Annotated in this window: 87 protein-coding genes, 1 pseudogene and 1 riboswitch (1 of these 89 running past the window's edge); of the genes and pseudogenes, 60 read left to right on the top strand and 28 right to left on the bottom strand. The window is 47.0% G+C overall.

All coding sequences use genetic code 11. From position 1 onward, the window contains the following. The 3 genes in view from DWX33_RS14025 to DWX33_RS14015 are tightly spaced (at most 17 nt apart) and all read left to right on the top strand, a layout consistent with a single transcriptional unit that may run on beyond the window. Nucleotides 1-692 carry the 3' portion of a cation-translocating P-type ATPase gene (locus DWX33_RS14025; RefSeq protein ID WP_122380573.1) on the top strand. 1,522 nt of this gene lie to the left of the window's left edge, so the window shows 692 of its 2,214 coding nt (coding positions 1,523-2,214); the start codon falls outside the window, past its left edge; the stop codon is at nt 690-692. A 15-nt stretch (nt 693-707) separates the two neighbouring features. Next, a complete protein-coding gene (locus DWX33_RS14020) occupies nt 708-914 on the top strand; it encodes a heavy-metal-associated domain-containing protein (protein WP_122268614.1) in 207 nt (68 codons plus the stop codon). A gap of 17 nt (nt 915-931) precedes the next feature. Further along, nucleotides 932-1,582, top strand: coding sequence for a hemolysin III family protein (locus tag DWX33_RS14015; protein ID WP_009275107.1), 651 nt, complete (start codon nt 932-934; stop codon nt 1,580-1,582). A gap of 80 nt (nt 1,583-1,662) precedes the next feature. Here the strand turns inward: DWX33_RS14015 and DWX33_RS14010 are convergent, their stop codons facing one another. The 7 genes from DWX33_RS14010 to gadC all read right to left on the bottom strand — a co-directional run bounded on the left by DWX33_RS14010 (nt 1,663) and on the right by gadC (nt 11,192). Beyond that, nucleotides 1,663-2,982: a TldD/PmbA family protein gene (locus tag DWX33_RS14010; RefSeq protein WP_005862700.1), complete on the bottom strand. Its 1,320-nt coding sequence runs from the start codon at nt 2,980-2,982 to the stop codon at nt 1,663-1,665. Nucleotide 2,983: 1 nt separating this feature from the next. Next, nucleotides 2,984-4,516, bottom strand: coding sequence for a TldD/PmbA family protein (locus DWX33_RS14005; RefSeq protein WP_008772291.1), 1,533 nt, complete (start codon nt 4,514-4,516; stop codon nt 2,984-2,986). After that, nucleotides 4,506-5,747, bottom strand: coding sequence for an anaerobic sulfatase-maturation protein (locus DWX33_RS14000; protein ID WP_005862697.1), 1,242 nt, complete (start codon nt 5,745-5,747; stop codon nt 4,506-4,508). Before DWX33_RS14000 ends, DWX33_RS14005 begins: the two co-directional genes overlap by 11 nt. 24 nt (nt 5,748-5,771) lie before the next feature. Continuing rightward, a complete protein-coding gene (locus tag DWX33_RS13995) occupies nt 5,772-7,538 on the bottom strand; it encodes a glycosyltransferase family 39 protein (protein WP_008772290.1) in 1,767 nt (588 codons plus the stop codon). Nucleotides 7,539-7,636: 98 nt separating this feature from the next. Then, the gene (locus DWX33_RS13990) at nt 7,637-9,193 is read right to left on the bottom strand and encodes a DUF4435 domain-containing protein (RefSeq protein ID WP_005862693.1); all 1,557 of its coding nucleotides are present in this window, start codon (nt 9,191-9,193) and stop codon (nt 7,637-7,639) included. A 138-nt stretch (nt 9,194-9,331) separates the two neighbouring features. Further along, complete coding sequence (locus DWX33_RS13985; protein WP_005857296.1) at nt 9,332-9,544, bottom strand: hypothetical protein; 213 nt, start codon at nt 9,542-9,544, stop codon at nt 9,332-9,334. 160 nt (nt 9,545-9,704) lie between these two features. Then, complete coding sequence (gene gadC / locus DWX33_RS13980) at nt 9,705-11,192, bottom strand: putative glutamine/gamma-aminobutyrate antiporter GadC (protein WP_005857294.1); 1,488 nt, start codon at nt 11,190-11,192, stop codon at nt 9,705-9,707. Between the two features lie 197 nt (nt 11,193-11,389). Between gadC and DWX33_RS13975 the strand changes: the two genes are divergently transcribed. From DWX33_RS13975 to nhaA, 6 genes are all read left to right on the top strand, one after another. Beyond that, the gene (locus DWX33_RS13975) at nt 11,390-12,136 is read left to right on the top strand and encodes a potassium channel family protein (RefSeq protein ID WP_005862690.1); all 747 of its coding nucleotides are present in this window, start codon (nt 11,390-11,392) and stop codon (nt 12,134-12,136) included. 157 nt (nt 12,137-12,293) lie between these two features. After that, nucleotides 12,294-15,149, top strand: coding sequence for an excinuclease ABC subunit UvrA (uvrA, locus tag DWX33_RS13970; protein ID WP_122380572.1), 2,856 nt, complete (start codon nt 12,294-12,296; stop codon nt 15,147-15,149). Further along, nucleotides 15,146-15,367 carry a hypothetical protein gene (locus tag DWX33_RS13965; protein WP_005857287.1) on the top strand — a complete coding sequence of 74 codons (222 nt, stop codon included), beginning with the start codon at nt 15,146-15,148 and terminating at the stop codon, nt 15,365-15,367. Before uvrA ends, DWX33_RS13965 begins: the two co-directional genes overlap by 4 nt. Nucleotides 15,368-15,370: 3 nt before the next feature. Beyond that, nucleotides 15,371-15,970, top strand: coding sequence for a YigZ family protein (locus DWX33_RS13960; RefSeq protein WP_005862686.1), 600 nt, complete (start codon nt 15,371-15,373; stop codon nt 15,968-15,970). Nucleotides 15,971-16,077: 107 nt separating this feature from the next. Beyond that, nucleotides 16,078-17,286, top strand: coding sequence for a cation:proton antiporter (locus tag DWX33_RS13955; RefSeq protein WP_036611485.1), 1,209 nt, complete (start codon nt 16,078-16,080; stop codon nt 17,284-17,286). A gap of 113 nt (nt 17,287-17,399) precedes the next feature. Beyond that, nucleotides 17,400-18,761, top strand: a complete 1,362-nt coding sequence (nhaA, locus tag DWX33_RS13950; RefSeq protein WP_005862682.1) for a Na+/H+ antiporter NhaA — start codon at nt 17,400-17,402, stop codon at nt 18,759-18,761. Between the two features lie 112 nt (nt 18,762-18,873). Here the strand turns inward: nhaA and DWX33_RS13945 are convergent, their stop codons facing one another. Continuing rightward, nucleotides 18,874-19,125, bottom strand: coding sequence for a GlsB/YeaQ/YmgE family stress response membrane protein (locus DWX33_RS13945; protein ID WP_005857281.1), 252 nt, complete (start codon nt 19,123-19,125; stop codon nt 18,874-18,876). 97 nt (nt 19,126-19,222) lie between these two features. Beyond that, the gene (locus DWX33_RS13940; protein WP_122380571.1) at nt 19,223-20,989 is read right to left on the bottom strand and encodes an alpha-glucosidase; all 1,767 of its coding nucleotides are present in this window, start codon (nt 20,987-20,989) and stop codon (nt 19,223-19,225) included. A 105-nt stretch (nt 20,990-21,094) separates the two neighbouring features. Here DWX33_RS13940 and DWX33_RS13935 point away from each other — a divergent pair, with 105 nt between their 5' ends. Continuing rightward, nucleotides 21,095-22,543: an alpha-amylase gene (locus DWX33_RS13935; RefSeq protein WP_122380570.1), complete on the top strand. Its 1,449-nt coding sequence runs from the start codon at nt 21,095-21,097 to the stop codon at nt 22,541-22,543. A gap of 8 nt (nt 22,544-22,551) precedes the next feature. Here the strand turns inward: DWX33_RS13935 and pbpC are convergent, their stop codons facing one another. Genes pbpC through DWX33_RS13920 form a run of 3 tightly spaced genes read right to left on the bottom strand, consistent with a single transcriptional unit; the run spans nt 22,552 to nt 26,563 of the window. Beyond that, nucleotides 22,552-25,098 (bottom strand): penicillin-binding protein 1C, encoded by a 2,547-nt coding sequence (gene pbpC, locus DWX33_RS13930; RefSeq protein ID WP_122380569.1) that lies wholly within the window; start codon nt 25,096-25,098, stop codon nt 22,552-22,554. Continuing rightward, nucleotides 25,070-25,507, bottom strand: a complete 438-nt coding sequence (locus DWX33_RS13925; protein WP_122380568.1) for a DUF6078 family protein — start codon at nt 25,505-25,507, stop codon at nt 25,070-25,072. The genes pbpC and DWX33_RS13925 overlap by 29 nt, the downstream gene beginning before the upstream one ends. A gap of 12 nt (nt 25,508-25,519) precedes the next feature. Then, nucleotides 25,520-26,563, bottom strand: a complete 1,044-nt coding sequence (locus DWX33_RS13920) for a virulence RhuM family protein (RefSeq protein ID WP_009017314.1) — start codon at nt 26,561-26,563, stop codon at nt 25,520-25,522. A 168-nt stretch (nt 26,564-26,731) separates the two neighbouring features. Here DWX33_RS13920 and DWX33_RS13915 point away from each other — a divergent pair, with 168 nt between their 5' ends. Together DWX33_RS13915 and DWX33_RS13910 are read left to right on the top strand one after the other, a co-directional pair. Beyond that, nucleotides 26,732-32,269: an alpha-2-macroglobulin gene (locus DWX33_RS13915; protein ID WP_122380567.1), complete on the top strand. Its 5,538-nt coding sequence runs from the start codon at nt 26,732-26,734 to the stop codon at nt 32,267-32,269. A 212-nt stretch (nt 32,270-32,481) separates the two neighbouring features. Beyond that, nucleotides 32,482-32,853, top strand: coding sequence for an RNA-binding protein (locus DWX33_RS13910; protein ID WP_009017316.1), 372 nt, complete (start codon nt 32,482-32,484; stop codon nt 32,851-32,853). A gap of 28 nt (nt 32,854-32,881) precedes the next feature. Here the strand turns inward: DWX33_RS13910 and DWX33_RS13905 are convergent, their stop codons facing one another. Then, nucleotides 32,882-33,808, bottom strand: a complete 927-nt coding sequence (locus DWX33_RS13905; protein WP_022192601.1) for a helix-turn-helix domain-containing protein — start codon at nt 33,806-33,808, stop codon at nt 32,882-32,884. Between the two features lie 231 nt (nt 33,809-34,039). Between DWX33_RS13905 and DWX33_RS13900 the strand changes: the two genes are divergently transcribed. Next, the gene (locus DWX33_RS13900) at nt 34,040-36,253 is read left to right on the top strand and encodes an outer membrane beta-barrel family protein (protein ID WP_122380566.1); all 2,214 of its coding nucleotides are present in this window, start codon (nt 34,040-34,042) and stop codon (nt 36,251-36,253) included. Between the two features lie 171 nt (nt 36,254-36,424). Here the strand turns inward: DWX33_RS13900 and DWX33_RS13895 are convergent, their stop codons facing one another. Beyond that, the gene (locus DWX33_RS13895) at nt 36,425-36,658 is read right to left on the bottom strand and encodes a hypothetical protein (protein WP_005862659.1); all 234 of its coding nucleotides are present in this window, start codon (nt 36,656-36,658) and stop codon (nt 36,425-36,427) included. A 121-nt stretch (nt 36,659-36,779) separates the two neighbouring features. Here DWX33_RS13895 and DWX33_RS13890 point away from each other — a divergent pair, with 121 nt between their 5' ends. The 22 genes from DWX33_RS13890 (at nt 36,780) to DWX33_RS13780 (ending at nt 60,741) form a co-directional block, all read left to right on the top strand. After that, on the top strand, nt 36,780-39,119 hold the full coding sequence (locus DWX33_RS13890) for an ATP-dependent helicase (protein WP_122380565.1): 2,340 nt from the start codon (nt 36,780-36,782) through the stop codon (nt 39,117-39,119). Between the two features lie 413 nt (nt 39,120-39,532). Further along, the gene (nspC, locus tag DWX33_RS13885) at nt 39,533-40,672 is read left to right on the top strand and encodes a carboxynorspermidine decarboxylase (protein ID WP_048927242.1); all 1,140 of its coding nucleotides are present in this window, start codon (nt 39,533-39,535) and stop codon (nt 40,670-40,672) included. A 26-nt stretch (nt 40,673-40,698) separates the two neighbouring features. Then, nucleotides 40,699-40,932, top strand: coding sequence for a hypothetical protein (locus tag DWX33_RS13880; RefSeq protein ID WP_227713581.1), 234 nt, complete (start codon nt 40,699-40,701; stop codon nt 40,930-40,932). A 236-nt stretch (nt 40,933-41,168) separates the two neighbouring features. Then, on the top strand, nt 41,169-42,122 hold the full coding sequence (gene ftsY, locus DWX33_RS13870; protein ID WP_005857252.1) for a signal recognition particle-docking protein FtsY: 954 nt from the start codon (nt 41,169-41,171) through the stop codon (nt 42,120-42,122). Next, a complete protein-coding gene (gene rimO, locus DWX33_RS13865; RefSeq protein WP_122380564.1) occupies nt 42,119-43,417 on the top strand; it encodes a 30S ribosomal protein S12 methylthiotransferase RimO in 1,299 nt (432 codons plus the stop codon). Before ftsY ends, rimO begins: the two co-directional genes overlap by 4 nt. A gap of 77 nt (nt 43,418-43,494) precedes the next feature. Next, nucleotides 43,495-43,785: an HU family DNA-binding protein gene (locus DWX33_RS13860; protein ID WP_233570185.1), complete on the top strand. Its 291-nt coding sequence runs from the start codon at nt 43,495-43,497 to the stop codon at nt 43,783-43,785. Next, on the top strand, nt 43,778-44,869 hold the full coding sequence (locus DWX33_RS13855; RefSeq protein ID WP_122380562.1) for an HU family DNA-binding protein: 1,092 nt from the start codon (nt 43,778-43,780) through the stop codon (nt 44,867-44,869). Before DWX33_RS13860 ends, DWX33_RS13855 begins: the two co-directional genes overlap by 8 nt. A 168-nt stretch (nt 44,870-45,037) precedes the next feature. After that, complete coding sequence (locus DWX33_RS13850; protein WP_005857243.1) at nt 45,038-46,033, top strand: MoxR family ATPase; 996 nt, start codon at nt 45,038-45,040, stop codon at nt 46,031-46,033. Next, on the top strand, nt 46,034-46,903 hold the full coding sequence (locus DWX33_RS13845; protein WP_005857241.1) for a DUF58 domain-containing protein: 870 nt from the start codon (nt 46,034-46,036) through the stop codon (nt 46,901-46,903). A gap of 9 nt (nt 46,904-46,912) precedes the next feature. Further along, entirely contained in the window at nt 46,913-47,887 is a 975-nt protein-coding gene (locus tag DWX33_RS13840) for a hypothetical protein (protein ID WP_036611452.1), read from the top strand. Between the two features lie 3 nt (nt 47,888-47,890). After that, nucleotides 47,891-48,877 (top strand): VWA domain-containing protein, encoded by a 987-nt coding sequence (locus tag DWX33_RS13835; protein ID WP_122380561.1) that lies wholly within the window; start codon nt 47,891-47,893, stop codon nt 48,875-48,877. Nucleotides 48,878-48,890: 13 nt separating this feature from the next. Next, nucleotides 48,891-49,910 (top strand): VWA domain-containing protein, encoded by a 1,020-nt coding sequence (locus DWX33_RS13830; protein ID WP_005857235.1) that lies wholly within the window; start codon nt 48,891-48,893, stop codon nt 49,908-49,910. A 12-nt stretch (nt 49,911-49,922) separates the two neighbouring features. Then, nucleotides 49,923-50,663, top strand: a complete 741-nt coding sequence (locus DWX33_RS13825) for a tetratricopeptide repeat protein (RefSeq protein ID WP_005862642.1) — start codon at nt 49,923-49,925, stop codon at nt 50,661-50,663. Nucleotides 50,664-50,695: 32 nt separating this feature from the next. Beyond that, nucleotides 50,696-52,507 carry a BatD family protein gene (locus tag DWX33_RS13820; RefSeq protein ID WP_005862640.1) on the top strand — a complete coding sequence of 604 codons (1,812 nt, stop codon included), beginning with the start codon at nt 50,696-50,698 and terminating at the stop codon, nt 52,505-52,507. Nucleotides 52,508-52,511: 4 nt separating this feature from the next. Next, nucleotides 52,512-53,279, top strand: coding sequence for a tetratricopeptide repeat protein (locus DWX33_RS13815; protein WP_005862639.1), 768 nt, complete (start codon nt 52,512-52,514; stop codon nt 53,277-53,279). Nucleotides 53,280-53,282: 3 nt separating this feature from the next. Continuing rightward, nucleotides 53,283-53,975 (top strand): phosphatase PAP2 family protein, encoded by a 693-nt coding sequence (locus tag DWX33_RS13810; protein ID WP_121962311.1) that lies wholly within the window; start codon nt 53,283-53,285, stop codon nt 53,973-53,975. A 139-nt stretch (nt 53,976-54,114) separates the two neighbouring features. Then, nucleotides 54,115-54,387: a hypothetical protein gene (locus DWX33_RS13805; protein WP_005857225.1), complete on the top strand. Its 273-nt coding sequence runs from the start codon at nt 54,115-54,117 to the stop codon at nt 54,385-54,387. Between the two features lie 114 nt (nt 54,388-54,501). Further along, complete coding sequence (locus DWX33_RS13800; RefSeq protein ID WP_005857223.1) at nt 54,502-55,620, top strand: universal stress protein; 1,119 nt, start codon at nt 54,502-54,504, stop codon at nt 55,618-55,620. Between the two features lie 135 nt (nt 55,621-55,755). Then, the gene (locus tag DWX33_RS13795; RefSeq protein WP_122369742.1) at nt 55,756-56,361 is read left to right on the top strand and encodes a rhomboid family intramembrane serine protease; all 606 of its coding nucleotides are present in this window, start codon (nt 55,756-55,758) and stop codon (nt 56,359-56,361) included. A 98-nt stretch (nt 56,362-56,459) separates the two neighbouring features. Then, the gene (locus DWX33_RS13790; RefSeq protein WP_122369740.1) at nt 56,460-57,908 is read left to right on the top strand and encodes a hypothetical protein; all 1,449 of its coding nucleotides are present in this window, start codon (nt 56,460-56,462) and stop codon (nt 57,906-57,908) included. Next, entirely contained in the window at nt 57,880-59,211 is a 1,332-nt protein-coding gene (locus tag DWX33_RS13785) for a GDSL-type esterase/lipase family protein (protein ID WP_122369738.1), read from the top strand. The genes DWX33_RS13790 and DWX33_RS13785 overlap by 29 nt, the downstream gene beginning before the upstream one ends. Nucleotides 59,212-59,220: 9 nt before the next feature. Next, entirely contained in the window at nt 59,221-60,741 is a 1,521-nt protein-coding gene (locus DWX33_RS13780) for an MBOAT family protein (RefSeq protein ID WP_011966257.1), read from the top strand. 277 nt (nt 60,742-61,018) lie between these two features. Here DWX33_RS13780 and DWX33_RS13775 read toward each other — a convergent pair whose 3' ends face one another. Together DWX33_RS13775 and DWX33_RS13770 are read right to left on the bottom strand one after the other, a co-directional pair. Next, entirely contained in the window at nt 61,019-62,308 is a 1,290-nt protein-coding gene (locus DWX33_RS13775) for a mechanosensitive ion channel family protein (RefSeq protein ID WP_122380560.1), read from the bottom strand. Between the two features lie 69 nt (nt 62,309-62,377). Beyond that, nucleotides 62,378-63,547 carry a mechanosensitive ion channel family protein gene (locus DWX33_RS13770; protein WP_005857209.1) on the bottom strand — a complete coding sequence of 390 codons (1,170 nt, stop codon included), beginning with the start codon at nt 63,545-63,547 and terminating at the stop codon, nt 62,378-62,380. A gap of 142 nt (nt 63,548-63,689) precedes the next feature. On the opposite strand from DWX33_RS13770, the gene DWX33_RS13765 reads away from it, so the two are divergent. The 9 genes from DWX33_RS13765 to hisB all read left to right on the top strand — a co-directional run bounded on the left by DWX33_RS13765 (nt 63,690) and on the right by hisB (nt 74,545). Continuing rightward, nucleotides 63,690-66,539: a pitrilysin family protein gene (locus DWX33_RS13765; RefSeq protein ID WP_122380559.1), complete on the top strand. Its 2,850-nt coding sequence runs from the start codon at nt 63,690-63,692 to the stop codon at nt 66,537-66,539. After that, nucleotides 66,539-66,994, top strand: a complete 456-nt coding sequence (locus tag DWX33_RS13760) for a DUF4268 domain-containing protein (RefSeq protein ID WP_005857205.1) — start codon at nt 66,539-66,541, stop codon at nt 66,992-66,994. The genes DWX33_RS13765 and DWX33_RS13760 overlap by 1 nt, the downstream gene beginning before the upstream one ends. Before the next feature lie 9 nt (nt 66,995-67,003). Continuing rightward, nucleotides 67,004-69,532 carry a M1 family aminopeptidase gene (locus DWX33_RS13755; protein ID WP_122380558.1) on the top strand — a complete coding sequence of 843 codons (2,529 nt, stop codon included), beginning with the start codon at nt 67,004-67,006 and terminating at the stop codon, nt 69,530-69,532. A 54-nt stretch (nt 69,533-69,586) separates the two neighbouring features. Then, nucleotides 69,587-69,850, top strand: coding sequence for a hypothetical protein (locus DWX33_RS13750; protein WP_005862616.1), 264 nt, complete (start codon nt 69,587-69,589; stop codon nt 69,848-69,850). Then, complete coding sequence (locus DWX33_RS23090; protein ID WP_255419335.1) at nt 69,840-69,974, top strand: hypothetical protein; 135 nt, start codon at nt 69,840-69,842, stop codon at nt 69,972-69,974. The genes DWX33_RS13750 and DWX33_RS23090 overlap by 11 nt, the downstream gene beginning before the upstream one ends. 270 nt (nt 69,975-70,244) lie before the next feature. Beyond that, nucleotides 70,245-71,096, top strand: a complete 852-nt coding sequence (hisG, locus tag DWX33_RS13745; RefSeq protein ID WP_005857196.1) for an ATP phosphoribosyltransferase — start codon at nt 70,245-70,247, stop codon at nt 71,094-71,096. A 1-nt stretch (nt 71,097) separates the two neighbouring features. Then, nucleotides 71,098-72,378: a histidinol dehydrogenase gene (hisD, locus tag DWX33_RS13740; RefSeq protein WP_122380557.1), complete on the top strand. Its 1,281-nt coding sequence runs from the start codon at nt 71,098-71,100 to the stop codon at nt 72,376-72,378. Continuing rightward, complete coding sequence (hisC, locus tag DWX33_RS13735; RefSeq protein ID WP_122380556.1) at nt 72,375-73,412, top strand: histidinol-phosphate transaminase; 1,038 nt, start codon at nt 72,375-72,377, stop codon at nt 73,410-73,412. The genes hisD and hisC overlap by 4 nt, the downstream gene beginning before the upstream one ends. Next, a complete protein-coding gene (hisB, locus tag DWX33_RS13730; RefSeq protein ID WP_008772239.1) occupies nt 73,409-74,545 on the top strand; it encodes a bifunctional histidinol-phosphatase/imidazoleglycerol-phosphate dehydratase HisB in 1,137 nt (378 codons plus the stop codon). The genes hisC and hisB overlap by 4 nt, the downstream gene beginning before the upstream one ends. Before the next feature lie 130 nt (nt 74,546-74,675). Here hisB and cysK read toward each other — a convergent pair whose 3' ends face one another. The 4 genes from cysK to DWX33_RS13710 all read right to left on the bottom strand — a co-directional run bounded on the left by cysK (nt 74,676) and on the right by DWX33_RS13710 (nt 81,504). Continuing rightward, nucleotides 74,676-75,623, bottom strand: coding sequence for a cysteine synthase A (gene cysK, locus DWX33_RS13725; RefSeq protein WP_005862606.1), 948 nt, complete (start codon nt 75,621-75,623; stop codon nt 74,676-74,678). A gap of 169 nt (nt 75,624-75,792) precedes the next feature. Then, complete coding sequence (locus tag DWX33_RS13720; RefSeq protein ID WP_122380581.1) at nt 75,793-77,157, bottom strand: efflux transporter outer membrane subunit; 1,365 nt, start codon at nt 77,155-77,157, stop codon at nt 75,793-75,795. A gap of 28 nt (nt 77,158-77,185) precedes the next feature. Next, nucleotides 77,186-80,389 carry an efflux RND transporter permease subunit gene (locus DWX33_RS13715; RefSeq protein WP_122380555.1) on the bottom strand — a complete coding sequence of 1,068 codons (3,204 nt, stop codon included), beginning with the start codon at nt 80,387-80,389 and terminating at the stop codon, nt 77,186-77,188. A 5-nt stretch (nt 80,390-80,394) separates the two neighbouring features. Continuing rightward, nucleotides 80,395-81,504 (bottom strand): efflux RND transporter periplasmic adaptor subunit, encoded by a 1,110-nt coding sequence (locus tag DWX33_RS13710; RefSeq protein ID WP_008772235.1) that lies wholly within the window; start codon nt 81,502-81,504, stop codon nt 80,395-80,397. Between the two features lie 150 nt (nt 81,505-81,654). Between DWX33_RS13710 and DWX33_RS13705 the strand changes: the two genes are divergently transcribed. Further along, complete coding sequence (locus DWX33_RS13705; RefSeq protein ID WP_005857181.1) at nt 81,655-82,488, top strand: helix-turn-helix domain-containing protein; 834 nt, start codon at nt 81,655-81,657, stop codon at nt 82,486-82,488. Nucleotides 82,489-82,563: 75 nt separating this feature from the next. On the opposite strand, the gene DWX33_RS13700 is transcribed toward DWX33_RS13705, so the two are convergent. Beyond that, nucleotides 82,564-83,748 (bottom strand): dicarboxylate/amino acid:cation symporter, encoded by a 1,185-nt coding sequence (locus tag DWX33_RS13700; RefSeq protein ID WP_122144684.1) that lies wholly within the window; start codon nt 83,746-83,748, stop codon nt 82,564-82,566. Nucleotides 83,749-83,880: 132 nt separating this feature from the next. Here DWX33_RS13700 and DWX33_RS13695 point away from each other — a divergent pair, with 132 nt between their 5' ends. Next, entirely contained in the window at nt 83,881-84,564 is a 684-nt protein-coding gene (locus DWX33_RS13695; protein ID WP_048927255.1) for an SGNH/GDSL hydrolase family protein, read from the top strand. A gap of 4 nt (nt 84,565-84,568) precedes the next feature. Further along, a complete protein-coding gene (locus DWX33_RS13690) occupies nt 84,569-87,085 on the top strand; it encodes a glutaminase domain-containing protein (protein ID WP_122380554.1) in 2,517 nt (838 codons plus the stop codon). Between the two features lie 43 nt (nt 87,086-87,128). Here DWX33_RS13690 and DWX33_RS13685 read toward each other — a convergent pair whose 3' ends face one another. Continuing rightward, nucleotides 87,129-88,016, bottom strand: coding sequence for an AraC family transcriptional regulator (locus DWX33_RS13685; protein ID WP_122380553.1), 888 nt, complete (start codon nt 88,014-88,016; stop codon nt 87,129-87,131). Nucleotides 88,017-88,031: 15 nt separating this feature from the next. Continuing rightward, complete coding sequence (locus DWX33_RS13680) at nt 88,032-88,949, bottom strand: AraC family transcriptional regulator (protein ID WP_005857168.1); 918 nt, start codon at nt 88,947-88,949, stop codon at nt 88,032-88,034. Between the two features lie 233 nt (nt 88,950-89,182). On the opposite strand from DWX33_RS13680, the gene DWX33_RS13675 reads away from it, so the two are divergent. From DWX33_RS13675 to DWX33_RS13665, 3 genes and pseudogenes are all read left to right on the top strand, one after another. Continuing rightward, entirely contained in the window at nt 89,183-90,256 is a 1,074-nt protein-coding gene (locus DWX33_RS13675) for an alpha/beta hydrolase (RefSeq protein ID WP_122380552.1), read from the top strand. Nucleotides 90,257-90,264: 8 nt separating this feature from the next. After that, nucleotides 90,265-91,034, top strand: a pseudogene (locus DWX33_RS13670) (DUF3737 family protein); the annotation flags it as partial. A 101-nt stretch (nt 91,035-91,135) separates the two neighbouring features. Next, nucleotides 91,136-92,302 (top strand): MalY/PatB family protein, encoded by a 1,167-nt coding sequence (locus DWX33_RS13665; protein WP_122380551.1) that lies wholly within the window; start codon nt 91,136-91,138, stop codon nt 92,300-92,302. 90 nt (nt 92,303-92,392) lie between these two features. On the opposite strand, the gene DWX33_RS13660 is transcribed toward DWX33_RS13665, so the two are convergent. After that, complete coding sequence (locus DWX33_RS13660) at nt 92,393-95,503, bottom strand: glycoside hydrolase family 2 TIM barrel-domain containing protein (protein ID WP_121962322.1); 3,111 nt, start codon at nt 95,501-95,503, stop codon at nt 92,393-92,395. Between the two features lie 12 nt (nt 95,504-95,515). Further along, nucleotides 95,516-96,673, bottom strand: coding sequence for an MFS transporter (locus DWX33_RS13655; RefSeq protein ID WP_122380550.1), 1,158 nt, complete (start codon nt 96,671-96,673; stop codon nt 95,516-95,518). Between the two features lie 114 nt (nt 96,674-96,787). Here DWX33_RS13655 and DWX33_RS13650 point away from each other — a divergent pair, with 114 nt between their 5' ends. Together DWX33_RS13650 and DWX33_RS13645 are read left to right on the top strand one after the other, a co-directional pair. Then, nucleotides 96,788-97,192, top strand: a complete 405-nt coding sequence (locus DWX33_RS13650) for an HsmA family protein (protein ID WP_005862579.1) — start codon at nt 96,788-96,790, stop codon at nt 97,190-97,192. A gap of 208 nt (nt 97,193-97,400) precedes the next feature. Continuing rightward, entirely contained in the window at nt 97,401-99,140 is a 1,740-nt protein-coding gene (locus DWX33_RS13645) for a thiamine pyrophosphate-dependent enzyme (RefSeq protein WP_122380549.1), read from the top strand. A gap of 4 nt (nt 99,141-99,144) precedes the next feature. Here DWX33_RS13645 and DWX33_RS13640 read toward each other — a convergent pair whose 3' ends face one another. Then, nucleotides 99,145-100,248, bottom strand: a complete 1,104-nt coding sequence (locus DWX33_RS13640) for a Gfo/Idh/MocA family protein (protein ID WP_005862575.1) — start codon at nt 100,246-100,248, stop codon at nt 99,145-99,147. A 108-nt stretch (nt 100,249-100,356) separates the two neighbouring features. Between DWX33_RS13640 and proS the strand changes: the two genes are divergently transcribed. Next, entirely contained in the window at nt 100,357-101,838 is a 1,482-nt protein-coding gene (gene proS, locus DWX33_RS13635) for a proline--tRNA ligase (protein WP_122380548.1), read from the top strand. 98 nt (nt 101,839-101,936) lie between these two features. Here the strand turns inward: proS and DWX33_RS13630 are convergent, their stop codons facing one another. Beyond that, nucleotides 101,937-103,604, bottom strand: coding sequence for a formate--tetrahydrofolate ligase (locus DWX33_RS13630; protein ID WP_005862573.1), 1,668 nt, complete (start codon nt 103,602-103,604; stop codon nt 101,937-101,939). 393 nt (nt 103,605-103,997) lie between these two features. Here DWX33_RS13630 and DWX33_RS13625 point away from each other — a divergent pair, with 393 nt between their 5' ends. Continuing rightward, entirely contained in the window at nt 103,998-104,510 is a 513-nt protein-coding gene (locus tag DWX33_RS13625) for a hypothetical protein (protein WP_048927265.1), read from the top strand. Nucleotides 104,511-104,558: 48 nt separating this feature from the next. Here DWX33_RS13625 and DWX33_RS13620 read toward each other — a convergent pair whose 3' ends face one another. Next, nucleotides 104,559-105,263: a precorrin-2 C(20)-methyltransferase gene (locus tag DWX33_RS13620; RefSeq protein ID WP_044546061.1), complete on the bottom strand. Its 705-nt coding sequence runs from the start codon at nt 105,261-105,263 to the stop codon at nt 104,559-104,561. Nucleotides 105,264-105,329: 66 nt separating this feature from the next. Then, nucleotides 105,330-105,529, top strand: a riboswitch (cobalamin riboswitch). 62 nt (nt 105,530-105,591) lie between these two features. Between DWX33_RS13620 and DWX33_RS13615 the strand changes: the two genes are divergently transcribed. The 6 genes from DWX33_RS13615 to DWX33_RS13590 all read left to right on the top strand — a co-directional run. Continuing rightward, nucleotides 105,592-106,755 carry an ABC transporter substrate-binding protein gene (locus DWX33_RS13615; RefSeq protein ID WP_122380547.1) on the top strand — a complete coding sequence of 388 codons (1,164 nt, stop codon included), beginning with the start codon at nt 105,592-105,594 and terminating at the stop codon, nt 106,753-106,755. A gap of 9 nt (nt 106,756-106,764) precedes the next feature. Further along, on the top strand, nt 106,765-107,802 hold the full coding sequence (locus DWX33_RS13610) for an iron ABC transporter permease (protein ID WP_122380546.1): 1,038 nt from the start codon (nt 106,765-106,767) through the stop codon (nt 107,800-107,802). A gap of 1 nt (nt 107,803) precedes the next feature. Beyond that, complete coding sequence (locus tag DWX33_RS13605; RefSeq protein ID WP_122380545.1) at nt 107,804-108,817, top strand: ABC transporter ATP-binding protein; 1,014 nt, start codon at nt 107,804-107,806, stop codon at nt 108,815-108,817. A 596-nt stretch (nt 108,818-109,413) separates the two neighbouring features. Continuing rightward, complete coding sequence (locus tag DWX33_RS13600; RefSeq protein WP_122380544.1) at nt 109,414-111,912, top strand: DUF4906 domain-containing protein; 2,499 nt, start codon at nt 109,414-109,416, stop codon at nt 111,910-111,912. A gap of 114 nt (nt 111,913-112,026) precedes the next feature. Next, nucleotides 112,027-113,706 (top strand): AAA family ATPase, encoded by a 1,680-nt coding sequence (locus DWX33_RS13595; RefSeq protein ID WP_122380543.1) that lies wholly within the window; start codon nt 112,027-112,029, stop codon nt 113,704-113,706. A gap of 573 nt (nt 113,707-114,279) precedes the next feature. After that, nucleotides 114,280-115,343, top strand: a 1,064-nt coding sequence (locus tag DWX33_RS13590) for an AAA family ATPase (RefSeq protein ID WP_158595305.1), incomplete at its 3' end; no start/stop codon positions are given.

Here is a 115,343-nt window from a genome sequence, read left to right as displayed (position 1 = left end):
GCAAAGGCTTTTTGGAAACCTTCAAGGCGATGGTTCCGCCCGAGGCTGGGCGGGAAATCATCCGGTGGGAAGAGGATGGCAAGAGTATCGTTTATTACGGTTGGGAATCGGAATTGCTTGCGGTCATGGCTATTTCGGATCGGTTGAAACCTACGTCGGGAGAGGCGGTAGAGGCCTTGAAAGAAATGGGTATCGAGGTTCATTTATTGACCGGCGATGGAAAACGGACCGCCGAGACCGTTGCGGCCATGCTGGATATCCGTCATTATAAGGCAGATGTCTTGCCGAGCGATAAGGAGGAGTATATCCGTTCCTTGCAAGCCGCCGGAAGGAAAGTGGCTATGGTGGGGGATGGTATCAACGACTCGCAAGCCTTGGCCCGTGCGGATGTGAGCATTGCGATGGGTAAGGGAACGGATATCGCCATGGATGTGGCGATGGTCACGTTGATTACCTCGGATTTGATGTTATTGCCGGATGCGATCCGCCTGTCGAAACGTACGGTTCGCTCGATCCATCAGAATTTATTCTGGGCATTTATCTATAACTTGATCGGAATCCCATTGGCGGCGGGTGTCTTATTCCCGGTGAACGGACTGTTACTGAACCCGATGTTGGCGAGCGCCGCGATGGCTTTCAGTTCCGTGTCGGTGGTATTAAACAGCTTACGGTTGAAATGGAGTAAACTTTAAATAACAAATAGAGATATGGCAACATTAAAATTTAAGACAAACGCTAAATGTGGCGGATGCGTGGCGGCTATCGGCACTAAGTTGAATAAATTAGTAAAAGAGGACGCATGGTCGATCGACTTGAAATCCCCGGATAAAACATTGACTATAACAACCGATCTTCCGGCGGAGACCATTCTTTCAGCCGTATCGGAGGCCGGTTTCAAGGCTAGCGCCTTGTAGTCGTAGCGATCGGATGGATGAGAAAACAAAGACAGACTCATGGTGAGGAAGTAGCGAATGTGCTTACGCATGGCGCGGGCATGTTGTTCGGCTTAACGGCGATTATCGTCTTGATGATCGCCGGGATTCGTACAGGTGATCCGTGGGTGATCGGTAGTTTCGCCGTTTATGCGTTGTGCATGACTTCCTCGTATGTGACATCTACCTTTTACCACGCCGCTTCCGATCCCAAGCGAAAATGCCAGTTGCGCCGTTGGGATCATAGCGCTATTTATTTGCATATCGCGGGTACTTATACGCCATTTACCTTGGTGGCTCTCCGCGACGAGGGTTTCTGGGGCTGGGGATTATTTATTACGGTTTGGCTGGCCGCGGTTATCGGCGTATGGTTTAGTTTCCGTCGGATGAAGAAAAAGGATAATCTGAAAACGGTTTGTTATCTGCTGATGAGTTGGGTGGTGATTATCGCTTTCAAACCTTTGATCGATGTTTTCCAGCGTACGGATTCGATGTATGTCTTATATTGGCTGATCGGAGGAGGCTTGTTCTATTCCTTAGGAACGATTTTCTTCTTTCTGGATAAATATAAATATATGCATTCCGCATGGCATTTATTCGTTCTCGGGGGAACGGTTTGCCATTTTATAGCGATCTATAATTTGGTGTAAGGAAAAACAAAGAAGCCGGAACTGTGTTTAGCGGTTCCGGCTTCTTTTATTCTTGTTCTTCCGTATGTTGTTTCTCGTATTTATAATCCGCTAAAATCAACCCCATTGAAAAGCAAGGAAGGGATTCGCCAGCTGGAGGATAGGCGGGGGTCGTTTCCGACTTCCGCTAGGTTACTCCATAGGGAGAGCATATTACCCGTGGCGTTCATCTCGGAGATCGGTTGGGATAGCTTGCCTCTCTCGATCAAGAAACCTTCCACGCCATACGAGAAATCGCCGGTCGTGCTATTGCAGTTTCCACCGTTGAAGCCGGTCACCAATATACCTTTGTCGATAGAGGCGATCAATCCGTCCAGATCCTTATCACCATTCCGCATGGTAAGAATCGAGGGAGAGCCGATCGTTTGTTCCATGCCCATCTTGTTGGCGGAATACGTATCGATATAATACGTTTTCAATATACCCTGCTCGAATACCGGAAGACGTTTCGTGGCAACACCCTCGCTATCGAAATAACGTGCGCCGGAAGCCTTTACCAAATGAGGCTCATCTATCAAGGTCATCTTGTCGCTCGCTACCTTTTGGTCGATCTTATCCAACAAGAAAGAGTTCTTTTGCTGGATGGAGGAACCGTAAATGGCTCCGATTACTGGAGAAAGCAGACGACTGGAGTTCATGTTATCCACGATCATGGTATATTTACCGGACGCCACTTTCCGCTGTCCCAGTTTTCGAAGCACCCGTTCCAGCGCTTTCGTACCGATACCGGTCTTCACCAGCTCGTCATAATACAAGGAAGAGTCGTACCAATAAGACTCGGGACGGGCGTCACCCTCCCCACGGATGCTGACACTCCCCACCAAGCCATAAGAGGAACCAGAAGCCTCGCCTTCGAAACCGTTGCTGGCTACCATGTACTTAAAGTCCTTCTCGTCGCTGTAGGAAGCGTTGGCGGAGATGATCCGGTCGTCCTTGCCCATGATCTCCTCACAGACGCTCATGGCCAACGCTACCTTGTCGTCCGGTTGCACGGAGTCGAAATTCGGGTCGACCAATCGCAAGTCCGCCGCCCCACCTTTATAATACAAGGAAGCGTCCGGCAGCGTGCGAGCCTTGTCCTCGGCGAGGAAACGAGTGGCGGCGATACCATCCTTGATGAACTTCTCCAGCTCTTTCTTATCCAAGCGATTGGTAGAGTAGGAGCCGTAACGGCCGTCCACGAACAAATGAACCACCATGCTGTTCTCGGATGCCTGTTGCAGACGGTCTATTTTCATATCCCGTATCTCAAACGAACTGCTGGAACCATTGTAAAGCGTGACACGTGAAGATTGGCAACCATTCTTCAAGGCATATTCCATGGCCCATTGAGCCAATTTCTTATTTTCGTTTGTTATCATATTAGTTTTCTCCTCCTACTGTAAGTTTGCTGACTAAGGCCGACGGCATACCGCAGGTTACCGGGCAAGACTGTCCATCCTTACCGCAGGTCCATGTGCCGTTATCCATTTTATAATTATTACCCACCATCGTGATATCCGCCAACGCTTTCGGGCCGTTACCGATGATATTGATATCCTTGATAGGTTGGGTAAGCTTGCCGTTCTCGATCAAGTAACCATCCTTCACGAAGAAGGTAAAATCGCCTGCGCCGATCTGTACCTGCCCGTTCGTGAAGTTGGCGGCATAGATACCTTTCTTTACGGTAGAGATGATCTCCTCTTCCGTCACGTTGCCCGCTTCCATATAAGTGGCACGCATACGGGGGATAGGCATCTGACGAAAAGACTCCCGGCGGCCATTGCCCGTAGAGGGGATGCCGTAATGTTTCGCGCTGATACGATCGTGCAGATAACTGGTCAAGACTCCCTCCCGTACGATATAGGTTTTTTGTCCGTCCACACCCTCGTCATCGATATTGACCGAGCCCCGGTTGAAAGGAATCGTGCCGTCGTCCACCACGTTGATATGCTCGTTGCAAACTTTCTTGTTCAGTTGATCAGAGAAAATAGAGGTGTTCTTACGGTTGAAATCTGCCTCGAAAGCATGGCCGATCGCCTCGTGCAATAAGATGCCAGAGCCACCGGCACCCATGACAACGGGCATTTCCCCGCCTTTAGGCTTGATCGCCTGAAATAAGATAGAGGTCTTATCCACCGCCTCTTGGGCAAGCTCGTCGATCAGGTCGTCCGTTAGGAATTCCGCTCCCATGCGGAAAGCCCGTGCGGCGTACGAGTTCTCGATCTTCCCGTTATCCTCCATAATACAGACGGCACTCAAAGCACTCATCGGGCGATAATCGTAATAAATCTGCCCTTCCGAGTTACAGAATAAGATATGAGAGGTCGTGTCTCCCAAAGAGGCCATCACCTTGGTGACCCGCTTGTCCTTGGCGAAGATCTGATCGTTCAGTTTCTGCAAGAAAGGCATCTTGTCATTAATGGCTATCTCGTCCCAAGGTGTTTGTACGCTATAGAAATTGTTCGTATGCTTTTCTTCCGTTAAGTTGATAGGAGCGGTATTCGCTGATCCGGTGGCGATCCGTGCGGCCGTACGAGCCGCCTTCAGCATCTCGTCCAAGCTGACGTTCTCCACGTAGGCATATCCCGTTTGGTCGCCGGACAAAACACGTACGCCCATCCCAAAATCGATGTTAGATGAGGCACGGTTTACGGCACCATCCTGCAACCCCACGTTGTTCCTGTATGAATGCTCAAAAAACAAATCGGCATAATCCCCGCCTTTCTCCAAGGCTGCTGCCAATACTTTCCTCAAATCCCCCTCACTCACCTTGAAATAATTCATGGCGAATGAAATACCGGCTGCTTTATCACTCTCACTACCGGTGCAACTTCCTAGTAGGGAAGGAGCCGCTAATGTTCCAAGCATAACCATACTTCCTGTTTTAATGAAATCACGTCTGTTAATATTCATGTTGTTGTTGTTTAGCCCAATCCATCACGTTTGCGGGTGGACGTTGATTCAATAACTCTTTTTTCATAAAATCCATGTAAGGAGCTACGTGCTTGAAGAATTTCTTGTATCCCTTACATAGATAATTTAGTCCCGGTTCTCCATTCGGCGTATGGAGGAACCGGTTTTTCGGGCATTCCCCATGGCAAGCGAAAAGATATTCGCATTCCTTGCATTGCGTAGGGAGCTTATCTTCTTTATCCGTTCCAAACTTTTGTTGTACCGGACTGTACATCATCTCCGTTAATGTCTTTGTTTGGATATTCCCGAGTTTGTATTCCGGGAATACGAAATGGTCGCAAGCATATACGTCGCCATTGAACTCCATTACCCCGGCGTGACCGCAATGGCGGGCCAAGGAGCAGACCCCGGGTTGCTCGCCTACCCAGTTGGCCAAGGTGGAATCGAATAATTGGATGTAGAACTTGCCGACATCCTCTTTCAGCCACTCGTCGAACAAGGCGCAAAGGAAATCCCCCCATTTCTCGCTATCTACCGAGAACGGAGCTAGCTCGATCGCAGCGTCTTGTTCCTCGGGAGAAGATAGCTTGGTACCTTCCTTGTGCCGGCCGATACGCTCCACGATCGGGGCGAATTGGATGAAACGGCAATCCAGTTCCTTGAAGAAATTATAGAATTCCAGCGGATAATCCACGTTATAATCATTCACGACGGCCATGGCGTTATATTCTACCCCATGTTTTTTCAGCAACTCGATTCCCTTCATCACCTTATAGAAAGAGGGGAGTCCCTGCCGGTTCCTACGGTATTCGTCGTGGAACTCTTGCGGGCCATCGATAGATACACCCACCAAGAAATTATTTTCCTTGAAAAATTGGCACCACTCATCATTCAATAGGGTACCATTGGTTTGGATACAGTTATCTATTTGCCGTCCTCCCGCATACTTACGCTGCAACTCCAAGGCTTTTTTATAGAAGCTGATCGGTCGCATCAGCGTCTCGCCTCCATGCCATGTAAACAAGACTTCTTGCATGGTTTGGCATTCCATGTATTCCTTGATGAACTTCTCGAGTATCTGATCCGTCATGATGTGATTCTTCACGTCCGGATAGAACTTACTTTTCTCAAGGTAATAACAATACTCGCATGCCAAATTACAAACAGAACCAACCGGTTTCAACATGATGTAGACCGGCTTGGCGAAAGGGGAAATATAGGAACTATTCATGGTATACTATTAGATATTACATTTCTATTTCAACTCGAACTCGCTAAGCACGATTTTTTGTTTTAGCTCGCTGAACGTTTGATCTGACTTAGTCAGTGTACGGAAGGTATATTTATCCCCGTATGTGGAAAGTACCTTTTCCATCTCATTTTCTCCGATCAGGAAATAACCTTTGGCGGGTGTTTCTTTATCGAAGTCATGGAAGATATTTCCCATATAGAAGTTTAACCCGTACAGATTCCGATAAATCCGAAGGTTATTTACGACATATACATTCTTTTTATTCAATGGATATTCTTTCAGGATACGTTCAGCGAAAACACGGCAAGAATCCCCTTCACGAATACCTCTCATAATGACACCATCAATTAATAAATTAACCGAGAATGTCAAGGCTATCGTAGCGTAGAGAATCTTGATATTTATTTTCTTGAACATCTGGTAATAGACCGTTCCTAATATCAATAGATTTATGAAGATAATACAGATCGTAAGCGTACTGGGGTGAACTAATACTTTTGATACCATTTGTACCATGTCCAAGGTCGATGCGTTTTGTGTATATTGACCGACGATACCAACAGGATCAATAATACCGAATACCGTAAGCAAGATCGCTATCATGACGACACTTACTAGGGAAGCTAAAAAGGCAGCGAATACCCGAGTTACTTTCGTACGGTATTCTGTAATATATAAGGCATACTGAGCCAAGAACAAGGCAATGAACGGATAAGCCGGCATTAAATATACGCTTCGTTTACTGGAAGGTATCGAATAGAAGAAAAGGATGCAGACTAAAGCAACCAAACTAAATAAACGAACTTTTTCCATGGAGCGGATACGTTTCCACGTATTCTTTAAGATCTCTTTAATAGATTGCTCAGGCTTGCTAAGTTTCAGCCCGAATAAAGAGAAGAAAAAGAAAATAGTCCAAGGTATAAAGCCTGCCGCCAACGTCATGAAATTGTACCAAACACCATTCTCATGCCCCAGATCATAGGAAATTTCAGGAGTGTTTAGGTGTAAGAAACGAGCGAAATTCTCCGCTAATACGACATTAAGGAACTCATCTCCACCCTGCTTCCATGCAGCGGTATACCACAACATCGGTAGGAATAAAGAGGAAATTCCCGCATATAATAAAGTCTTGAATATGGTGAGATAACTGTATTGACCTAACATTAATAGATAAATGCCGAATACGAATAGGGGCAATACTACGCCTACCGGTCCTTTGGTCAGAACGGCGCATCCTAATAATAAAGGTATGAATATGGGAAGTCCTTTCAGCTCTAATTTATCTTCCCATCGATATAGCTGGAAAAGCCCTATGACGATGAAAGTAGTGAGCAACATATCCACCCGAGTCGTCATGGCCGCCCGATGTATCTCTACGCAGGTGACCAATAGGAGGGTCGCTATGAATGCCTCCTGAAACTTTACGATTCGTTTACCGAAAAAGACCAATACGAACCCGATCAAGGTAATAAAGGCTAAAGCCGATGGCAAGCGGGAAGTGAACTCGGAAACATATCCCTGTGGATAGGAGAAAGCAGCCATTAACCAATGCGCCATCGGTGGCTTAAAAGCGAACTCGTTCGCGTAAGATTGTGGCAAGACCCAATTACCTGTCTCGAGCATGGAGATCGCTACGGCCGCTTCCCGAGGTTCCCCTTTGGTGGAAAAGTCGCCGAGGCCAATCCAAGGTAACACAGATATAATACAGATTACTACCATCATGGTTACCGGCTTTTGCAAGTAAAGATATTGAAGTGTAGGTGTACGCATATGACAATTAATATATAGGGCTTTGGCCCATTAATGTTATAAAACAGTTTGCAAAAGAACAATTTTTTATGGACTTTCCCCGCATTTTTAGAAACTTTTTATGTGCCCAATGAATGTTTGATAGCCTTTCGTATCGCTTCCGCATCCTCCTTGTTTTCCTTTAATATGGAGAGAATCAGGTTTAAATAACTCTCTTTGTTACTGATACCGCAGATCGCGCATAGGCGGCTCTGTGGTAACATCCCTTTTTGATTATAAACACGGAGGATGCTTTTGTAGTTCTCCGTTTCTATATAAGACTCGAACTCTTCTTTTATGTTTTTGTATATTTCTTCCGCATGGATGTTCAGACGGATACTCTCTACATGTTCGGTTAATTGCTCCACCGTCGTTATCTTGCGATCAACGGTAGTCTCCAGTTTTTTACGGACTTGATGTTTGGCATGAAGGATTACTTGCGAATCCAGTTCTTTTTGGAAAAGACGTACTACATTTTCTTTCACTTGCTTGAAAACATCGTCCGGATCTTTCATCAACCGTTTGGCGACCGTCTTGATCACATCCTCTATCATCAATAGGTTCTCCACTTCCGCTACGTCCGGTACATAAATATGTTGTTCCCGTAGATAGTTTATTTCTCCTTGCGTACGCCTATCACGATCTACGATACCTTTGCTATCTAATGTATGGAAGTCTTTCAGTTGGCCGAACGCTTTGGTTGTCTCGATTACTTTTTGGCAACCACCCATCGGTTTCACCAAATAATCGGGGAATATGAAGGGGTAAAGCTTGCTGTCGATACTGTTCGTGTCGGTCCCTTCGATAAACAAGATCGGTTTCCGGCTGCCAAGTATTTCCATATATACTTCTTCCGGGAAACTTTCATTACTCTCGATCAACTCGTAATCCCATACGGAATGATCCGCATCGTAAGAACGAATCCAGATCCGTTTGCTGTCGGAGCGGGAGGTGGCGAAATCAATGTCATGTGTGAGATAAACAAACGTACAGTCCGGACGTATCGCCTCAATCTCGTCCCAAAGCTGGTTCTTTATGGAGTTGTGGAGAAGGGTTTCCGGCTCTTCGATCACGAGCAAGGCGTTCGGGCATGCGCATAATGCGGCCCCAATCAAGTAGAACACCAGTTTCTCGCTATCGCTCATGCGTCCGGCGGTGTAGGAATTTGAATCACGCCCCGTGGATACAAGCTCGATAAATCCCGACTTTCGTATCAGACGATTATGCGGAAACATCTTTTCCCAGATCGCTTGTATAATATCTATCTTGGTGATCGGAGGATCTACTTCGTTATTAGTCTTGCAGGCTTCCTTGAAATTGACTGCCGCCTCGAACTCCTCGCTCTGGAGTTGCAAAATCAGTTTCTCGTATTCAGAAATACGTGGCATGAACAGTCGTTCTTTGATCATAGACTGTAAACGTGCGAATTCATTGGAGGCCGATAATTTAGATTCGTCATCGCTGATGAATAAGGCATGTATACCGGATATTCTTTTCGCTTGACCCGCATATCTCTCCAATAAATCTCTGCCAAAAGAGCTTTTTCCCGCACCGTTCGCTCCGATCACGACTAATATCTTCGTGTCTAGCATGATGGGATGTGTCACATTAACTTTCGTTGGGAGTGTTAGTTCCATACATGTTATTGATTAGGTTTTCAAAGATAAGCTTTTTCTTTGAAAGTTCGCACGAGACCTGAAAAATAAAGTGCCTTTCCCGAAACATCCTTAAAGACGGGAAAGGCGCTTTTATTAAAACCTTAGCAGAGTTTTTTCTTATTTGCTCTTCTCCAAGATAACGCGAGCGAGGCGAGCTTGTATTTGCATTAATGTATTAACATCCTCGTTCTCGAAATTGATGTCAGCTACTTTTAAACTTCTTTTGGAGACTACCGGAGCCGATTTAGCAGCCATTAATTCTTGTACTAATTCATCTACTTGCTCTTTGATTTTCTCTGCCTTTTTTGAATAATCTACTGTACGTGCCATAGTTCTTTTGATATTTTATTTTATGAATACTATCGCAAAGATAATTACATTTTTATAATACACATAATAAAACGTAAATATTCTGTGCTATTTTTACGAAAAAGTCCGAGCTGCAATATTTTCGCAGCCCGGACTAGGTAATTATCGAGATGAATGTGTGTTATGCTTTTGTCGTATTCGTCTCGGATACGTCATTTTTTACTTCCCAATGGAACGGTTCGAATTCAGTGTTCGGATCTACCCAAGATGCTTTCTTAGACGCATAGATAATAAACGGTGCCGCAACGACAACAATTACACCGATGAAGAGAACGGCGAACCAAACCGTATTATTTCCTGTAGAAATCTGGCTAGGAGGAATGAAACTTAATACGAACGCTAATAAGGAACCACAGAATCCTAAACCTCCGATCAACCACATCAAGCCATTGCCACCTTTTCCGATACGGAAAGGACGACCTGCCTTTTTCATCTTATAACGTAATGCGATCGCTCCGGAGAACATCAACATATACATTATTAAATATAAGATCACCGTAAGCTGTGATAAGATCTGATAAAAGCTTTGTACGGATGGCATTACCACGAATAATAAGCTAAGAAGTGTAACAGCCGCTCCTTGGATATAAAGGATGTTTTTCTGTACGCCGATCTTATTGGTCTTCTGGAAGAACGGGGGCAGATAACCTGCTTTACCAACTGCGAATATACCTTTGGAAGGACCAGCGACCCATGTCAATACTCCTGCTAATACGCCAAATGCCAAAGCGATAGCGATAATTGGGGATAACCATGAGGCATGAATGTACTTGAAGTAATTGTCGAATCCCACTAATAAACTTTGCGTAAGATTGATGTCTTTCTCTGGGATAATAATACCCAACGCAAAAGTTCCTAGTACGAAGATTACAACGGTGATCAAGGCACCGATAAATACAGCTTTCGGATAGTTTTTAGAAGGATTGTCAACGTCTTTCACGTGAATACCGCCCATTTCCATACCTGCGTAAAAAAGGAAGATACTTGCGGCTAAGACTAAGTTGTCGAATTTACTGAAGTCGGGGAAGAAGTTACTGTGGAAATCCATATTGGAATGCCCGCCAGTCGCTAGATATACGATACCTAAAATGATGAGTAACGCCGCCGGGATGATAGTACCTACCATACCTCCAATTTTCGCTACTTTTCCAACCCAACTCAATCCCTTTAGTGAGATAAATGTAGCCAGCCAATAAATAATTAACACGATCGCTAACGTGTAGTATTTGTTATTCGCCAGCAGCATATCTTCGGGATGATCCATACCGATGAAGGCGATGGATACGGCTCCAAAAGTTAATACTGTCGGATACCAGATCGTACTTTCAATCCATTGAACCCAGATAGCCAGAAAGCCTAGACGTTTTCCATAGGCCTCACCTACCCAACGGAATACACCACCTTGTTTGTCTTGGAACATTGCCGCTAATTCCGCTGCCACCAAAGAGGTCGGGATTAAGAATACGATTGCCGCGAATAAGTAATAGAAAGCCGAGCTTAGTCCGTATACGGCTTCTGCTGGCAGTCCGCGTAAAGATACTACTGCCGTCACGTTCATGATTGCTAGGGTAAACACACCTAGCTTTACTGTCTTGTTGATATTTGCCATAGATTTATGTTTTAAAAATGAGAATTACTTCTCTCGTTTAAGTCTGAGTTTATAACAGCGAATCAAAGAAGATGTTTTGTTTTTGCTACGTAAAACTTGGTTAATTAACACATTTCGCTGTTTAAACAAATGGTATATGAGGTTTGTTGTCATAAACCAAAATGAAAAGGATTATAATTAAATAAATAGTAACGCTTATGAAAATGGCCGTATTTGATTTCGCATTGAGAAAGAAGGGGGTATATGGTGTGTTACATATCATTATACTATTGTTGTCGCTGTTCTTGGTTATCAGTATCTCCATCGATACATTTAAGAATATTCCCTTTTACACGCAAACTTCTTATAAGAAGATTCAATTATGGATCTGTTTGTTTTTTCTTTTCGATTTTGTTTTGGAACTTTTCCTATCGAAAGATAAATTACGTTATTTGCGAACGCACTTTATTTTCTTGCTCGTAGCGATCCCTTACCAAAATATAATAGAATATTATCATATTATCACCTCACCCGAGCTTAGTTATTTCTTACGTTTCGTTCCTTTGGTACGGGGCGGGTATGCGTTGGCGATCGTGGTGGGATGGTTATCGTATAATAAGGCATCCGGCTTGTTTGTTTCTTACTTGACGATGTTGTTGGCCACGGTTTATTTCTCAAGTCTTATATTTTTTGTCTTGGAGCATAAGGTGAACCCGTTGGTGGCTAATTATGGGGACGCTCTATGGTGGGCGTTTATGGATGTGACGACGGTTGGCTCTAACATATCCGCTATTACGGTTACGGGACGAGTCCTCTCAGTCGTATTGGCTGCTTTGGGCATGATGATGTTTCCAATATTTACGGTATATGTGACAAGCCTTGTCCAAAAAAGTAACGAGGAGAAAAAGAGGTTTTATGAGAACATACAGGCTCCTTCTCCCCAGCCAGAGGTGAAGGATAAATAGAAACCCTGGTTCCTTACGGTGGATACTGCGAGGTCTTCCCGTAGGGAACAAACAGGCTGGAGGAAGTGGCTGAGATTACACTATGATTTGCTGGAAAGTTTGATTGGCTTCTGTTTTTTTCGTATCTTTACGGCCCCTAAAACCAGATAGGTAAAAGATGATAAAAGATAAGCAGGCATTGGAAGGCGGGCGCATATCCATACTTGGCGCACGTGTTCATAATCTGAAGAATATAGATGTAGAGATTCCGAGGAATAAGTTGACGGTGATTACCGGCATGAGTGGTAGCGGCAAGTCATCATTGGCGTTCGATACGATTTTCGCTGAGGGACAAAGGCGGTATGTGGAGACATTCTCGGCTTACGCCCGGAATTTCTTAGGGAATATGGAGAGACCCGATGTGGATAAGATAACGGGTCTGAGTCCGGTTATCTCCATTGAGCAAAAGACAACCAATAAGAATCCTCGTTCCACCGTCGGTACGACTACCGAGATCTATGACTTTTTCCGTTTGCTTTACGCTAGGGCGGGAGAGGCCTATTCCTATTTGAGCGGGGAGAAGATGGTGAAATATACCGAGGATCAAGTCTTACGGCTGATCTTGGATGAGTACAACGGGAAAAAAACGTATCTCTTGGCTCCGTTGGTCCGTAATCGTAAGGGGCACTATAAGGAACTTTTCGAGCAGATACGTAAAAAAGGATATCTGAACGTCCGTGTCGATGGCGAGTTGAAAGAGATCTTCCATGGGATGAAGCTGGATCGTTATAAGATGCACAGCATCGAGGTGGTGATCGATAAGATGATTGTCTCCGAGGCAGACGAGCGTCGTTTGAAAGAGAGCTTGAAGATCGCCATGAAGCAAGGCGATGGCCTTGTGCTGATACTGGATGCCGAGACTAACGAGGTTCGCCATTATAGTCGTCGCTTGATGGACCCGGTGACTGGATTGTCTTACAGTGAGCCGGCTCCGCATAATTTCTCGTTCAACTCCCCTCAAGGAGCGTGTCCGAAATGTAAAGGCTTAGGACAGGTCAATTTGTTGGATATGGACAAGATCGTTCCCGATCCATCCTTAAGTATATATAGCGGTGGCATCGTCGCTTTGGGTAAATATAAGAATTCGTTGATATTCTGGCAGATCGAGGCGCTTTGCCAAAAGCATGGCGTGACGATCAAGACGCCTATACGGGATATTCCCGAGGAGGCGATGGACGAGATCATGAATGGTACAGACGAGCGGTTGCAGATCAAGAATGACTCGTTAGGATCGTCTAACTATTTCTTGTCGTATGAGGGAGTCGCCAAGTATATCTTGATGCAACAGGAGAGCGAGGCATCCGCCTCGGCGCAGAAATGGGCGGGACAATTCATCAAGATGGCCACTTGTCCGGAATGTAACGGCTGGCGGTTGAATAAGGAGGCGTTGAGCTACCGGATAGCGGGAAAGAATATCGCCGAGTTGTCGGCCATGGATATCTCGGAATTATACGAGTGGCTGGAGGGTATTGAGGAGAAGCTGGACCCGAAACAGCTTCGGATCGCTACGGAGATATTGAAGGAGATACGCTCCCGCCTGCGCTTCTTGCTGGATGTGGGATTGGATTATCTTTCCATGAACCGGGGTTCCGCTACCTTGTCCGGTGGCGAGAGCCAGCGTATCCGTCTGGCTACCCAGATCGGAAGCCAATTGGTGAACGTACTTTATATATTGGATGAGCCGAGTATCGGTTTGCACCAGCGGGACAACGTCCGTTTGATTAATTCCCTGAAACAATTGCGTGATACGGGAAACTCCGTGATCGTCGTGGAGCATGATAAGGATATGATGCTGAGTGCCGATTACGTGGTGGATATGGGGCCTAAAGCGGGCCGTCTGGGGGGTGAGGTCGTTTTTGAGGGAACGCCCAAGGAGATGCTGCGTGTAGATACCTTGACCTCTTCCTATCTGAATGGAAACACGGAGATAGCCGTTCCTGCCGAGCGTCGGAAAGGCAACGGGCAATTTATTACGATCGAGGGAGCCAGCGGCAATAACCTGAAGCATGTGGACGTGTCTTTCCCCTTGGGTACTCTTATTTGCGTCACGGGTGTGTCGGGTAGCGGAAAGTCTACCTTGATAAACCGCACGCTGCAACCGATCTTGAGCCAGCATTTCTATCGCTCGCTGGAAGACCCCTTGGCATACGACGCCATCGAGGGAATCGAGCATGTCGATAAGATCGTGAATGTGGATCAATCTCCGATCGGTCGTTCCCCCCGGAGCAACCCAGCTACCTATACGGGGGTATTCTCGGATATCCGGAATCTGTTCGTGGAACTTCCGGAATCGAAGGTGAGAGGGTATAAACCGGGACGTTTCTCTTTTAACGTATCGGGCGGACGGTGCGAGACCTGTAAGGGAAATGGCTATAAGACGATCGAGATGAATTTCCTACCGGACGTGCTGGTGCCTTGCGAGGATTGTCACGGCAAGCGATATAACCGGGAAACCCTAGAGGTTCGTTTTCGTGGGAAATCAATTGCGGATATCTTGGATATGACGATTAATATGGCAGTGGAGTTCTTCGAGAATATCCCGACTATCTTATCCAAGATCAAGGTCCTGCAAGATGTAGGTCTGGGATATATCAAGTTGGGGCAACCCTCTACTACCTTATCCGGTGGCGAGAGCCAACGTGTCAAGCTGGCTACCGAGCTGGCGAAGCGGGATACGGGAAAGACGCTTTATGTATTGGATGAACCTACCACCGGTCTGCACTTCGAGGATATCCGGGTCTTGCTGGGGGTATTGAACAAGTTGGTGGATAAAGGCAACACGATCATCGTTATCGAACATAACCTCGATGTTATCAAAAGCGCCGATTACTTGATCGATATGGGCCCCGAGGGCGGTCGCCGTGGAGGTAATGTCCTTTTCACAGGGACTCCGGAGGCTTTAGCGAAGAGTGGTGTCGGGTTTACGGCTCCGTTCTTGAAAGAAGAGTTAGATATAGCAAATAAGAAAAAATGAAGAATCCTATACAAATGATCAAGCAGTGCGTGGAGAAGGAGGAACCTTACTTCGTGCTGAGAGGGCAGGACGTATGTGCGTTGGCTGCCATAGAGACCTATTATGAGGAGGTGAGGAATAAGGTGAAAGATCCTTATTTCATCGAGGAGATCGAAGAGATCATGAAAGATTTCCGGGCGTACCGGGAGGAAGTGTCTAACACTAAAATACCGGATTGATTTATGGCAGACGACAGTTACAAGACCATCAAGCAAGTAGCCGAGGGATATTATACCGAGAAGCGCAGCCGCTTTATCTCGTATGCTATCCCCGTGCGTACGGTAGAAGAGGTGAAGGAGCAACTGGAGAAATACCGTAAACAATATTATGATGCCCGCCATGTATGCTGGGCGTATATGTTAGGTCCAGAGCGGCAGACGTTCCGGGCCAACGATGACGGGGAGCCTTCTTCCACGGCCGGGAAACCGATCCTCGGACAGATCAACTCGAATGAGCTGACCGATTTATTGATTGTCGTAGTACGTTACTTTGGTGGAATCGAGTTAGGAACCAGCGGGCTGATCGTCGCTTATCGCACGGCCGCCGCCGAGGCTATCTCCGCCGCAGAGATCGAGGAACGTACGGTAGACGAGGACATCACGGTCGTTTTCGAATACCCATACCTGAACGGGATCATGCGTATCGTAAAAGAGGATAACCCCGCTATCATCTCACAGAAGTTCGAGATGGATTGCGAGATGACGCTTCGTATCCGTAAAGGAGAGGCTGAACGCCTCAAAAATCGTTTGTTAAAGGTTGAGACCGCTTATCTAAAAGAGTAGCAAGCGATCAACTAATTCAATTTTCAATTGTTTTTTGTAGAGACAAGGCTCATGAGGAACCCTGCCCCTGCATTTTATTGTGTAAATATTAATATAGTTTTATCTGAATGAAAAAAGTTCTTTTATTCTCTCTTTTTCTAGTGTTGGGTTTGGTCGTGTCGCAAATGCTTCCCGCTATGGTGGGGGAACAGTATTCGCTGGTAAAGACGATCTCTAATACATTTTTGTTTATTTGCCTTGCGTTTATCATGATTAATGTGGGGCGTGAGTTCGAGATTGATAAGACCCGGTGGAAGTCTTATACCGAAGATTATTTCATAGCGATGGCTACGGCTGCGTTTCCGTGGATATTCGTGGCTTTATATTATATGTTTGTCTTGCTTCCGGGCGATTTATGGGGAAGTTGGGACGCTTGGAAGGAGAACCTGTTGCTAAGCCGGTTCGCCGCGCCTACCTCGGCGGGTATCTTGTTTACGATGTTGGCCGCCGCCGGGCTAAAAGCCTCTTGGGTATATAAGAAAGTACAGGTATTGGCGATCTTCGACGACTTGGATACGATCCTGTTGATGATCCCGTTGCAAATCATGATGATCGGCTTGCGCTGGCAATTGGGAGTCATTATTCTGGTTGTGGTATTGCTCTTGATCCTGGGCTGGAAGAAAATGGGATATTATAATGTACGTCAAGACTGGAAAGCCATCTTGTTCTATGCCGTCGTGACGTTTGGTATCACGCAAGTGATTTATCTGGTATCGAAACATATGTACGGGGAGGAGGCTAGCATCCATATCGAGGTACTTTTACCTGCGTTTGTCGTAGGTATGATCATGCGGCATAAGCATATCGATACCAAGATCGAGCACCAAGTGTCCGATTTTATCTCTTATCTCTTTATGTTCCTTGTCGGAGTGAGCATGCCGGTGTTTATGGGCGTGGATTTCGCTCAGCAAGCGGCGGAAGTAACTACGGTGACAGGTTCCCAGCCGATGATGTCATGGTCGATGATCGCTTTACACGTCGTAATCGTCTCATTCTTATCCAATATCGGTAAACTATTTCCTTTGTTTTTCTACCGTGACCGGATGAAACGGGAGCGTTTGGCGCTGTCTATCGGTATGTTTACCCGTGGAGAGGTAGGAGCCGGCGTTATTTTCATAGCCTTGGGGTATGGATTAGGTGGCCCTATGTTGATAATTTCTGTGTTAACTATTGTGTTTAATTTAATTTTAACTGGTATCTTTGTCATCTGGGTAGAGAAACTCACACGCAGCGCTTATAACCTGGAGCAAGCAGGAAAAGCCAAAGCTGTCAATTAATAGAAAAAACACTTGAAGGTATTTCAAGATGATATCCCGTTTCCCTCTTGGGAGGGAAAGGGAATAGTCATAGTACGATCAATTGTTGAAGACCTTCATCTAACTTATTATTTATGGACCGTACGATTAATGTTATCCTTAAACCGTTGCGTCGCTTCGCTATACAGAAGCCGAACGCCAGTCTTTTACTATTTGCCGCCACCATCATCGCTATGGTCTTGGCCAATTCGCCTTGGGCACATAAGTATCATTTATTATTAGCTTTTCCAATCGATCTGCAAGCCGGGCAGTTTAACTTCTTCGCGCATCATGGCGAGACCATGTCTATGCTGGCTTTCGTGAACGACGCCCTTATGGCGGTTTTCTTTTTCGTGATCGGTCTGGAGATCAAGCAAGAGGTATTGATCGGTGAGTTGAGTTCCGTGCGGAAGGCGCTATTGCCTATTATCGCCGCCTGTGGTGGAATGATCGTGCCGGTCTTATTTTATATGTTAGTATGTAATACGCCTCCCGAGGTAAACGGGGCGGCTATTCCGATGGCTACGGATATCGCTTTCGCCTTGGCCGTATTGGGCTTGTTGGGGAAGCGGGTGCCGTTGAGCATGCGTATCTTCTTGACCGCCTTGGCTGTGGTGGATGATATTGGAGGTATCATAATTATCGCCCTGTTTTATAGCGGGCATATCGCTTTCGAGCCTTTGTTGATATCCCTGATAGTCCTCGCTTTGTTGTATGTGGGAGGAAAGTTCCGGGTACACAACCGATTGTTTTTCTATATCGGTGGCTTTATCGTTTGGCTGCTATTTCTGGAGTCAGGAATCCATCCGACAATCGCCGGCGTGTTGATCGCCTTTACGGTTCCAGCCCGTCCGGTTGTTAAGCTAGATGATTTCACGTGTGATATGACCGGGTATTTGAATATGCTGGACTATACCGAGGTTCGTCAGTCCCGTAAAGCGGAAGTACTTACACCTACACAAATTCAGGTATTGAATAACATCCATACGTTGGCGGATAAAACGATCAGTCCGTTGCAGACCATCGCTGATAAGTTGCATCCTTTGGTAAACTATGTGATACTTCCTTTATTCGCTTTCGTGAATGCCGGTGTGACATTCGGGGATATCCAACCCCAGACATTAGTTAATGTTCCGTTGGCGGTGTTCGTGGGCCTATTTGTAGGAAAGACATTAGGTATATTCTCTTTCTCTTACTTGTTCGCGTGTACGCCATTTGCCTCCATGCCTACAGGCATGAGCAAGCGTAATTTATTTGGAGTATCCATGTTGGGAGGAATCGGTTTCACGGTCGCTTTGTTTATAGCGAATCTTTCCTTTGACGGCAGTACGGCGGCGGGTGCCGATCTCTTGAATCAGGCGAAGCTGGGTGTATTCACGGGATCGTTTATATCCGGTCTTTGCGGTTATCTGGTATTGAAATGGGTTTTACCTAAAGAAAAAGTGGAAACGATCTAAATAAAAAGGCAGTCCGGCAAGGACTGCCTTTTACATTATATTATGCCGTAACTAAAGTTTCGTGAGATCTTGTTGCCATGTAATATATGATTTGATAATTGAGCACGCCTTCTTAAACCTCTTTGGATTTGTTGAATAGCGAGCCGATCCATAATAACAAAATAGCTCCGACCGTAGAGGTTATCAAGCTCCCTAAGATACCACCGGCCGATATGCCTAGTAAGCTGAATACCCAGCCACCCAATACACCTCCAATAATACCTAGGATCAAATTAACAATGACCCCGAAACCTCCTCCACGCATAATCTTACCAGCCAGATAGCCGGCAACGATACCGATGATAATAGACCAAATAAATCCCATAACGAATAGTTTTATATTTTATTTAAAAGTTCTGATGCTTTGTATTTAAACACATCCGAAAAGTCTTTGGTTGCGTTTTGTACCTCTTTTTAACGAATCATTCCAAAAGATCTAGCGAATCTATGAAGGATTCATAGACGGGATGGTTCAATTGAAAGACAATCGCTTCGAAAGGACGGAGCGTGATATCTTTTTGAGGCGCCATATGACTTCGGTCCCCGTAATTGTCCAATAGGACGTGTGCGTTACTCATATCTATCCCCGGAGTGGAGATTGCCGCCTTGGGGGAGAAATTGAGCATAATCAGATAAGTGTCGGCCCCAGTCTTGCGTAAGAAGGTATAGGATTGGGGATTCTCCGCATCCAGCAAATGATAACTGCCATAAATCAAACTCGGATTCTCCTTACGGAAACTGACTACTTTCTTAAAATAATTAAGTATGGAGGTCGGATCTTTTTCTTCGTCCGCTACGTTTATCCAAGTATAATCCGGATTTACCTTTAACCAAGGGGTTCCTGCCGTAAATCCCGCTTCCGGCGAGCGATCCCATTGGAAAGGAGTGCGGGCGTTGTCTCGTCCGGTCTCTTTCTGTTCGTCCAATACCGCCTGCGGATCTTTACCCTCTGCTTTCGCTTTCTTATAGCGGTTGATCGTATCGATATCGTTATAATCCTCGATACGGTCGAACCGAATGTTACGCATACCTATCTCGTCCCCGGCGAACCAATAAGGCGTTCCTCTCATCGTAAGCAGAAAAGTAATAAGCATCTTGGCGGACAAGGCCCTGAACTCATCCTTATCGCTACCAAAGCGACTGACCATACGGGGCTGGTCATGATTACCCAAGTAGATCGAGGGCCAACCCTTATCTACCGCCTTATCCCATTCCGTAAACATCTTCTTTAGGGCGATCAAGCTATAGTCTATACCGGATTCCGGATTGTCCGGTAGGGTTGTATTCCGGATGCGGGCGGCGTTGAAATGATAAAGCATATTCAACTCTTCCCGGGCCGGATCGACAAATTTAGCGACATCATCTACCATCACGGCCGAACCTTCTCCAACACTCATACAATCGTATTTGCTTAATACCTGCCGATTCATCTCGTGAAGATAGAGGTGTAGGCGAGGCTCTTTGGCATAGAAAGAAAAGATATCCGGATATTTCTTGGAATCTATGAGAGGGAATGAGGGATCTTTGGCGATAAGAGAGATAGAATCCATGCGAAAACCGTCTATCCCTTTATCGAACCAGAAGCGCATCATATCGAAAATCTCTTGGCGTACCTCCGGGTTCTCCCAATTTAAGTCGGGTTGTTTCCGGGAGAAATAATGCAGGTAATACGAGTCGGTTGGCTTGTTATACGTCCAAGCGTTGCCTTCCTCGTCGAAATAGCTGAGGCGCAAGGGAGGCTCACCTTTCTCGGCCGGCCACCAATGGTAATAATTATAATAGGGATTATGTCTGGATTTACGGGCTTCCTCGAACCAAGGATGCTCGTCGCTGGTATGGTTTACTACCAAGTCCAGTACCAGTCGCATCTCCCGTTTATGAATCTCTTTCAGGAGGCGGTCGAAATCTTCCATCGTACCGAATTCTCTCATGATTTCCCGATAGTCGCTGATGTCGTAACCATTATCATCGTTGGGAGAGAGAAAGATCGGGTTTAACCAGATGATATCCACACCCAAGCTTTGTATATAATCCAAGCGGGAGGTGATACCGTTTAAGTCACCGATTCCGTCGCCATCGCTGTCTTGAAAGCTACGGGGATAGATTTGGTATATAATCGCTTCTTTCCACCAAGTCTTTTGAATGTCCTCTTGACCGGACGTACTCTCTGTAACATGCTTTGAATCCATCTTATTATTCTTTAGTTTTTTACTATAACAAAAGGATGTGGTGGTTAGTTTCAGCAACTTATGACGCTTGGGAAGTGTTGTTTTATCAACAAATAGAAGAAACATATGGAAAATGGAGTAATGATGCAGTATTTCGAATGGAATCTGCCGAACGATGGAATGCTGTGGAAACGGCTGAAGGATGACGCCTCGCATTTACATGAGATCGGGATCAGCGCCGTATGGATCCCACCCGCTTACAAAGGCCATGAGCAAGCGGACGAGGGGTATGGAACCTATGATCTATATGATTTGGGGGAGTTCGACCAAAAAGGGACCATACGCACCAAGTATGGAACTAAACAGGAACTTCAAGAAATGATCGAGGAACTTCACCGGAACCAGATTGGCGTATATCTGGATGCCGTGATGAACCATAAGGCGGGAGCCGATTATACCGAGTGGTTTATGGCGCAAGAGGTAGATCCTGGGCAACGGGAAAACGCTACCAGCGAACCCCATGAGATAGAGGGCTGGACCGGCTTCGACTTCCCGGGGCGTGGCAATATGTATTCTAATTTTAAATGGCATTGGTTTCATTTCTCCGGGACGGACTATGATGTATCCCGCAAGAAGGAAGGTATATTCCAGATTCTGGGAGAGGGAAAACATTGGAGTGAGGGAGTCGATGATGAGAATGGAAATTACGACTATCTCATGTTCGCCGATCTGGATTTCGATAACCCTGAAGTCGTGCGTGAGATGCAGGAATGGGGGATCTGGGTATCGAACGAACTAAACTTGGACGGTATGCGACTCGATGCGATCAAGCATATGAACGACCAGTTTATCAAGCATTTTCTGGAGGCGGTGAGAGCGGATCGGGGAGAGGGCTTCTACGCTGTCGGGGAATATTGGAAAAACGATACCGAATCGTTGGAGGCTTACCTGTCGCAAGTAGAATATAACGTGGATTTGTTTGACGTAGCCTTACATTATAACTTGAATGAGGCTTCCGAGAAAGGTCGTGACTATGATTTACGCGATCTATTAAAAGGGACCTTGGTCGAGATATGCCCGGATCAAGCCGTCACCTTCGTGGATAACCATGATTCCCAGAAAAACAGTTCTTTGGAGTCGCAGGTGAAGGATTGGTTCAAACCTTCCGCCTACGGTTTGATCCTGTTGATGAAGAAAGGGTATCCGTGTATCTTTTATGGGGATTATTATGGCGTAAAAGGGAAGAAATCTCCCCATCGTAAGGTATTGGATATGCTATTGCGTGCCCGGAAAGAATATGCGTACGGGGAAGAGGTGGATTATTTTGATCATCCGAACACGATTGGCTTCGTACGCTTGGGAGATTCGGGACATGCTGATTCGGGCTTGGCGGTGGTTATCTCGAACGGGGAAGATGGAGAGAAAACAATGTCTGTGGGGGAGAACCGGAAAGGCGAGGTATGGCATGAGATCACAGGCTCGGTAAAAGATACCGTGACGATTGATGAGGAAGGGAAAGGCTGTTTCCTTGTCAAGGGAGGCAAATTGGCTGTTTGGGTCAAGGTCAAGGCTTAACGGATGCTTTACTTGACCTCGAATTGTATTTTCTTCTGGTTCCCCTCGTTGTCGATGAGGGTAAGGAGATGTTTTCCTTGGCTCACGGAGCAACTGATCTGGTGATTCTCGGTGGTCTCTCCCAGATAGCTTTCGTCCAGATGCCAGTAAATCGTAGCGTCACGGCGGGCGTGGGCGGCCTTGAAGATAAATTTCTCGGACTTTCCGGAGAAGCCTTTCGGAAGGTAGAGAATGGCGTTATGCTCGGGATAGATCAGTTCGATCTGGCGGTTCAAGTCTTGCCCGCAGCCGGGTTTTACCGGAGGGAGCGGGATATAATCGATGTGATAGTTGCGGTAGTAATACTCCTGCGCGGGAGGAAGCACGAACCACGGGCGGCTGATCATCCGGTCGACAGACTCGCAGGAACTATTGACCCTGTACCGTCCGTCCGCCGATAGATGCACGAGCTTATGGTAGGGGCAAATCCCCGTGTTATTGCCGGACAGCGGCATGTATAAGGTGTCCGTTTGCTCGCAGTAGGGCGAGGCTTTATGTCCGCTGTTCCGGCAGATCGCCATGGGAAGCGTCTCATCATAGGGTAGGTCGAACCATTCGCCACCGGGCAATAGGGAAAAGAGATCGAAAAGGACCGGGGCGGCGTTGCCGACACCCGTAAGTCCCGGACGGCCCTCGCCGGAAGCGTTACCTGCCCATACGCCGACAACGTAGCGGGGGGTCGTGCCGATCGCCCAAGCGTCTCGTCCCCCGTAACTCGTCCCGGTCTTCCATGCGATCCGTTTCATCGACTCGAATTGTTGCCAGTCGGCTTCTTCCTCGGGACGGTTAAGGGCGGACATCGCCTCGAACGTGTACCACAGGGCCGCGGAGGAAAGGAGAGCCTTATCGGTGAGCCGGCTATCGGTAAGGGAACGGATGGGTTCCTTCCTCTCCGCCGGAAAGGGAGTCAGCGGATGGATGTCCGCCGGATTATAGCGTCCGTTGTAAGTACGGTAATGTTTAAGCACACGAGACATGGAGGCATACATACCGGAAAGATCCCATAAGGTTCCCTCGGCCCCTCCCAAGATCAAGGAGGCCCCGTAATGTTCCTCGGAGAAACGTAAGGTAGTCATTCCCCACGATTTCAGTAAAGACATAAAGCGTCCGGTATTATACTGGGAGAGCATACGTACCAAGGGCACGTTCAAGGAGCGCTCTATGGCTACATGGGCCGGTACCGCCCCGTAGAATGTCTTGTTGTAATTATGGGGGGAGAAGCCGTTTATATTCAAGGGCACGTCCGATACCAGCATGGAGGGGAGCAACAGCCCGTCGTGCAGCATACCGGCATACAGGAAGGGCTTGAGGATGCTTCCCGTGCTGCGGGGCGAGGTGATGATATCCACTTGGTTCCCCCGCCGCTCGTCGGCCGGATAGGTAGCGTTTCCGGCGTAGGCCAATACCTCCCCGGTCTCCACGTCCGCTACGATCGCCGCCAGATTATGGATATGGTTGGAACTGTATTCACGGGCATAACGGTTTACGAGGGCCTGTGTCTGCCGTTGCAGGGCTTGGCGGACGGAGGTTTGGATGCGTTGCCCCGGTTGTTCCGTGGCCAGTCTTTCCAACAGGTGCGGGGCATCATTAGGTAAAGGGAGAGGGGCTTCGGGAAGTGGCTCCATGCAGGCCAGCTCGTATTCGGTTTCCTCCAATACGCCTTTCTTCTGAAGGGAAGCCAACAGGCGATCCCGCTTCTCCTTCAGTTGTTTCCGGTTTCTCCCGGGGTGGATCAAGGCGGGGGAGTTGGGAAGAACCGCGAGCGTGGCGCTCTCGGCCCACGATAGCTCGGAGGCGCTTCGCCCGAAATAACGCCATGCGGCGGTCTCCAGCCCGATTACGTTTCCCCCGAAGGGAGCGTGCGAGGCATAGAGGTTCAGTATCTCTTGTTTGCTATGGGTGGTTTCCAGAAAGAGCGCCCAGCACATCTCGATCGTTTTCTCGTAGAAGGTCCGGTCTTGGTTCCCTCTCGCTATGCGTGCCAATTGCATGGTCAAGGTACTTCCTCCGCTCACCACACGCCCCGCTTTCCCGTTCAAGCGGATCGCCCGGAAGATGGCGGCGGGGTCTATACCGGGATGGTAAAAGAACCGTTTATCCTCATACGTGAGCAAGCAATCCACGAATTTATCAGGCAAGCTATCCGCCGCCGGGAAACGCCATTGCCCGTCCGGTGCGATACGTGCGCCTAAAAGCTCGCCCTCGGCCGAATATAATAAGGTAGAGCAGGGGGCGGGAAATAATTGCCGGGGCACGATGCCATACAGGATACACCACGCCGCCACGCCGATCCCCAAGAGGGATGCGAGGAGGCGCCATGGCACTCGTCCCGGCCTCGGTAATAGCGACTTGGATAGATGGCTGAGGCATCTGCCAGTACTCCGTAGGAAGTACTGTAGTACTGTGAGCAAAGTACTGCGGTACTCCTTACGAAGTACTGCGGTACTGTCCGGCTGAGTATTGCGGTACTTTATAAGGAGTACTGCCTCAATCATACCAATTGACACTCTCCTCATAATGATCGAACCTTAGCTCTTCCGTCACTCCGACCCTTCGCAAGGCGTTTAGCACGATCCTTTGCTCTTTAGGTGAGAGTGGAAATTCGCCCCTTCGCCGCTCGAAGTAGGGGTTACGTCCGAAATGGGACATGAGTATCGACATGAATTGCTGGTATTGCGCCGGGAACATCCGGCTCTGCATCCCGGTGAAGCCCCGTGCGTAGGTGACGGGAGCGGAGTCTCGGAAGTAGGGGCAAGCCTCATCCTGGGTACAGAGGGTGGGGTTCAGCAGCCGTAATACGATTGCCGGTTGTTCGATGAGCGGTTGGTAGGCGATCTGGTGCAGGCACTTTCCGGCCCGAGGGCAATCTTGTTGCTGGCAGACGGCGTAGTCGATGGGGATTTCCTTGTGTAGTTTCTTGGGCATGATCTTGTTATTTTATGTATTATCGGGATTGAAATCTGTCGGGAACAAGGTCTCGCTATCGAAACGGTCAAAATCCGATTGGAAGAGACGGTCTTGAATGACCCGATACTTCTCGAACTCGGCTTCTGCGAAAGCTTTGGCTAATTCGGCTGTCACCTTGCCGGCGTTGGTCAATAAGTCATTACCTCCGGCTTCGAGTATCAGGTCGATACGTTTTGCCCAGTCTTCCATGGTCATGGGTATATGTCGTTTAGCCATGCGCTCTGCCATATCCAGAACTGCGTTGACTAAATGTCCCATGTCGTCCAACTCCATCTCGTTAAGGTAGTTCTTGGCAATGGCCACATCTGTTTTTACGATCTTCCCTTTAGGCGCATTTTCCCATGTGGTCAGTCCCATATGTTCTTTTTCCGAGTTGGCTCGGTTCACGATTAACTCGGCGGCGGTATGACCGTGTACGGCATAATGTATCTTATTTTGTACCTTTTGGAAAAAGAGGCGGGTGGTTGGTGCGTCACGATTATAGTCAATAGCGGTAGCATAGATATCGGTCAACTTTTGGTAAAAGTGACGCTCGCTTAACCGTATCTCCCGTATCTCGGCTAGTAGATGTTCAAAATAATCTTCACCGATGAAAGAGCCGTTCTCCATACGCTTCTTGTCTATCACATAACCACGGATAGCGAATTGACGGATGACCGATGTGCACCATTGGCGAAATTGTGTAGCACGAACGCTGTTTACACGATAACCGACAGAAATGATCGCATCAAGGTTATAAAACAATGTTTTTCGGGATACTTGCCGTCCGCCCTCGATTTGAACTACCGAGAAAAACTCGGTAGTTGAATCTTTCCGTAATTCACCGGATGTAAAGATGTTCTTTAGGTGTAATCCGATATTGTCTGTAGAGCAGTCAAACAGGGTAGACATCGCTTTCTGCGTGCACCAGATGGTTTCGTTATGATACATTACCTGTATGCCATCTTCCTTGCCTTCTAGCATGAAGATAAGGAATTCCGCCGTGCTATTTCGAATTTCGAATTTCTTCGCCATATACTTTTCTTTCCTCTTGTTTAGCGACTCCTGTACTTCTTTGGTGGCATACTGGTCGCTCCATATTTAAGACAAATGTACGAAAATTATCAGTTTGTCTGAAAGTATAGGAGAGAAATCCTTCTATTTATGTACATTTGTGGATTAACCATTTAAACATTCATGTGTATGATACGGTCTATCGGTTTATTCTGCGTACTTTGTCTCTTGTCTATCTTGACAAGTTGTCATACGACAAGCTCCACGGATCAAGATCTCCCTCCTTATAATCCGAACGTGGAGGCGTTCACTACCGGGAAGATTTCCCGGTATTCTCCCGTTTACCTGATCTTTAATCAAGAGATCCCGGCGGATCGATTAAAGGCGGACCGATTGGGGAAACTCGTGCGCCTCAAGCCCGATGTGCCGGGGAAATGGGCTTTCGAGAATAACCGGACGTTGGTATTCAAGCCGGAGAAAGGCTTTGAGCGAAACACCTCTTATCAGGTGAAAGCCGATTTGTCCGAATGGTTTGAGGCACAAGGTAAGGATAAGTGGTTCGCTTTTGGTTTTACCACGCTCCCTTTAGCCCTTCGGGGGAATCTGGAATCGATGGATATCAACAAGAAAAACGAGAATGGGTACGATCTGACCGCCGTGCTTTTTACTCCGGATAAGGAATCTCCGGAGACCGTGGAGTCGTTGGTGGATTTCTCGGAGAAGGTAGACGCTACTTGGCAACACAGCCCGGATGGAAAGAAACATGAGGTGACCTTATTCAATGTCTCCGCCGGGATGGAGGGGGAACGGACACTCAAGCTTTCCGTATCTTCTAATAAACTAGGCGTGGAAAAGGCCGATGTCGTGACAGTGAGCGTTCCGGATCAGAATGATTTCTCGGTGTACGACGTGACGTATGTGTCCGAGCCGGAGCGTTACGTGGAGGTCGCTTTCACGAAGTTATTGGATGTGGGCCAAGATATGAGAGGCTTGGCCTTTATCGCCGAGAATACGTCGGAGACCGTAACCGTGGACGGAAACAAGCTACGCCTATATCCGGATGCCGATTTGTGGCAAAAGGGCGTGATGAATATCCACCTGAACCAAGGCATCCGCAGCAAGAGCGGCTTGAACCTGAAAGAGGCTGTCGTGCGTCAAATAATCCTAGATGAGCAGAAACCCGGCGTCCGTTTTATCGGGAAAGGAGTGATCATCCCGCAATCCACGCAATTATCCGTTCCTTTCCAAGCGATTTATTTGCGAGGGGTTACGGTGAGCGTTATCAAGATATTGGAGCAGAATATCGGTCAGTTCCTGCAATCGAACAACTTGGATGAGTCCGGGGAGTTAATGCGTGTCGGGCGCTTGATCGCCCGTAAGACGATCTTCTTGGATGAAGAGGGTCTTGATTTATCCCGGTGGAATACCTTCGCGATCGATTTGAAACGATTGATCGAGCCGGAACCGGGTGCTATCTACCGTCTGGAGCTTTCGTTTGACCGTTCTTTGTCTGTTTATCCTTGCGGGAATGATACGGTGGTCCTCTCGAAGGAACAGATCTTGGCCTCGGATGAGATCCGTTTCAAGGAAGAGTCCGCCCGTTTTGACGAGGGAGGGTATTACTATTATCGCCAATATGATTGGTCTGATTATAATTGGGAGAAACGGAGTGATCCTTGCTCGGACAGTTATTATTTTAATAAGGTGGAGGGAAAGAATGTCTTGGCTACTAATTTAGGACTGGTCGCCATGCTGGGGCAGGATAATGATATGACCGTGTTGGTGCATAATATACAGAATACGGAGCCGGAGCGAGGAGTTACGGTTACCGCCTATAATTACCAACACCAAGCGTTGGCCTCGGGCACGACCGATGACAAGGGACAGGTACGGCTGGATCTCTCCTCGGGACGTCCGTTCTACCTGATCGCCTCACAGGGAACCCAACGTTCCTATCTGCGGGTGGATAACGGATCGGCTCTCTCGCTCAGCTCGTTCGATGTATCGGGCGAGGTAGTCCAGAAAGGGATCAAGGGCTTTATCTATGGCGAGCGGGGCGTATGGCGTCCGGGTGACACGTTGCATCTGGGCTTTATGCTGAACGACCGGGCGAAGCAATTGCCGGCAGAGCATCCGGTGGTGATGGAGCTGTACAACCCGTTAGGGCAAATGTATGCCCGTAAGACGCAGACCCGTGGCGAGTTGGGGCTTTATGTCTTCGATTTCGTTACCGAGGCGGATGCTCCCACGGGTGCGTGGAATGTGAAGGCGCAAGTGGGTGGGGTCTCTTTCTCGAAGCGCTTACGCATCGAGTCCATCAAGCCGAACCGCCTGAAGATCGCCTTATCCATGCCGGAGAAGACCTTGTTGCGTGGTGAGCCTATGGATGCCCGCCTGCATGTGGAATGGCTGCAAGGAGCTATCGCCCGTAACTTGAAATATGATATACAAGGTACCTTTATCGCTACCCCAACTACCTTCGAGGGCTATAAGGGGTTCTATTTCGACGATCCTTCCCGTGTATTTAATACGGAAGAGAGCAAGTTGATCTCCGGCGTTACCAATGAGCGGGGCGATGCCACGGTACAAGCCCGCTTCGAGCTGGGTTCTACCGCTCCCGGAATGTTGCTGGCAAACCTAGTGACCCGGGTCTATGAGGAATCCGGTGATTTCAGTATCGACGCGGACCGGATGCTTTACTCGCCTTATCGCCGGTATGCCGGTATCAAATCTCCGCAGAAAGATAAGGAACAACTAAATACCGGAGCCAATTATACCTACGAGGTCGCTTCTGTTGATTATTTAGGGAAACCGCAAGCGAATACGGAATTAGACGTGAAAGTATATAAGGTCTATTGGTATTGGTGGTGGGACTCCAACAGTAGCGGTCTGGCCAATTACGTATCGGATTCCTACAATAAGCCGGTAAAGACATTTACCGTCCGTACGGATGGGGACGGCCGGGGTACGTTCCAGCTCTCTTTCCCGGATAAGGAGTGGGGAACGTATTTCATTTCCGTGAAAGATAAGGAGAGCAAGCACTCTACGGGAGTGATGAGTTATTTCGACTGGCCTTATAACGAGGGCCGACGTAACACCGATGGCAGCGAGTCCGCCACGATGCTTAGTTTCAAGACCGATAAGGATAGTTATACGCCCGGCGAGAAGATGGTAGTCACCTTCCCCTCTACGAAAGGAAGCCGTGCGATTATCAGTATAGAGAACGGCGTGCGTGTCCTTTCCTTGACGGAACATACGTGCGAGGATAAACAAACGACCGTGAGACTGGATGTGACGAAAGATATGCAGCCGAACGCTTACGTCTATATCACCCTTTTGCAGCCTCATGGCATCACGAAGAACGATTTGCCGATCCGCTTGTATGGCGTGGTCCCGTTCACGGTAACTTCTCCGGAGAGCCATCTGACCCCGGTCATCCAATCTCCCGCCGAGCTGAAACCGGATGCCTCTTATACCGTCTCCGTCTCCGAGAAGAATGGAAAGGAGATGGCTTATACGCTGGCGATCGTGGATGAGGGCTTGCTGGACTTGACCCGTTTCCGTACGCCGGAGCCTTGGAAGGCGTTTAACGCCCGGGAAGCGTTGGGCGTGAATACATGGGATTTGTATAACTACGTGGTTGGCGCTTATGGCGGCCGTATCGAGCAGTTGTTCAGTATCGGCGGCGACGATGCGCTGAACAAAGGCCCGAAAGCGATCGTGAACCGCTTCAAGCCCGTGGTGCGATTTGACGGCCCGTTCTTGCTGAAGAAGGGGAAGACCGCCCGGCATACCTATCAGATGCCGAATTATAACGGGCGTGTCAAGATCATGGTGGTAGCCGGAAACGGGGAGGCTTATGGACATGCCGATAAGAGCGTGATGGTACGTAAGCCCGTAATGCTGCTAGGAACCTTGCCCCGGGTGATCGGCGTGGGCGAGGAGATGGTAGTACCCGCTACGGTATTCGCTACCGAGGATGGCGTAGGAGCCGTGAATGTATCTATCGCTTGCAGCTCGAATATGGAAGTGGTCGGCGAGGCGACGAGGAGCTTGAGCTTCGAGCGGAAAGGGGATCAGCAAGCCTCGTTCCGTATCCGGGTGAAGAAGAACCCGGGTATCGGGAAGGTAACGATAACCGCTACGGGTAAAGGGGATAAATCCGTTTATGAGACGGAGCTGGAGATCCGTACGGTACGCCGCCCGCAAGTGAAAGTTACCGCCGCTACCTTGGAGGCCGGCAAGTCTTGGAAAGAGACGGTTGCGATGCCGGGTGCCACGGGTACGAACCAGTTGACCTTAGAAGTGTCGGATATCGCCCCCGTGAACTTATCCTCACGTCTATCTTATTTGTTGGGTTATCCGCACGGATGTCTGGAACAGATCACCTCGAAAGGATTCCCGCAGCTTTATATCTCCTCGTTTACGGATTTGACCCCTCAACAGGCGAAATCCACGGAGGAGGCCGTGAAAGAGGTGATCCGCCGTCTACGCTCTTACCAGACCGTAGATGGGGCTTTCGCCTATTGGCCGGGTGGAACGAGCAGCAATGGCTGGGGTACGGTTTACGCTACTCATTTCTTGCTGGAAGCCTCGAAGAAAGGCTACTTGGTTCCCGAGGCCATAAAACAAAGCGTATTGAATAATCTACGCCGGGTAGCCCGTAATTGGAAGCCGGCTACCTCTTATTATATGGATTCGGAAGAGACTACCCAAGCCTATCGCCTGTATGTATTGGCTTTGGCCGGGTCGCCGGAGATGGGTGCCATGAACCGCTTGAAAGAGATGAAAGACTTGGCCTCCATGAGTCGCTGGTCGCTAGCTTCCGCCTATGCCTTGGTCGGCCGTGAGGATGTCGCTCAAGACTTGATCAGTAAGACGACGGCTCTTCCTTCCGGTTATTCCGAGTATGACGAGACGTTCGGCAGTGATGTCCGGGATCAATCCATCCAGTTAATGACGCTTTGCTTGTTGGATAAAGGCAAGGAGGCCGCTACTTTGGTGGAAGAGTTGTCCAAACAGCTTTCTTCGGATGATTGGTTGAGCACACAATCTACGGCATTCGCTTTAGTTGCCTTGTCGGACTACCTAGCTAAATATCGGGTAGACGGGGCCATGGATTTCACGTATGCTTGTGGCGGAAAGGATGGACAGGTGAAAACAGATAAGAATATATGGTCCGAGACCTTATTGGATAAGGCGGGGACCTCGGCGAGCGTCGAGTTGAAGAACATGGGTAAATCTACGCTCTTCGCCCGTATTATAACCGAGGGAATACCGGAGCAGGGAGAGGAAAAAGCGTATGCGAACGGTGTCTCATTGGCGGTTAGCTATGTGGACTTGAACGGACGTCCGGTCAATGTCGCCCAATTGGAGCAAGGTACGAATTTCTCCGCCGTGGTTACGGTAAAGAACCCTTCGGCCCGGGGATATAATAATTTGGTATTATCGGAGATCTTCCCTGCCGGATGGGAAATACTGAATACCCGCTTCCTGAATGGAGCTGCTACGGACAGCCTGACCGCCGGAGTGAATTATCAGGATATTCGTGACGACCGTGTTTATAGTTATATAGACCGTCTGCCGGCAGGCAGTCAAGTGACCGTGAAGATCAATCTTTGCGCAGTCTACCCGGGCCGCTTCTACTTGCCTCCGGTGTATTGCGAGGCGATGTACGATTATTTAATCCGTGCGAATACCGCGGGACAAGAAGTTACCGTATTCTAATTTCGTGGGGGGCGGGCAGACCCCGCCCTTATATTTTTTCGAAATTTATTGGATTTATAGTTGTATGCTCGAATAAAACCATTACATTCGCAGCATATTTGAGATTGATTTAAGTTAGTATTAGAAAGTATTTGCTCACAACTTGATTTGTTAGGTAAACTTTTTTAGTCGACATACTCAGCTCAATTAACCATTTAATTAAAGTTTACAAAATGAATCTTTACATTTCAAATCTAAGTTACAACATCTCTGATGCGGACTTAAGACAGTTATTTGCTGATTACGGTGAGATTACTTCAGCAAAAGTTATTATGGATAGAGAAACCGGCCGTTCAAGAGGCTTCGGTTTCGTTGAGCTGAGCGATGATGAGCTAGCTAAAAAGGCTATCGAGGAGTTAAACCAAGCAAGTTATGACGGCAAAGTCATCAATATAACAGAAGCCAGACCTAGAGAGGATAGAGGCGACAGAGGTGGTCGTTTCAATAACAACAGAGGTGGCGGTTACGGTTCCAACAGAGGCGGTGGCTATGGCTCTAACAGAGGTGGCGGTTATGGTTCTAACCGGGATGGTGGAAGATATTAATTCTATCTAGATAAAAAGGAAAGAGCGATCAGAGATGGTCGCTCTTTTTTATTTCAAGCGCATAAGCTCGTCCTCTGTCTGTCGTGATCTTTAGGTTACTGTTTTCCTCCACTAAAGGCCGTAGCCTTCGGATCAAGGTGTTCAAGGTCTCGTCGGCGTTGATCTTTCCCGGCCATAAACTTTCGCAGATATCCGAGCGGTTCAAGATATGCGTAGGCGATAGGAAAAACATCTCCATCAAGGCATATTGCTGAGGGGTGAGTTTTAGTTTCTCCTCATTCTCCTTATAGAAGGAGGCGGTCTCGCAAGAAAGGTTCAAATTACCGAAAGAGATGGTCTTTCCCGGATGGATAGGCTGAGGCATTATCAACTCCTTTCTATAACGTTTAAGCAATAGGGGCAGGGTAGCGGATAAAAAGGCAAGCCCGAGGAATAGGCCGGGCAAAGATTTGTCCGATAGCCCGATAACCGCAAGGGTGGAGCAATTGGCGTACCCTTGGAATGAGATCCCGATATGATCCGTGGCAGTATTGGGGCTGTTCGCTATGGATGATGCCCAGATAATCGTATCGCTGGCGATATAATATTCGTTGAGTTTCTTGTTGGTATTAGCGGGAGCGTTTTCGGTTTGAGGATCTTTATTGAGTACGTGGATCACGATTCCCGTTTTCTTCTTGTCGGGCGTATAACTCAATGCGTCGGAAAAGTCCTTGTTATAACTTTCTATGGATACCGGATTGCCGAAAAGCTTGGATAGATTGGCATAGGTGCGTATGGAATCTTGGCTCATCCATAGGTGGGAGTTTTGCAGGATCGTTTGTTGCAACGCTTGATTCAAGTCTGTCACGATCGTTTTCTTGGCTTCCGTATAACTATGGAAACCGAAGCTGAACGAGAGGATCAGCATTAAGGAGGTACCCAAAACGGATAGATTGGCCGATAGTCGTGTATTCATTATTCGCTAGATTAGAATTAACATAAAAAGAACGCTCGAAGGTACTAAATATTATAGAAGGAAAGTATCCTTTTCGATAGGATTCGGGATGAAATAGACATAAATCCTGCTAAATGACCGGATGTCATGGAAATGTCATGGAAATGTCAGCTACTTATCCGGCGATTATTTACGTTGTTGTTGTCTGTTGCCTCTACTTTTGCCCGAAAACAAATCAAATAAGATACGGATATGAAAAGATTTCTGATGATGATGGCCTTGATAGGGCTTGTGGGAAACTGGAACTCGACGTTGACTGCCCAACTCGTCTCTCCCGATTCATTGTATTTGAACGAGGACTTGCCCGAGATAAACATTGTCGCCGTGAAACCCTTGATAAAGGCAGAGGCGGATAAGACTACTTACAGTATCGCCGAGGACCCGGATTCCCGAACCTATACTTTGCTGGAGATGTTGCGAAAAGTCCCTCTAGTGACCGTGGATGGCGAGGATAACGTGAAGGTAAACGGACAATCCAGTTTTAAGATTTATATGAACGGGCGTCCCTCGAATATGTTCTCCAATAATCCCAAGGAGGTCTTGCGTAGTATCCCCGCCAGCATGATCAAGAAAGTGGAGGTGATAACAGATCCCGGTGCCCGTTACGATGCGGAGGGTGTCAGCGGAATCTTGAATATCGTGACGAAAGGAGCGGAGTTCGAGGGATATAACGCAAGTATAAACACTACGGTGATGAACTTATTTAAGAGTGTCGGTGGTTTCGCTACGCTGAAATATGGCCGATTATCGCTTTCCGGAAATTATACGTTTAGCCTACAATCGTCCGAGAGCGAGTCGGATTATCTCCGTACTCAGTCGGGAGACGGTGCGAAGCTCCGGATGCTCTCGGACGTAGACGTGAAATATCCGGCCCATTATGGAAGTCTGGAAGGCAGTTTCGAGATCGATACATTGAATTTGATCTCCTTGTCCGGAAACTTGAATATCGGAAACAGCAACTCTATTTGGAATAGCCATTATAGCAGGTTTGATAAAGAGGGGGAAGAAATCTATGCTTATAACGAGGATATGAGTAAGAAGAACGAATGGGGTAGTGCCTCCTTAAAAGCGGATTATCAGCGTTTATTCAAACGAAATAAGGAAGAGATGCTAACGCTTTCCTATCAGTACGATTATATCCCGAACGATATTTATAGCGTGTTTCATGATAAGGACAAGATGGGTAATGTCTCGTTACCCCAACTGGAGGCCGATTATACCCGGCAAATCAGTCATGCCCGCACCCATGAGCATACGGCCCAGCTTGATTACGTGAATCCTTTTACAAGTACGCATTCCATCGAGGGCGGTTTGAAGCTGATTCGGCGTAACAGTACGAGCCACGCTACTTCGGAGGTAAAGGAGTTGGGTGAGGGTGTCTGGTTACCCGCTGATTTACAACCTTTGGTGGAATATCGGCATGTGCAGAATATAGGCTCCGCCTATGCGGGATATGGATTTAAGTATGGTAAATGGAGCTTGAACCCGGGCATTCGTATGGAACATACTTGGCAGGACGTGACTTATAAACAAGGCGAAGGCAAGGATTTTAATTATCGTGTAACGGATTGGGTTCCTTCTTGGACCTCCGCTTTCCGCTTGGACGACCGGAATTTGTTTCGCTTGGCTTACAACTTACGTTTACGTCGCCCGAATATCAGCTATTTGAATCCTACGGTGTTCGTGTCTGGGATCTCTATCTCGTATGGAAATCCGGGATTGGTATCGGAGAAACATCATCGTCTTTCGGCGTCATACAGTTATTACGGAACGAAATTGAATGTGCAGGCTTCCGTGCTCTGCACCTTGGGAAAAGGGGTGATTGATGAGTATCTGTTCATTGATTCGGCGAATGTGGTGAATAGTACGTATGATAATCTCGTGGACGTGAAAGCAGCGGGAGGAAACCTTTATCTAAGCTATAATCCTTCGCCCCGGACAAGCGTGTCGCTGAACAGCATGTTGCATTATCTGGATTTACGGGCGCAGGAGGGGAATGAGGTTTACGATACGGATGTGCGTAATTCCGGCTTTTGTGGCTCTGCTTTTGTCGATTTCTCGCAGAAGTTTAAGTACGGGTGGCGTTTTGTCCTGTCGGGTGGATACGTGCGCTCCGAGCCGAATGTGGGGATGGACTCGTACGGCTTTTATTTTTACGGCTTGAGTGTGGTAAAGAGCTTCTTGAATGATAAATTGACTTGTACGCTGCGGGCGCAAGATTTTCTGGGAGATCATAAGACGATACAGATTAACGGGCGATATCCGGACTTTCATATCCGGCAGACCGAGCGTATGTTTAGCCGTGGTTTCGGCATCGCCATTAGCTACCGGATCGGTGATTTAAAAGCGAGCGTGAAGAAAGCGGGGAGGAGCATAAGGAATGATGATCTGTTGGACGCTAAATAAAGAAGATGGTGTGCCATGATCCACAATATGGCACACCACCTACGGTATCATAACTCATCCAACCATTTCTTGCCGGGCTTTGTGTAAAGCCAAGCTAAGAAGATAGCGGCTAAAATGGTAACAACGAGCATCAACACTGTCAATCCATTTAAATCTTTTATCATGATCATATTATTTTAATATTCTATTTCCAACTCGGGCTAATAGGTAAGTACCTAAAATCCCTATATTTAACATACCCCAATTATTAATGTCGCCGATGTCTTTTGCTAATAGGAGCATTTCTCCTAATACCATCGTCGTAAACATTAATTTAGCCAAGTCAAAAAAGAACTTCCCTAAAGTCTCCCTTCGGACCTTGTCCCGTTCTTTCCTCATTGTCTGTTGTCTCTCCCAATTTCCCATAGTCCCTTGTTTTGGTTAATACTACTGATTATATGTAGGCAAATGTATATATTATCGGCGACCTGCCCAACTTTTTTATGTGGAATCGCTTATTTTCCCTAATTTTGTATCCCTAAAACGGATGAATGTGGAAGAGTATTTGAATCAACTGAATGAGAGCCAGCGGGAAGCGGTGGTTTACAATGAGGGGCCATCCTTGGTCGTGGCCGGGGCTGGCTCCGGTAAGACAAGGGTACTGACCTATAAGATCGCTTATTTATTGCAATTGGGATTGCCTCCCTATAGTATCTTGGCGCTGACCTTTACCAATAAGGCGGCCCGGGAGATGAAAGAGCGTATTGCGGCCATCACCGGTGACCAAACGGCCCGTCGGCTATGGATGGGAACGTTCCATTCCATCTTCTCCCGTATTTTACGGAACGAGGCGGAGCATATCGGTTATCCTTCCAATTTCACGATTTATGACGCCACTGATTCCAAGAGCTTACTGAAATCCATCATCAAGGAAATGCAATTGGACGATAAGGTGTACCGCCTAGGAATGGTGCAGAGCCGGATCTCCAACGCGAAGAACTCCTTGATAACTTATACGGCCTACGAGCAAAATAAAGAGCTCGTGGAAAGCGATATGAATGCCAAGGTCCCCTTGCTCCGGGAAATCTACAAACGTTACCAGAGCCGTTGCCTGCAAGCGGGAGCCATGGATTTCGACGACTTGTTGCTGCAAACCAATATCCTGTTCCGGGATCATCCGGCCGTCTTGGAGAAATACCGGAACTTCTTCCGGTATGTATTGGTGGATGAGTATCAAGATACGAACTTCGCCCAACACTTGATCGTGCAACGGCTTTGCGAGAGACACGGCCATATCTGCGTGGTAGGGGATGACGCCCAGAGCATCTATTCTTTCCGAGGCGCTAATATAGATAATATCCTGCAATTCAAGAATCTTTATACCGGTTGCCGTATCTTCAAGCTGGAACGGAATTACCGTTCCACCCAGAATATCGTGAACGCCGCCAATAGCTTGATCGACAAGAATACACGTCAGATACCCAAAACGGTCTATTCCGAGAAGGAGGCGGGCAGCAAGGTGAGTGTTTTCACCTCGTACTCCGATTATGAGGAGGGCTACACCGTAGCCGCCCGAATCAACGAGATGCACGGGATATTAGGGAAATTCTCGTATGCCGATTTCGCTATCCTGTATCGTACCAACGCCCAGTCCCGTATCTTGGAAGAGGCGTTGCGAAAGCGGGGCATCCCTTACAAGATTTATGGCGGTTTGTCTTTTTACCAGCGGAAAGAGATCAAGGACGTGATCTCTTACTTCCGCCTGATCGTGAACCCGCACGACGAGGAGGCCTTGAAGCGAATCATCAATTATCCCACCCGGGGAATCGGGGATACGACGGTAGGTAAGCTTGTCGGCGCCGCTACCGAATACGGGGTAAGCCTGTGGACCGTACTTCAAGCCCCCTTGGAATATTCGCTACCGATAAATAATGGTACAGCTAAGAAACTGAGCGATTTCCGTAGTTTGATTGAAGTTTTCATTGAAGAGAATAAAAAACTCTCCGCGGAGGAATTGGCTACCTTGGTGGTGAAGCGTAGCGGCATCGTTTCCGACCTGTTTCAAGACCGTTCCGTAGAGGGCGTGAGCAAGCAAGAGAACTTGCAGGAGTTGCTGAAAGGTATCGCCGAGTTTTGCGAGATCCGGCGTGAGGAGGGCATGGAGCAAGTCGCCATGTCCGACTTTTTGGCGGAGGTATCCTTGCTCACCGATCAAGATAACGATAAAGAGGAAAACTCCGATAAGGTCACGATGATGACCGTGCATGCCGCCAAGGGATTGGAATTCACGAATGTTTTCGTGGTAGGCTTGGAGGAAGACCTATTCCCCTCGTCCCTATCGAAAGATAACCCGAGAGCGGTAGAGGAGGAGCGTCGTTTGTTCTACGTGGCGATTACCCGTGCGGAGCAAAATTGCGTATTGAGCTATGCGAAGAGCCGCTATCGTAACGGGAAGACGGATATGTGTACGCCCAGCCGTTTCTTGAAGGATATAGACGCTAAGTATCTGGATATGCCTTCGGATGCCGGCGCTTCAGATGCATTCGCCTCGGCCCGTGAACGCTACGGGCGCCCGGCTTTTGCCTCTCCATTCCGGCAACCAAGGGCGGTTGAGGATGATTTCGTGTCGCCGGTGAAGCAAGCGGCACAGCGTCAAGGGCATCTTACGAAGTTAAAAAACACGATGGAATCGTCCTTTTCGGCGGCTCCGGCCACGGATGCCTCTGTTTTGAGGGTGGGCCAGAAGGTCAATCACGACCGTTTCGGCGATGGCGAGATCGTCTCGATGGAAGGTGAGGGAGGTGATGCGAAAGTGACGGTCGCCTTCAAGAATTTCGGAGAAAGGCGACTTTTGCTTAAGTTTGCCAAACTCAGCGTGTTAGGCTAAGTGCGTTTTTGCTCGAATTCATTTTCGAATGCCGAATCGAACACTGCTTTTTGAAGCTAAGTCGTTGGATTTTAATGATTGGCAGAAAAGGAAAGGTTTATTTTCGAATGGGCTTTCGAACTCACTTTCGCATCATATAAGATATAAATAGATATTATAATAAAAATATAAAGAATAGAGGCAAGATGCCTCCTTTCTTTTTTTTCGATTAAAAAGAGAATGAAAAGAACCCAGAAATACTATAGTGCTTGTGCCCAAGTACTATAGTATTTGTCTACGAACACAGTAGTATTCGCAAGTTAACACAACTGTCTTTTTTCTGCGACATATTCAATGAATTACCCCGATAATAGTTGTAATATCAGAATGTTTTTCTTATATTTGCATGTTAATATGAAATATTGAGATACAGCATGATAGACATCAACAAGATACCCTCGCCTTGCTATGTGATGGAGGAGAAATTACTGAGAAACAACCTGTCCTTGATCAAGAGCGTAAAAGAACGTGCGGGAGTGAATATCATATTGGCTTTTAAGGCTTTCGCTTTATGGAAAGCGTTCCCGATCGTACGTGAGTACATTCCTTTTTCGACAGCAAGTTCTAAATTTGAGGCCCAGTTGGCCTTCGAGGAAATGGGAAGTCCGGCGCATACCTATTCCCCGGCTTATACGGAGGCTGATTTCCCGTTGATCTTGAGATACAGTAGTCACGTTACGTTCAACTCGCTTTCTCAGTTCCATCGTTTTTATCCGATGGTGCGGGCGGATGGTAACCGGGTGTCTTGTGGGTTGCGGATCAATCCGGAATACTCGGACGTGGAGACGGACTTGTATAATCCTTGTGCCCCGGGTTCCCGGATGGGGGTGACCGGCGACTTGCTGGGAGACACGTTGCCGGAGGGTATCGAGGGGCTGCACTTCCATACCTTGTGCGAGTCCACTTCCTATGATCTGGAGCGGACGCTGGCCGAGGTGGAGAGGCGTTTTGGCCGTTTCCTGCCTCACGTCAAGTGGCTGAATATGGGAGGTGGTCATTTGATGACCCGTAAGGATTACGACGTGGAGCATTTAATCGCTTTACTGAAAGGCTTTAAGGAGAGATATCCGAACTTGGAGTTGATCATGGAGCCGGGTAGCGCCTTCGCTTGGCAGACCGGGTTCTTGCTGACAACCGTGGTGGATATCGTGGAGAACCACGGTATCAAGACGGCGATTATCGACGCCTCGTTCACCTGCCATATGCCGGATTGCTTGGAGATGCCCTACAAACCGGCTATCCGTTTCGCTACGGATGCCGTGGAAGGGAAACCTACCTACCGGATCGGGGGAAATAGCTGTTTGAGCGGTGATTATATGGGGGATTGGTCGTTCGATAAGCCTTTGGCGATCGGCGACAAGCTGATTTTCGAGGATATGATCCACTACACGATCGTGAAGACGAATATGTTCAACGGCATACCGCACCCTTCCTTGGCCCTTTGGAACAAGGACGACCAGCTGGTGGTGTACCGTACGTTCGGCTATGAGGATTATAAGAACAGGATGGATTAAAAACAAGCAAAGGGAGGAATATGACCATGACAGCGAATGAGTTGAAATATACATACATGGAAGAAGCCATGAGTATCTTGGATAATGAGGAGCTTATGCGTAAGGCTTTATCGCTCTTGCGGAACTTAAAAGAGAAGACCTTCTCGCCTGCCAAGCGAAGCGAGCGGGAGGTGCTGGAAGAGGCTTTCCAGAGCGTAAAAGACTTGAAGGCGGGAAAAATAACCTCTCGCCCATTGGAGGATCTATTGAATGAGTTATAAGATTGAGGCACTACTGCCCTTCGTAAGGTCCGGATGTCCATCCGCTCGAAATCACAGGGCAAGAGAGGGGGAGCTCGGGTGATAACTTTTACGGTACTTGTCAGCGTTGATGAAGGAACAATTTTTCTTGTGACGATGTATGATAAGAGCGAGATTGAGTCTATGTCCGTTAAGGAGATCCGGAAACTACTTGATAAGTGTGATTTGAAGTAAATAAAAACAGAAACAAAATAAATATGGGTATTTTTAGCTTTTTCAGTAAAGACAAGAAGGAAACCTTGGATAAAGGTCTATCAAAGACAAAAGAAAGTGTTTTCTCCAAGATTACCAAGGCGATCGCCGGTAAGAGTAAGGTGGACGACGATGTGTTGGATAATTTGGAGGAAGTACTGATTACCTCGGATGTCGGTGTAGATACCACGTTGAAAATCATCGACCGTATCGAGAAGCGTGTGGCCCGTGACAAGTATGTCACCACCCAAGAATTGACCACCCTGCTGCGTGACGAGATCGCTAGCTTGCTGACAGAGAACAATACGGAGGATGCCGAGGGATTCGCGCTTCCGGAGGGCAAGAAACCCTACGTGATCATGGTTGTAGGCGTGAACGGGGTGGGTAAGACGACCACGATCGGTAAGCTGGCCTACCAGTTCAAGAAAGCCGGCAAGAAGGTCTATCTGGGCGCCGCCGATACGTTCCGTGCTGCCGCCGTGGAGCAACTGGTGATCTGGAGCGAGCGGGTAGGCGTACCTATCGTGAAGCAGAACATGGGCTCGGACCCCGCTTCCGTGGCTTTCGATACGCTGAGCTCCGCTAAGGCGAACGATGCCGACGTGGTGATTATCGATACCGCCGGACGTCTGCATAACAAGATCAACTTGATGAACGAGCTTACCAAGATTAAGAACGTGATGAAGAAGGTGATCCCGGACGCCCCCCACGAGATCTTGTTGGTATTGGACGGCTCTACCGGGCAGAACGCTTTCGAGCAAGCGAAACAATTTACCGCCGCCACCGAGGTGAACGCCTTGGCCGTGACCAAACTGGACGGTACAGCCAAGGGGGGTGTCGTGATCGGTATCTCCGACCATTTCCGTATCCCCGTGAAATATATCGGACTCGGCGAGGGGATGGAGGATTTGCAAGTATTCCGCAAACGTGAGTTTGTCAATTCGTTATTTGGAGAATGAGAAAAAATAAAGTAGATATTATTACGCTGGGGTGTTCGAAAAACCTAGTGGACTCGGAGCAACTTATGCGCCAATTCGTTGCCAATGGCTATACGGTAGAGCATGATCCCCATAAGATCAATGGCGAGATCGTGGTGGTGAATACCTGTGGTTTCATCGGCGACGCCCAAGAGGAATCTATCAATATGATCCTCGAGCTGGGCGAACAAAAACAAAAAGGACGGATCGGGAAGCTCTTCGTGATGGGCTGCTTGTCGGAACGTTTCTTGAAAGATCTGGAGAAGGAACTTCCCGAGGTAGATCGTTTCTACGGGAAATTCAATTGGATGGAGTTGATCTCCGATCTGGGCAAGTCGTACCATCAAGAGCTGGCTACCGAGCGTGTGCTCACCACCCCGAGGCACTACGCTTACGTGAAGATCGGGGAGGGATGCAACCGTACTTGTTCTTACTGCTCGATCCCGATCATAACCGGGGCTTATCAATCCCGTCCGATGGACGAGATCGTAGACGAGGTTCGTGGCTTGGTGGCGCAAGGCGTAAAAGAATTCCAGATGATCGCCCAAGATCTTACGTTTTATGGCCTCGATCGCTATAAGCGAATGGCCTTGCCGGAACTGGTGGAGCGGGTATCCGACATCCCGGGCGTGGAGTGGATTCGTTTGCATTACGGGTATCCGTCTCATTTCCCCTATGACCTGTTGCCGGTGATGCGTGAGCGTGATAACGTTTGCAAGTATATGGACATCGCCCTCCAGCATATCAGCGACCCGATGTTGAGGATGATGCGCCGCAATATCACGAAGGCCGAGACGTATGAGCTGCTGGAGCGTATGCGCCGGGAAGTGCCGGGCATCCATCTACGCACCACCTTGATGGTGGGTCATCCCGGCGAGACGGAACAGGATTTCGAGGAGTTGATCCGCTTCGTGAAAGATATCCGCTTCGAGCGTATGGGCGCTTTCGCCTATAGCCATGAGGAGGGTACCTATGCCTATCAGCATTATAAAGACGAGATCCCGCAGGAGGTGAAGCAAGACCGACTGGATTACTTGATGCGTGTGCAAGAAGGCATCTCCGCCGACGTGAACGCCTCGAAAGTAGGGCAGACCTTCCGAGTGATCGTAGACCGGGAGGAGGAGGATTTCTACGTGGGACGTACGCAATACGACTCGCCCGAGGTAGATCCGGAAATATTGATTTCCAAGGATACTCCCTTGAGTCCGGGTAGCTTTTACCAAGTAAAGGTGATTGACGCACAAGCGTTTGATCTGTATGGTAAAGTGTTGAATTGATGTAAAAACTGTCAATATATTTGTCGGTTAACGAAAAAATAACTAATATAGCAGCACGAACTGTTATGGAATTAGATATGAAAAACAAGGAACTTATAACGGAATTGGCGAATCGCATGGATTGGACTTCGAAGGAAGTTTCCGACATGCTTTCTGCGTTCAGTTCCGTCGTAAGTTCGAAATTAGTGGATAACGATACGATCTATCTGCAAGGCTTCGGCCAGTTCGAGGTGAAAAAGAAAGCGGAACGTATTTCCGTGAATCCGGCGAACGGGAAGCGATATCTGGTTCCCCCTAAATTAGTTCCCGTGTTCAAGCCCGGAACGACCGTGAAGAATCGTTTAAAGGAATTGGGTGATCATGAATAACCGGCTGAATATACAAGATTTAGCCGGTTTATTATCGGAGCGTACCGGCAAGGACAGAGGAGAGGTAGAGCGTTTCTTGAGAGATTTTATCTCGGTGGTATCCGAAGGGGTCTATACGGATAAGATCGTAAAAGTAAAGGGCTTGGGTACTTTCAAGATTATCTCTGTGGAGAAGCGGGAGAGTATCCACGTGAATACCGGTGAACGTTTCTTGATCCCCGAACATTATAAATTCTCTTTCCTGCCGGATAAAGACCTGCGGGAACAGGTAAACAAGCCTTTCTCTATCTTTGAGACGACAGAGATCAACGAGAACGTGGATTTCTCGGACATGGATGAGTCCGTAGAGGAGAAGGAAACGGAAGACGAGTCCGTGGAGGAGGTAATGCCGGATAAGGAAATCCCTTTGGCAAATACTCAGCCCAAAGAGAAGCCCGAACCGATACTAGAACCTGAACCTGAACCATTGCCTGAGCCAGAGCAAGCGTTTGATCCGGAGCCGTCATCGGTATCTGAACCGGAACGTGGATTGGAACCGGAACCGCCCGCGGAGCCATCTCCCATACCAAAGAGACCGGAAGAGCGAGCCCCTAAGAAACCGGAGGAGAAGGGGGTATTAATGATCGTTGCCTTTTTGATAATCGTAATCTCTGTATTCTTCTATTTGGGAAGGAATAATTGGAAACCGGCGCCTGTCCGAGAGGAGGTGGTAACGGAAGCCAAGGATACGGTCAAGGACACGGTTCAAGAATCAGCTTGGATGCTTCATCCGGACTCGGTAGCGGAGAAGACCCCGCATACGGAACCGGAGCCTTATGTGGAACCGGCGCCCAAACCATTGGGGCAGGTGAAGATCAAGCATGGCGACCGCCTCACCGTGATCGCCTTGGAATATTATGGCAATAAATTATTCTGGGTATATATTTACCAACATAATAAGGCTGTTATAAAAGACCCGAACAACGTCCCGATCGGTACCGTGATCGAGATACCCGCTCCGGAATCGTATGGCATCGATGCCAAGAGCCGTGAGTCGCGGGAGAAAGCCGCCGCCCTACAAACAGAGATACTTGCCGGGAAGTAAGAGAAATCTCCCTTTTTTAAGTAAAATAAAACAAAACAAGGAAGTGTTGGTTAGTATTATTTAACTGCAAAAGTGAAGGATACGAATTTAACATTTCTAATTTTGTGCATCCTAAAAAATCAACGTAAAATTGGGACAATATAATAACAATATAATAGAATAAATCTTATGAGTCAGACAGTAGACATTCGTGAGTTGAATGAGCGAATTGAAAGTAAAAGCTCGTTTGTGAACATGATTACGATGGGTATGGACAAAGTAATCGTCGGACAAAAGCATTTGGTTGAATCTTTGTTGATCGGTTTGCTTTCGGACGGACATATCCTGTTGGAAGGTGTGCCGGGTTTGGCTAAGACACTTGCCATTAAAACATTGTCGTCGTTGATCGACGCTAAATACAGCCGAATCCAGTTCACCCCGGACTTACTTCCGGCCGATGTGATCGGTACGATGATTTACAGTCAGAAAAGCGAAGAGTTCCAGGTAAAGCAAGGCCCGATCTTCGCTAATTTTGTGTTAGCGGACGAGATCAACCGTGCCCCGGCGAAAGTACAGAGTGCCTTGTTGGAGGCCATGCAAGAGCGTCAGGTCACGATCAGCGAGCATACCTACAAGTTGCCGAAGCCTTTCTTGGTAATGGCTACCCAGAACCCGATCGAGCAGGAGGGTACGTACCCGTTACCTGAGGCGCAGGTAGACCGTTTCATGTTGAAGGTGATCATCAATTACCCGAAGAAGGAGGAAGAGAAACTGATCATACGCCAGAATATATCCGGAGAACGTCCGGAGATCAAGCCGATCTTGACGAAAGAGGAGATCCTCGACGCCCGTAACGTGGTTCGTGAGGTTTATTTGGACGAGAAGATCGAGCGTTACATCGTGGATATCGTCTTCGCTACCCGTTTCCCGGCGGAGGCTGGTTTGCCGAACTTGGCGAGCATGATCTCTTTCGGCGCTTCCCCCCGTGCGTCTATCAACTTGGCGTTGGCCGCCCGTGCGTACGCTTTCATCAAGCGTAGGGGCTATGTGATCCCGGAGGATATCCGTGCGGTATGCCACGACGTGATGCGCCATCGTATCGGCTTGAGTTATGAGGCCGAGGCGAACAACTTGACTTCAGAGGAGGTAATCAGCGAGATCTTGAATAAAGTAGAAGTTCCTTAAATGGAGACAAGTGAATTATTAAAAAAGGTCCGCCGTATCGAGATAAAGACCCGTGGTCTTTCCCGTAATATCTTCGCCGGCCAGTACCATTCGGCTTTCAAGGGCCGTGGTATGGCGTTCAGCGAGGTAAGGGAATATCAATACGGCGATGATATCCGGGATATCGACTGGAACGTCACCGCCCGCTACGTCCGCCCCTACGTCAAGGTGTTCGAGGAGGAGCGTGAGCTGACGGTGATGCTGCTGATCGACGTGTCCGGTAGCCGTGACTTTGGCTCCGTCAACGTCATGAAGAAGGAGGTGATCACCGAGATCGCCGCTACCTTGGCTTTCTCGGCGATACAGAACAACGATAAGATCGGCGTGGTGTTCTTCTCGGACAAGATCGAGAAGTTTATCCCGCCCCAGAAAGGAAAGAAACATATCTTATATATTATCCGGGAGCTGATCGATTTCCATCCGGAGGAGACGAGGACGGATATCAGCCAAGTGTTGAAATACTTGACCAACGCCATCAAGAAGCGTTGCACGGCTTTCCTCATCTCCGATTTTATCGACAAGGAGGGTTTCAAGGACGCCTTGACGGTGGCCAACCGCAAGCATGACATGGTAGCCATTCAGGTGTACGACCGTCGTGAGACCGAGCTTCCCGCCGTAGGCCTTATGAAGATCAAGGACGCCGAGACCGGGAAGGAGCAATGGATAGACAGTTCCTCCGCCCGTGTGCGTGCGGCCTATAAGGAATGGTGGGAGAAACGGCAGGCGAAGATGAGCGATACGTTCAAGAAATGCCGTGTAGACTCTGTCTCTGTCCGTACCGAGGATGATTATGTGAAAGCATTGATTGCTCTTTTTGATAAACGTAATTAAAGCAAGCAGATGAAATTGATAAAGAAAAGTATCCTGTTTCTGGTCGCCGCCGCTTCCCTTGCGGGGGGAAAGGCATATGCGCAGAGACCGTTGATCGATGTCGCTATCGACTCGGCCGCCATATTGATCGGAGAGCAGACTACCTTGCACCTTACGGTAACGGCGGATAAGGATCGCCCCGTGCAGATCGTGATCCCGAACGATACCTTGATGACGGGTGTGGAGGTACTGAATCTCTCCAAGGCGGACTCTACGGAGATCGAGAACGACCGGCTCGTTATCAAGCAGGATGTATTGATTACCTCGTTTGACTCGTCACTCTATCTGTTGCCTCCGTTGAAGGTGATAGACGGGGTGGATACCGTATATTCCAACCAAGTCGCCTTGAAGGTCTCCACGATTCCCGTGAATGCGGACAAGCCGGAGGAGTTCAACGACATCAAGACCGTATGGAAGCCGCCTTTCGTATGGGCCGATTATTATCCGATCATTTACGGGATCTTGCTGGCCCTGTTCTTGATTTGCGTGATCGCCTATATCGTGAAACGGATCCGTGCGAAGAAGTCGTTGATACCATTCAAGAAAGAGGAGCCGAAGCTTCCGCCTCACGAGCAGGCCATCAAGGAACTGGACGAGATCAAGCAACAGAAACTCTGGCAGCAAGGACGAAGCAAGGAGTATTACACCTTGATCACGGATACGCTGCGTAAGTATATCGAGGATCGTTTCGGCATCAGTGCCATGGAGATGACTTCCGGAGAGATCTTAGACCTGATCCGCAAGAACTCCGAGGCGCAGAGCGTGTACGATAACTTGAGGCAGATTCTGCAATTGGCCGACTTTGTGAAATTCGCCAAGATGAACCCGCTGCCGGATGAGAATGATTTGAGTATGATGAACGCGTATTTGTTCGTGAACCAGACGAAGGTGGAGGAGATGCAAGAGCCGGAATCTACGAACGATACAACTAATTTAAAGGATTAAGAGATGGTATTTGCGAATCCTAATTATTTATATTTATTGTTGTTGCTCATTCCGATGATCGGATGGTATGTCTACAAGCTGAGCAAGAGTCAGGCCAGCTTGCAGGTCTCCTCGTCGGAGGCGTTCGAGGCGCCGGGAGCGACATCATGGATTGTGTACTTGCGTCACGTGCCTTTCGTGTTGCGTATGGTAGCGGTAGCGCTGCTGATCGTGATCTTGGCCCGTCCGCAATCCACGAATAGTTGGTCCAATTCTTCCACGGAAGGTATCGATATCATGTTGGCGATGGATATCTCGGGTAGTATGCTGGCGCAAGACTTGAAACCGAACCGCTTGGAGGCGGCGAAGGATGTGGCCGCGTCGTTCATCAACGGCCGTCCGAACGATAACATCGGTCTCGTGGTCTTTTCTGCCGAGAGCTTTACGCAATGCCCGTTGACAACCGATCATACGGTCTTGCTGAATCTCTTCAAGGATATCCAAAGCGGTATGATCCAAGACGGAACGGCTATCGGGTTGGGCTTGGCGAATGCCGTGAGCCGTATCAAGGACAGCCACGCTAAGTCGAAGGTGATCATCCTTCTGACCGATGGTTCGAACAACGCCGGCGAGATCGCTCCGGTTACCGCCGCCGAGATCGCCAAGACGTTCGGCGTGCGTGTCTATACGATCGGAGTCGGAACGAAAGGCATGGCGCCGTATCCGTTCCAGACCGCTTTCGGCGTGCAGTACCAGAATATACCGGTAGAGATCGACGAGGCTACGTTGAAGCAGATCGCCTCTACCACGGGCGGGCAATATTTCCGTGCTACGGACAACGCCAGCCTGAAGGAGATCTATTCCGAGATCGACCAGATGGAGAAGACCAAGATCAGCGTACAGGAGTACAGCAAGAAGCAGGAGGAGTATAAGAACTGGGCCTTGCTGGTGTTCGTCTTGTTGCTGGTGGAGATCTTATTGAGAAATACATTGTTGAGAAATATACCATAAAGATAAAAGGCTTATGTTTCGATTTGCGCATCCGGACTTTTTATATTTGCTTTTTCTCCTTCCGGCGTTGGTGGCGTTCTACGTGTACGCCATGATCGTGAAGAAGAAAGCGATAAAGAAATACGGTAACCCTACGTTGTTGGCCGAGTTGATGCCCGAGGTATCGACCAAGCGCCAGCATCTGAAGTTTTGGCTGTTGTTCGGAGCCATTACCATGGTTATCTTTATTATAGCGGGGCCTCAATTCGGCTCGAAACTGGAGACGGTGAAGCGTCAGGGAGTAGAGATCATGGTGTGTCTGGACGTATCCAACTCCATGTTGGCCGAGGACGTGTCGCCCAACCGTTTGGATAAAGCCAAACAGATGCTATCCCGATTGACGGACGGCTTTACGAATGATAAGGTAGGTTTGATCGTGTTCGCCGGCGACGCTTTCACGCAGTTGCCGATCACCTCGGATTATATCTCCGCCAAGATGTTCTTGTCCTCTATCAACCCGTCGATGGTCTCTACGCAAGGTACGGCGATCGGTGCCGCCATCAATTTGGCCGCCCGTTCCTTTACCCCGGACGAGACGACCGATAAGGCGATCATCTTGATCACCGACGGCGAGAACCATGAGGACGACGCTATCGGTGCCGCCAAAGCCGCCGCCGAGAAGGGCATCCACGTGAACATCGTGGGAATGGGTGATCCGAAAGGTTCTCCGATCCCCATCCAAGGAAGCAATAATTATATGAAGGATAAGGATGGAAACGTGGTGATCACGAAGCTGAACGAGCAGATGGGTCAAGAGATCGCCGCCGCCGGAAACGGTATGTACGTACGTGCGGACAATACGAACTCCGCCCTGAAAGCCCTTCAGAAAGAAATCGAGAAAATGAACAAGACGGAGCTGGATAGCAAGGTCTATTCCGAGTATGACGAGCAGTTCCAGATTTTCGCTTGGATAGCTTTGTTCCTCTTGATCGCCGATTTCATGACCTTGGATCGTAAGAACCGTATATTTAGGAAAGTAAAATTATTCTCTTAATTCGACGAAGTGATGAGACGTATATATAAATCTATGATATGGGTATCGGTCTTGGCGCTCAGTGCCGGGGCGGTCTCTGCTCAGAAAGCGGAACGGAAGAACGTGCGTGAGGGGAATAAACTTTATGAGAGCGAGAAATACACCGAGTCCGAGATCGCTTATCGCAAGAGCTTGGAGGTGAATCCCCGCTCTACGGAAGGAACCTATAATCTGGGAAACTCCCTATACAAGCAAGGCAAGTTCCCCGAGGCCGCCGAGCAATATCAATTGATCGCCGGGCAAGGGGAGAAGATGGTGGCTACGCCGGAAGGGAAGGCACGCTTGTCGGAGGTGTATCATAACATGGGAAATATCTTCATGCAGAACAAGGATTACGGCAAGGCCGTGGAGGTGTATAAGCAATCGCTTCGCTTGAACCCGAAAGATGACGAGACCCGTTATAACTTGGCCTTGGCCCAAAAACTGCTGTCGGATCAGCAGAATCAGGATCAGAGCCAAGATCAACAGAACGACGACAAGCAGGAGAACAAGGATCAGAAGGACGATCAGCAGCAACAGCAACAACAACAGCCGCAAGACGACCAGAAGCAGGATAAGACCCAAGAGCAACAGCAATCCAACGAGCAAATGAGCAAGGATAATGCCCAGCAGATGTTGGACGCCTTCCTGCAAGATGAGAAAGACACCCAAGAGAAGGTGAAGAAGGCGCAGATGCAGCAGCAACAACGCCGGAAGACCGAGAAGGAGTGGTAAACTGGATAATTAACGAAAAAATGAGATACACAATGAGGAAATTAATTTTCTTATTCATCCTGATGTTAACGGTAGGGGTGGCGACAAAGGCCGCGGATGTGACCTTCAAGGCCTCGGCGCCCCAAGCGGTGGTAATGGGAGAGCAGTTTCGCTTGACTTTCACCGTCAATGCCGAAGGCAAGGATTTGAGAGTGCAGGAGATGCCAGACTTTGACGTATTAATGGGTCCCTCCCAATCCACCTCCTATAGCAGTAGCTGGGTGAACGGGAAGAGTACCAGCGAGACAACCGTTACGTATACGTATGTCTTGATGCCGAAGAAGGAAGGTACGTTTAATATAGCTCCGGCAACGATCAAGGTGAACGGCTCTAATTATACATCGAATGGCTTGGCCATCAAGGTGCTTCCGGCTGATAAGGCGGGTAAGCAAGAGGCGGAGACAACGACGGCGAGCGGGGCGATCTCTAACGATCGGCTGTTCGTGAAGATGGACGTATCCAAACGAAGCGTGTTCGAGCAAGAAGGTTTCTTGGTGACTTTCAAGGTCTATTCCTTAGAGAACTTCGCAATTACTGGCTTGAAGTATCCTGAGTTTGAGGGTTTTCTTGTGCAAGAGATCGAGCTTCCGCAAGAGAAACAACTGACCTTGGAAAACTACAACGGACGTAACTACCAGTCGGCCGTGATGCGTCAAGTGATCCTGTATCCGCAACGCTCTGGAAAGATTACGATCAGTAGTGGCAAGTTCGACGCCGTGGTGAAGGTCCGTATGCAACAAGCGGGTGGCGGTAGTATCTTCGATAGCTTCTTCGACTCGTATCGGGATGTGAGCAAGGTGTTGACCACCTCTCCGGTTACTATCGACGTGAAGCCTTTGCCCTCCGGTAAGCCCGCTTCTTTCTCCGGTGCCGTAGGTACGTTCTCCATGACGGCTGATATCAGCTCGAACAACGTCAAGACAGACGAGGCTGTAACCATAAAGGTGAAAATCACGGGTAACGGAAACGTGAAGTTGGTGAAGAACCCGGAAGTGGTTTTCCCGAACGATTTCGATGTCTACGACCCAAAAGTAGAGATGGACATCAAGACCACGACTGCCGGTGTCAGTGGAAGCAAGACGATCGAATATATGGCGATACCCCGTTACGCGGGTGATTTCGAGATCCCGGCGATCGCTTTCTCCTATTTCGATATCAAGTCCGGTTCGTACAAGACCATCAAGTCCGAGCCTTATAAGTTGCATGTGGAGCAAGGCAAGGGCGGTAGCGGTTCTTCCCCGGTCGTATCGAACTTCAGTAATAAAGAGAGCGTGAAATACTTAGGCAAGGATATCCGTTACCTAAAGACGAAAGGCTTCTCCTTTATCGAGGGAGGTGATGGTATATTCTTCGGTTCCTTTATGTATTATCTTTGCTATATCGTACCGGCTATCTTGTTTATCGTATTCTTCTTTATCTATCGTAAGCAGGTGAAGGAAAACGCCGACATCGCCTTGGTTCGTACCAAGAAGGCGAACAAGATGGCGGTTAGACGTCTGAAGAACGCCGGCAAGCTGATGAAAGAGAACAAGAAGGAAGAATTCTACGACGAGGTACTGCGTGCGTTGTGGGGCTATTTGAGCGATAAGCTGAGTATCCCGCAATCCGATCTGACCAAGGATAACGTAGAGACAGAATTGGCTAAATACGGTGTAGACGAATCCTTGACGAATGAGTTCATGGATATCTTGAATACTTGTGAGTTCGCTCGTTACGCTCCGTCCCAAGCGTCAGACGCTATGGATAAGCTGTATGAGCTGACGGTAGACGCTATTGGTAAAATGGAGAATACAATTAAAAAGTAAGAAGATGAAGATGACTATAAATTTAAGAAAGGTATTGTTTTTCTTATTGACTCTATGTCTGATAGGATCTGCTTATGCGCAAGATACCGCCTTGAAGGAGGCCGAGGTCGCTTACACGAAAGAAGATTACGCGAAGGCGATCGAGCTATATGAGGGAATCTTGAAGAGCAATGGCGAGTCTGCCGCCGTTTATTATAATTTGGGAAATGCCTATTATAAGGCGGGTAAGATCGCTCCGGCTATATTGAACTACGAACGTTGTCTTCTGCTGGATCCGGGTGATAGCGATGCTCGCTTCAATTTACAGATGGCCCGTCAGAAGACGATCGATAAGATTGAGCCGGTTGGTGATTTCTTCTTGGTCAAATGGTTTAAGAGCGTGGAGAACCTCGGTTCCGCAGACTCTTGGGCGAAGACTGGTATCGTGTGCTTCCTGTTGTTTATCGGTTGCTTGATCTTGTTCTTTTTCTCCCGTTGGGTACGCTTGAAGAAGATCGGTTTCTATTTGGGTATCCTATTTATTATCATGGTTGTTTTTGCCAATATATTCGCCAGCGACCAGAAGGATGAGATGATAAACCGTAAACATGCCATCGTATTCGCCCCGACCGTTACGGTGAAAAGCTCGCCCGACGCTAGCGGTACGGATCTTTTCGTATTACATGAGGGAACGAACGTGACCGTGAAGAGTACGCTTGGCGAATGGAGCGAGATCGAGCTTGAGGATGGGAACGTAGGATGGATGCCTAGTAAAGACATAGAAAAAATCTGATACATGCTAGAACAATTATTGGTTTGGGAACGTGATGCGTTCTTTATGCTTAACGGTAGCGACTCCGCTTTTTTAGATCGCTTTATGTGGATCTATTCAGGCAAGGCGGTTTGGCTACCGTTAGCCTTTTTTATATTGGTGGTATTGTGCTATAAGAAGAACTGGAAGGAGTGGTTGTTGATCTTATTGGCCATAGTCTTGACGATCACGCTATGCGACCAGTTCGCTTCGCATGTTTGTAAACCCATCTTCACCCGTTTCCGTCCGACTCATCACCCTGATTTTATGGATCAGGTAAAGGTGGTGTTCGGTTATCGGGGAGGTATGTATGGATTTATCTCCAGCCATGCGGCGAACGCTTTCGGTTTCGCTACCTTGATGGCGCTGATCTTCCGGAATAAGCTATTTGGATGGACTATTTTCTTTTGGGCGATTTTGACTTCCTATACTCGTATTTATTTAGGAGTGCATTTTATCACGGATATTATTCCGGGAGCTTTATCCGGTCTGCTATTCGGGTATGTTGTATATCTGTTATACCTCTATATAAGGCCTAAATTGATTCCGGCAGATTCTTGGGTACGTCCGGAGGCCATTTACTCGGATACCCGGAAACGTTTGATCACCTATGCGATTTGGTTGACCATCCTTTTAATAGCTCTATTTAATGAGCAATTGGTATCGTGCTTAATATAAGAGATTTTCGTTAAGTATGTCGTAAAGCATATTTGTTTTCAGCTGATTTTCTCAATAATAATTTGTTTCAATGCTATTAAATGACTAAGTTAGTGCCATAATATTAAACAAAAGTATTAACCTTCAAAATAAGAAAGCCATGACAAAGACGATTACATTTAACGAACTGAGAAGAATTAAAGATTCGTTACCTGACGGAAGTACACAACGCATCGCCGATGAGCTGGGATTAAAGGTAGAGACAGTTCGTAACTATTTCGGTGGACATAATTTTCAAGATGGACGGAGTTGTGGTTTCCATATCGAGCCCGGTCCAGACGGAGGGTTGGTTGTTTTAGATGATACGACTATTTTCGAGCGTGCTTTGCAGATACTGGCCGAGAGTCAGGATGCCGAAGCACAGAAAGCGTAAGAGAAATTCATTCGTATAAAAAATCCCATAGCTAAATGAAAGAACGCTTTGGGATTTTTTTATATTCAACAATTCATAAATCCCGATTGTTTCATCTATAAAAATGTATTGAGTATGGAAGATAAATTAGTGACATTGGCTATCCACACGTTCGAGAAAGCCCAGATTCTCAAGACAATCCTCGAAACAGAAGGCATAGAGGTCTATATACATAATGTAAACCAGATTCAGCCCGTCGTTTCGGCAGGAGTGCGTGTGCGTATTAAGGAGAGTGATTTACCGCATGCTTTACGCATTATTGAAGATAATAAATGGTTTGAGGAGCCGAAAGAGGAAGAAGCGAAGGTTAATGCGGTCAAGAAAGTTCTGATCCCGATTGATTTCTCGGATTATTCCGCCAAGGCTTGTGAGTTGGGAATTAATTACGCGCATGCGGTAGGTGCGGAGGTGATGATCATGCACGCCTATTTCAGCCCCTATTTTCCATCCGCTATCCCGATGGGAGATACATTGGCTTACCAAGTAAACGAGGAGGAATCCGTACAGCATATCTTACAACGTGTCCGTATCGATATGGAGAATATTTGTACGCATATCAACCGGAAGATGTCCTCTGGCGAATTACCCAAGGTAAAATACGATTATGTATTACGTGAAGGCTTGCCGGAAGAGGAGATCATCGCTTATAGCAAGGAGTATCATCCGACATTGATCGTGATGGGAACGAGAGGTAAGAGCCAAAAAGATATGGATCTGATCGGTAGTGTGACCGGAGAGGTAATCGAGGTGAACCGGGTTCCTGTATTGGCGATACCGGAGAATGTTCCTTTCACGGATTTGAGAGACGCTAAGAATATCGCTTTCGCGACATCGTTTAACCAGAGAGATTTGGTTGCGTTTGACGAGTTTATGGAAATCATCAAAGGCTTTGATCTTAATATCCATCTATTCAATATCTCTACCAGTAATGATGAATGGAATGAGATTCGTTTGACGGGCGTTCGTGAATATTTCAAGAAACAATATCCACATGCCCATATTTCCCATACGGTTCTAGCCGATGGTGACTTGCTGTTAGCCATCGAGAAATTTGTTCGTGATAAACAAATTGATGTTATAGCCCTAAGCACATATCGCCGTAATATCCTAGCCCGAATGTTCAATCCTTCGATCGCGAGAAAAATGTTATTCCACACCGATACTCCGTTATTGGTAATTGATAGCAAGAAGTAGCTTCTTATTCAAGTAACAAATAAAAAAGTGGATATGTGAAAAGCCTATATCCACTTTTTTATTATATATCCTGATATTTGTATAAACCGGAATTTATGCTTTGCTTTGTGGCTCATCAGAAAAATAATAGAATATATGATTACTTATTTAATTATTGGAATAACAGTGATTCTCTCTTTTATCTGTTTTAGTAATAGGGAGTTATTTATGAAATTAGCGTTTATCCCATATCGTACGATCCGGAATCATGAATATTATCGTATCGTGACACATGGATTTATCCATGCGGATATGACACATTTGCTAGTGAATATGTTCACGTTCTGGTCATTTGGTCTCTATATTGAACGAACGTTCCGATATATGGGATTCGGCAGTGGGGCTTATCTGGCTCTTTATTTCGGGGGAATGACCGTGGCTTCGCTTTATGATTTGATAAAACGACGTAATGATCCGTATTATGTCTCTATCGGTGCGTCTGGAGCGGTATCGGCGGTTCTATTTACCTCTATATTCCTTGATCCTTGGGGAAAGATCTTGTTTTTCGCCGTGCTGCCTGTCCCCGGAATCGTATTCGGCTTGCTATATCTGGCCTATTGCCAGTATATGGCGAAACAAACAGGAGATAACATAAATCATAATGCCCATTTCTACGGGGCTATTTATGGATTGATTTTCCCAATGCTGCTGGAGCCTTCGTTATTGCATCTCTTTTTGTCTCAACTTACGTTTAAGGGATGATCCACCCTGAACGGATAATTTAAGGTTATTTTTTGTCCGAAGATTATTTCCGGGTAGGTAAACTTGTCTATCTTTGTCCCCTTATAAGCAAAAGTTAGATGAACAAAGATAATAATTTGGGTAGAGTGTTAGCGTTACTGTCGCTGACGTTGTTGATGAGCTTTGGTTTATATAGCCTTCCGGATACATTGTTCGGGTATAAGATCAAAAAGGTAGATCTTTTATCGGATTTCAAGGTGAAAGAGGAAAAGCTCTCCTTGGATTCTTTGAAACAACAATTGGAACAAGCGGACACCCTTCAAGTAGATTCGGTAGCATTAAGGGATTCTATCATGCGTTCCGCCGGAATAGATTCTGCGGCTTTGGCCCTTCGTGATTCGTTATACAAAGCGGTCTATGCTGTCCAAGGAGCGGATTCGCTGGGGGCTCATATCGAGGACTATTCTCTTGGACATATCGGTTTGCAACGATTCTTCGCCGCCTTAAAAAACAGGCGGGAATTGAATCGTCCGGTACGTGTGGCCTTTTTAGGAGATTCTTTTATCGAAGGAGATATTATGGTGGCCGATTTCCGTTCCGGGATGCAGAAGGAATTTGGGGGGCGGGGTGTTGGTTTTGTACCGGTCACATCCGTAGCGGCACAGTTCCGTCCAACCGTGGAGCAACGTGCCTCCGGATGGACTACTTGGTCTATGCTGACAGATCATGAGCATGGATATACTTTATCTGGGATGATGTTCGAGGCAAACGAGGAAAACGCCTCCATCCATGTGAAGACGACTAAGCGTTATCCGGAGCTTCAGACGTTCTCTTCTTTGAAACTGATTTATGAGCAGAATAAGAATACGGAGATGCGCTTGGTTTGCAACGCTTCCGCCGATACCCTACAAGAGATGCTTCCCGCCACATCGATCGTAACCCAATACGAGTTGGAAGGGATGTTCACCGAAGCGGATTTCACTTTTAAGAATACTCCTGAGTTCCGGGCATTAGGGGTCGCTATGGAGGATCATTTAGGTGTCGTGGTCGATAATTTCTCTCTTCGGGGAAACTCGGGTATGATATTGGAGCGATTGGATGTCTCCCGTTGCCAAGCATTGAATAAGATCCGTCCGTATGACTTGATTGTCTTGCAGTATGGGTTGAATGTCGTGAGCGACAACGTGATGAATTATGGATGGTATAGTAGCCGGATGGTAAAGGTCATTAACCATATACAACTTTGTTTTCCGGAAGCTGATATATTGATGTTGGGGGTGTCGGACAGAAGCCGTCAAGACGATGGGGAATTCGAGACGATGCCGGCCGTGTTAGCCTTGCTGCACGCGCAAAGGCAAGCCGCTAAAAAGGCAGGGGTTCCTTTCTGGAATGTATTCGGTGCCATGGGAGGAGAGAACAGTATGGTCCGTTTCGTAGAATTAAACTGGGCTAGTAAGGATTATACGCATTTAAGCTTCAGGGGTGGACGGGAGATTGCCGGGGCCTTGCTGAAAGCGTTATTATCAGAAAAAGATTTTTATGATGAAGCGGAGAAAGTGGTTAATTAGTCTGGTTGTTTTAGGAGTGATCATGGGTTTCTCTGTTCCGAGACCTAAAGCCGGGACAAACGGAGATGTATCTCTTGATAGTTTGGCGGTTCGGGATACTGTAGCGTTGCCTCCTTTATCTTATTCTATGAAAGTGGGAAAAGATACGTTGATCTTACCGGATTCTAGTAAGGCGTGGAATGATTTCTTCAATGAACTGGATTCGTTGCGTGCAGGGAAAGATACGGCTATCACGATCGTCCAGTTGGGGGATTCGCATATCCAAGCCGGACATTTAAGCGGTCGTGTCATGCGCCTTTTCCAACAGGCGTTCGGGAATGCCGGACGAGGCTGGATCGCTCCTTTTAAGTTGAGCAAGACCAACGAGCCGGATGATTACTTTATCAAATCCGTCGCTAAGGATTGGATTGCCGGACGTTGTATTCAGCATGTCCGGAAAACCCCGATAGGGATCGGTGGGATCGGGATTAAGTCTGTTTCCCCCTCGATTAATTTTGATGTCGTGATAACTCCGAATAATGGTGCCGGATACGAGTTTAATGAGGCGATCTTATATAGAGGGGAGAAGTCGATGCCCATGCTTCCTGCCGGGGCTTTGAAAGACTCGGTCCAAACATTTCGTGCGGATACCGTATGTGTTCCCGGTGTATTAGCCGACACTTTCCGGATCTCCTGCTTGACCGATACTCTACAATTGCAGAGTACGAGACGGAAAGAGGGCACGAATACATTGCGACCGGCCTCATCCTTTACGAATTTATATTATGGCCTGACACTGAAGAATGGAGGCAGGGGTATCTTATACCATTCCATCGGAGTGAATGGGGCGATGTATGTGAATTATACGGACGAGGCTTATATACGTCAGTTGGCTTTATTAAAACCGTCCTTATTAATCATCTCTATGGGAACCAACGAGACGTTTGGCAGACGTTTTAATACCGATGAGTTTTCCGGTCAGATAGAGGCTTTCTTGGCGTTAGTCAAGAAGGAGTTGCCTAATACGGCAATCTTACTGACGACTCCTCCGGAATGTTATAGGAGAGTCCGGTCGGGAAAACAGCGAACGTATGTGCGTAATGATAATACCGAGCGGGCTGCCCGTGCTATCCGGAATGTAGCGAAGAAAGAAGAGGTCGCTTGCTGGGATTTATTCACTACGACAGGAGGGAAAAACTCGTGCCGCAAATGGCATAGTTCTCGTTTGATGGGACGGGATCGGATTCACTTTACGAAAGAAGGGTATCAAGAACAAGGAACGCTTTTGTTTAGGGCGTTCATGGAATCATATAATAACCGATAAGAATCTTATATGGAATATAATATACTTAGAGATTGGCTTAGTAATCATCAATTCACGTGGGAGAAACTGGGAGATATCCTGACATATCATCATAATGCCCCGATCTTGTTTAGTAGCGGGTTGTTCTTCTTCTTGTTTATCGGTTTCCTGATGATTTATATGTCGCTAAGGAAACATACGTTGGCTCGCATTATTTACGTGACACTGTTTTCCCTTTATTTCTATTATAAAAGTAGTGGACTTTGGTTCGGGCTGCTGGTATTTACGGCTACTTCCGATTTCTTGATAGCGCAATGTATCTCGCATACGACATCGGTATTAAAACGTAAATTATTCGTTACGCTTAGTCTCTGCATAAACCTAGGTATGCTGGGGTATTTCAAGTATTTCAATTTCCTAGGCGAACTGTTTACTATGGCCGCCGGGGGAGAATGGCTTAAGATGAACATCTTCCTTCCGGTAGGAATCTCTTTCTTTACCTTCCAGAGTATAAGCTATGTGATAGATGTTTATCGGGGACGAATCCAACCTCTCGGCCGTTGGATCGATTATGTTTTCTATGTATCGTTCTTTCCTCAACTGGTTGCCGGGCCAATCGTTCGTGCCCGGGATTTTATCCCTCAAATGTATAAGAATCCTACGGTGACGCGATCTGAGTTTGGTGAGGGATTGTTCCTTATCTTATGTGGTCTTTTCAAGAAAACGGTTATCTCGGATTATATCAGTATGAATTTCGTGGATCGTATTTTTGACGCTCCGTTGCTTTATACGGGTGTGGAGAATTTATTGGGTGTCTATGGGTATGCGCTACAGATTTATTGTGACTTCTCGGGGTATTCGGATATGGCGATCGGTATCGCTCTGTTGTTGGGATTCCGCTTTAATATAAACTTCGACTCTCCCTATCAATCGGCTACGATTACCGAGTTTTGGCGTCGTTGGCATATCTCCCTTTCCTCTTGGTTAAAAGATTATCTGTATATATCCTTAGGGGGGAACCGGAAGGGGAAGATTCGTACCTATATGAATCTGATGATAACGATGCTGCTAGGCGGGTTATGGCATGGGGCTTCCATTAGTTTCATCTTATGGGGAGCCTTACATGGTATAGCTTTGGCTGCGCATAAGTTCATCATGGGGCATTTCAGTAGCTTTAAGGCCTTAGGATGTGAGATGAAGCCTTGGCGACGGGTATTAGGTGTCCTGATTACTTTCCATGTGGTTTGTTTCGGATGGATCTTGTTCCGGGCTACCTCGATGAAGGCCGTGGGAGAGATGCTTCGCCAGATCTTCACGAATTTTCATCCGGAGGTGTTCATGCAATTCGTCTTAGGATATAAAGGGGTGTTTGCGTTGATGGTGATCGGTTATGTGCTGCATTTTATGCCTAAACGCTCTGAGGATGCCTTGAGAGGAGTCGTGACCCGTTCCCCATTATTGATACAGGCCGCTATATTAGCGATAGCGATTTTCATTGTTGTTCAGTTTAAGAGTGCGGGAGTGCAGCCGTTTATTTATTTCCAATTCTAAGGGGACAAACACATATATCGGCATAGCCTCACGCCAGTATAGGCACAACCCTACACTACTAGTGCCGTAAGGCTACGCCGATACTGATTTCATAGGCAAAGTATCTTAGGTTCATTACTGAAGTATCTTAGGATCGTCGGCCGATGCACCTAAGATATTTTTTTGACATCTTAGTGTGTTCCTATCTAATACCGTTGTAGGGGGGAATCCCGCCAGATTTATCAAACGGTTGTGACATTTAAGTCTTGCGTGAGCCGTAAGACTTAAATGAATTCATTTACTCTGGGGGTTGTGAGCCGGCGGGAAGTTTGATGATGATATTCTTCAAATCCGCCCCGGATACATTTTGGAAGACGCTTAGTCCGAACTCCGGTATTACCGCAAGTACATGGTCGAATATATCCGCTTGGATTCCTTCATATTCGACCCATACCTTATTAGATGAGAAGCAATAAAGTTCGATGGGAATACCTGTATCAGTCGGTTGTAGATGCCTTACCATGCAGACTAATTCCTTACTTACTTCCGGGAGGCTTCTTAGGTAACGTACGAGATAAGCACGGAAGACACCCAGATTTGTTTGTCTACGTCCGTTCACCCAAATGGAGCTATCGATATGATGTTCTTCATTGTATTCATATAATTCCTGTTCTTTTCCGTCGATGTAATCCGTGATAAGAGAGATCTTACGAAATTTCTCTAGCATTTCCGGGGTACAAAAATGTACGCTGTTCATATCGATATTGATAGAGCGCTTGATACGGCGGCCCGGGGATTCGCTCATACCTCTCCAGTTTTGGAAAGCGTCGCTTACTAAGGCGTAAGGAGGGATGGTCGTAATAGTATTGTCAAAGTTTCTTACTTTCACGGCGTTCAATGTCACCTCGATAACCGTGCCGTCCGCACCATATTTACTCATCGTGATCCAGTCCCCGGCCCGGAGCATATCATTGGCGGATAATTGGATGCCGGCAACGAAACCTAAGATCGTATCCTTAAAGACCAACATCAAGATAGCGGCAGACGCACCCAATCCGGCCAGTAAAGAAACCGGGGATTTATTGATAAGAATACTGATAATCAATATCACTCCAATAAAGAAAACCGTAACCTGCAAGATCTGTATGAAGCCTTTTAACGGCTTGTTCTTAAAGGAATCTTTTTTATTATAGATCTCGTGGATCAGATTTAAGGAAGCGTTTATAAACCTTAAAGAAACCGCTATGATATAAATCTGACAAAGTTTTTGGAGCAATATTAAAATCTTCGGTGTCTCTTCGGCTGAGAAGGCGAATGGTAACAATATATAAATCAATATGGCCGGGATCATATGCATCATCTTATTGATGATCTTACGATCCACGATTAAATCGTCCAGTTGATTTTTCGTCTTCCTCGCTAATCGTTTGAACATACCAAGGAAAATATACCGGCAACTATAATCGATCCCAACGGTGACGGCTATAATAAGTAATAAGATCACTATATTGTCTAGGTAACTGGAATTTTCGCTTATCAACCCCATTTGAACTAATAAATTATATACCCATTCTTGTATCTTGCTCATAAATACGATTTTAAACTTTAAGTAGACAATCCGGAGACGAAGATAGGAAAAATAATCCGAACACGTACTTTAGTCTGAATATTGATATACTTTCAATTCAAATTTAGGAATCATAGCGAAGAAATGGTCGAATATATCCGACTGGATCCGTTCATATTCTTTCCATATTTTATTCCGGGAGAAGAAATAAATCTGGACGGGAACACCATATTCCGTGGATTGAAGTTGGCTGATAATTAAATCCAAATCTTGATTTACGACAGGAAGACTTGTCAGATAACGCTCTACATATACACGGAATACTTGGGAGTTTGTAGGTACTACATCCTTATCCGGTTGGTAATCCGCTAATAAAGGAATTTCCTTGCGGAATGTATCTAGCATTTCCGGTGTACAGAACTTGATCGTATTCAAATCGAGATAAATGGACTTCATAACCCTACGTCCTCCAGACTCAACCATTCCGCGCCAGTTTTGGAAAGAACTATTTACTAGATTATAAGGCGGGATTGTTGAGATCGTATTATCGAAGTTCTGAACTTTCACGGTGTTTAGGGTTATTTCTTGAACAATACCGTTCGCGTTGGCAGAAGGCATCGTGATCCAGTCGCCGGGGCGCAACATATCATTCGCCGAAAGCTGTATACCCGCCACGAAACCTAATATGCTATCTTTAAATACCAACATAAGAATAGCTGCCGATGCACCTAATCCGGCGAAAAGGGTAGCCGGGGATTTATTGACGAGAATCGCTATAATGACAATGCCGCCAACGAAGAAAACAAGCACTTGTAATACTTGTATAAAACCTTTCATCGGCCTGTTTTTCATTTTCTCCTGTTGGTTAAACAAATCCAACATCATTAAGAGAAGACCATTGAGCGCTAACAGCAGGGAAAATATGATATAGACCGCACAAATCTTCTGGGAAATGAATAATAATTCCTTTCCTCGGATAAAAGCCATCGGGAGCAAAGCATATACTAAAATGCCGGGAATCGTATGTACGAGATAATGTACGACCTTACGTTTAATTAATAACGTATCCCATTTATAATGCGTATGCTTAACGATACTACGTACCCCTCCGACAAAAATAGCTTGGCATAAATAATCTAATCCGATAGCGACCGCCACTAGTAAGATGGCGATGATCGCCTCGTCAAATGTGTTCGCTATTTTCTCGTCTACACCCCATCCGGTGAGGACTTTGTTCATCCAACTACCTAAATTTATCATAATAATCGTTTTTTGATATAACACTACTCTTAAAAATAGGTTCAATCCTACGTTAAATTTGCCCTTTTGTTAAGATTGCTTGTAAATGTAAGCGTATTAATCCAATTGAAAAATGTATCTTTGTGAAATAATATAAACTTAAATGGATTCCATGAGATCTCTGTTGTCAACCTCAGATTTTCTACAGGTACGAGAGCATAAATTAAGTAATGATTTGACGGTATGGTTGAATGAGGACCATAGCCAACCTAAGATATTCGGAGCCGTAGTTGTAAAAGCCGGAGCTAAAGATTCCCCTAACACAGGTATCGCGCATTATTTCGAGCATATGATGTTTAAAGGAACGGATAAGATCGGGACAATCGATTATGAGTCCGAGAAAGTCTTGCTGGACATTATCGCCGAGAAATATGACGCTTTGGCGGATACCGAGGATCCCAAGATGCGTGCCCATTTGCAGCAAATCATTAACGACCTGAGCGTACGTGCCGCTGAGTATGTAATACCGAACGAGTTCGACCGGTTGATCTCTCGTTTCGGTGGTACGAAGTTGAATGCCGGGACTTCTTACGACTATACATTATATTTCAATACATTCTCTCCGCAATATATCTCCCAATGGGCCGAGATCAATAGTGAGCGTTTGGTAAATCCCGTATTTCGTCTTTTCCAGAGTGAGCTGGAGACGGTCTATGAGGAAAAGAACATGTATGGGGACACGATGGCTAGCGTCGCCATCGAGAAATTGACAGAGCGTTATTTCTATCCGCATCCGTATGCGTATCCGATTATCGGAAGTGCGGAGAACTTGAAGAATCCCCGTCTTTCGGAGATGCGCCGGTTCTTCGAGAAATACTATGTCGCTTCCAATATGGGATTGATCTTAAGCGGGGATTTCGATACGGAGGAGGTCTTGCCAATCTTGGAATCTACTTTTTCACGGATACGAAAAGGGAAGCCGCCCCACCGGGATATCGTTGCGCTTCCACCATTCGAGGGGCGGGAGAAAGTGAGCGTACGTATTCCTATGCCTTTCGTGAAAATTATGGCATTGGGATTCCGGGGAGTTCCCGCGAATCATCCGGATCAAGTTGCGCTCAATATCGCCGTATCTTTATTGAATAACTCCAATGGTACGGGATTTTTGGATAAGCTGACGGTAGATCATAAGGTGATGGGTGCGATGGCGGTTAACCAAAGTATGAATGAGGCTGGAATATTAGGTTTGTTGGTATTTCCGAAGTTCTTTTTCCAGACCTATGCGGCAGCTGAGAAATTAGTATGGAAACAGATTAACCGTATTAAGGAGGGGGATTTTAGCGATGAGATGTTCCAAAGCTTGAAATTGGAACAGAAACGTGAATATGCCTCCAAATTGGAAGACATAAACTCAAGGGCCGAGGTGATGATGCGTATTTTCTCTCAAGGGAAAAGCTGGCAGGATTATTTGGATGAGGTCACCCGTATCGATGCCTTGTCGAGAGAAGACGTGATTGAGATCGCCAAGAAATATTTTACGGAGAATTATATGTACGTCACGAAGAAGACCGGACGCTATCCGAAAACGATCTTGCCCAAGCCGGATTATTCACCGATTATACCGAAGAACTCCGATGCTTCCTCCGCTTACGTGGAACGTTTGGAAAAGATACCCGTACAAGAATTGAAACCGCATTTTCTTGATTTTGAGAAAGACGCCGAGGTCGTATCCTTGCGTCCGCTTGTCACGTTGTATAAGACTCATAATTCCGTAAATGATATATTCTCGCTGACACTATCTTATGGAGTGGGGCAGTTGGAGCTTCGTGATCTTGATAAATTGTCCGCTTATCTACCTTTCGTAGCGACGGAATCCATGTCTTTTGAGGTCTTTCGGGGTAAATTGCAGGAACTTGGTAGTACATTGACTTTTGATTCCACGGATTCTGAGTTTCTGGTGGTGGTGAATGGTTTCGATGGGCATTTTACCCAAACAATGGCTTTGGTCGGCGATTTCTTGCGGCACGCCAAGCCAGATGACAAGAAGTTACGGCAGATTGTGGACGAGGCGAAGGTAACGGAGAAATCGTTGTTCAATTCCAGCGAGAACGTAGCCGATATGCTGTTAGAGAAAGTCAAATTTGGGGAGCAATCCCGTTATTTGACCAAATTATCGTTCGCTGAAATCAAAAAACTAAAAGGAAAGATGTTGCTGGACACCTTCAGTAAGGTACGTTCGGTCGCTTGTAACCTGCATTATTGTGGTACATTGTCTACGGAGGAGGCCGCTCGGCAGATCAAGCAGCATTTACCATTGGAGGAGGTAAGTATTCCATCGAACTCTCCCTATATTCGTGATCTTATGACGTATGATAAGCCGACTGTCTTTTTCATGGACATGGAGGATGTCGCGCAAAGCATAATCTATGCCTATATGTATATCGATCCGTTGAAGGCTAAGGAAGATCGTCCTGTTTCCCGGTTGTTTAGCGCTTATTTCGGAGGGGATATGTCATCCTTGATGTTTCAGGAGATCCGTGAGTTTCGTTCGTTCGCTTATCAAGTAAATGCCCGTTTGAAACATCCTCCTTTGAATCGATCGGAGAAGCCCGCTAGTTTCGTGATGAAATTGGCTACACAGACGGATAAGATGATCGATGCGATGGAAGTGCTGGAAAATCTGGTGCATGATATGCCGGAACGTCCGGAACGGGTGGAGTCGGTGAAGCAGACGATTCGTAATTGGGTGAATAATGAATATCCTACTAGTCGCTCTCTTTCCTTGAAGATTGCCGGTTTCCGGCGTGAAGGGTACGAGAGCGATCCGAACAAGGATTATCTGGAGGTCATCGATCGGATGACTATGGAGGATATCCTTCGTTTTTATAAGGAGAATATACAAGATCATTTAATGATATATGCGATAGTCGGTAATTCAAAGAGTATGGATATGGAGAAACTCTCCAAATTCGGACAGATCGTTAAGGTAACAAGGAAAGACATTTATAAATAATGTATAGTAAGGAGGAACTGAAGAATCTCAAATTGGAGTTTTGGGAAAGCTTCGCCGCTTTTTGTGAGGTGCAACCCTATTTGCGGGGGCGTAAGAAAATTTGGACATTATATGATACGAAGGTAAAGGGCGTTGAGTTGAAATTCGACGCGAACCGCCAAGGGGCTTACGTTATTCTTGAGGTAAACCACCGTAGCGAGGATTTACGTCTGGAAATGTTTGAGCGCCTGACTTGGTATAAAGAGACCTTGGAACAGGATTTTCCCGAAGGCTTGATCTGGGATATTTGTTTTGTCCGTGAGAATGGCCGACAAGTGGCCCGTATCTATGTGGCAAAGGAAGGATTGGATTTGCATCGGAGAGCGCATTGGGGAGATTTTTTCACGTTTATGGCTAGCCAGATGTATTTGTTGGAACGAAATTTTATGGGTATAGCAGAATACTTAAGAGAATAATTACGAGATATGAACCTAAAGGTATTTATCGGAGCTTGCGTACTGTCCGGTCTGGTTGCTTGTAGCTCTGTTAAACAAGATGAGGCCGGTTTGTCCCGGCCCGGTGTGAGCCTTGAGCTGGCGCGATTCCGGAAGGAGCATTTCTCCGATGTCCGTTATAATCTTTTCTTCTCGATCCCGGAATCTCGTGGCGAGGCGATCCGGGGAAAGGTGGAGCTATCGTTGCGATTAGACGAGAAGCAGCCGCTTATTATTGATTTCCGCGGAGAACAGGAGCAAGTGACATCCGTAACCTTGAACGGAGGCGATATTCCCTACGAGGTGAAAGATGAGCATATCGTGATAGCCTCAGATTGGGTAGCGGTGGGAGAGAACCGGGTAGCGATCGCTTTTACTCCGGCGGATCAATCCTTGAACCGGCGGGATGAGTTCCTGTATACGTTATTGGTTCCGGACCGGGCACGTACGGTATTCCCTTGTTTTGACCAGCCGGATATGAAGTCGCTTTTTACCTTGACCTTGGAAGTTCCTTCCACTTGGCAGGCCGTGGCGAATGGCGCTATCACGCAAACGGATAGTACGGGCGTCTCCGGTCGGAATCGTATTTCTTTCAAGGAGACGGAACCGCTTAGTACCTACCTGTTCTCATTCGTGGCCGGTGAACTGACTCGGGAGGTTTATTCCCGGAACGGACGGGATATCTCTATTTATCATCGGGAGACAGATCCGAAGAAAATCGCTCAATGCCCAGCCATTGCCGATGAGGTGTTCGACGCGTTGGAATGGCAGGAAGACTTTACTGGTATTCCTTATCCTTTCGCTAAATATGACGTGATTATCTTACCCGGTTTCCAATATGGAGGTATGGAACATACGGGTGCTACCTTATATACGGATCGCCGGATGTTTCTGGATGAGCATCCTACCTTAAATGAGCGATTGAGCCGGAGTGCCTTGATCGCGCATGAAACCTCTCATATGTGGTTTGGCGATTATGTAACGATGAAATGGTTTGATGATGTATGGACTAAAGAGGTTTTCGCTAATTATTTCGCTTCCCGTATCGTAGAACCTTTATATCCGGACGTGAATCACCGGTTGAATTTTATTCGGGATTATATTCCCGCGTCTTATTCGGAAGACCGTACGTCTGGCGCGAATCCGATCAAGCAAGATTTGGATAATTTGCGGAACGCCGGTTTGGTATATGGAAATATCATCTATGATAAATCTCCTGTGATTATGGAGATGTTGGTACGTGTTCTGGGAGAAGACGCTTTCCAGCAGGGAATCCGTGAGTACTTGACTACTTATGCTTATGGGAACGCTACGTGGGAGGGCTTGATCCGTATCTTGAATAAATATACGGAAGAGGATCTGGCCGCTTGGAGTGAGGTGTGGGTGAATCAGAAGGGTATGCCGGAGATTACGGCTTCGGTTAAGGACGGCGAGTTGGTCGTAGAGCAGCGTGATCCGTTGGGCCGGGGTTTAAAATGGCCGCAAGAATTAACCTATCGGGTGATCTGTGGAACGGATTCGGAAGAAATCCCGGTTTCTCTCGAAGGAAACTCTGATTCCTTCCGAATGAAATTAAGTTTTCTTCCGAATGGAAATTGTGTCATTCTTCCGAATATAAATGGGCGTGGTTATGGCTTCTTTAAAATAACAGAGGGGGAGTCTTCCGGTCTATGGTCTGTGCTTCGCTCATCGGAAGATGAGGTGTTGAAGGGATCTTTGCTGATTACCCTTTATGAGAATCTTCGTTGGAAAACGATTTCTCCGCAAGGGTTCCGTGAAGAGATGTTAGCGTATTTACCGAATGAGTCTAATTCTTTATTGTTCTCGATGGCTTTAAGCTATTTAGGAGATTGCCAGCGGATATTCCCGTCGGATTCTCGTCCGTTGGAACAGGTCTTGTGGAAGATCGTGACAACGAATCCCGTATCCCAACATCGCTTGCAGGCGTTTCGTTTGTATCGTTCGATAGCGGATTCAGAGGAGGCGGTACAACGTCTGTATACGTTATGGCAGGAACGGAAAGCTCCGAAAGATTGTACGTTGAGCGAGAGTGATTATATTGGCTTATCCTATATGCTGGCGATGCATTTGCCGGAAAAAGCGGATAAGATTATCGCCACGCAATTGTCCCGCATACAGAATCCGGACCGGAAGAAGGAGTATCAATTTATCTCCCCATCTGTATCGCCCCGCAAGGCGGAACGTGACAGTGTCTTCGCTTCCTTGTTGATCGCCGGGAATCGTAGGGTGGAGCCATGGGCCTCTTCCGCTCTCGCTAATTTGAACCATCGCCTACGAGAACAAGAGTCGGTCGCTTATATCCGTCTGGCCTTGGAAGCGATGTCGGAAGTACAGCGGACTGGCGATATCTTTTTCCCCACCGCTTGGGTTCGCTCCTTGCTTTCCGCCCATACATCGAAGGAAGCTCGGGAAGAAGTTGATGCGTTTTTTACCGCGCATCCGGACTTCCCCTTGATGCTTTCCAATAAGATTAAGCAGCAAGCGAGTCATTTGTATTAAAGTAAATCATTATCTTTGTCCTTGAGAACGAATTAATAAGAAAGGAGTATTTGTATGACGGCAATGGAACTAAAATGCCTAAAGATGGATTTGGTCGAAGAATTGTTAAGCATCGATGATAAAGACACGCTCAACCGTGTGAAGAACTATCTGAAAAAGCTGAACAATAAAATTAGGACAAAAGCCGAAGAGGAAGAAACGGAATATATTAGCAAGGAAGAAATCTTGGCAGGGATTGATGCCGGGCTGAAAGACATGATTGCCGGGAGGAAACAATCAGCGAGAGATTTCTTAAAAGAAATGAGAGATGGAATATAGAATAGAAGTCTTAGCCTCCTTTAAGAAGGAAGCGAAACGTTTGCGGAAGCATTATGCCTCTTTCATTGATGATTATGAAAACAAAGCAGAACGTGAATCTATAAGCTTGAAAGAGATAGAATAGTTGCTCCGTAAGAACGGATTGAAGTAATATAGATATTGTGATAATATTTTGTCAGAAATATTTGTTCTTTCAATTATTATTGTAACTTTGCGACGTAAATAACAAAAGAAATGAAAATAACGACTACATTACATCACCATCATCATTACAGCGGGCGATAGTTCGGTGGGCTGAATGGTATGTATGTACTCATGATAAAAAGATAAAGGCTTGCCGTTTTGCGGTAAGCCTTTTTTGTTGATATTTATAATATAAAAATAAGATATAGTTATGTTGAGAATTGCGGTACAATCGAAGGGCCGTCTGTACGACGAGACCATGATGTTGCTTGAAGAAGCGGGTATTAAACTAAACAGGGGCAAACGCATTCTGTTATTATCGGCAAAAGGTTTTCCGGTAGAGGTATTATTCCTTCGTGATGATGATATTCCTCAGTCTGTGGCTAACGGTGTGGCGGATATTGGTATTGTCGGAGAGAACGAGTACGTGGAGAAAGGGCAAGAGGCGAAATTGATCAAGCGTCTGGGCTTTAGTAAGTGCCGTCTGTCCTTAGCGATCCCAAAAGATGAGGAATATAAGGGGGCTGAGTGGTTTGAGGGAAAAACGATCGCTACTTCCTATCCCGTGATCCTACGGTCTTTCTTAGAGGAGAGAGGCGTGAAGGCGGATATTCATGTAATCAGCGGCTCTGTGGAAATCGCCCCGGGCATTGGTTTGGCGGACGCTATCTTTGATATCGTAAGCTCCGGTAGCACTTTGGTAAGCAATCAATTGAGAGAAGTGGAGGTAGTCCTTCCTTGTGAGGCTTTATTGATCGCTAACAATAATCTATCCAAAGAGAAACTGGAGATATTGGATGAGCTTCTATTCCGCTTCGAGGCGATTCAAGTCGCCGAGGGCAAGAAGTACGTGTTGCTGAACGCTCCGAAAGAAAAGCTGGATGAGATTATCGAGGTGCTTCCCGGTATGAAGAGCCCGACCATAACGCCTTTGGCAAACGATGAATGGGTCTCTGTTCAATCCGTGATCGCCGAGAAGCATTTCTGGGAAATTATTGGTAAACTAAAATCATTGGGGGCTGAAGGTATCTTAGTGCTTCCGATCGAGAAAATGATTGTATAATATGGAGATTATAAAATATCCCGGACGTGAGGAATGGAGCTCACTAATCAAACGTCCCGCATTAGATGTAACCACCTTGTTCGATACGGTCCGTACGGTATTGGACGAGGTACGCGAGCAGGGTGACACTGCCGTAAAAGCGTATGAGGAAAAGTTTGATAAAGTGCTCCTTTCTTCCCTTCAAGTCTCGGAAGAGGAGATGCGGGAAGCGGATGCCTTGGTCGCTGAGGACTTGAAACAGGCGATTCGTACGGCAAAGGCGAATATCGAGAAGTTCCATGCCTCACAGCGTTTCGAAGGAAAGAAAGTGGAGACTACCCCGGGAGTCACTTGTTGGCAGAAAGCGGTAGCGATCGAGAAAGTCGGTTTATATATTCCGGGCGGAACGGCGCCTTTGTTTTCCACGGTATTGATGTTGGCAGTGCCCGCACGTATCGCCGGATGCAAGGAGATCGTATTATGTACGCCACCGAACCGGGAAGGGAAAGTACATCCCGCTATCCTGTTCGCCGCGGAGGTCGCGGGTGTAAGTAAGATATTCAAGGCTGGAGGAATCCAAGCGATAGCGGCGATGGCCTATGGGACGGAATCGGTCCCCAAGGTGTATAAGATCTTTGGCCCCGGTAATCAATACGTGACGGCGGCGAAGCAATTAGTAAGCCTAAAAGAAGTCGCCATCGATATGCCCGCCGGACCATCCGAGGTAGAGGTGATCGCGGACGAGACGGCGAATCCCGATTTTATCGCCGCCGATTTCCTCTCGCAGGCCGAGCATGGAGTGGATAGCCAAGCGATCCTCGTAACCGCTTCGGAAATGATCGTGGAACCCGTGGCCCGTGCCATCCAAGAGCAACTCGATCGTTTGCCCCGAAAGGAGATTACCGAGAAATCATTAGCGCACAGCCGTATCATCGTATTGAAAGATTTGCGGGAAGTCGTGGACTTCACGAACCAATACGCTCCCGAGCACTTGATTATCCAAACAGCGGATTACACCGCTATCGCGGAGCGAATCGAGAACGCCGGCAGTGTCTTTATGGGTCCATATACTCCGGAAAGCGCAGGCGATTATGCTTCCGGCACGAATCATACCTTGCCGACCAACGGTTATGCCAAGGCATATAGCGGCGTAAACTTGGATAGTTTCATCAAGAAGATCACTTTCCAAGAGATCTCTTCCGATGGTATCCGTGCCTTGGGTAGCACGATCCAAACCATGGCGGCCAACGAGCATCTGGATGCTCACCGCAACGCAGTAACAATTAGACTGAACACGATATGAAAGACCTGAAAGATTTAGTAAGACCGAATGTCTGGAATTTGAAACCGTATTCATCCGCACGTGATGAGTTTCATGGGGATGCCTCCGTTTTTCTGGACGCGAATGAGAATCCGTGGAATGTGCCGTATAACCGTTATCCCGATCCCTTGCAGTGGAAATTGAAGGATCGTCTGGCCGTATTGAAAGGCGTGGATCGTAGCTCGATCTTCTTGGGCAATGGCAGCGACGAGGCTATCGATCTGGTGATCCGTGCCTTTTGCGAGCCGGGGTTGGATAGTGTGGTGACGATCTCGCCGTCGTATGGTATGTATGAGGTGGCTGCGGATGTAAATAACGTGGAATGCCGCAAGGTCTCTTTGGACGAGAATTTCGACTTGGACGCTGACCGAGTGTTGGAATCGGCGGACGAGTGGACTAAAGTGATCTTCCTATGTTCCCCGAATAACCCCAGTGGCAACAGCCTGGATCGTGGCTCGATCTATAAGATATTGAAGAATTATGAAGGAATCGTGGTGATCGATGAGGCTTATATCGACTTCTCCGCTTATCCCTCTTTCTTGAAGGAATTATCCGGGTTCCCGAATCTGATCGTTCTTCAAACCTTATCGAAAGCGTGGGGAGCGGCAGGTATTCGTTTGGGTATGGCATTCGCCTCTCCGGAGATTATCGGTGTCTTGAATAAGATCAAATATCCGTATAACGTCAACCAACTTACGCAGGAGAAAGCTTTGGAGCTCTTGAGCGACGAGGCGACCATGAAGCACCAAGTGAACGAGATCCTCACGGAGCGTAACCGGTTGGAGAAGATCCTGTCCGAGCCTCCTTTCTCCTATCAAGTATATCCCTCGGACGCTAATTTCTTGTTGGTGAATGTCGGCAAGGCGGATGCCATGTATAATGGGCTCGTGAAGAAAGGGATCGTAGTGCGTAACCGTAGCAACGTGCAGAAATGCCGGGGTTGCCTTCGTATTACGATCGGTACGCCGAAAGAGAATGATAGCTTATTGAACGCGATGAAAAACATGAAATTATGAGCACGAGGAAAAGAGCGTTGTTTATCGATCGAGACGGCACGCTTGTAAAAGAGCCGCCCGTAGATTATCAATTGGATAGCTTGGAGAAACTAGAGTTTGTCCCGAAGGTGATGCGTAACCTCTATTTCATTCGCGAGCGGTTGGATTTCGAGTTCGTGATGGTCTCCAACCAAGACGGGCTGGGTACGCCCTCTTTCCCGGAGGAGACTTTCTGGCCTGCCCATAACTTGATCCTAAAAACACTGGAAGGCGAGGGGATCGTGTTTGATGATATATTGATCGATCCTTCCTTTCCCGAGGATAATTCTCCGAATCGTAAGCCTCGTACAGGAATGCTTACGAAATATATGACAGGTGAATACGATCTGGAGAATAGTTTCGTGATCGGGGATCGCCTTACGGATATGGAGTTGGCCCATAATCTGGGCGCTAAAGGTATCTGGTTGCGCCCGGAGGAGGGAGCGGAGAGTGAGTTGGCGGCTTACGCTACCTCATTGTCTCCCGCCTATATCACGGATGATTGGGATAAAATCACCGAGTATCTGTTTGCTGGCGAGCGTCGTGCGGTCGTACGGCGTGCCACGAAGGAGACGGATATTTATGTGGACTGGAATCTGGATGGAACCGGAAAGACATCGATCTCTACCGGGCTTGGTTTCTTCGATCATATGTTGGACCAGATCGGTAAGCATTCCGGTACGGACCTGACGGTACGGGTAAAAGGCGACTTGGAAGTCGATGAGCATCATACGATAGAGGACACGGCGATCGCCCTTGGCGAGGCCATGCTGAAAGCGCTGGGTGATAAGCGAGGGATCGAGCGTTATGGGTATTGCCTTCCGATGGACGATTGCTTGTGTAGCGTGGCGCTGGATTTCGGTGGCCGTCCTTGGTTGGTTTGGGACGCTGAGTTCCACCGTGAGAAAGTAGGGGATATGCCTACGGAGATGTTCCTCCATTTCTTCAAGAGCTTGAGCGACGCTGCCCGCATGAATTTGAATATCCGTGCCGAGGGTACGAACGAGCATCATAAGATAGAAGGTATCTTCAAGGCTTTGGCCCGCTCGATCAAGATGGCGATCCGACGAGATATTTATCGGTTTGAGCTACCGAGTACGAAAGGGCTCTTGTAATCTGTAAAAAACACTACTGTATTTGTGCACGAATACAGTAGTGTTTTAGTCTGAATACTATTGTGTTTATCCACAAACACTATAGTGTTTTCGACTCAGATTCTATGACATCAGATAAACCGATAAAAGCCTATAGAGGATATTCCTCGAAAGCATATAGAACCGTGGAGAGATACCTTTCTCCTGTGTCCGGAAGCAACGCCACGATCGTTTTTCCCTCATTCTCCGGAAGTTTAGCTAGTTCCACGGCGGCGTATACAGCGGCGCCGGAAGATATTCCTACCAGCAACCCTTCCTTCCCGGCCAGTTCGCGGCTGGTACGGATAGCGTCATCGTTCGTTACTTGCAGGATCTTGTCAACTACCTCCCCGTTGTAGGTCTTGGGGATAAAGCCGGCTCCGATACCCTGTATCTTGTGCGGGCCGGGCTTGCCTCCGGAAAGTACCGGTGAATCGCTAGGCTCTACCGCTACGATTTGTACGTTCGGGTTGTGAGCTTTCAATCCGGCACCGACACCGCTGACCGTGCCTCCGGTTCCTACGCCGGCTACAAACAGATCGACTTTACCATCCGTATCACGCCAGATCTCTTCGGCGGTCGTACGGATATGTACGGCCGGGTTAGCGGGATTCTCGAATTGTTGTAGGATGATGGAACCGGGAGTCGCGTCACGCAGTTCCTCCGCTTTGGCGATGGCTCCTTTCATGCCTTCCGCCCCGGGGGTGAGGACGAGCCGGGCACCTAACGCTTTCAATAAATTACGACGCTCGGCACTCATGGTATCCGGCATGGTCAGGATTAATTTGTAGCCTTTCGAGGCGGAGACAAAAGCAAGTCCGACTCCGGTATTACCGCTGGTCGGTTCGATAATGGTAGCGCCGGGTTTCAACAAGCCTTTAGCCTCGGCGTCCTCGATCATCGCCAAGGCGATGCGGTCTTTTACGCTACCAGCCGGGTTGAAATATTCCAGCTTGCCGATTACTTGGGCTTTAAGGCCCTTGCTCGCGTTGAAATTAGAGAACTCCAACAGGGGAGTGTTGCCGACAAGGTCGGTCAGTTGTCTTGCTATTCTTGCCATATACAAATGAATTTTGTTGTTTCTGGATTCTTTTATTTATATGACAAAGATAGTGGATGGATTGTTTACGGCATATACCATAAACCGGGTATTTTTTTACCTCCTTCTATGCGTCACGCACAAAAGGAGGTTACAATCATAATTATATACAAGTCTGAAAGGACTATCTTTAATGTCTGCCTCCTCCTAAGGCTTGGTAGAGGTTTACGGTGGCTTGAAGCTCGTCAAAACGATCCGTTACTTGGGAGAGCTGGGCGCTGAGCAGGGTTTGCTGTGCCGTGAGCACTTCCAGATAAGTGGTGTTTCCATGCGTCATCAGCAATTGGGTGCTACGGACGGCATCTTCAAGCGATTCGATTTGGTGTGTACGCAAGTCGATCTTTCCCTTTGCGGTCTGGGCTTGGGTAAGTGCGTCGTTCACCTCTTTTCCGGCGTTGAGCACGGTTTGTTGGAAAGTGAGCTTGGCCTCTTCTTGCTGCGCTTTCGCTATTTTCAATTGGGCGATATTCGCTCCTTTGTTAAATAGCGGTTGCGTGAGGGAGCCGACCGCCGATAGTAATAGTTTACCCGGATTTACGATGTAACTACCTGCGCTGTTTGTCCATCCCGCGCTGCCGCTAAGACGTAGCGAGGGATAAAAATTGGAGCGTGCGGAGGCTGTCCCGTAGAACGCTTGCGCCAATGCGTACTCGGCGCTACGTACATCCGGACGGTTCGAGAGCATCTGTACCGGGATACCGATAGCCAGATCCGGGGTTAAGGATTGGTCTTCCAACCTTCCTCGCTCAATATCCTGAGGTGTCTCTCCCAATAAGACGGCAAGTGTATTCTCGGTCTCCCGGATGGTCTGTTCCAGATCCTTAACAGAGGTCTCGATGGAGTAGCAAGTAGCCTCGGTTTGCGATACGGCCGCCTCGGTAGTCATGCCGGCTGCCATTAATGCTTGGGTGGTACGAAGGCTTTCTTGCCATTTCACGGCGGTTTCTGTCGTGATCTCGTATTGCCGGTCCAGCATCAATAAGGTATAATATAAATTGGCGATATTGGCGATCAGTTGTGTTTGTACGGCTTGGCTATACGCTTGGCTTTGCGACAAGGCGGCTTTCGCTTGTCGTTTGGCGTTTGTCAGCCGGCCGAAGATATCGACCTCCCAACTGGCCGATACCGGGACGTTGTATGTCCACGACGCTTTCGCCTTATCAAAGCTACTTGTCGTGCCCTGTGGATCTAGGGAGAGCGACGGGAGGTAGGAGAGGCGGGAGGTCATTAACGCCGCCTCAGCTTCTTGTACCTTTAGATGGGCGATCCGCAGATCTGTATTATTGGCTAATCCCCGTTCGATCAAGGATTGCAAGGCCGGATCGGTGAATAGGTCCCGCCAACTGATATTCCCGATGGAGAAGGTATCTGCCGGGGCTATCTCCTCCCGATATAGATTCTCCGGGAGGGTGGCGACAGGCTCGTATTTCTTGTAAATGCCGCAGCTATTCAACGCTAGCGTCGCTACGGCAAGGAGTATGATGTTATTTTTCATATACATTATATATATACAACTGGATAGATTATTTCTTGCTATCTAAATATTCTTTTCTTTCTTCGGCGGCCTCTTTTACCTCTTCTTGCACCTGCCAGTCAAGGGAACGCTCGAATTGGATCGGGCGTAGTTTCTCTTGCAGGTATTGGAACGTGATGAATAAGCAAGGCACGATAAATAACAAAGCCAATGTACCGATCAACATACCGCCAACGGCACCGGTTCCCAACGAGCGGTTTCCATTAGCGCCTACGCCGTTGGAGACGATCAATGGCAGCAAACCGAATATCATCGTAAGAGCGGTCATCAAGATCGGGCGCAGACGAACCTTTGCCGCGCTAAGAGCGGCTGAAGTCAGGCTCATACCGGACAGGCGGCGTTGGGTAGCGTACTCTGTCAATAAGATGGCGGTCTTCGCCAACAATCCGATCAACATGATCAAACCGGTTTGCAGATAAATGTTATTCTCCAATCCCATGAACTTAGCGAACAAAAAACTACCCATCAAACCCATCGGTACGGAAAGAATCACGGCGAAAGGAACAAGGAAACTCTCGTACAAGGCACTTAGGATCAAATAAATCATCAAGATACAGATACCGAAGATGATAATGGTCGTATTACTCTGCTGGTTCTCCTCACGGGTGATACTACCGAAGTCGTAGCCATATCCTTTCGGAAGCGAAGTGACCGCTGTCTCTTTTACCGCCTTGATAGCATCCCCGGAGCTATATCCATTGGCCGGTACGGCATTGACGGCGATCGAATTATACATATTGAAACGGGCTAAAGATTCGGCACCGTATACCTTGGTCAAGGTGATAAACTGACTAAGCGGTGCCATCTCGCCGTTCGACATGCGTACGAACGTATTATTCAAGGAGGCCTCATCCAGACGATATTTAGGATCGGACTGTATCATCACCTTATACACCTTCGAGAAACGGTTGATATTCGACACATATTGCCCTCCGTAATAACCGGAAAGGGTTGATAGAACAGCATCCGGAGTGATTCCGGCCCGTTTGCATTTCGCCGCGTCCACATCCACGCGCCATTGCGGGTACTTGATATCGAAGGTAGAGTAAGCCGTAGCGATCTCGGGCCGTTCACGCAAGGCGGCGAGATATTGCTGGGTCGTGTTAAAGAAGGTCGTTAAGTCTCCACCGGCCTTGTCTTGCGTATGCATTTCCAATGCGTTACCCATACCATATCCGGGGATCATGGCCGGGGCGATGGCGAAAATCGTAGCGTCCTTGATATCTGCCGTACGGCCATATACCTGTCCGATCACGGCTTGTACGTTATCTTCCTTGTCCGGGCGCTCATCCCAATGTTTTAGTTTCAAGATGAACATACCGAAAGAGCTACCTTGTCCGGCCAGCAAACCATAACCGGAAACCTTGGAATAAGATTGAAGCTGTGGAATCTGGTTGATCCGTTGCTCGATATTCGTCATGATCTTGTTAGTCGTAGCCAAGGAGCTTCCGGAGGCCGTACTTACGTTGACAAAGACCGTACCTTGATCCTCATCGGGCACCAAGCTGGATTTTGTCGTGTTCATCAAGACGATAAGTAATACGATGGAGCATGCCAATAAAGACCAAGCCAGCCATTTCCGCTTGATAAAGAACAACACCCCGTGCTTATATTTCTTGATGACCGAATCGAATGCGGCGTTGAACGCCTTACGGAAACGTGCGGCGAAGTTATTCTTTTGGGTGCCGTCCTCGTTGATGTAAGGCTTCAATAAGATAGCGCAAAGCGCCGGGCTTAACGTTAACGCGTTAACGGTAGAGATACCTACGGCCGCTGCCATCGTCAAACCGAACTGCGTATAGAATGTACCGGATGTACCGCTCATGAACGATACCGGGATAAACACGCCCATAAATACCAATGAAGTAGAGACGATGGCGGATGTTAATCCTTTCATCGCGTCCATACTAGCCATATAAGAGGACTTATATCCAACGTCGAACCGAGCTTGGACTGCCTCGACGACAACGATCGCATCGTCCACCACCGTACCGATCACCAATACCAAAGCGAATAAAGTGATCAAGTTGATGCTAAATCCGGCGACCGTCATAAAGGCGAACGTACCGATCAAGGAAACTACGATCGCTACCAACGGAATCAGCGTAGAACGGATATCCTGCAAGAAGACATATACCACAAGGATAACGAGGATAATGGCCTCTATCAAGGTTTTTACAACCTCATGGATCGAGGCGTACAAGAAATCATTCGTACTCATCAATTTTACGACCTCGATACCTTTCGGGAAGTCTTTCGAGGCTTCCTCAAGAAAAGCGTCGATCTTATTATTCACCTCCGTGGCATTCGATCCGGCTGTCTGGAAAACCATACAGGAGATACCCGGCTTACCGTTTGTTTGTCCGATATAGGCATAACTCTCCTTTCCTAACTCAATGTCCGCTATCTCTTTTAGCTTCAATACCTCTCCATCCTCGGTGGATCGGATCACGATCTCGCCGAATTCCTCCGGAGTAAGTAGGCGACCGCTATATTTCATGGTGTACTGATACGTCTCGTCCGAGTTCTCGCCTAAAGAACCCGTGGCGGACTCAATATTTTGCTCGGCCAACACGGAGGTCACGTCCGAGGGGATCAATTTGTATTGGGCCATAACGTCGGGCTTCATCCAGATACGCATACTGTAATCGCCACCCATAACCATCAACTCGCCGACTCCGGAGATACGGAGTATCTCTGGTTTTAGGTTGATGCTGATGTAATTACTGAGGAAGTTCTCGTCATAAGAACCGTCCGGGCTATAGAGCGAGAAGATCTGTAACATACTGGTCTGGCGCTTGGAAGTCGTGACACCCACTTGGGTAACCTCGGCCGGCAATTGCCCGGTCGCTTTCGATACACGGTTCTGTACGTTTACGGCGGCCATGTCCGGATCGGTTCCTTGTTGGAAATAGATCGTGATCGTGGCGGTACCGGAGTTGGTAGCCGTGGAGGTCATGTAGGTCATATCTTCCACGCCGTTGATCGCCTCTTCCAAAGGGGCTACGACACTCTTCTGCATGGTCTCGGCATTCGCCCCGAAGTAAGTCGTACTGACCATAACGGTAGGAGGGGCGATATCCGGATATTGTTCTACGGGCAAGGTGAAAAGCCCGATGATACCCGCAACCATAATCGTGATGGAAATTACGGCGGACAGTACGGGGCGTTCTATAAATGTGCTAACTTTCATTGTTCTTAATTTTGTTTTACTTCAATCGGTGTTCCTTCACGCAATAAACCTACGCCTTCGGCTACGATCACGTCGCCGCTATTCAATCCGGCGTTTACGATATACTCTTGTCCTCCGTTCACACGGGTCACTTCTACGGGGGCGGATTGCGTCTTGCCGTCCACTACCTTGAAGACAAATACCCGGTCTTGGATCTCGAACGTGGCGGCTTGGGGAATTACGACGCAGTTATCGTATGTAACCGGAATGATCACATTCCCGGAGCCCCCGCTATTCAATAATTGCTCCTCGTTCGGGAATGCGGCACGCAAGCTGACTGTTCCGGTGTTTTGATCGATAATGCCGCTGATCGTCTCGATCTTTCCCGTTTGGGGATAAAGCGATTTATCGTTCAGTTGAAGCTCTATCTCGGGCATATTCTCCAAGGCTTTGTCTTTCGAGCCGTATTGACGGGTCAAGGCCAATAGCTGATTCTCGGTCATGGAGAAATACACATACATCTCGGAATTGTCCGATACCGTGGTGAGCGGTTTGGGCAGGTTTGCGCTTACTAATGCGCCTACACGATAAGGCAGGGTTCCGATGACGCCGTTCGAGGGGCTTTTCACTTCCGTGTAAGAAAGGTTGTTACGGGCGTTTATCTCTTGTGCCTCCGCTTGGGCTAATTGGGCTTTTGCCGAGAGTAGAGTGTTGTAGGCGGTCTTTAGGTCGAACTCGGAAACTACTTTGTTTTTATACAATTCTTGTTTACTGTCGTAGGTCAGTTGCGCTGTCGCTACAGATGCCTTAGCGGCCTCTACGTTCGCAATGGCGGTGTTTAAGGCCGCTTGATAAGGAACTTGATCAATAATAAATAAGACTTGTCCTTTTTTTACACTCTCGCCTTCCGTTACGCAGAGCTTTGTAATAAAGCCGGATACTTGCGGATAAATATCGATGTCCTGTTTTCCTCGTATACTCGCCGAGTAATTATTGGATAAAGTTTTCTCCGAAGTGAATACGGTCATTGTCGCATACCCTGAACTTTGTTGGATTACAGGGCTTTGTTTACACCCAACAGCTACGATACACCATAAGGCGATCGCAGTCTTCATCAATCGATTTTGCTTTTTCATCTTAACTAATACCTATATTTTCGGATGCAAAGCTACTCGCTTATCGGCGAACCATTGTTTCCACAATGAGGCGATGATTGTTCATTTTGAGATGGAATGATCCGTTATATGCTAATGATCTCTTATATTCGCGGGCAAAATAGTAGACATATGAATCCATTTGAGATAGAGAGAGGAGAGTCGTTCATAATAGGCGATTCCGATTTGAGGGAGTTATTGGATCGTCCTTACAAGAGCGGATATGGCATGATCTTATTTTGCTATAAAGGAACGGCGAATATATCCGTCGATTTGAGCCGATGGGATATCCGGCGCAACACGGTGATCGTATTGATACCGGATACGATCCTGACGTTGAATGCGAGTAGCGAGGATTTCAAGGTACAATATATATCCTTTTCGAAGGTCTTGTTCGACGAGGCCGTATTCCGGCTGGATCCGCCCTTTTTCCGCTTCATAAAGGATAGCCCTTGCTATACGCATCCCGCCGATCAGGAGGAGACCATAAATGTGATCATCCGGCTGTTTTGGCTGATTTACATGGATCGGAATAACGTGTACCGTGATATGATCGTGAAAAACCAGTTGCAATGCTTCTTCCTTAATATGTATGATAAGACAAGGTACTCCTTTTCGAGCCGCCAGCAAAATGGGTGCAACCGTGGGGAGGAGTTGTTCCATAAGTTCATCAATTGCATCCATGCCCATTATCTCGACCAGAAAGAGGTCTCTTTCTATGCGAACGAGCTTTGTATCTCTCCCCGTTATCTCTCCACTATCACCCGGCAAGTGGCGGGCGAGTCGGCGAAGACCATTATAGACCGGCATATCATATTGGAGACAAAGGTGTTGTTGCGTACCACGGAAATGACCGTGCAGGAGATAACGAACCACTTGAACTTTCCCAGCCAATCCTATCTGGGACGGTATTTCAAGAAGCATACCGGGGAGTCACCCATAGAGTATCGAATGAAAAGGAAGTGATATGTCTTTTTGTAGATATGGTTGACTCTTAAAGAATCAACCATATCTACAAAAAGACACCATGGAAGTTTGTTCTTATAAAGCCGTGGAAGCCTTTTCCGTTTGCCCTTGATCGAACGTATCCGTGATTAAGGTAAGGGCACCATCTCCCGTCACGTTGCAAGCCGTACCGAAGCTGTCTTGCAAAGCGAATATCGTAAGCAATAATGCCGTTCCTGCCTCGTCGAAACCTAGAATAGCGATGATCAAGCCCAATGAGGCGAGCACCGTACCGCCCGGTACGCCGGGAGCGCCGATCGCGAAGAAACCAAGCAAGATGATAAATACGAGCATGGTCGTGAAGTCCGGCATACTTCCATATAATATTTGTGAGACGGTCAATACGAAAAACACTTCCGTCAAGATAGAGCCGCATAGATGGATGTTCGCGAACAGGGGGACAGTCACGTCGATTACTTCCTCTCGCAAAATCTTGCTTTTCTTGGCGCAGGTCAAGGCCGTGCCCAAGGTGGCGGCGGACGACATGGTGCCTAAGGCTGTCAAATAAGCGGGTCCGTAGTATTTCAATACGCCCCAGCTATTTTTCCGGGAGTAAATCGATGCGACTACATACAGTAAGGTCAACCAGATGTAATGGCAAATGATGACAATCAACAGGACGGATAAAAAGATAGGCAACTGCTTCGTAATCGCCCCCTCATAACTAAGAACGCAGAAATTCGCTGCGATGAAAAGCGGCAGGACCGGCATCAAGACCCGTTCTACCAATTTAAGTACCATGTTCTGGAATACTTCCAGCAACCTCTCCATCTCCTCGGATTTAACCCATGCGGTAGAAAGTCCCAGCATCACGGCCAATACCAATGCCGACATAACGCTCATCACTGGCGGAATCTCTAGATTAAACAACATGGGAGGGATGTCTTTTAGATCTTCCGAGGCGGTTTGAATATGCAAATGCGGTATTAACTCGTAACCCACAACGGCGCCAAAGGTAGCGGCGCCAACCGATGACAGGTATGCGATACTAAAAGCGAATAATAAGACTTTGGATGCGTTGCTTTTTAAGCGGGCGATGGATGGTGCCACGAATCCTAGAATGATCAACGGAACCAAGAAGAAAATAATCTGTCCCGTAATTTGTTTTATGATCATGACCGCTTTTAACACAGGCTCGTTTACGACAAGCCCAACCAGAAGTCCGATCAAGACGGCCAGTATCAACCGTACGATCGTGTTGGAAAGAATCTTTTTCAGCATATTCGGATGTTTTTATTTTTCAATGACAGCAAATATAAGATATTTTCTTGTGTGAATGGGTGAGTGGACAATTTTGATTACTTTTGTTTGATGAAAACAAGATCGTTGGTTTGTATTTTATAATCAAGTAATATGAAAAACATGAGACAAGCTTTACTGGTAGCGGGCTGTTTATTGGCTACCACTACGTTATTTGCCCAGACCGAGAAAGGGGATTGGGCTCAGTTTGGTCGTTACGCGGAGGCTAACAAGACCGTGAAAGTTCCTTCGAACGTGGTATTTATGGGGAACTCCATTACAGACGGATGGTGGCCGGCGGATTCGACCTTCTTTATCCAGAATAATTTCGTAGACCGTGGGATCAGCGGACAGACAACCTCGGAGATGTTAGTGCGTTTTCGCCAAGACGTTATTAATTTGAAACCGAAAGCAGTGGTAATCATGGCGGGTATCAATGATATCGCCCACAATAACGGCGTGATCGCTTTAGAGAACGTGTATGGTAACTTGGTCTCCATGGCGGAATTGGCGAAAGTAAATAATATAAAGGTGATTTTTTGTTCCGTGATGCCGGCATACGATTTTCCTTGGAGACCGGGTATGAAGCCGGCCGATAAGGTTATCCAGCTCAATAAGTGGATCAAGGAGTATGCGGATAAGAATGGCTTGACGTACGTGGATTATCATTCCGCCATGAAAGATGAGCGAAACGGATTGCCCGCTAACCTGTCGAAAGATGGTGTGCATCCTACCTTGGAAGGCTATAAGATCATGGAGAAGATCGTGCTGGAGGCCATTCATAAAACCGTAAAGTAAGCAGATGAAAAACTATTTATTGGCTTTATCTTGTTGTACGGCCTTATTGAGTTGTACGCAGGTGAAAGTTTCTGAAGTCTATACGGCGGCGGCAGAGAACTCTTTGCGTGCCCCTGCCGTACCTTTGGTCACGATCGATCCTTATACAAGCGCATGGTCGTTTGCCGATCAATTGAATGATGAGTCGGTACGGCATTGGACCGGCCGTGATTATCCGCTTCTAGGCGGTATACGGGTAGATGGTAAATCATACCGTTTCATGGGAATGGATGATATGCAGGTGACCTCGGTGATCGGTACGGCCTCGGATGGCCTATGGGAGGCCGATTATACGATGTCTCAGCCTGCCGGTGATTGGTTCGCCGAGGCTTATGATCCGAAAGGTTGGAAGCAGGGAAAAGCCGCTTTCGGAACGGAAGATAATCCGAATCGTTCCACGCCTTGGTCTACGGGCGATATCTGGGTACGCCGTACGTTTGACTGGCCTTCGGATGCGCGAAAGGATGCTCTCTACCTCCAATATTCGCACGATGATAATATCGAGGTGTATCTAAATGGAAAGCAAATCGCCGTGGCAGGGAATGGTCTGGACTATGATTTGCTGAAAGAGATACCGGAAGCGGTGGCGGAAAACTTGAAGCCTACGGGTAACGTGTTGGCCGCTCATTGCCGGAACAATGGGGGAGGCGCTTATGTGGATATGGGAATCATGCGGAAGGTGAAACGAGGAGATACGTTCGATGAGAAAGCGATCCAGAAATCCGTGAACGTGATGCCTACGCAAACATTCTACACCTTTGAGTGCGGTGGTGTAAGTCTGGACTTGATTTTCACGGCTCCCTTCTTGCTGAATGATCTGGAGGCTATGACTTCTCCGTTTAATTATATAACCTATCAAGTCCGCTCCATCGACGGTAAAGATCACGACGTGCAATTATATATGGAAGCCACGCCGCAATGGGCCGTGAATACGATCGATCAAGAGGTGACTTTTGAGAAAACGGAAACCCCTAATTTAATTTACCTAAAGACAGGAACAATCGATCAAGAGGTTCTGGCGAAAACCGGGGATGATGTACGGATTGACTGGGGATATTTCTATTTGGCTATCCCAAAGAAACCGGGAGTCTCCGCAACGATCGACGAGTATTATGCTACGAAGAAAGCTTTCATGACTACTGGTAATTTACCGGCTGGATCGCAAAGTATCTCTTCGGATATGCGCGAGCAAATGACGGTTCTCGCTTATACGGACCCGATCGGCAAGGTCTCCAAGGAAACCGTCTCCGGACATTTGATGATCGGTTACGATGATTTATATTCGATCCAGTATTTCCAAGACAACCGGATGCCTTATTGGAAGCACGACGGGAAAGTGGATATTCATCAGGCGTTTGAGAAAGGGGAGGCTTCTTACGAGGATCTGATGCGGCGTTGCGGTTCCTTCGATTCTTCTTTGATGAGCGAGACGAGTGCCGTAGGAGGGAAGAAGTACGCCGAGTTATGCGCTATCGCATATCGGCAGGCGATCGCCGCCCATAAATTGGTGACTGATAAAGAAGGGACTCTCTTATTCCTCTCTAAAGAAAATTTCAGCAACGGTTCTATCGGAACGGTGGATATAACGTATCCTTCCGCTCCTTTATTCTTAGTGTACAATACGGATTTGTTGAAAGGAATGATGAACCCTATTTTCTATTATAGCGAGAGCGGACTGTGGAAGAAACCTTTCCCGGCTCACGACGTGGGTACATATCCGGTTGCGAACGGTCAGACCTACGGTGGCGATATGCCCGTGGAAGAAAGTGGTAATATGCTTGTGCTAGCGACCGCCATAGCGGTAGTGGATGGTAATGCCGATTATGCCGCCCAACATTGGGAGGTTTTGACTACATGGGTGAATTACTTGTTGAAGGAAGGCCTTGATCCGAAGAACCAACTTTGTACGGATGATTTCGCCGGGCATTTCGCCCATAACACGAATTTGTCCATCAAGGCAATTATGGGAGTTGCCGGCTACGGGAAATTGGCGGAGATGTTAGGCAAGACGGATATCGCTAGGCAATATACGGAAGCCGCCCGTGAGATGGCCGCTAAGTGGGTAAAAATGGCAGATGATGGCGATCATTACCGCTTGACTTTCGATAAGCCGGGTACTTGGAGCCAGAAATACAACTTGGTGTGGGATCGCTTGCTGGGCTTGAATATCTTCCCGAAAGAGGTTGCCGCTACGGAAATGGCTTATTACAAGACGAAGCAAAATAAATACGGTTTGCCGTTGGATAACCGGAAGGATTATACGAAGTCCGACTGGATTTTATGGTCCGCTTGTTTGACCGGATCGATGGAGGATTTTAATACGTTGATGATTCCGGTCTGGAACTATGCCAACGAGACGACTTCACGTGTTCCTCTAAGCGATTGGCATTTTACTTCTGATGGTACGCAACGAGGTTTTCAAGCCCGTTCGGTTGTCGGGGGATATTTTATGAAGATGCTGGAAAAGAAGCTAGGAAAATAATGTTATTCTAAGAAACGGAAGGGGGATGGCCTCCTTCCGTTTCTTAGTTTTGCGCATATGGATATTCACTGGGGGCGATGCCTGTGATCTTCTTAAATATAAGGCTGAAATACTGTACGTTCGGATAACCTAGTTGCCGTGCTACCAGAGCGGGAGTATTACCTTTTTTCAGTAGCATTGTCTTAGCCACACTCAACCGTTTGAACTGAAAATATTCCTCCAGCGTTTTGCCGGTCTCGAATCTTAACAGGTCGTTGAAGTAAGCGACAGAAAGATTCAGTTCTGCCGTACAATATTCGATGGAGGGTAGCTGGCCGTTCTCTAATTTGCCGGAAATGATATACTCGTCGAGGAGCCTTTCCAATTTCTCCAAGATAGCCTTGTTCTTATTCTCCCGGGTAATGAACTGTCGCTCATAATAGCGTGTACAATAATCCAATAATAATTCAATGTGGCGGGATAGAATGGTACCACTATGTGTATCGATGGCATGGTGAAGCTCATCCTCGATGTTTTCCAGACAACACGTAACTTTGGCTGTCTCACGTTGGGAGAGATGTAGCGCCTCTTCCTTATTATAAGCGAAGAAGGTATAGTTCTTAATATGGTTGTCCAATGACGTGCGGAACAATAGGTCGGGATGGAACGCTAAAAGGTACCCTTTGTCGGGTAACGTATTATTCTCGCTCATACGGAAAATCTCACCGGGGGTAAGGAATACCATCGTAGCGTTGGAATAATCGTAATACTTACGTCCGCAACAATAACAACCGTCCGGGCAGTCTTCTATCAAGAGAATCGCATAGAACTCGAACTTTACGGCCTCTTGCTCTAGGTTCGGGCTCTCTAGATTGATGAGGCTTACTTGTGGGTGCAGCGTCTTGCATCCCAAGCACCGGTTACATTCATATACGGTCTTAATATCTAACATCTTCTTGAACGCCTTCTATAGATTCGTTGATAGACCGATCTGCGCACGGTATTCACTTGGCGTGTATCCTACCCGTTTCTTGAATAGCCGACAGAAGTGCTGCGGATATTGGAAACCGAGGGAATATGCGATTTGGCTGACTGTGTCCGCCGTGCCGGAGATACGTTCTTTGGCTAGCTCGATTACTTTCTCTTGGATGTATTCCTGCGGTGATTTGCCGGTTTCCTTCTTGAACATGTCACCGAAATAGTTCGATGAGAGGCAAAGCTTGTCGGCAAAGTATTTCACCGTAGGCAATCCGTCCTGTTCGGCGAGTGTACTTTCGAAATACTCATCCAACAGGTTTTCGAAACGTGTCAGCACATCCCGGTTTGTCTTGCCTCGGGTGATGAACTGCCTTTCATAAAAACGCATACAATAATTAAGTAGCAGTTCTATATGGTTTACAAGTAAGGTTTTACTATGTTTATCCACGCCATGCTCCAGTTCCATACGGATAATCTTCAGGCAATCCATCACGATAGATCTTTCTTCTTCCGAGAGATGCAACGCCTCGTTTACCTCGTAAGAAAAGAACGTATATTTCTTTATATTCTTTCCGAGTGACGTTCCACGCAGTAAATCGGGATGAAAAAGAATACCATGTGCGTTTACTTGGACTTTATCGGTGGTCGGATTTGTTTCCGCAGTTTGTCCGGGGGCGAAGCAAACGATCGTGCCTTCTTGGTAATCGTATGTCTGGCGTCCGTATTTGATATCGCAGGCTTTCTCTAGTTTTAGATACAGCGCATAGATGCCGTAATTGAAGCGGATGAGATCTACACTACTCGTCGCTTTATTCAAATCTATGACACTGACAAGCGGATTTAGGGTTTCGAGGCCATATAGTTTGTTATATAGGTCTACACTATCTAAGTTAAGTATCTTATCCATAAGCCGTACGTATTTAATCAATAATTCTGTACGCGAAAATAGAAGATAATTCATATATAGTTATAACCCTAATTACGGATTATATAACCATTGTTACGGATTATGTGTATTTACAGGTTTTCTGGCTGATTCTGCAAAACCTGTAATTGAGGTCATGACATCCGTAATTTATCTACAAAGGGATGCTATTTGAGCTTCTATCTTTGCCATCGTAAAAATAAACAAGGAACGACATGAAGAAGTCATTAAGAGAATTATGTACGGCAATAGCCATATGCTTTTGCGCTACGGGAAATCTGTTCGCTACAGACAATCAATTTAATACCGATCATACAATGGACAAGAATTTGAATCTAACTAAGGAGTGGGATAAGGTATTCTCACAGAGTGACAAAGTGAGCCATAGTAAAGTTACTTTTCGTAATCGCTATGGTATTACGCTTGCCGCTGATATGTACAAACCCAAGCATGCGGATGGAAAATTGCCTGCTATCGCTATTAGCGGTCCGTTCGGTGCCGTGAAGGAACAATCCTCGGGTTTATATGCGCAGGAATTGGCGGAACGTGGATTTCTGACGATCGCTTTCGATCCGTCATATACAGGCGAGAGTGGCGGAGAGCCTCGTTATGTAGCTTCTCCCGACATCAATACGGAAGATTTCTGTGCGGCCGTCGATTTCCTTTCGACACGTGATGATGTGGATGCGGAACGTATCGGTATCCTCGGTATCTGCGGATGGGGAGGCATGGCTCTTAATGCGGCGGCTATCGATACTCGTATCAAAGCGACCGTTACCTCTACGATGTACGATATGAGCCGTGTGAACGCTAATGGCTATTTTGATGCGATGGATACCGACGCACGTTATGAATTGCGCAAGCAACTCAATGAACAGCGTACCGCTGACGCAAAGTACGGCTCATATGCCCTTGCGGGAGGCTTACCCGATACGTTACCCGACGATGCGCCTCAATTCTTGAAAGACTACTACGCTTATTACAAGACGAAGCGTGGTTACCACAAGCGTTCGCTCAACTCGAATGGCGGATGGAACAAGACCTCGGCTTTATCTTTCATCAATATGCCTATACTCTCGTATAGTGACGAGATTCGTAGCGCCGTATTGATTATTCATGGAGAGAAAGCACATTCACGTTACTTCAGCGAGGATGCTTTCAAGAAACTGAAAGGTGATAATAAGGAATTGCTAATTATACCCGGAGCGAATCATGTCGATTTGTACGATCAGATGAATGTCATCCCCTTCGATAAGATTGAACGGTTCTTTATAGAAAACTTTAAATAAGATCCATTATGCAACAGATAAAGAATATGGAATTTAGTGGTGAGCGCCCTTTGTTCGCCTCTCACGATGTACAATTAGACAATGTCGTTATTCATGCCGGGGAGTCGGCATTGAAAGAGTGTAGCAATATCATAGCCGTAGGCTGTCGTTTTGAGGGTAAATATCCGTTTTGGCACGTGGATGGCTTCACCATCAAGAATAGCCTGTTTACGGAAGGTGGACGTGCCGCGTTATGGTACTCCCAAAATCTAGTGATGACGGATACACGGGTGGAAGCCCCAAAGATGTTTCGGGAGATGGACGGTATCAGACTGGAAAACGTACAACTACCCAATGCTCAAGAAACCCTTTGGCATTGCCGGAACGTGGAATTGATAAATGTGCAAATAGATCATGCTGATTATTATTTATGCACGGCGAGAACATTAAAATCCGGAACTACGCTCAAAATGGAAACTACTCGTTCCAGTATTGCAAGAACGCGGAAATCCGTAATGCGGTCATCAACTCGAAAGACGCTTTCTGGAATACGGAGAATGTTACCGTATACGATTCCGAGATTAACGGCGAGTACTTGGGGTGGCACTCGAAGAACCTGCGTTTGGTAAATTGCAAGATCTCGGGTACGCAGCCGCTTTGTTACGCCCACGATCTTATGATGGAGAACTGTACGATGGCAGATGATTGCGATCTAGCCTTTGAATACAGTTCCGTACAGGCGACTATCAACAGCTCGATCCGTAGCGTGAAGAATCCCCGTACGGGAAGCATCACCGCCGAAAGTTATGGTGAGGTAATCCTCGACGAGAACATCAAGGCTCCGGGTAATTGCCAACTGAGGCTATGGAATGAACGTACTTGCTTTTCCGCATAAAGAATATGAGATATAACTTCGATGAAATAGTGCCTCGTACCGGTACGAACTCTTATAAATGGGATAGTGTCGTGGGCACGGATGTACTACCGATGTGGGTGGCCGATATGGATTTCCGTACGGCACCCGTTATTATCGAAGCTTTACGGCAACGTGTAGAACATGGTATTTTCGGTTATACCCAAGTGCCGGATGCATATTACGAAGCGGTGACAGGTTGGTTTGAACGTCGGCATGGATGGCAAATACGGAAAGAATGGATGATTTATACCTCCGGTGTTGTTCCGGCTATTTCCGCCGTTATCAAAGCGTTGACCGAGCCGGGTGATAAAGTACTGGTGCAGACTCCGGTTTATAACTGTTTTTTCTCATCCATCCGCAATAACGGATGTGAGATTATCCGCAACCCTTTGTCTTATGCCCATAATACATTCACGATTGATTATGAGGATTTGGAGAGAAAAGCCGCTGATCCGAGGGTAAAGGTCATGTTGTTGTGTAATCCTCATAATCCCGCTGGAAGGGTATGGACACGTGAGGAATTAAGTCATATCGGCGAGATATGTATCCGTAATGGTTTAACAGTCGTATCGGATGATATACATTGCGAACTTGTATTTCCGGAATATACTTTTACGCCGTTCGCATCTATCTCGGAAGAATTCCTACGGCATTCCGTGACATGCCTGTCACCTAGCAAGGCTTTCAATATAGCTGGATTACAGATCGCCAATATCGTGTGTTCCGATGAGAACCTACGTCGGAAGATAGACCGGGCAATCAATATCAACGAGGTATGCGATGTGAATCCTTTTGGTGTAATAGCTACCATAGCGGCCTATAATGAGGGAGAGGAATGGCTGTCGCAACTGATCGATTATTTATGGCAGAATTACTTATACATGAAAGATTTTTGCGGGAAATATCTGCCGGACTTCCCGATAACCTTGTTGGAAGGCACTTATCTAGTATGGATGGATTGCCGTAAGTTTGGTAAATCATCGGAAGAATTGGAACACTTGCTGATCGAGAAAGCGAAGCTATGGCTCAATGCTGGAACGATGTATGGAGCAGAAGGCGAAGGTTTCATGCGTTGGAATATCGCTTGTCCACGTTCCTCGCTGATAAAGGGACTGGAACGGTTTAGGAATTTTGTAGGTAGTGGCTGTTAAAGAATAGTGATGATAGAAAACGAGAGAAGGGGAAAACAACAATTGCTTTCCCCTTCTTTCATATATCTCTCGCTAGATAAAAGATTCGTTTTACTCGATCTCGATGCTATGTTTTACCGGAGTAAGAATGAACGTGAACTCATAGTCGCCGTAAGGAATTTGATATTCCGGGAGTGCGATAGTTCCCCAGCTATTTACACAGCCCAATCCCATCTGCACCTTATCGAGACAAAGGTTTGTCAAGTCAGCTTCCTCTACTTCGGGAGAGTGTCTTTGATCCTTCCGGGCACCGTCGTCCAAAGACTCGATCGTATAATGTAAAGCGGAAGCGGAGAATGGGGCAGAGGCTACAACCTCGATACCGTTACCAGCCTCGTTCAGCATTTTCCACCAGCGGATATCCGATTTCGTTCCATTCTCTTGCGGACGGATATACGAATAGAATTGCTCATCTACGGTCTGGCGGTAAATAGCCAAGTCGGCGTTACCCTTGCGGTCGATATAATTCTCCACGGGACCACGACCGTAGTATTCGATATTCTCGAATGATCTCGGCATCGGCATTTGCATACCGAAGCGGAACATGGGGGATACCTTGGCATTCTTGTCTGCTGTCATTTTCTGGGTAACCTTGATCGCACCCTTGTTATTGATCACGTACGTCAAGTTCAACTTGGCGGATACGGTCGGCATATCGTAAGCGGCCTCTACGATCACTTGCTTGTTCTCCATCCGTTGGTTAAGAGAAGTCAGCTTCATCTCCAGATTCTTCCATGCGGCGTACTTTTTCTGTAGGCCAGCTCCGAAATCATTGTCTGTCGGTGCGCGCCAGAAGTTAGGAGTCAAAGCCTCTCCTTCCTTGATCATGTCTTGGCCGTTTACCTCGTATTTGATCAGATAACCATTCTCTCGATTGAACTCGGTACGGAAACCACAACCTTCCACGATCAGGTAATTCGCATCGCTATCTTGTACGACTGGAGCCTTGGTTTCGATATTGGTTGTCTCCACGTTTTTCAATTCCATAGATGGAGCCTTGTATGGATTCAACGTCAGCTGATCCTTGGCTACGGTATGTCCGGCGGGTAATAAACCCTCACGGTTCTTCAGTTTATAAGATACATTCAGCAACCATTCCGTGCATTGGCAAGTCTCGCCTAGATCCAATCGGATCGTTGATGTTTGTTGGGGAGCTACTTTCAGGTCATCGACACGTCCGCTACGAACAACCTTGCCACCTTTCAGCATTTCCCATTCCAGATAATAAGCGGAAAGGTCACGGAAGAAATTCTCGTTGTACACCTTGATCTCACCTTTCGACAGATCGCCGGGGGTTGTCCAGATATCTTGGTAATAATACCCCACCTCGTACATATGCGGGTTCGGAACACGATCCGGGCTGATCAAGCCGTTATCGCAGAAGTTATTATCGCTAGCGTCGAACTTATTGAAATCGCCGCCATAAGCATAGATCATTTTCCCGTTCTTGCCGGTCCAGCGTACGGATTGATCCACGAAGTCCCAGATGAAGCCTCCTTGATATTTCGGGTATTTACGGATCAAATCCCAATATTCCTTGAAACCACCTTGAGAGTTACCCATGGCATGGGCGTACTCACATTGTATCAAAGGCTTTTGCATGGAGTTGTCCTCGCAGTATTTAGCGCAATCCTCGTAGTTGTAATACATCGGGCAGAAGATATCTGTCTTTCCGGTCTTTCCGGCCTGCTCGTATTGTACGGCACGGCTGGGATCCTCGTTTTTGATCCAATCGTAAGCGGCCTCGAAGTTAGGACCGTATCCCGCCTCGTTACCCAAGGACCAGAAGATTATACTCGGATGGTTGAAACCACGTTGGACGTTACGTTGGTTACGTTCCAGATGCGCTTTCTTATAAGATGGGTTCTTGGCTAACGTTTCCTCGCCGTATCCCATTCCGTGAGACTCTACATTGGCCTCGGCTACGACATAGATACCGTATTTATCGCAAAGATCGTACCAGAAGTTATCATCCGGGTAGTGGCAGGTACGAACGGCGTTCAAGTTGAATTTCTTCATGATCTGTATGTCCTGTATCATGCGTTCACGTGAAACGACATAACCGCCATCGGGATCCATCTCGTGACGGTCGGCACCCTTGAAAAGAACCGGTTGCCCATTCACGAGTATCTGGGCGTTCTTTAATTCGATCTTACGGAAACCTACTTTTACAGGGATTACTTCGATTGTTTTGCCTCCCTCTTTTAAAGTAGCCCGTAAAGTATATAGATAAGGAGTCTCCGCGGTCCATTTGTGGGGAGAGGAGACTTCTATCGTCGTGCTGACCTTTCCGGAAGCGTTCAAGGATTGGGTAGCGACAGCTTTATTCTGGGCATCCAATAGTTCAAGCTCTACCGTACCTTTACCCTTCATGGTCAGGTTGACAGCCAACGAGCCATTTTGGTATTGAGCGTCCAGATCCGGAGTCACACGTATATCGGCGATCTGTTGCTTTGGGTTACGGGCGTATAAATAACAATCACGTCCGACACCGCTGTAACGGAAGAAATCTTGGTCTTCCAGATAAGTGCCATCACACCAGCGGAATACTTGGAAAGCGATCAGGTTTTTTTGTCCGGGTTTCAAGTAAGGAGTTAAGTTAAACTCCGCTTCCAGCTTGCTATCTTCGCTATAGCCTACGTACTTCCCGTTTACCCACAAATACATATTGGAGGTAACGGAGCCGAAATGGGCGATGATCTCTTTTCCGTTCCAGCCGGCAGGAACCATGATCTCACGGCGGTAGGAACCCACATGGTTATTAACGGTAGGGACCTCGGGTGGGTTGTTCTTAAATTGCTCGCGCCAAGCGTAACCAACGTTTACGTAGAGAGGATCTCCATATCCGTTCAGTTCCCATACACCGGGCACAGGCATATTGTTCCATCCTTTGTCGTTGTAATCGGTCCGCCAGAAATCGGTAGGACGAGCGTCAGCGTTCTTTACCCAAAAGAATTTCCAAGGACCGTTCAAGGTCATGAAGTTCTGGGATTGTTCCTTGGCGTCCTTCGCTGCCACCTCGGCGGTCTCGTAGGCGAAGAAATTGGCGTGCATCGGGGCACGGTTTACGGCGTTGACCTCGGGATCTCGCCACTCATTCGACTGGGCTACCGCTGTGAAAGCCAAAGCGGCAAACAGTCCGGTCATAAGTTGTCTTTTCATGCTATTATATTTTTAATCTGCTTTACGGAATTGCAAAACTAAGAATAAAATTCCGGGTATGGCAATAATTCCGGCGGAAACTAACAGGGCTACATGCAAAGAATAGAAATCATTTAGCCAACCTATAAATGGGGCGATGGCAGCGAATATCAAGCGGATCACAAAGTTACGGATCGACAAGACCGTAGCCCGCATCTCCGAGAAGGTCATTTGATTAATGTAACCTTTCAAGATCGGTGTGGCGAAGCCCCGGACTATATAGAAAATGAACAAGATCGCTAATCCCCAATAAGTAAGGTTATAAGCGAGCGATATATATCCACCGATGATTACAAGTAGTATAAATGTGTTTGATTTACGCATCCCGAAATACCGCTCTACCTGATCAGAATAGAGGGCGGACAATCCCACCGTCAGATTGAGCACGGTCCAAATGACACCGTAATAGGAGGTCGGGGTTTCCAACTTCATCAATACGGGCTGCACGAACCATGCCATCGTTAATGTAGCGGCCCCGATGATACCGGAGAACATGATGTTATAGCATAGTTTGCGGTTCGTGACCAAGGAATATTTCAAAATGCGGAGAATCTCGGAAACCGGGTTCTGCACCTTACTCTTAGTATTGAATTCCTGCAAGGCGAACGCCGCCGGAATGCCGATAAAGGCGACAAACGCTTGGGCGTAAAACGGCAATCGCAAAGAATAAGCGGCCAGCAATCCACCGAATATCCCGGCTATGGCCTCGGCGAAATTACCGATCATCGTGATACGTCCCTCGTACCGCAAGTAAAGTTCTTCTTTTTTATATCGTACGGTTGTATCGTAGAGCAGCGCCGAATCCGCTCCGTTTACCAAGGTTTGCCCGGTTCCCAACAGGATCTCGGCGAAGAGGAATGCCGTGAAAGTGGAGGTGAAAGAATAACATAGGTACCCTCCAAAGAAAAGTATACAACCTAGAATCAAGCATTTCTTACGTCCCCATACGTCTGCTAGGTAGCCCGAGGGAATCTCCAAAGCGACAGCGGCGACCGAGTAGACACTCTTCAAAATAAATACGTCTTGCAATCCTAACCCATGATCCTCATAGAAAAGGACAATGATAGGCATTACGAGCGAGAACCATTTGGATAACTTGATCAGATAGAGAGCGAGTATATTTTGTTTCATATTTTTCAACGGGATTGCCCTGTCGTTTTTATTTAGACACGCGAATGTATGAATTCTTTGCCAATAGCCTGAACTTTTTTAGGAAGCTTCTGTTCTTTTTGAAAAAGGAAAAATATGGTATTCAATCAACTTGATATTCATTTACTGATTACGGCCATTTGTGTGATATCATCCGCCTTGATATGCTATACGATCGGAGTCTGGGGCGAGCGTTTTCAAGGACAGTTAAAAGCGTGGCATCTTTGTTTTTTTGTATTAGGACTTTATGCGGACGCTATTGGAACGGGTTTGATGGAGCATATCGCCCAGCTGACCCATCTGCATGATACGGCGCATACCGTAACGGGAATTATCGCTATTTGCTTGATGCTAATCCATGCGATCTGGGCGATTTGGACTTACTTTAAAGGTTCGTTAAAAGCCAAGCAGCATTTCAATAGATTTAGCATTGTTGTGTGGTTCATCTGGTTAATTCCTTATTGCATCGGTATCTACATGGGGATGTCTCTCCATAAATAGAGGCCATCGCTCATATATCTTGAGAAATAAATCGTACATTTGGTGATATGTTTACTATATGTCATATCCCGGAAATAGGGAGAGGAGACTGCGATTGTCGCTTTTTTACGAACATTGACGGATTGCATCAAATAAAAATCAGTCTTTCCAAAAACTTTCTCCAGCCCTTGATAGTTTTCTTAATAAAATAAAAAGAAGAGTTTAAACTATGACGAAGAAAGTTGCGGACCAGTTAGTGGATACGCTGGAAAAAACAGGCGTACGACGTATATACGCCGTGACAGGCGATAGCCTGAATGAGGTAAACGAGGCTGTTCGGAAAAACGGCAGATTGCGGTGGATTCATGTCCGTCATGAGGAGACGGGAGCTTATGCCGCTGCGGCGGAGGCTCAATTGACAGGCGAGTTGGCTTGTTGTGCAGGTAGTAGTGGCCCCGGGCATGTACATTTAATTAATGGGCTGTATGATGCCCAACGATCCGGAGCCCCGGTCTTGGCGATCGCTTCTACGATCCCTTCCCGGGAGTTTGGTACAGAATATTTCCAAGAGACAAATACGATCAAATTGTTCGATGATTGTAGCTATTATAATCAGGTAGCCACTACACCGGAACAATTTCCCCGGATGCTTCAAGGCGCTATGCAAGCGGCGATCTCATCACGTGGGGTCGGGGTGATCGGACTTCCCGGTGACTTGGCGGCAGAGAATGCTACAGCGGGTTTGTCCTCTACCTTTTCTTTTCCTACGCGACAACGGGTTTGTCCCGCCGAACAGGAAATCCGGGAATTAGCGGATTTGTTGAATAACGCGAAGAAAGTGACACTTTATTGTGGAATAGGGGTGAAAGATGCCCATTCGGAATTGGTGCAGTTGGCTAAATTACTGAATGCTCCGGTAGCCTATTCTTTCAAGGGTAAGATGGAGATCCAATACGATAATCCGAACGAGGTGGGGATGACCGGTCTATTGGGCATGCCTTCCGGCTATTATAGTATGCACGAGGCAGAGGTGTTGTTGTTGTTGGGAACCGATTTTCCATACGAGGCATTCATGCCAGAGAGCAACACGATCGTACAGGTGGATATCAATCCGAATCGTCTGGGGCGTCGTGCCAAGATACAAATGGGGCTTTGTGGCGATGTGAAGGATACTTTGGATGAGTTGATTCCGTTGATTCACCAGAAAGAAGATGATAGTTTCTTGCGGGAACAGTTGGCTAAATATGAGAAAGTTCGGGAAAATCTCCGTTCTGCCGCCGCTGTCCGGGGGAAAGAAGAGAAGATACAGCCAGAGTACGTGATCTCGGTCGTAGACGAGCTTAGCTCGGACGACGCCATATTTACCGTGGATACGGGTATGACTTGTGTATGGGGTGCCCGCTATTTGCAAGCTACGGGTATGCGGAAGATGTTGGGATCATTCAATCATGGCTCGATGGCGAACGCCATGCCGCAAGCGATAGGGGCGGCATTGGCTTACCCCGGCAGGCAAGTCGTTGCGTTGTGTGGTGATGGAGGTATCTCAATGTTGTTGGGCGACCTTGCTACGATCGTGCAATACCATTTGCCGATTAAATTAATCGTGTTTAATAACCGTTCCCTAGGAATGGTAAAACTTGAGATGGAGGTGGCCGGACTGCCGGATTGGCAGACCACGATGCTGAACCCGGATTTCGCCCGGGTCGCCCTTTCAATGGGAATGGCGGGCTACAACGTGATCAACCCCGACGATGTATTCCCCACCTTGCAGAAAGTGTTTAACGCTGACGGACCGGCCTTGGTTAACATCATGACCGATCCGAACGCATTAGCGATGCCTCCCAAGATTGAGTTCTCCCAAATGCTTGGTTTTGCCCAGACCATGTATAAGTTAATGATGGAGGGGCGAAGCAAGGAGGTCTTGGATACCATCGATACGAATCTAAAACATTGGAAAGAGGTGTTTTAAACTCTCAAAAGAGCTGGATAACCGCTTTAGATTTCGCACTTTGAATGGCAGCGTCCAATATCCGTACTACCATTAGGTTATTCTCCAACGAGGAAAGGTCCGTGGGAGGTACGTCAATCTCTTTACGGACGGCGGCTTTCAAGAAATAAAAGGAATCATTATAAGGAGCGTTCAAGGAAGGTGCTATTTCTTGGCGCTCCTTTCCGTTGGTATAAATTCGCATTTCCTTAGGTGTATCTTGGTAAATATATCCTTTGTCGCCATAGATATGCATATCTTTTCTACCCATCGGCCAACACCATGATCCCATGATCTGGACGGTCGCGGAAGGATATTCCACGATAATAGTCGCGTCATCGTCTACCTTGGGATAAAGATTCGGTTTATTCTGCCGTAGTACGGCGTATACGCTAAGAGGCTTTTCATCTTTCATGAGACGGGTGGCTAAGTTGGCTCCGTAACATCCAAAATCGATAACCGCCCCGCCGCCATTCAGCACGGGGTCGGTTAACCAGTCCGTGAACTCTTTTCCGCAGTTGATCTCGAAGGGACCTTGATGCCCGTCGTATACGTTGATACGATCGATCTTCCCGATAGCACCGCTGTCGATAAGGCGGAATGCCTCATGGTTGGTATTATACCACGTAGTCTCGTAGTTGGTAAGTAACAAGATATTTTTCTCACGGGCGAGCGATGCCATTCGGGTAGCATGTTCGTTATTTACGGCCAATGGCTTTTCTACCATAACATGTATGCCTCTCGGCGCACAAGCCTCTACCACACGAAGATGGTCGTAGATCGGCTCGTATACGATGACCGCCTCAGGATGGGTCTTGTCCAGCATCTCGCCAAGGTCCGCATAGAACAGGTTTGGATCTAGCTTATCCCGCAGACCGTTATGTTCCCGTAAGTAATCATCTTTCTCGGCGACTCCTACAATCTTGAAATCGCCTCTATCCAAACGGCTTATCACCTCCCATAGATGTCCGTGGGATACCCCTGCCACGGCCAGTCGCAAAGGCTCTCCATCTTGCCCTTTCGCCGTGAGAGTTAAGAACGTAAATGTACATAACATAAGTAAGTAACGTGTGATCTTGTGTATATTCATGATATTATCTATATATAGTTTTTACAAAGATATACGATTATTTCTTACCTTTGCAACCCATTACTTATTCAGATTAAGGAAAACAGTATAATTTAGAAATATAAAGAAATGACAAAAGAGCTGAAAGAACTTACACCGAGAAGTGTAAACTATTCGCAGTGGTACCAAGATTTGGTAATTAAGGCAGATTTGGCGGAGAATTCCGCCGTGCGTGGTTGTATGGTGATCAAGCCTTACGGATACGCTATCTGGGAGAAGATGCAACGTATCCTAGACGATATGTTCAAGGAAACCGGTCATGTGAACGCTTATTTCCCCTTGCTGATCCCGAAGTCTTTCTTAAGCAAAGAAGCTGAGCACGTAGAAGGGTTCGCCAAGGAGTGCGCCGTGGTTACTCACTATCGTTTGAAGACAAATCATGACGGTACGGGGGTTGTCGTAGATCCGGCAGCTAAACTGGAAGAGGAATTGATCATTCGCCCGACTTCGGAGACCATTATATGGAATACATACCGTAACTGGATTCAGTCTTACCGTGACCTGCCTATCTTGTGCAACCAATGGGCGAACGTGATGCGCTGGGAGATGCGTACTCGCTTGTTCCTTCGTACGGCTGAGTTCTTGTGGCAGGAAGGCCATACCGCTCACGCTACTCGTGAAGAAGCGGAGATAGAAGCTAAGAAGATGCAAGATGTTTATGCGAACTTCGCAGAGAATTATATGGCAATGCCGGTAATAAAGGGCGTGAAGTCTGAGAGCGAGCGTTTCGCCGGTGCTTTGGATACCTATACGATCGAGGCGATGATGCAGGATGGAAAAGCTTTGCAGGCGGGAACTTCCCATTTCTTGGGGCAGAACTTCGGTAAGGCTTTCGACGTTACTTTCATCGACAAGAACGGTAAGAGCGACTATGCTTGGGCTACTTCTTGGGGTGTTTCCACACGTTTGATCGGAGCGTTGATTATGTCTCACTCTGATGATAACGGTTTGGTATTGCCTCCACATTTGGCTCCGATACAGGTTGTGATCGTACCGATCTACCGTAGCGCTGAGCAATTGACGCAGATCAGCGAGAAGGTCGCTGGTATCGTGGCTAAATTGAAAGCGTTAGGCATTTCCGTGAAATATGATGACGCTGATAACAAGAAGCCGGGCTGGAAGTTCGCTGAGTACGAGTTAAAAGGTGTTCCCGTGCGTTTGGCTATGGGTGGTCGTGATTTGGAGAATAATACGATCGAAGTAATGCGCCGTGATACTTTGGAGAAGGAGACGATCACTTGTGATGGCATTGAGGAATACGTGAAGAATCTGTTGGAGGAAATCCAAGCGAATATCTTCAAGAAAGCGTACGATCACCGTGAGGCTAACATCATAAACGTAGATACGTATGAGGAATTTAAGGAGAAGATCGAGGATGGTGTCTTCATCATGGCCCACTGGGATGGAACCCCGGAAACAGAAGAATTGATCAAGAACGAGACGAAAGCTACGATCCGCTGTATTCCTTTAGCTGGTGATAAGACTCCGGGTAAGTGTATGGTGACAGGTAAACCGTCGGCTTGCCGGGTACTGTTCGCCAGAGCTTATTGATCGCCCCCCGGTTTCGGGGCGAGAGTGGTTATAAAAAAGGTACGCCTTACTGAATGTGTGAGGCGTACCTTTTTTTATTTAAATTGTTTTACTGTCTATTAACTCAATCCCTCAATCATGCCATCCACGATATCGATCTTTCGGGCTTGCGGCTCTTTAGGGAGCCCCGGCATACGCATGATCTCGCCCATGACGACAACGATCATCTCGGCTCCGTTATTGATGATTACATCTCGTACTTTTAGTTCGAAATCCTTGGCGACCCCATAAGCTTTCGGATCGGAAGAGAATGAATATTGAGTCTTGGCGATGCAGATCGGATAATGGGAAATACCCAAGCTTTCGATCTGACGCAATTTTTTATCGGCCAAAGTCGTATAAACAATCGAAGAGGCTCCGTATATCTTCTGGGCCACTTTTTGTACCTTCGTACGGATCGGATCATTCAGATCATATGTATATTGTAAAGGAGCGGAAGGATGATTTTCGATCGTATCAACCACTAAGCGGGCAAGCTCCGTACCCCCTTCACCTCCTTCGGAGAAAACGTTATTCATGGCGAATCCAACCCCTTTTTCCTTGCAATGCTCAGCCACTAAAGCGATCTCCTCGTCCGTATCGGTAGCGAAACGGTTGAAAGTCACGATTACTTGCTGTCCGAAGCTCTTCATATTCTCAATGTGTTTATCTAAGTTAGCGAATCCGTTCTTTAATCCTTCGATATTCGGTTCCTTGATTTCTTTTTCAGGAACGCCACCATGAAGTTTTAAGCTCTGGGCAGTCGCTACGATGACTGTCAGTTTCGGTGAAAGCCCCGCTTTTCTACATTTGATATTAAAGAATTTCTCTGCGCCCAGATCAGCGCCGAAACCAGCCTCCGTAATCACATAATCTCCATAAGTAAGAGCCATTTGGGTGGCCAATATGGAATTACATCCATGGGCGATATTAGCGAAAGGACCTCCATGTACAAATGCGGGAGTATTCTCCGTTGTTTGTACTAGGTTCGGCAGTAATGCGTCTTTTAGCAATACGGTAATAGCTCCGGCTATGCCAAGATCATTTACCGTGAAAGGCTTATCTTCGTTTGTATAACCCAATAAAATATTTCCGACACGTCGTTTCAAATCCTCTATATCCGTAGCCAAGCAAAGGATCGCCATGATCTCTGAAGCGGGAGTGATGTCAAATCCGGTCTCGGTAGGGACACCGTTCGCCGAGCCGCCTAGACCCGATACGATGTTACGTAAGCTACGGTCGTTTACGTCAAGAACCCGTTTCCATTTGATCTCCTTCAATCCCTCGCAGGTGTTGCGAGTCTGATAAATATAGTTATCCAATAAAGCGGTAATCATATTGTGGGCGGAAGTAACCGCATGAAAATCCCCTGTAAAATGCAAGTTGATGTTTTCCATGGGAAGCACTTGGGCATATCCACCTCCGGCAGCACCACCTTTCATGCCGAAACACGGGCCAAGAGACGGCTCACGTAAAGCGACCACCGCTTTCTTCCCTATTTTATTCAGCCCTAAAGCCAGACCGATCGAAACCGTAGTCTTTCCGATTCCCGCTTTAGTGGGAGTGATAGCGGTCACTAAAATTAAATTATGCTGGTCCATTTGCTTTTTATCGATCAAATGGATAGGAACCTTGGCAATATACCTGCCATAATTTTGTACTTCCTCACGAGGGATACCTAACGTTGTCGCAACTTCCTTAATTTTACGCAAGTCTGTTTCTCTTGCTATCTCAATGTCCGATTTCATGTGCTTTATGTAAGTTTATATAGTTTGAACAAAGTAAATCTAATTTATTATAATAACAAAATGATACGGAACAAGGTTTTCCCCCTTTATGGAATAATAAGATTGTGTTATTTTGATATTTTTGTGCGAAGATGGCGATGATCTTGCTTTTTGTGATAGCTGTTAGGCTTGAAATTGAACTTTTTGTAAAGTGAACTTTGCAAAAATCATACGTTTTGCTTGTTGCACCCTTAAAGAATTATAAAATAGTCTTTAAAATTATTCATCTATGATAATTTGATTAATTTTGCGGTGTCACAACGATAAAAAGAAAGCTAAAATGGTTTGAGTGTGATAAATTGAAATAGATAAGAGATTAATAACATTAGCAATATAATATGTAAATTTAAGGTTATGTCAACAGTAAGATTTAGTCAGGTTACATTTGCTACTAAATCGTGGGTAGCAGAAGCATGGGAAAAGATGGTAGTGGAATTGTTTAGCGGCCGTGTCGTAGCGGAAGTCAAACAATTGGATGAAGTATGTGAATCAAAGTGGGAAGTAGAATTGAAGAAGCTTCAAAACGAGGTTCATTCTTTATGTCATCATGCGATCCATCAATTGCTCCCGATAGCCGGCTCTTATCAACAGGCATTACTGGATGACGTTGCCCAAGCCTATACGGTATACGCTCCGGAAGAAGCAGAGTCTATCTTCAACCGGGGAAACCAAGCGATCGAGGATATCAAAGGACATGTATCGGGTATTCGCTACAACGCTTGTAAAATGCGTGAGGCGAACCGTAAAGTAAGCGAGTTGGAAGATATGCACGCAAAAGCGATCATGTATCATAATTCAGTGAAACCTTATATGGATACACTTCGTTTCCATATCGATCAGCTTAAGCATATATTGCATGTAGCGTAATAAGATGGGCTGTCCGGGTTTGGTTACTCTCCGGGCAGCCTTCTTCTTTTAGCGAGGTTGGATAATCAGTAGGGAGAAATAGGGGAAATCCTTGGAATGTATAGTGGTGATATCAGTAGTATAATATTCTTTTCCTGTTCCTACATTCTCGAAATAATGAAAAACCGCCTTATCCGCATACTGCCGGATACAAGTATGAATAGCCTCTTGGCAACCCGGTAATTTCATGATGACGATGATCATTCCATTTTCTATTTTTGCCGAAAGTTCATCGAACGACGCAGTCCCGGGGATTACGTTAATTTGCTCCTCTTGTTTTACGATATGTATCCCGGCCAAGGCACCTGCCGCTATAAATGCCGGAATTCCTGCGATTCGATCGACCGGGATTCCTGCTTCCTCGAATTTATCGTATACATATTGTATAGATGAATAAAAACCAGCGTCTCCCTCGGCGACGATCACGATTTGTTTTCCTTTCAAATATTCAGCTTGGGCATCCAGAAACAATTCGTTATAAGCGTTTAACGCATCTGTCCGTTCCTTACTCATTGGCAAAATAAACGGATGGATCAAGGATTCGTCTACCTCAATAGCTTTCAATATATCCGTCGCCCGAGATATGATTCCATGCTTGCCTTGTGTAGCAGGACAATAGATAATATCAGCCTTTTGTAATGTTTTAAGCCCTTTCAGCGTAATTAATTCCGGATCACCGGGACCTAATGAGACGAAGTGAATAGGATGATTCATGTGTATCTGTTTTTATTTGAAACGCAAAAGTCCTTAAAATTGCGGATGTATACAAATATTCTTACTACTTTTGTCGCTGTAATAGGCTCCGCTTATCTCTTTTTCCGGGAGGCGGATTAAAAGGGAACCGGGTGAGAATCCCGGACAGACCACGCTGCTGTGAACTTCTAAACATTCGGACAATACCTTGGCCACTGGTTTCGTAATCGGGAAGGCGTCCAGAATGGAAGTAAGTCAGAAGACCTGCCGGTTCATAAATAAATGTTGCTGTCCCGTGGAGCAGGACGAGAGTAACTGTCAATGATCAACTGTCAATTAAACAAGGATTATGAATAAGTTTATAGCGGGTGGATGCTTGCTTTTATCGGTATTGACTTTATCATGTACTTCAGGTATCCGTGAAAAAGGAGAAATAGGGAAGACGGCTTCCGTAGAGCAATCCGCATTCTCGCAAGAGCAGGTTAAGCCTTTATACGCCCAAGGATTCAAGCTTACCTATGCGGATCAATATGTCTTGGCTGATATTCAAGATCCTCAAAACGAGGAAAGCACCACGTTTCATTATGCGTTCGTAAAAAGAGGTTCGAAACCCACGGGGATTCCCGTTGATTATACGATGATAGAGCTTCCTATCCGAAGCGTTATCTGTATGACTTCCCTGCAATTATCGAATTTTATTAAATTGGGTGCCTTGGATAAGGTCGTTGGGATTACCAGTACACGGCATTTGTTCAATAAAGAGATGAACGAACGCCTGAAAGAAGGTAAAACCGCAAAGATCGGTATAGAGGGAAATTTCGATAACGAGGTTATCATGAGTATGAATCCTGATTTGATCCTTGTATCGCCATTCAAGCGGGGAGGCTATGAGACGCTGAAAGACGTGGGTATCCCCTTGATTCCCCATTTGGGTTATAAGGAGACTACGCCATTGGGACAAGCTGAATGGATCAAGTTCATAGGCTTGTTGTTAGGGGTAGAGAAAGAGGGCAATGAGCGTTTTGCCGCCATTGAGAAGAGGTATAATGAATTAAAGGAACTTACGGCGGATGGCAAGGTTAAAAAACGTCCGATCGTTTTTAGTGGCGAGTTACGGGGTGGAAACTGGTATGCCGTAGGAGGAAAGAGTTTCTTGGCACAGCTTTTCAAGGATGCCGGCGCTGATTATTTCTTGAAAGACGATGAGCGATCCGGTGGTGTTACATTAGACTTCGAGACGGTCTATAACCAAGCGGACGATGCTGATTACTGGCGTATCGTGAATAGTTTCCCGGGAACGTTTAGCTATGAGGCATTGAAAGAGCAAGATCCTCGTTATGCGGATTTCCGTGCGTTCCGGGAGAAAGGGATTATCTATTGTAATATGAAGAACACGCCGTTTTATGAGAGTATGCCGACAGAACCGGAGATCGTCCTAGCGGATTTGCTTCATATCTTTCATCCGGATTTATTACCGGATCATGAGCCGGTCTATTATTCTCGACTTAAATAAGGAACACTGATGAGACATTCAAATACCCTATGGATGCTGGCGATTGTCACAGCTATTTTTGTTCTAATCTTTTTGAATTTGGTGTTGGGGTCAGTCTCTATTCCTCTTCAATCGGTTTGGCATATTATCTGGAATTCAGGAAATGAGCCTATTACATGGCAGAATATTATCTGGAAATCCCGGCTACCACAGGCATTGACGGCGTTGGTAGCGGGGGCCGGCTTATCTATCAGCGGCTTACAGATGCAAACCGTTTTCCGTAATCCATTGGCCGGACCTTCGGTCTTAGGTATCAGTTCGGGAGCGAGCATGGGTGTCGCTTTCGTGGTGTTGTTAAGCGGTAGTTTAGGGGGTGTTGCCTTGAGTAAACTTGGTTTTATGGGGGAGATCGCCTTATCGATAGCGGCCGTGATCGGTTCCTTATCCGTGATGGCGTTGATTGTATATGTTTCCCAAAAGGTAAAAGGAAATGTCACGTTGTTGATTATCGGTGTGATGATCGGTTACGTGGCGAACGCCGTGATCGGTGTACTTAAATTCTTTAGTGTCGAGGAGGATATCCGTGCATACGTGATTTGGGGATTGGGGAGTTTCGCTCGTGTATCCGGTAATCAGATGATGTTGTTCGTGATTCTTATGACCATCTTGATCCCTCTCTCGTTCCTGCTTATCAAAACCATGAACTTGATGCTTCTTGGGGATAGCTACGCACGCAATTTGGGACTTAATATCAAGCGGGCCCGTTTGCTGGTTATCACCTCGGCTGGGGTCCTTACGGCGATTGTCACGGCTTATTGCGGACCTATTATCTTCTTGGGGCTAGCCGTTCCGCATTTATGCCGGGCCATATTCCAGACTTCCGACCATCGGATTTTAATGCCTGCGGTCTTATTCGCCGGTGCGGCGTTGGCGTTGATCTGTAATTTGATCGCCCGTATGCCGGGGTTCGAGGGAGCGTTGCCTGTCAACTCGGTAACCGCTTTAGTAGGTGCTCCTGTAGTGGCTTCGGTATTATTTAGAAAACGTAAGAATGAATTGAACGAGTAAGATGAAACAAGATACGATTCATATTAACGGACTTTCGATCGGTTACCATTCTAAGAGTAGTACAAAGCTGGTAGCTAAAGGTATACACTCTACGATCTATAGTGGTGAATTAACCTGTTTGCTGGGTGCTAACGGGGTGGGGAAGTCTACTTTATTGCGCACGTTATCGGCTTTCCAACCTAAATTAGATGGAGAAATATTAGTTCTAGGAAAAGATATAGATACTTATTCCGATAAGGAATTGAGCACCACGATCGGTGTCGTATTGACCGATAAATGTGAGATCCGGAATATGTTGGTACGGGAATTGGTCGGAATGGGACGTAGCCCGTATACCGGTTTCTGGGGCAAGTTGAGCAAGGATGATAAGCGGATCGTGGACGAATCCATCGCCCTTGTCCGTATCGAGGAATTAGCCTCTCGCATGGTTCATACGTTATCGGATGGAGAACGCCAGAAAGTGATGATCGCTAAGGCGCTCGCTCAGGAGACTCCGGTTATTTATTTGGATGAGCCTACCGCATTCCTTGATTTCCCCAGCAAGGTGGAGATCATGCAATTGCTCCATCACCTGACCCGAAAAACGAATAAGACAATATTTATGTCCACTCACGATTTGGAGCTGGCTCTCCAGATATCGGATAAGATCTGGTTGATGGACAAAGCGAATGGTATCTCTACCGGTACTCCCGAGGATTTGGCGTTGAGTGGTCACCTAAGCAATTTCTTCGCCCGGAAAGGGATTGTTTTTGATAAGGATACCGGATTATTCCGTATAGACAATCAGTTCTCCCGGCAGGTTCGTCTTGTCGGGCATGGTCAGAAATATGCCATGGTGCGTAAAGCGCTCCAGCGAAACGGAATTTTGGCGAACTGGGAAGTGGAATCGAATATCTGGATTGAGACTGGCGACTTAAAGACCACCCGCTTTATCATCCATGAGACTTCCGGCGATACTTATACCACCCAAACAATAGAAGAATTACTTGCCTATTTTGATACTGAAAAATCATAACTATGAAATTTCCAATTCATAACTATGTTTTTCTTCATTCATAGTTATGAATTTTTTTCATTCAAATCCACTCTTTTAAAGTGAACTAACTTGCTATAGAGATGTAGTCCGCATACACGGTTCCCCCGTCAGGAATCGTGCGACCTCGTGCATTCCGTTTTGTATGAAACGTTCGAAGTGTTAAATGTGTGGTGTTTTGTAAAGAGACAAATGAGGAAATGAATGGAAATGAAAGATAACGATGAAAGATGGAAGATATTGAGAATAAAGGAATAGGGTGCAAAAAAAATGTCTCTTTCTTACACAGAAAGAGACAGATTACTAAATGTCGGCTATTTATCCGTTTTCGGGCGCTAAGGTAGCGTAAGTAGCCGAGAAAGGCAAGAAAATCAATGATTCTTTTGCCAAAATAAAAGAAGGTATACAATGCCTATGCCCGCTCTGCGGAACATGTTGATGAAATTAATATTTGCAACAGCTTGAAAAACAGTGCTCTTTCGTAAAAAGGGACACTCTTGTCTCTTTCTGTGTAAGAAAGAGACAACCGTTTTTGAGTTAAATAGTGTAAATGATGTAGTCCTAAAAGCACGTAAAAGATGAAGGTCATAGGTTCAAAATTGAGAGAAATAGGAATGATGGTAACATTATTGTCGATGGTACATATGGTAAGTTGCGAGGACCGCTTGGATAGGCCCCGCCCTTCGGTAAGCGAGGGTGAGCAGGTGGAGGTATCGCTCTGCGTAGGTTTGGCGGACGAGGAAGAGGGTGCAGGGCTGGAATCGGCTCCGGTGGATACGAAATCCGCAGGCGGCACGGGCCTTGATGTCCGCTTGGTTTCCACGAAGACTACGAAAGCGGTTACGCTACCGAACGATCCATTGTCCACGGCAAAGCCCGATAAGCTCTATGGTCTGGAGGTTTGGCAATACGATGGAAATGGCAATTGCTTAAATACTAACTCTGGTGTAATAGGCGATAAGGGAATAGGCGAATCGTTCACCTTCACCTTGTCCGCTCAAGATGAGTGCCTGCTCGTGATCATCGCCCGGGGGTATAACGGCTCTGCTTATACGGTTGGTACTCTTAAAGATAAAAGCCTTTCCGGTGTACAGGGCATGGAGGTCAGCGCATCCACGATCGAAAACATAACCTCGGAGGCGTATGCGACAAATAAGAGCGTAATCAATAGCATGCCCTATATCTTGCACCTCCCGAAAGTGAGGGTCGTGAACGATGGTAGTACCTACAAAATCCAAAGTCCCGACGGTACGGATGTCCGTGTCCTTTTGCGCCGTATGGCCACCCGTCTTATGTTAGCTTGGGAAAATCAATATGCAAGCCAGTATTATAAGATGAGTCAAATCCTTCTTCAATCTATTCCTTTCGGTTATAAATTGATCCCTACGCCAGACAATAATGGTAGTTATCCTTCTTTACAGGATAAATATCGGACTATCCAGCTACCGGAATCGTCCATCAAGGATGCAGGAAGCTATTCCTGCTGGATTCCCACGGTGGTAAGAGGTAATAATTCCAACGCTACCTCCAGTTATTACCGCACGAAGGAGAATGCCCCGAAAGGTAGCGCATATGCCACCTTCGTGACTCAAAATACTAAAAACGGCAAGCAGAAACTCAGCTACCGTGTCTATCTGGGAGGTACCTCAAGCCAGAATTTCGACTTAAAGGAGAATACGAATTATACATACAAAGTTACAATGTCGCACACGTCTCTCCCTGTAAACGATAAACGTATCACGATTATCGACCCCATCTTGGCCTCCGAGAATAACAACAATTTTGTCCCTACGGCAAACTGCTTTATGGTGGTACCGGGTGGCGCTTTTTGCTTCAACCCTTATAAATATCACGTGAACGGTGCGACTGTGGAGAATACCGTGATGCAAGCGGCGGACTGGTGTAATGTAAGCGGCGGAACGATCAATACCCCCATCAAATCCGTAAAGGTACTTTGGCAGACGTTGGAGTATGGCGATCTAGGTGATCCGGTTTTAGGAATTGTCAATACATACGTTCCCGGCAAACCTGAGGATGACCAGACAAATATTGTGGACTTAAAGAATGGTACGAGTCTGGACAACGCCCGAATCTATTGCCGTGTAGCCCCGAACACAAGGGGAGGTAGCGGTGTGATAGCGGCTTACGATGGGGATAACGGCACGGGTAATATCCTTTGGAGCTGGCACATATGGGTGACGGACTATAACCCGGATATTACGGGGAATACAAGCGTATTTACACCGGCAAATAAAAGAAAACAAAAATATACGTATCGTTGCGATGATCAATATCCTATGATGGATCGTAATCTGGGAGCGAACGCCGGTTATACGGAGGTTCCTGATACCGAGGAGGAAAGATCGAGTGCCAACGGTTTCCATTACCAATGGGGAAGAAAAGATCCTTTCCCCAGCAGTTATTCGGATGTAGCCAAGAATGTGATAATTGTATCCGGGACAGAGCCGACCTTGGGAATGTTGAATTTATATAAACCGGATGGATTCTCTTTTTACCAAAGATCTTATAGTACGTCGGGAAGTAAGAATTATTCCGTTGCTTACAAGGATCCTACAAGGTTCCATTCAAATTGGAACTCATTTAGTGGAGCACGCTGGCAATCGGAATTATCTCAGAAAAATGAACATGACCCTTGTCCGGTAGGATGGAGAGTTGCCTCATACAAGAACTTCAAGTCTTTTTTTACACAGGATGGTTATGAGGAAAGTACTGGGCAAAAGGATAATATATCGATTAATATAAAAAACGGGGCCTCTGTGTTAAATGACGGCGGAGCGGTATTGTATTACGAGGGTAATGGGAACGGTAATACCACCTATTTTCGCTTCAATGGATATCAACGGTTTGAGACCCAATTTATGTATATAGGTTGGATGACAAATATATGGTGCCGGGAAATAGATGCTACTAATACCGCGCAGGCTTATGCCTTTTCGGTGAATTACGGGGGGTATCCGTTTGATAGACCGACAGGGAGTAGCGCGAATAATATACGGAAGACCTGGAACCAAACGGATGCTCATTCGGTTCGTTGCATCCAAGAACGGGCGAATTGAGAAGATAACGAAAAACGAGTTCTTTGACATGATGAGATTAATAAGGAAAAGTGATAATCGCTGTTGTCATATAAATTGTTATATTTGTATTCACAACTCAAAATAGTGATACTTATGGAGACGAGAAGAATACCGATCGGCATCAGCGATTACAAGGAATTGATAGATGAAGGTTTTTATTATGTGGATAAGACAGACTTTATCCGTGAGCTTCTGGAGAATGGTAGCAAGATCACGTTGTTGCCCCGTCCGCGTCGCTTCGGCAAGACGCTGAACCTTTCGATGCTGCGGTACTTCTTCGAGAAGACGGATGGTAACGTGTTCCGTCCGTTGTTCGACGGCAAGCGTATCCGGGAGTGGAAGGATTTCGATAAGCATCAAGGTCAATACCCTGTGATCATGTTGACGTTGAAGGACTGCAAGGCGGATACGTTCGAGGACACGTTGGTCAGAATAGGCTATGAGTTGAAAAACGAGTTTACTCGCCATGCTTACTTGCTCGATTCTCCTAAGATGCGGCCTAATTACTTGGATGACTTTATGGCACTTTATGAGGGCAAGGCTTCCCGGGGACAATTAGAGGGTTCCATCAGCTTGCTATCCGAGCTGTTGACGCTCCATTGGGGCATGCCCCCTCTGGTATTGCTCGATGAGTATGATACTCCGATCCATGTGGCTTTCGACAAGGGCTTTTATGATCGGATGATCGTCTTCATGCGCAACTTCATGTCGATGGTTTTCAAGGACAATACGTCCATCTTCCGTGGTGTTATCACGGGTATCCTCCGTGTAAGCAAGGAGTCGATCTTTAGCGGGCTGAACAATATCGACGTGGATACCTTGCTGGATCGTCCGATGAGTACGGCGTTTGGCTTCACGCAAGTGGATGTCGACACGCTGCTCGACTCATACTCGTTGGGTGATCAGAAGTCAGAGGTCAAGCACTGGTATAACGGTTATCTGTTCGGGAATGAGGTGGTCTATAATCCATGGTCTGTATTGAACTATATAAATAAAGGTGGTGTCTTTGCCCCTTACTGGGTGAACACAGGCTCCGACGTGTTGCTTCGTCATTTGATAGCGGAGGGCCCCTCCCAAGTACGGAAGGGGATCGAGACGCTAGTCCAAGGCGGTAGCCTGTGTAGCGTGATCAACGACAAGCTGGCTTTCCCGGACTTGTTGTCTAGCGCGTCCAACATCTGGTCTTTCATGCTGTTCAGCGGCTATCTGAAAGCGTCGGACGGTACGATGACCCCGGATCACTTGATGTCGTACACGTTGGGGGTGCCAAACACGGAGGTTTCCACGGTTTTTTCTACGATCATCCGGGGCTGGATCAACGACGGCCCCGTGAAGAACGACCGCTTGGAGATGATGCTGCAGGCTTTGGACGAGAACGATATCGAGGCGTTCGAGGAGATCTTGAATGAGTTCGTTATAAATACGCTCTCCTATTACGACACGAACGGCCGTGATCCGGAGAAGGTCTACCAAGCTTTCTTGTTGGGAATGCTGGTAAGTCACGGCGCGTACGAGGTGAGCAGCAACCGTGAGTCGGGCTTAGGCCGATATGACATCTTGATGTGCCCTGTTGACGTTAGCCGCCGTGGATATATCATGGAGCTGAAACGCCTTCGAATGAGCAGCACGGTCGAGACGACGTTGGATACGGCTCTGCAGCAAATAAAAGACAAGCGATACGCCGCCACGCTCCATGCGGCTGGTGTGCGTGATATTCTGGAGATGGCCATCACGTTCGATGGCAAGCGTGTGTGGGTGAAGACCACCGAGTAAAATAACACTCCTTATCCTTATTAATCCCGTCATGCGATGATATAATTGTTGTCGCGTGCGTGAAGTTACACGGTACCCCCGTCGGGTATCGTGCGGTTTCGTGCGTGCCTTTCCGGACAGTAAGTCCGAAATGTTAAATGAGTAGTGATTTGTAAAGAGACAAAAAGCGAAATGAATGAAAATGTAAAAAAGGAAAGAAAATGGAAGATATTGAGAATGAAGGTGTGAGAGAAAAAAAGTTGTCCCTTTCTTACGCAGAAAGAGACAACTTTCAGAATGACGGATAAATATCCGTTTTCGGGCGTAAAAGTAGCTCAAATTGCTGACAAAGGCAAGATAAGAGCTTAAATCTTTTGTCAAAATTAAAAAAGACAAACAATAGCGAGCCGTCAAGCGTGACGTGCCTTGTCCTATTATTCAAGATCGATAAGATCATAAGGCTCCCCCTCGTGCCTTACCGCAAACGCTAGGGGAAACGTTCTTTGACATGATGAGATTAATAAGGAAAAGTGATAATCGCTGTTGTCATATAAATTGTTATATTTGTATTCACAACTCAAAATAGGGATACTTATGGAAACGAGAAGACTACCGATCGGCATCAGCGATTACAAGGAATTGATAGATGAAGGTTTTTATTATGTGGATAAGACCGACTTTATCCGTGAGCTTCTGGAGAATGGTAGCAAGATCACGTTGTTGCCCCGTCCGCGTCGCTTCGGCAAGACGCTGAACCTTTCGATGCTGCGGTACTTCTTCGAAAAGACGGATGGTAACGTGTTCCGCCCGTTGTTCGACGGCAAGCGTATCCGGGAGTGGAAGGGTTTTGACAGGCATCAAGGTCAATACCCTGTGATCATGTTGACGTTGAAGGACTGCAAGGCGGATACGTTCGAGGACACGTTGGTCAGGATAGGCTATGAGTTGAAAAACGAGTTTACTCGCCATGCTTACTTGCTCGATTCTCCCAAGATGCGGCCTAATTACTTGGATGACTTTATGGCACTTTATGAGGGCAAGGCTTCCCGGGGGCAATTAGAGGGTTCCATTAGCTTGCTATCCGAACTGTTGACGCTTCATTGGGGTATGCCCCCTCTGGTATTGCTCGATGAGTATGACACCCCCATTCATGTGGCTTTCGACAAGGGCTTTTATGATCGGATGATCGTCTTCATGCGCAATTTTATGTCGATGGTTTTCAAGGACAATACGTCTATCTTCCGCGGTGTAATCACGGGTATCCTCCGTGTAAGCAAGGAGTCGATCTTTAGCGGGCTGAACAATATCGACGTGGATACCTTGCTGGATCGTCCGATGTGTACGGCGTTTGGCTTCACGCAAGTGGATGTCGACACGCTGCTCGACTCATACTCGTTGGGTGATCAGAAGTCAGAGGTCAAGCACTGGTATAACGGTTACCTGTTCGGGAATGAGGTGGTCTATAATCCATGGTCTGTATTGAACTATATAAATAAAGGTGGTGTCTTTGCCCCTTACTGGGTGAACACGGGCTCAGACGTGTTGCTTCGTCATTTGATAGCGGAGGGCCCCTCCCAAGTACGGAAGGGAATCGAGACGCTTGTCCAAGGCGGTAGTCTGTGTAGCGTGATCAACGACAAGCTGGCTTTCCCGGACTT

It is taken from the genome of Parabacteroides sp. AF19-14 (assembly GCF_003635485.1).
GTDB lineage: Bacteria > Bacteroidota > Bacteroidia > Bacteroidales > Tannerellaceae > Parabacteroides > Parabacteroides distasonis.
The sequence above is the reverse complement of the archived record's forward strand: the minus strand, read 5'-3'. Positions and strand labels throughout refer to the sequence as shown.

Coding starts and splice junctions, on each gene's coding strand:
- DWX33_RS14005 (WP_008772291.1), bottom strand. CDS start 4,516: ATGAATATTAACAGACGTGATTTCATTAAAACAGGAAGTATGGTTATG.
- DWX33_RS13790 (WP_122369740.1), top strand. CDS start 56,460: ATGAACAAAGATAATAATTTGGGTAGAGTGTTAGCGTTACTGTCGCTG.
- hisB (WP_008772239.1), top strand. CDS start 73,409: ATGAGCACGAGGAAAAGAGCGTTGTTTATCGATCGAGACGGCACGCTT.
- DWX33_RS13605 (WP_122380545.1), top strand. CDS start 107,804: ATGAAACAAGATACGATTCATATTAACGGACTTTCGATCGGTTACCAT.
- DWX33_RS13990 (WP_005862693.1), bottom strand. CDS start 9,193: ATGGAACTAACACTCCCAACGAAAGTTAATGTGACACATCCCATCATG.
- DWX33_RS13815 (WP_005862639.1), top strand. CDS start 52,512: ATGAAGATGACTATAAATTTAAGAAAGGTATTGTTTTTCTTATTGACT.
- DWX33_RS13880 (WP_227713581.1), top strand. CDS start 40,699: ATGACAGCGAATGAGTTGAAATATACATACATGGAAGAAGCCATGAGT.
- DWX33_RS13850 (WP_005857243.1), top strand. CDS start 45,038: ATGAGTCAGACAGTAGACATTCGTGAGTTGAATGAGCGAATTGAAAGT.
- DWX33_RS13975 (WP_005862690.1), top strand. CDS start 11,390: ATGAAAATGGCCGTATTTGATTTCGCATTGAGAAAGAAGGGGGTATAT.
- DWX33_RS13925 (WP_122380568.1), bottom strand. CDS start 25,507: ATGCCCAAGAAACTACACAAGGAAATCCCCATCGACTACGCCGTCTGC.
- rimO (WP_122380564.1), top strand. CDS start 42,119: ATGAGAAAAAATAAAGTAGATATTATTACGCTGGGGTGTTCGAAAAAC.
- DWX33_RS13835 (WP_122380561.1), top strand. CDS start 47,891: ATGGTATTTGCGAATCCTAATTATTTATATTTATTGTTGTTGCTCATT.
- DWX33_RS13965 (WP_005857287.1), top strand. CDS start 15,146: ATGAAGAATCCTATACAAATGATCAAGCAGTGCGTGGAGAAGGAGGAA.
- DWX33_RS13650 (WP_005862579.1), top strand. CDS start 96,788: ATGGTATTCAATCAACTTGATATTCATTTACTGATTACGGCCATTTGT.
- DWX33_RS13940 (WP_122380571.1), bottom strand. CDS start 20,989: ATGGATTCAAAGCATGTTACAGAGAGTACGTCCGGTCAAGAGGACATT.
- DWX33_RS13985 (WP_005857296.1), bottom strand. CDS start 9,544: ATGGCACGTACAGTAGATTATTCAAAAAAGGCAGAGAAAATCAAAGAG.
- nspC (WP_048927242.1), top strand. CDS start 39,533: ATGATAGACATCAACAAGATACCCTCGCCTTGCTATGTGATGGAGGAG.
- DWX33_RS13630 (WP_005862573.1), bottom strand. CDS start 103,604: ATGAAATCGGACATTGAGATAGCAAGAGAAACAGACTTGCGTAAAATT.
- DWX33_RS13840 (WP_036611452.1), top strand. CDS start 46,913: ATGAAATTGATAAAGAAAAGTATCCTGTTTCTGGTCGCCGCCGCTTCC.
- DWX33_RS13855 (WP_122380562.1), top strand. CDS start 43,778: ATGAATAACCGGCTGAATATACAAGATTTAGCCGGTTTATTATCGGAG.
- DWX33_RS13905 (WP_022192601.1), bottom strand. CDS start 33,808: ATGAATACACGACTATCGGCCAATCTATCCGTTTTGGGTACCTCCTTA.
- DWX33_RS13765 (WP_122380559.1), top strand. CDS start 63,690: ATGGATTCCATGAGATCTCTGTTGTCAACCTCAGATTTTCTACAGGTA.
- DWX33_RS13860 (WP_233570185.1), top strand. CDS start 43,495: ATGAAAAACAAGGAACTTATAACGGAATTGGCGAATCGCATGGATTGG.
- DWX33_RS13715 (WP_122380555.1), bottom strand. CDS start 80,389: ATGAAAGTTAGCACATTTATAGAACGCCCCGTACTGTCCGCCGTAATT.
- DWX33_RS13595 (WP_122380543.1), top strand. CDS start 112,027: ATGGAGACGAGAAGAATACCGATCGGCATCAGCGATTACAAGGAATTG.
- gadC (WP_005857294.1), bottom strand. CDS start 11,192: ATGGCAAATATCAACAAGACAGTAAAGCTAGGTGTGTTTACCCTAGCA.
- DWX33_RS13895 (WP_005862659.1), bottom strand. CDS start 36,658: ATGGGAAATTGGGAGAGACAACAGACAATGAGGAAAGAACGGGACAAG.
- DWX33_RS13915 (WP_122380567.1), top strand. CDS start 26,732: ATGATACGGTCTATCGGTTTATTCTGCGTACTTTGTCTCTTGTCTATC.
- DWX33_RS13830 (WP_005857235.1), top strand. CDS start 48,891: ATGTTTCGATTTGCGCATCCGGACTTTTTATATTTGCTTTTTCTCCTT.
- DWX33_RS13825 (WP_005862642.1), top strand. CDS start 49,923: ATGAGACGTATATATAAATCTATGATATGGGTATCGGTCTTGGCGCTC.
- hisG (WP_005857196.1), top strand. CDS start 70,245: ATGTTGAGAATTGCGGTACAATCGAAGGGCCGTCTGTACGACGAGACC.
- DWX33_RS13720 (WP_122380581.1), bottom strand. CDS start 77,157: ATGAAAAATAACATCATACTCCTTGCCGTAGCGACGCTAGCGTTGAAT.
- DWX33_RS14010 (WP_005862700.1), bottom strand. CDS start 2,982: ATGATAACAAACGAAAATAAGAAATTGGCTCAATGGGCCATGGAATAT.
- DWX33_RS13680 (WP_005857168.1), bottom strand. CDS start 88,949: ATGGATAAGATACTTAACTTAGATAGTGTAGACCTATATAACAAACTA.
- DWX33_RS13660 (WP_121962322.1), bottom strand. CDS start 95,503: ATGAAAAGACAACTTATGACCGGACTGTTTGCCGCTTTGGCTTTCACA.
- DWX33_RS13625 (WP_048927265.1), top strand. CDS start 103,998: ATGTCAACAGTAAGATTTAGTCAGGTTACATTTGCTACTAAATCGTGG.
- DWX33_RS13615 (WP_122380547.1), top strand. CDS start 105,592: ATGAATAAGTTTATAGCGGGTGGATGCTTGCTTTTATCGGTATTGACT.
- nhaA (WP_005862682.1), top strand. CDS start 17,400: ATGGACCGTACGATTAATGTTATCCTTAAACCGTTGCGTCGCTTCGCT.
- DWX33_RS13690 (WP_122380554.1), top strand. CDS start 84,569: ATGAAAAACTATTTATTGGCTTTATCTTGTTGTACGGCCTTATTGAGT.
- proS (WP_122380548.1), top strand. CDS start 100,357: ATGACAAAAGAGCTGAAAGAACTTACACCGAGAAGTGTAAACTATTCG.
- DWX33_RS13600 (WP_122380544.1), top strand. CDS start 109,414: ATGAAGGTCATAGGTTCAAAATTGAGAGAAATAGGAATGATGGTAACA.
- ftsY (WP_005857252.1), top strand. CDS start 41,169: ATGGGTATTTTTAGCTTTTTCAGTAAAGACAAGAAGGAAACCTTGGAT.
- DWX33_RS13710 (WP_008772235.1), bottom strand. CDS start 81,504: ATGAAAAAGCAAAATCGATTGATGAAGACTGCGATCGCCTTATGGTGT.
- DWX33_RS13770 (WP_005857209.1), bottom strand. CDS start 63,547: ATGATAAATTTAGGTAGTTGGATGAACAAAGTCCTCACCGGATGGGGT.
- DWX33_RS13900 (WP_122380566.1), top strand. CDS start 34,040: ATGAAAAGATTTCTGATGATGATGGCCTTGATAGGGCTTGTGGGAAAC.
- DWX33_RS23090 (WP_255419335.1), top strand. CDS start 69,840: ATGGAATATAGAATAGAAGTCTTAGCCTCCTTTAAGAAGGAAGCGAAA.
- DWX33_RS13910 (WP_009017316.1), top strand. CDS start 32,482: ATGAATCTTTACATTTCAAATCTAAGTTACAACATCTCTGATGCGGAC.
- DWX33_RS13665 (WP_122380551.1), top strand. CDS start 91,136: ATGAGATATAACTTCGATGAAATAGTGCCTCGTACCGGTACGAACTCT.
- DWX33_RS13685 (WP_122380553.1), bottom strand. CDS start 88,016: ATGTTAGATATTAAGACCGTATATGAATGTAACCGGTGCTTGGGATGC.
- DWX33_RS13920 (WP_009017314.1), bottom strand. CDS start 26,563: ATGGCGAAGAAATTCGAAATTCGAAATAGCACGGCGGAATTCCTTATC.
- DWX33_RS13755 (WP_122380558.1), top strand. CDS start 67,004: ATGAACCTAAAGGTATTTATCGGAGCTTGCGTACTGTCCGGTCTGGTT.
- DWX33_RS13805 (WP_005857225.1), top strand. CDS start 54,115: ATGACAAAGACGATTACATTTAACGAACTGAGAAGAATTAAAGATTCG.
- DWX33_RS13795 (WP_122369742.1), top strand. CDS start 55,756: ATGATTACTTATTTAATTATTGGAATAACAGTGATTCTCTCTTTTATC.
- DWX33_RS13890 (WP_122380565.1), top strand. CDS start 36,780: ATGAATGTGGAAGAGTATTTGAATCAACTGAATGAGAGCCAGCGGGAA.
- DWX33_RS13675 (WP_122380552.1), top strand. CDS start 89,183: ATGAAGAAGTCATTAAGAGAATTATGTACGGCAATAGCCATATGCTTT.
- cysK (WP_005862606.1), bottom strand. CDS start 75,623: ATGGCAAGAATAGCAAGACAACTGACCGACCTTGTCGGCAACACTCCC.
- DWX33_RS14015 (WP_009275107.1), top strand. CDS start 932: ATGAGAAAACAAAGACAGACTCATGGTGAGGAAGTAGCGAATGTGCTT.
- DWX33_RS13800 (WP_005857223.1), top strand. CDS start 54,502: ATGGAAGATAAATTAGTGACATTGGCTATCCACACGTTCGAGAAAGCC.
- DWX33_RS14000 (WP_005862697.1), bottom strand. CDS start 5,747: ATGAATAGTTCCTATATTTCCCCTTTCGCCAAGCCGGTCTACATCATG.
- DWX33_RS14020 (WP_122268614.1), top strand. CDS start 708: ATGGCAACATTAAAATTTAAGACAAACGCTAAATGTGGCGGATGCGTG.
- DWX33_RS13750 (WP_005862616.1), top strand. CDS start 69,587: ATGACGGCAATGGAACTAAAATGCCTAAAGATGGATTTGGTCGAAGAA.
- DWX33_RS13780 (WP_011966257.1), top strand. CDS start 59,221: ATGGAATATAATATACTTAGAGATTGGCTTAGTAATCATCAATTCACG.
- hisD (WP_122380557.1), top strand. CDS start 71,098: ATGGAGATTATAAAATATCCCGGACGTGAGGAATGGAGCTCACTAATC.
- DWX33_RS13810 (WP_121962311.1), top strand. CDS start 53,283: ATGCTAGAACAATTATTGGTTTGGGAACGTGATGCGTTCTTTATGCTT.
- DWX33_RS13960 (WP_005862686.1), top strand. CDS start 15,371: ATGGCAGACGACAGTTACAAGACCATCAAGCAAGTAGCCGAGGGATAT.
- DWX33_RS13645 (WP_122380549.1), top strand. CDS start 97,401: ATGACGAAGAAAGTTGCGGACCAGTTAGTGGATACGCTGGAAAAAACA.
- DWX33_RS13640 (WP_005862575.1), bottom strand. CDS start 100,248: ATGAATATACACAAGATCACACGTTACTTACTTATGTTATGTACATTT.
- DWX33_RS13705 (WP_005857181.1), top strand. CDS start 81,655: ATGAATCCATTTGAGATAGAGAGAGGAGAGTCGTTCATAATAGGCGAT.
- DWX33_RS13935 (WP_122380570.1), top strand. CDS start 21,095: ATGGAAAATGGAGTAATGATGCAGTATTTCGAATGGAATCTGCCGAAC.
- DWX33_RS13610 (WP_122380546.1), top strand. CDS start 106,765: ATGAGACATTCAAATACCCTATGGATGCTGGCGATTGTCACAGCTATT.
- DWX33_RS13820 (WP_005862640.1), top strand. CDS start 50,696: ATGAGGAAATTAATTTTCTTATTCATCCTGATGTTAACGGTAGGGGTG.
- DWX33_RS13760 (WP_005857205.1), top strand. CDS start 66,539: ATGTATAGTAAGGAGGAACTGAAGAATCTCAAATTGGAGTTTTGGGAA.
- DWX33_RS13945 (WP_005857281.1), bottom strand. CDS start 19,125: ATGGGATTTATTTGGTCTATTATCATCGGTATCGTTGCCGGCTATCTG.
- DWX33_RS13785 (WP_122369738.1), top strand. CDS start 57,880: ATGATGAAGCGGAGAAAGTGGTTAATTAGTCTGGTTGTTTTAGGAGTG.
- hisC (WP_122380556.1), top strand. CDS start 72,375: ATGAAAGACCTGAAAGATTTAGTAAGACCGAATGTCTGGAATTTGAAA.
- DWX33_RS13620 (WP_044546061.1), bottom strand. CDS start 105,263: ATGAATCATCCTATTCACTTCGTCTCATTAGGTCCCGGTGATCCGGAA.
- DWX33_RS13695 (WP_048927255.1), top strand. CDS start 83,881: ATGAAAAACATGAGACAAGCTTTACTGGTAGCGGGCTGTTTATTGGCT.
- DWX33_RS13775 (WP_122380560.1), bottom strand. CDS start 62,308: ATGAGCAAGATACAAGAATGGGTATATAATTTATTAGTTCAAATGGGG.
- DWX33_RS13955 (WP_036611485.1), top strand. CDS start 16,078: ATGAAAAAAGTTCTTTTATTCTCTCTTTTTCTAGTGTTGGGTTTGGTC.
- DWX33_RS13845 (WP_005857241.1), top strand. CDS start 46,034: ATGGAGACAAGTGAATTATTAAAAAAGGTCCGCCGTATCGAGATAAAG.
- DWX33_RS13995 (WP_008772290.1), bottom strand. CDS start 7,538: ATGCGTACACCTACACTTCAATATCTTTACTTGCAAAAGCCGGTAACC.
- DWX33_RS13655 (WP_122380550.1), bottom strand. CDS start 96,673: ATGAAACAAAATATACTCGCTCTCTATCTGATCAAGTTATCCAAATGG.
- uvrA (WP_122380572.1), top strand. CDS start 12,294: ATGATAAAAGATAAGCAGGCATTGGAAGGCGGGCGCATATCCATACTT.
- pbpC (WP_122380569.1), bottom strand. CDS start 25,098: ATGAGGAGAGTGTCAATTGGTATGATTGAGGCAGTACTCCTTATAAAG.
- DWX33_RS13700 (WP_122144684.1), bottom strand. CDS start 83,748: ATGCTGAAAAAGATTCTTTCCAACACGATCGTACGGTTGATACTGGCC.